The sequence below is a fragment of the Paraglaciecola sp. L1A13 genome, from assembly GCF_009796745.1.
Classification (GTDB): Bacteria; Pseudomonadota; Gammaproteobacteria; order Enterobacterales; family Alteromonadaceae; genus Paraglaciecola.
This window is the reverse complement of sequence record NZ_CP047024.1, coordinates 2075269-2190611: the sequence shown is the minus strand read 5'-3', so window position 1 is coordinate 2190611 and position 115343 is coordinate 2075269. Positions and strand designations below refer to the sequence as shown.

General features: G+C 43.1%; 92 protein-coding genes, 2 tRNA genes, 3 pseudogenes and 1 riboswitch (2 of these 98 only partly in view). Of the genes and pseudogenes, 41 read left to right on the top strand and 56 right to left on the bottom strand.

Going from position 1 to position 115343, the window contains the following annotated elements; translation table 11 throughout:
- Positions 1-1887: the 3' portion of a bifunctional diguanylate cyclase/phosphodiesterase gene (locus tag GQR89_RS09135; RefSeq protein WP_158769760.1), read on the top strand. Its footprint begins 657 nt before the window's first position; the window shows 1887 of its 2544 coding nt (coding positions 658-2544); its start codon lies off the left edge, out of view; its stop codon occupies positions 1885-1887.
- Positions 1888-2067: 180 nt separating this feature from the next.
- Positions 2068-2433: a Card1-like endonuclease domain-containing protein gene (locus GQR89_RS21735; RefSeq protein WP_199271396.1), complete on the top strand. Its 366-nt coding sequence runs from the start codon at positions 2068-2070 to the stop codon at positions 2431-2433.
- Between the two features lie 339 nt (positions 2434-2772).
- On the opposite strand, the gene GQR89_RS09125 is transcribed toward GQR89_RS21735, so the two are convergent.
- Together GQR89_RS09125 and GQR89_RS09120 are read right to left on the bottom strand one after the other, a co-directional pair.
- Positions 2773-2849, bottom strand: a tRNA-Pro gene (locus tag GQR89_RS09125).
- A 376-nt stretch (positions 2850-3225) separates the two neighbouring features.
- On the bottom strand, positions 3226-3693 hold the full coding sequence (locus GQR89_RS09120; protein ID WP_158769759.1) for a YHS domain-containing (seleno)protein: 468 nt from the start codon (positions 3691-3693) through the stop codon (positions 3226-3228).
- 113 nt (positions 3694-3806) lie between these two features.
- On the opposite strand from GQR89_RS09120, the gene GQR89_RS09115 reads away from it, so the two are divergent.
- Positions 3807-4730 (top strand): AraC family transcriptional regulator, encoded by a 924-nt coding sequence (locus GQR89_RS09115; protein WP_158769758.1) that lies wholly within the window; start codon positions 3807-3809, stop codon positions 4728-4730.
- A 69-nt stretch (positions 4731-4799) separates the two neighbouring features.
- Here the strand turns inward: GQR89_RS09115 and dcd are convergent, their stop codons facing one another.
- Positions 4800-5396 carry a dCTP deaminase gene (dcd, locus tag GQR89_RS09110; protein WP_158769757.1) on the bottom strand — a complete coding sequence of 199 codons (597 nt, stop codon included), beginning with the start codon at positions 5394-5396 and terminating at the stop codon, positions 4800-4802.
- 77 nt (positions 5397-5473) lie between these two features.
- The gene (gene apbC / locus GQR89_RS09105) at positions 5474-6538 is read right to left on the bottom strand and encodes an iron-sulfur cluster carrier protein ApbC (RefSeq protein WP_158769756.1); all 1065 of its coding nucleotides are present in this window, start codon (positions 6536-6538) and stop codon (positions 5474-5476) included.
- Positions 6539-6655: 117 nt separating this feature from the next.
- Between apbC and metG the strand changes: the two genes are divergently transcribed.
- On the top strand, positions 6656-8683 hold the full coding sequence (gene metG, locus GQR89_RS09100; protein WP_158769755.1) for a methionine--tRNA ligase: 2028 nt from the start codon (positions 6656-6658) through the stop codon (positions 8681-8683).
- A 64-nt stretch (positions 8684-8747) separates the two neighbouring features.
- Here the strand turns inward: metG and GQR89_RS09095 are convergent, their stop codons facing one another.
- Positions 8748-9497 carry a methyltransferase domain-containing protein gene (locus GQR89_RS09095; protein ID WP_158769754.1) on the bottom strand — a complete coding sequence of 250 codons (750 nt, stop codon included), beginning with the start codon at positions 9495-9497 and terminating at the stop codon, positions 8748-8750.
- A 155-nt stretch (positions 9498-9652) separates the two neighbouring features.
- Between GQR89_RS09095 and gloB the strand changes: the two genes are divergently transcribed.
- Entirely contained in the window at positions 9653-10426 is a 774-nt protein-coding gene (gene gloB, locus GQR89_RS09090; protein WP_158769753.1) for a hydroxyacylglutathione hydrolase, read from the top strand.
- Between the two features lie 31 nt (positions 10427-10457).
- Complete coding sequence (locus GQR89_RS09085) at positions 10458-12119, top strand: LysM peptidoglycan-binding domain-containing protein (RefSeq protein ID WP_158769752.1); 1662 nt, start codon at positions 10458-10460, stop codon at positions 12117-12119.
- A gap of 28 nt (positions 12120-12147) precedes the next feature.
- Here GQR89_RS09085 and GQR89_RS09080 read toward each other — a convergent pair whose 3' ends face one another.
- The gene (locus GQR89_RS09080; RefSeq protein WP_158769751.1) at positions 12148-12609 is read right to left on the bottom strand and encodes a VOC family protein; all 462 of its coding nucleotides are present in this window, start codon (positions 12607-12609) and stop codon (positions 12148-12150) included.
- 296 nt (positions 12610-12905) lie between these two features.
- Here GQR89_RS09080 and GQR89_RS09075 point away from each other — a divergent pair, with 296 nt between their 5' ends.
- The 10 genes from GQR89_RS09075 (at position 12906) to leuD (ending at position 26896) form a co-directional block, all read left to right on the top strand.
- Entirely contained in the window at positions 12906-13310 is a 405-nt protein-coding gene (locus GQR89_RS09075) for a VOC family protein (protein ID WP_158769750.1), read from the top strand.
- Positions 13311-13620: 310 nt separating this feature from the next.
- Positions 13621-15471, top strand: a complete 1851-nt coding sequence (locus tag GQR89_RS09070) for a sigma 54-interacting transcriptional regulator (protein WP_158769749.1) — start codon at positions 13621-13623, stop codon at positions 15469-15471.
- 19 nt (positions 15472-15490) lie between these two features.
- Positions 15491-18067 (top strand): TonB-dependent receptor, encoded by a 2577-nt coding sequence (locus tag GQR89_RS09065; RefSeq protein WP_158769748.1) that lies wholly within the window; start codon positions 15491-15493, stop codon positions 18065-18067.
- Positions 18068-18109: 42 nt separating this feature from the next.
- Entirely contained in the window at positions 18110-19312 is a 1203-nt protein-coding gene (locus GQR89_RS09060; RefSeq protein ID WP_158769747.1) for a CaiB/BaiF CoA-transferase family protein, read from the top strand.
- Positions 19312-20214 carry a hydroxymethylglutaryl-CoA lyase gene (locus tag GQR89_RS09055; protein WP_158769746.1) on the top strand — a complete coding sequence of 301 codons (903 nt, stop codon included), beginning with the start codon at positions 19312-19314 and terminating at the stop codon, positions 20212-20214. Before GQR89_RS09060 ends, GQR89_RS09055 begins: the two co-directional genes overlap by 1 nt.
- Before the next feature lie 32 nt (positions 20215-20246).
- On the top strand, positions 20247-22310 hold the full coding sequence (locus GQR89_RS09050; protein ID WP_158769745.1) for a hydantoinase/oxoprolinase family protein: 2064 nt from the start codon (positions 20247-20249) through the stop codon (positions 22308-22310).
- Between the two features lie 9 nt (positions 22311-22319).
- Positions 22320-24185, top strand: coding sequence for a hydantoinase B/oxoprolinase family protein (locus GQR89_RS09045; RefSeq protein ID WP_158769744.1), 1866 nt, complete (start codon positions 22320-22322; stop codon positions 24183-24185).
- 20 nt (positions 24186-24205) lie between these two features.
- Positions 24206-24829 carry an isochorismatase family protein gene (locus GQR89_RS09040; RefSeq protein WP_158769743.1) on the top strand — a complete coding sequence of 208 codons (624 nt, stop codon included), beginning with the start codon at positions 24206-24208 and terminating at the stop codon, positions 24827-24829.
- 23 nt (positions 24830-24852) lie between these two features.
- Positions 24853-26283: a 3-isopropylmalate dehydratase large subunit gene (leuC, locus tag GQR89_RS09035; RefSeq protein WP_158769742.1), complete on the top strand. Its 1431-nt coding sequence runs from the start codon at positions 24853-24855 to the stop codon at positions 26281-26283.
- A gap of 10 nt (positions 26284-26293) precedes the next feature.
- Entirely contained in the window at positions 26294-26896 is a 603-nt protein-coding gene (gene leuD / locus GQR89_RS09030) for a 3-isopropylmalate dehydratase small subunit (protein ID WP_158769741.1), read from the top strand.
- A 569-nt stretch (positions 26897-27465) separates the two neighbouring features.
- Here leuD and cysS read toward each other — a convergent pair.
- The gene (gene cysS, locus GQR89_RS09025) at positions 27466-28860 is read right to left on the bottom strand and encodes a cysteine--tRNA ligase (protein ID WP_158769740.1); all 1395 of its coding nucleotides are present in this window, start codon (positions 28858-28860) and stop codon (positions 27466-27468) included.
- Positions 28861-29047: 187 nt separating this feature from the next.
- On the opposite strand from cysS, the gene GQR89_RS09020 reads away from it, so the two are divergent.
- The 5 genes from GQR89_RS09020 to GQR89_RS09000 all read left to right on the top strand — a co-directional run bounded on the left by GQR89_RS09020 (position 29048) and on the right by GQR89_RS09000 (position 34974).
- The gene (locus tag GQR89_RS09020; RefSeq protein ID WP_158769739.1) at positions 29048-29542 is read left to right on the top strand and encodes a peptidylprolyl isomerase; all 495 of its coding nucleotides are present in this window, start codon (positions 29048-29050) and stop codon (positions 29540-29542) included.
- A 55-nt stretch (positions 29543-29597) separates the two neighbouring features.
- The gene (gene lpxH / locus GQR89_RS09015) at positions 29598-30338 is read left to right on the top strand and encodes a UDP-2,3-diacylglucosamine diphosphatase (protein WP_158769738.1); all 741 of its coding nucleotides are present in this window, start codon (positions 29598-29600) and stop codon (positions 30336-30338) included.
- 248 nt (positions 30339-30586) lie between these two features.
- The gene (locus GQR89_RS09010; protein ID WP_158769737.1) at positions 30587-32170 is read left to right on the top strand and encodes an alkaline phosphatase; all 1584 of its coding nucleotides are present in this window, start codon (positions 30587-30589) and stop codon (positions 32168-32170) included.
- Positions 32171-32182: 12 nt separating this feature from the next.
- Positions 32183-34066, top strand: coding sequence for an alkaline phosphatase (locus GQR89_RS09005; RefSeq protein ID WP_158769736.1), 1884 nt, complete (start codon positions 32183-32185; stop codon positions 34064-34066).
- A 185-nt stretch (positions 34067-34251) separates the two neighbouring features.
- Complete coding sequence (locus tag GQR89_RS09000) at positions 34252-34974, top strand: hypothetical protein (protein ID WP_233269128.1); 723 nt, start codon at positions 34252-34254, stop codon at positions 34972-34974.
- An 84-nt stretch (positions 34975-35058) separates the two neighbouring features.
- Here the strand turns inward: GQR89_RS09000 and ggt are convergent, their stop codons facing one another.
- From ggt to GQR89_RS08985, 3 genes are all read right to left on the bottom strand, one after another.
- Complete coding sequence (gene ggt / locus GQR89_RS08995) at positions 35059-36738, bottom strand: gamma-glutamyltransferase (RefSeq protein ID WP_158769735.1); 1680 nt, start codon at positions 36736-36738, stop codon at positions 35059-35061.
- Positions 36739-36835: 97 nt separating this feature from the next.
- Positions 36836-38209: a Na+/H+ antiporter NhaC family protein gene (locus tag GQR89_RS08990; protein WP_158769734.1), complete on the bottom strand. Its 1374-nt coding sequence runs from the start codon at positions 38207-38209 to the stop codon at positions 36836-36838.
- A gap of 359 nt (positions 38210-38568) precedes the next feature.
- The gene (locus GQR89_RS08985) at positions 38569-39021 is read right to left on the bottom strand and encodes an Lrp/AsnC family transcriptional regulator (protein WP_158769733.1); all 453 of its coding nucleotides are present in this window, start codon (positions 39019-39021) and stop codon (positions 38569-38571) included.
- Positions 39022-39162: 141 nt separating this feature from the next.
- Here GQR89_RS08985 and cysK point away from each other — a divergent pair, with 141 nt between their 5' ends.
- Positions 39163-40188, top strand: coding sequence for a cysteine synthase A (cysK, locus tag GQR89_RS08980; RefSeq protein ID WP_158769732.1), 1026 nt, complete (start codon positions 39163-39165; stop codon positions 40186-40188).
- 110 nt (positions 40189-40298) lie between these two features.
- On the opposite strand, the gene GQR89_RS08975 is transcribed toward cysK, so the two are convergent.
- Positions 40299-40607, bottom strand: a complete 309-nt coding sequence (locus GQR89_RS08975; protein WP_158769731.1) for a hypothetical protein — start codon at positions 40605-40607, stop codon at positions 40299-40301.
- A 189-nt stretch (positions 40608-40796) separates the two neighbouring features.
- A complete protein-coding gene (locus GQR89_RS08970) occupies positions 40797-41183 on the bottom strand; it encodes a hypothetical protein (RefSeq protein ID WP_158769730.1) in 387 nt (128 codons plus the stop codon).
- 257 nt (positions 41184-41440) lie between these two features.
- Here GQR89_RS08970 and asnS point away from each other — a divergent pair, with 257 nt between their 5' ends.
- Positions 41441-42838, top strand: coding sequence for an asparagine--tRNA ligase (gene asnS, locus GQR89_RS08965; protein WP_158769729.1), 1398 nt, complete (start codon positions 41441-41443; stop codon positions 42836-42838).
- A gap of 239 nt (positions 42839-43077) precedes the next feature.
- Positions 43078-43995, top strand: a complete 918-nt coding sequence (locus tag GQR89_RS08960) for a LysR family transcriptional regulator (RefSeq protein WP_158769728.1) — start codon at positions 43078-43080, stop codon at positions 43993-43995.
- 103 nt (positions 43996-44098) lie between these two features.
- On the opposite strand, the gene GQR89_RS08955 is transcribed toward GQR89_RS08960, so the two are convergent.
- A complete protein-coding gene (locus GQR89_RS08955) occupies positions 44099-44326 on the bottom strand; it encodes a hypothetical protein (RefSeq protein WP_158769727.1) in 228 nt (75 codons plus the stop codon).
- A gap of 164 nt (positions 44327-44490) precedes the next feature.
- On the opposite strand from GQR89_RS08955, the pseudogene GQR89_RS08950 reads away from it, so the two are divergent.
- Positions 44491-44775: pseudogene (locus tag GQR89_RS08950) on the top strand (transposase); the annotation flags it as partial.
- A gap of 428 nt (positions 44776-45203) precedes the next feature.
- On the opposite strand, the gene GQR89_RS08945 reads toward GQR89_RS08950, so the two are convergent.
- Positions 45204-47411 (bottom strand): hypothetical protein, encoded by a 2208-nt coding sequence (locus GQR89_RS08945; RefSeq protein ID WP_158769726.1) that lies wholly within the window; start codon positions 47409-47411, stop codon positions 45204-45206.
- A 165-nt stretch (positions 47412-47576) separates the two neighbouring features.
- On the opposite strand from GQR89_RS08945, the pseudogene GQR89_RS08940 reads away from it, so the two are divergent.
- Positions 47577-48785: pseudogene (locus GQR89_RS08940) on the top strand (IS4 family transposase).
- On the opposite strand, the gene GQR89_RS08935 reads toward GQR89_RS08940, so the two are convergent.
- The 6 genes from GQR89_RS08935 to GQR89_RS08910 form a co-directional block, all read right to left on the bottom strand.
- A complete protein-coding gene (locus GQR89_RS08935; protein ID WP_158769725.1) occupies positions 48775-49359 on the bottom strand; it encodes a hypothetical protein in 585 nt (194 codons plus the stop codon). The pseudogene GQR89_RS08940 and the gene GQR89_RS08935 sit on opposite strands and share 11 nt — an antisense overlap.
- Positions 49360-49482: 123 nt before the next feature.
- Entirely contained in the window at positions 49483-49929 is a 447-nt protein-coding gene (locus tag GQR89_RS08930) for a hypothetical protein (protein WP_158769724.1), read from the bottom strand.
- A gap of 734 nt (positions 49930-50663) precedes the next feature.
- Complete coding sequence (locus tag GQR89_RS08925; RefSeq protein WP_158769723.1) at positions 50664-51689, bottom strand: SpvB/TcaC N-terminal domain-containing protein; 1026 nt, start codon at positions 51687-51689, stop codon at positions 50664-50666.
- A 71-nt stretch (positions 51690-51760) separates the two neighbouring features.
- A complete protein-coding gene (locus GQR89_RS08920; protein ID WP_158769722.1) occupies positions 51761-52162 on the bottom strand; it encodes a hypothetical protein in 402 nt (133 codons plus the stop codon).
- 454 nt (positions 52163-52616) lie between these two features.
- A complete protein-coding gene (gene yeiP, locus GQR89_RS08915; protein WP_158769721.1) occupies positions 52617-53189 on the bottom strand; it encodes an elongation factor P-like protein YeiP in 573 nt (190 codons plus the stop codon).
- A 212-nt stretch (positions 53190-53401) separates the two neighbouring features.
- Positions 53402-55981, bottom strand: coding sequence for a prolyl oligopeptidase family serine peptidase (locus tag GQR89_RS08910; protein WP_158769720.1), 2580 nt, complete (start codon positions 55979-55981; stop codon positions 53402-53404).
- A gap of 161 nt (positions 55982-56142) precedes the next feature.
- Between GQR89_RS08910 and GQR89_RS08905 the strand changes: the two genes are divergently transcribed.
- On the top strand, positions 56143-56694 hold the full coding sequence (locus GQR89_RS08905) for a glutathione peroxidase (protein ID WP_158769719.1): 552 nt from the start codon (positions 56143-56145) through the stop codon (positions 56692-56694).
- Between the two features lie 80 nt (positions 56695-56774).
- Here the strand turns inward: GQR89_RS08905 and GQR89_RS08900 are convergent, their stop codons facing one another.
- From GQR89_RS08900 to nirB, 8 genes are all read right to left on the bottom strand, one after another.
- The gene (locus GQR89_RS08900; RefSeq protein WP_158769718.1) at positions 56775-57383 is read right to left on the bottom strand and encodes an FMN-dependent NADH-azoreductase; all 609 of its coding nucleotides are present in this window, start codon (positions 57381-57383) and stop codon (positions 56775-56777) included.
- Between the two features lie 118 nt (positions 57384-57501).
- Positions 57502-58614 (bottom strand): CmpA/NrtA family ABC transporter substrate-binding protein, encoded by a 1113-nt coding sequence (locus GQR89_RS08895; protein ID WP_158769717.1) that lies wholly within the window; start codon positions 58612-58614, stop codon positions 57502-57504.
- Positions 58607-59245 (bottom strand): ANTAR domain-containing response regulator, encoded by a 639-nt coding sequence (locus GQR89_RS08890; RefSeq protein ID WP_158769716.1) that lies wholly within the window; start codon positions 59243-59245, stop codon positions 58607-58609. The genes GQR89_RS08895 and GQR89_RS08890 overlap by 8 nt, the downstream gene beginning before the upstream one ends.
- 303 nt (positions 59246-59548) lie before the next feature.
- Positions 59549-60640 carry a glycosyl transferase family protein gene (locus GQR89_RS08885; RefSeq protein WP_158769715.1) on the bottom strand — a complete coding sequence of 364 codons (1092 nt, stop codon included), beginning with the start codon at positions 60638-60640 and terminating at the stop codon, positions 59549-59551.
- Between the two features lie 83 nt (positions 60641-60723).
- A complete protein-coding gene (gene cobA, locus GQR89_RS08880; protein WP_158769714.1) occupies positions 60724-61731 on the bottom strand; it encodes a uroporphyrinogen-III C-methyltransferase in 1008 nt (335 codons plus the stop codon).
- The gene (locus tag GQR89_RS08875) at positions 61728-64667 is read right to left on the bottom strand and encodes a nitrate reductase (RefSeq protein ID WP_158769713.1); all 2940 of its coding nucleotides are present in this window, start codon (positions 64665-64667) and stop codon (positions 61728-61730) included. The genes cobA and GQR89_RS08875 overlap by 4 nt, the downstream gene beginning before the upstream one ends.
- A gap of 158 nt (positions 64668-64825) precedes the next feature.
- Positions 64826-65170: a nitrite reductase small subunit NirD gene (nirD, locus tag GQR89_RS08870; RefSeq protein WP_158769712.1), complete on the bottom strand. Its 345-nt coding sequence runs from the start codon at positions 65168-65170 to the stop codon at positions 64826-64828.
- Between the two features lie 10 nt (positions 65171-65180).
- The gene (gene nirB / locus GQR89_RS08865) at positions 65181-67760 is read right to left on the bottom strand and encodes a nitrite reductase large subunit NirB (RefSeq protein ID WP_158769711.1); all 2580 of its coding nucleotides are present in this window, start codon (positions 67758-67760) and stop codon (positions 65181-65183) included.
- 623 nt (positions 67761-68383) lie between these two features.
- Between nirB and GQR89_RS08860 the strand changes: the two genes are divergently transcribed.
- The 4 genes from GQR89_RS08860 to GQR89_RS08845 all read left to right on the top strand — a co-directional run bounded on the left by GQR89_RS08860 (position 68384) and on the right by GQR89_RS08845 (position 72831).
- Positions 68384-69253 (top strand): TraB/GumN family protein, encoded by an 870-nt coding sequence (locus GQR89_RS08860; protein WP_158769710.1) that lies wholly within the window; start codon positions 68384-68386, stop codon positions 69251-69253.
- A 38-nt stretch (positions 69254-69291) separates the two neighbouring features.
- Entirely contained in the window at positions 69292-70050 is a 759-nt protein-coding gene (locus GQR89_RS08855) for a molybdopterin-synthase adenylyltransferase MoeB (protein ID WP_158769709.1), read from the top strand.
- 141 nt (positions 70051-70191) lie between these two features.
- The gene (gene glp / locus GQR89_RS08850; protein WP_158769708.1) at positions 70192-71466 is read left to right on the top strand and encodes a gephyrin-like molybdotransferase Glp; all 1275 of its coding nucleotides are present in this window, start codon (positions 70192-70194) and stop codon (positions 71464-71466) included.
- Positions 71467-72831, top strand: coding sequence for an MATE family efflux transporter (locus tag GQR89_RS08845; RefSeq protein WP_158769707.1), 1365 nt, complete (start codon positions 71467-71469; stop codon positions 72829-72831).
- Between the two features lie 366 nt (positions 72832-73197).
- Here GQR89_RS08845 and GQR89_RS08840 read toward each other — a convergent pair whose 3' ends face one another.
- Positions 73198-73926, bottom strand: coding sequence for a transporter substrate-binding domain-containing protein (locus GQR89_RS08840; protein WP_199271395.1), 729 nt, complete (start codon positions 73924-73926; stop codon positions 73198-73200).
- A 254-nt stretch (positions 73927-74180) separates the two neighbouring features.
- On the opposite strand from GQR89_RS08840, the gene GQR89_RS08835 reads away from it, so the two are divergent.
- Positions 74181-75683, top strand: coding sequence for a hybrid sensor histidine kinase/response regulator (locus tag GQR89_RS08835; RefSeq protein ID WP_158769706.1), 1503 nt, complete (start codon positions 74181-74183; stop codon positions 75681-75683).
- 112 nt (positions 75684-75795) lie between these two features.
- On the opposite strand, the gene GQR89_RS08830 is transcribed toward GQR89_RS08835, so the two are convergent.
- Positions 75796-76206 carry a hypothetical protein gene (locus GQR89_RS08830; RefSeq protein ID WP_158769705.1) on the bottom strand — a complete coding sequence of 137 codons (411 nt, stop codon included), beginning with the start codon at positions 76204-76206 and terminating at the stop codon, positions 75796-75798.
- Between the two features lie 239 nt (positions 76207-76445).
- Between GQR89_RS08830 and GQR89_RS21520 the strand changes: the two are divergent.
- Positions 76446-76550: pseudogene (locus GQR89_RS21520) on the top strand (IS110 family transposase); the annotation flags it as partial.
- A 762-nt stretch (positions 76551-77312) separates the two neighbouring features.
- Complete coding sequence (locus GQR89_RS08825) at positions 77313-78872, top strand: ATP-binding protein (protein ID WP_158769704.1); 1560 nt, start codon at positions 77313-77315, stop codon at positions 78870-78872.
- Between the two features lie 293 nt (positions 78873-79165).
- Here the strand turns inward: GQR89_RS08825 and GQR89_RS08820 are convergent, their stop codons facing one another.
- The 8 genes from GQR89_RS08820 to thiC form a co-directional block, all read right to left on the bottom strand.
- Positions 79166-79543: a VOC family protein gene (locus GQR89_RS08820; RefSeq protein ID WP_158769703.1), complete on the bottom strand. Its 378-nt coding sequence runs from the start codon at positions 79541-79543 to the stop codon at positions 79166-79168.
- A 532-nt stretch (positions 79544-80075) separates the two neighbouring features.
- Positions 80076-81518 carry a GGDEF domain-containing protein gene (locus GQR89_RS08815; protein ID WP_158769702.1) on the bottom strand — a complete coding sequence of 481 codons (1443 nt, stop codon included), beginning with the start codon at positions 81516-81518 and terminating at the stop codon, positions 80076-80078.
- Positions 81519-81749: 231 nt separating this feature from the next.
- Entirely contained in the window at positions 81750-82985 is a 1236-nt protein-coding gene (locus tag GQR89_RS08810; RefSeq protein ID WP_158769701.1) for a HesA/MoeB/ThiF family protein, read from the bottom strand.
- Positions 82982-84598, bottom strand: a complete 1617-nt coding sequence (gene thiE, locus GQR89_RS08805; protein WP_158769700.1) for a thiamine phosphate synthase — start codon at positions 84596-84598, stop codon at positions 82982-82984. The genes GQR89_RS08810 and thiE overlap by 4 nt, the downstream gene beginning before the upstream one ends.
- Positions 84599-85402 (bottom strand): thiazole synthase, encoded by an 804-nt coding sequence (locus tag GQR89_RS08800; RefSeq protein ID WP_158769699.1) that lies wholly within the window; start codon positions 85400-85402, stop codon positions 84599-84601.
- Between the two features lie 2 nt (positions 85403-85404).
- A complete protein-coding gene (thiS, locus tag GQR89_RS08795; RefSeq protein WP_158769698.1) occupies positions 85405-85602 on the bottom strand; it encodes a sulfur carrier protein ThiS in 198 nt (65 codons plus the stop codon).
- Positions 85596-86744 (bottom strand): glycine oxidase ThiO, encoded by a 1149-nt coding sequence (thiO, locus tag GQR89_RS08790; RefSeq protein ID WP_255455692.1) that lies wholly within the window; start codon positions 86742-86744, stop codon positions 85596-85598. The genes thiS and thiO overlap by 7 nt, the downstream gene beginning before the upstream one ends.
- Before the next feature lie 5 nt (positions 86745-86749).
- Positions 86750-88630, bottom strand: coding sequence for a phosphomethylpyrimidine synthase ThiC (thiC, locus tag GQR89_RS08785; protein WP_158769697.1), 1881 nt, complete (start codon positions 88628-88630; stop codon positions 86750-86752).
- A 60-nt stretch (positions 88631-88690) separates the two neighbouring features.
- Positions 88691-88791, bottom strand: a riboswitch (TPP riboswitch).
- 608 nt (positions 88792-89399) lie between these two features.
- On the opposite strand from thiC, the gene GQR89_RS08780 reads away from it, so the two are divergent.
- Entirely contained in the window at positions 89400-89669 is a 270-nt protein-coding gene (locus tag GQR89_RS08780; protein WP_158769696.1) for an RNA-binding protein, read from the top strand.
- Positions 89670-89781: 112 nt separating this feature from the next.
- Here GQR89_RS08780 and GQR89_RS08775 read toward each other — a convergent pair whose 3' ends face one another.
- The 8 genes from GQR89_RS08775 to thrS form a co-directional block, all read right to left on the bottom strand.
- Positions 89782-90132 carry an IS3 family transposase gene (locus GQR89_RS08775; protein WP_158769695.1) on the bottom strand — a complete coding sequence of 117 codons (351 nt, stop codon included), beginning with the start codon at positions 90130-90132 and terminating at the stop codon, positions 89782-89784.
- A 742-nt stretch (positions 90133-90874) separates the two neighbouring features.
- On the bottom strand, positions 90875-91171 hold the full coding sequence (locus GQR89_RS08770) for an integration host factor subunit alpha (RefSeq protein WP_158769694.1): 297 nt from the start codon (positions 91169-91171) through the stop codon (positions 90875-90877).
- A gap of 5 nt (positions 91172-91176) precedes the next feature.
- Positions 91177-93564, bottom strand: a complete 2388-nt coding sequence (gene pheT, locus GQR89_RS08765) for a phenylalanine--tRNA ligase subunit beta (RefSeq protein ID WP_158769693.1) — start codon at positions 93562-93564, stop codon at positions 91177-91179.
- 12 nt (positions 93565-93576) lie between these two features.
- Positions 93577-94557: a phenylalanine--tRNA ligase subunit alpha gene (pheS, locus tag GQR89_RS08760; RefSeq protein WP_158769692.1), complete on the bottom strand. Its 981-nt coding sequence runs from the start codon at positions 94555-94557 to the stop codon at positions 93577-93579.
- Positions 94558-94915: 358 nt separating this feature from the next.
- On the bottom strand, positions 94916-95272 hold the full coding sequence (gene rplT, locus GQR89_RS08755; RefSeq protein ID WP_007105570.1) for a 50S ribosomal protein L20: 357 nt from the start codon (positions 95270-95272) through the stop codon (positions 94916-94918).
- 15 nt (positions 95273-95287) lie between these two features.
- Complete coding sequence (rpmI, locus tag GQR89_RS08750; protein WP_007105571.1) at positions 95288-95485, bottom strand: 50S ribosomal protein L35; 198 nt, start codon at positions 95483-95485, stop codon at positions 95288-95290.
- Positions 95486-95601: 116 nt separating this feature from the next.
- Positions 95602-96129, bottom strand: coding sequence for a translation initiation factor IF-3 (infC, locus tag GQR89_RS08745; protein ID WP_158772201.1), 528 nt, complete (start codon positions 96127-96129; stop codon positions 95602-95604).
- Between the two features lie 35 nt (positions 96130-96164).
- Positions 96165-98081 carry a threonine--tRNA ligase gene (thrS, locus tag GQR89_RS08740; RefSeq protein ID WP_158769691.1) on the bottom strand — a complete coding sequence of 639 codons (1917 nt, stop codon included), beginning with the start codon at positions 98079-98081 and terminating at the stop codon, positions 96165-96167.
- A gap of 202 nt (positions 98082-98283) precedes the next feature.
- Between thrS and GQR89_RS08735 the strand changes: the two genes are divergently transcribed.
- From GQR89_RS08735 to GQR89_RS08725, 3 genes are all read left to right on the top strand, one after another.
- Positions 98284-98904 carry an START domain-containing protein gene (locus tag GQR89_RS08735; protein WP_233269127.1) on the top strand — a complete coding sequence of 207 codons (621 nt, stop codon included), beginning with the start codon at positions 98284-98286 and terminating at the stop codon, positions 98902-98904.
- A gap of 124 nt (positions 98905-99028) precedes the next feature.
- Positions 99029-99772 (top strand): pteridine reductase, encoded by a 744-nt coding sequence (locus GQR89_RS08730; RefSeq protein WP_158769689.1) that lies wholly within the window; start codon positions 99029-99031, stop codon positions 99770-99772.
- Positions 99773-99781: 9 nt separating this feature from the next.
- Positions 99782-100843, top strand: a complete 1062-nt coding sequence (locus GQR89_RS08725; RefSeq protein WP_199271393.1) for a DUF3080 family protein — start codon at positions 99782-99784, stop codon at positions 100841-100843.
- Here the strand turns inward: GQR89_RS08725 and GQR89_RS08720 are convergent.
- From GQR89_RS08720 to GQR89_RS08700, 5 genes are all read right to left on the bottom strand, one after another.
- A complete protein-coding gene (locus tag GQR89_RS08720; protein WP_158769688.1) occupies positions 100840-101595 on the bottom strand; it encodes a 3'-5' exonuclease in 756 nt (251 codons plus the stop codon). The two genes, GQR89_RS08725 and GQR89_RS08720, sit on opposite strands and share 4 nt — an antisense overlap.
- A gap of 20 nt (positions 101596-101615) precedes the next feature.
- Complete coding sequence (locus GQR89_RS08715) at positions 101616-103505, bottom strand: DUF294 nucleotidyltransferase-like domain-containing protein (protein ID WP_158769687.1); 1890 nt, start codon at positions 103503-103505, stop codon at positions 101616-101618.
- Positions 103506-103578: 73 nt separating this feature from the next.
- Entirely contained in the window at positions 103579-105204 is a 1626-nt protein-coding gene (locus GQR89_RS08710) for a BCCT family transporter (RefSeq protein ID WP_158769686.1), read from the bottom strand.
- 51 nt (positions 105205-105255) lie between these two features.
- A complete protein-coding gene (locus GQR89_RS08705) occupies positions 105256-106608 on the bottom strand; it encodes a porin (RefSeq protein ID WP_158769685.1) in 1353 nt (450 codons plus the stop codon).
- Between the two features lie 716 nt (positions 106609-107324).
- A tRNA-Val gene (locus GQR89_RS08700) sits at positions 107325-107401 on the bottom strand.
- Positions 107402-107942: 541 nt separating this feature from the next.
- Between GQR89_RS08700 and GQR89_RS08695 the strand changes: the two genes are divergently transcribed.
- From GQR89_RS08695 to GQR89_RS08685, 3 genes are all read left to right on the top strand, one after another.
- Positions 107943-108992, top strand: a complete 1050-nt coding sequence (locus tag GQR89_RS08695) for a patatin-like phospholipase family protein (protein WP_158769684.1) — start codon at positions 107943-107945, stop codon at positions 108990-108992.
- A 477-nt stretch (positions 108993-109469) separates the two neighbouring features.
- Entirely contained in the window at positions 109470-109853 is a 384-nt protein-coding gene (locus GQR89_RS08690; RefSeq protein WP_158769683.1) for an ACT domain-containing protein, read from the top strand.
- Positions 109854-109858: 5 nt separating this feature from the next.
- On the top strand, positions 109859-110359 hold the full coding sequence (locus GQR89_RS08685; RefSeq protein ID WP_158769682.1) for a PTS glucose transporter subunit IIA: 501 nt from the start codon (positions 109859-109861) through the stop codon (positions 110357-110359).
- A gap of 29 nt (positions 110360-110388) precedes the next feature.
- On the opposite strand, the gene GQR89_RS08680 is transcribed toward GQR89_RS08685, so the two are convergent.
- The 5 genes in view from GQR89_RS08680 to GQR89_RS08660 are tightly spaced (at most 47 nt apart) and all read right to left on the bottom strand, a layout consistent with a single transcriptional unit that may run on beyond the window.
- Complete coding sequence (locus tag GQR89_RS08680; protein ID WP_158769681.1) at positions 110389-112647, bottom strand: molybdopterin cofactor-binding domain-containing protein; 2259 nt, start codon at positions 112645-112647, stop codon at positions 110389-110391.
- A complete protein-coding gene (locus GQR89_RS08675) occupies positions 112644-113144 on the bottom strand; it encodes a (2Fe-2S)-binding protein (RefSeq protein WP_158769680.1) in 501 nt (166 codons plus the stop codon). Before GQR89_RS08675 ends, GQR89_RS08680 begins: the two co-directional genes overlap by 4 nt.
- Positions 113145-113191: 47 nt before the next feature.
- Positions 113192-113788: an NTP transferase domain-containing protein gene (locus GQR89_RS08670; RefSeq protein ID WP_158769679.1), complete on the bottom strand. Its 597-nt coding sequence runs from the start codon at positions 113786-113788 to the stop codon at positions 113192-113194.
- Entirely contained in the window at positions 113788-114771 is a 984-nt protein-coding gene (locus tag GQR89_RS08665) for an XdhC family protein (RefSeq protein ID WP_158769678.1), read from the bottom strand. The genes GQR89_RS08670 and GQR89_RS08665 overlap by 1 nt, the downstream gene beginning before the upstream one ends.
- Positions 114772-114778: 7 nt before the next feature.
- A protein-coding gene (locus tag GQR89_RS08660) for an RDD family protein (protein WP_158769677.1) crosses the window boundary here: on the bottom strand, positions 114779-115343 show its 3' end. The gene runs 749 nt beyond the window's last position; the window shows 565 of its 1314 coding nt (coding positions 750-1314); the start codon falls outside the window, past its right edge; it ends in the stop codon at positions 114779-114781.

Sequence of the window (115343 nt, the reverse complement as noted above, 5' to 3'; positions counted from 1 at the left end):
CTATCTAAATCTCATGGCCATGTAAAACACACCTATGGATTTACGTTGTCCGTTCCTATTTATGGTCTTGATGATCGACAATTCAAGGGACTTGTTACCGCCGTACTACGTACTAACGTACTTGAAGCGGCGCTGGTTGGCTGGCCCGTTTTACCCGTGACCGATGAAGATCGCGCGTTACTTAACAGTATTCGAGGTTTAGATTTAAATACACCTCCAGTGAATTACCTGCTCGAAGAGCAGACTAACGGGATTGAGGTCACTGATAGCCGTAATACAAATTTTACTACTATACAAAAAACGGCTGCTTATCATTTTGAGGCCAAACTAACACTGTCTGGGCCTGGTAATTGGGTCCTGCATAATTATGTTCCTCAGCCGATACTGAACGCTAAAATGGCGGTTGCGCGCAACAGTTTTATCATTCAAGTAGGCATTCTAAGCGTGGTCTTACTTCTGCTTTGGTTGGCAGTCAGTGCTGTGTTGAAATCTCAGCGAAATAACGCCTCGCAGTTGCAAGAATTAGCTGATATTGATCCACTCACAGGGTTACCTAATCGCAGAATGATAGGTTTGTACTTAAATACCGTATTAAAGACAACCAAACCCGGACAGTGCTTCGCGGTCATAATGATTGATCTAGACGATTTCAAACACGTCAATGACAGTATGGGGCATGAAGCCGGAGATCGCATGTTGATTGAAATTGGTCATCGTTTTAGTTGTGTTTTGAGAAACGAGGATTCGGTGTTACGCATGTCTGATAATGACAGTTGTAAAACAAATATATTTCGAAATAGAGCGGCTCAAACAACGACCACAGTGAATGGTGTTGTGGGGCGTCTTGGCGGTGATGAGTTTTTGATTATATTGAGTGAGCTCCCCGATGAACATGTCGTTAAAATTATAATTGATAGGTTAATGGCATCGCTGCAAGATCCAATTGAAATTGGTATTGAAAAAATTTATGCCCACGCAAGTATGGGCGTTGCGAATTATCCTAACGACGGTAAACATACCGCGACATTGCTACGCAACGCAGATGTAGCGTTATACGAGGCCAAGCGACTTGGTCGCGGTCAATCAGTCACATTTTCCCCTGAGTTAACCGAAGACGCGTTACGCAGACTGAAGATGATGGCTGGGCTTCATGAAGCGCTCCAAGAAGAACAGTTCTTTATTCTTTTTCAGCCAGAGTTGCATATTGAAAGTGCCAAAATCAACGCTGCAGAAGCGTTACTGCGTTGGCATCACCCAGATTTTGGTCTTGTTATGCCTACAGAATTTATTCCGATGTTAGAACGTTCTGGTTTAATTAACGATGTGGGACGATGGGTCTTGCGTGAAGCTTGTTTGCAACTTAAAACATGGCAAGACAATGGTTTGGCAATGGAAAATATCGCCGTCAACATATCAACTAAACAGCTGGCAAAATTAGATTTCGCCGATATGGTTGCCGAGGTCCTTCAAGATACAGGACTCAAACCGAGTAATTTGGTATTAGAGGTGACTGAGTCTAGCTTTATGGAAGAGCCAGAACTTGCCATTAAAGCACTCACTAAAGTTCGCAGTTTGGGCGTATTGGTCGCAATTGATGATTTTGGCATTGGGTATTCATCACTCAGTTATTTACAAAAAATTCCATTGGATATTCTCAAAATCGACCGTAGCTTTGTCACACAGACAAAAACCACCAGTGGTCTCGCCATTTGTGAAATGTTAATAGCATTAGCTGAACGACTCAGTCTTAATGTCATAGCGGAAGGGGTTGAAACCGACGCTCAAATGCAATGTTTACGAGGTGCGGACTGGATACAAGGCTATATAATTGCAAAACCACTGACTTCAGAAAAATTCGAAGAAAAGGTGCGTGAGATGGCTAAATAAGTAGCTTGGTATGTCCGTAGTGTTTGAATCTTATAAGACAAACAACCCGCTATGCGTTTAGAGTTTTCACCATATCGCCCCATTCAAGATAAGTCATTTCTAGAGGATACACTTTGTCATCTTAACCTCTGGCTCGATTCTACCCCAACGGACTAAGATGAATTAACATGCCCGACTCGTTTGCAACCCATATCTGTTCGCTTAGCGAATATCCTACGACTGTCCTTAGGCCCGATTGCCCAATCCGCTATTGCGAGTCATAAGTTTATTAATGCTGGAACTCAAGCATACCGTCAACAATGTAAGCAAATAGATCACCTAGTAGACGCCAAGACAGTTAAAAACGAGTTGGATACCGTCGCCATTATGAATAAAAAGCTGCATATAATCGAATGTAAAACTAAACGTATCAAGGGAGCCGATGATACACATATCCTTTACAAGCTGAATTCTCGAAATGAGCTACTGAGGGACATCGCTGGCAAAACGCCATTAGCTTCTTTGCACCAGATCACCAATGCACATATAGCCCCGCGGCAGACTTAGACATGGCTATTTTTGGCTTTTGAAAAACAGCCTAATCTATGCACTTACTAAAATTATGGTGAGTGCCAAGCGGTTAGATTCTCACAGATCTAAAACAGACATCAATCAGGAAGTAAAATTTGCTGAACAGCTTTCCTAAACGCGCCTAAATCCCAGCGTTTTTTGCACATCATTGATGTTTAAACACCTACCAGTTCGACAAAAAATTCGTAATCACAAAAAGTACAATGAATTAGCTAACAATAAAATATAAAGCACATTGTCGATTGACAGGAAATAACGTGTATAGAATGGATAAAAGACAGGAACCAGCATAGAGGGTGTGGATAAAGTATTAATTGGTCGGTGTGATAGGATTCGAACCTACGACCCCTTCACCCCCAGCGAAGTGCGCTACCAAGCTGCGCTACACACCGACCGAGGAGCCGCATATTACGGCAGTTTGGATTTTTTGCAATGAGAAATGTACTTTGATTTGTCTGTTCGCTTATTTGTTAAACAAACTTGCTGTAATTCACGTCATATTCTCCCACTATTCGCGCATTACTCTCTTGGATGGCCTCGTGCTCTAGCCTATTCAGCAAGTACGCAGATTAAAAAAACACTTGATATCGTGAATGGATAGATCCTCAACTCCGGTCATATGTTCGACGCAGACGATGATAGGTTTACATTTTAAGGTGCTATTTGTGATTCCGCTGTAGCGAGGGACAAAAACCAACATGGGATATAAGCAAAACCCCAAGTAAATGGGGTTTAAGATCAAGTGTAAATACAATCACAACACGTCGACTAGAGCTGTTCGCTCGGCGTGAATTCAATGTTAGGCCACTGCTCTTGCGCTTCAACTAAGTGCTTAGGAATATCTTTTTCCCACGCTTGGTAGACTTCAAGATTTTTATTTACGTAAAGTGTGCCATCGACAATTTCAAACGCCTTGCCATCGATTTCAAACTTTTTACCAAAGGTTGTACCGAAGGCGCAGTACCCACCATAAGCCGGTGCGTATTTTTCAGGATTGCTGTTAAATGCATCGCGGTTGTCGGCATTGCTAAAACGATATATAGCGTCATTGTGTACAGCAGTGAACTCAGATTTACCTAACACCGGTTTATTTTGTGTGAAATAAGCAACTGCATCGTGTCCCGCTAAAATTACGTCGTTACTGTCAGTTTGCGTGTCGACACCCGCAAAGCTTAAGCTAGAAACAGTGATAGCTACTGCGGTAAAAATAGATTTTAGGACGAATAGATTTTTCATTTTTATTTCCTCGTTTTAGATATTCAGGACTGAAGTAGTCAACGGGGAAAAGTATAGGTCGTGATGCTTTTCATCACTATGTCTGCAAAACCAAAGGTTATGTCAAAACGTCTATGGATGTATTAAAACAGTTATTTTCCACTTTTAAAGTCTCTGCCAACATATTCCACAACGGACAATACTGCGGTAGTTGGGCAATCAACACCTCTGGAACACACTATATGAATTTTCATGTGGTGAGTCACGGTAACTGTTATTTGACGCTGCCGGGCAATAAAGAGATAACCAAGTTGTCGCAAGGGGATATAGTATTATTTCCTAATGATAGCGAGCACGTTATTAGCGGCGAAGCTCACTCCTCATCAGCGGTTAATAGCTCGCCATCTCAAGATTATACAAACGGTGCAGACACAACTGCCACAGGTCTGGTGTGTGGTTATTTTAGCCATAATCATCCTCTGGTTAGCAGTATTACAGCACACTTGCCTCAAACCATTATTATCAAGAATCAAACATTGGGCGGCTCGCCTACCGGGCTACATTACCTGCTTGATGCCTTACTAGACGAGTCTAAGCATGCAAATAAAGGCTCTGAACTGATAATGGGCCGTATCGCTGAGGCCATATTAGCGATTATTTTCCGACAACATCTACCCAACGATAGTGGCGTACTTGCAGCCACAGCCCACCCTAAATTAAGCGCAGCCATCAAAGCGATACACAGTACACCCAACAGAAAATGGACGATTGAACTGCTTGCACAGCAATGCTTTATGTCTCGGGCAGGGTTTAATGAACTGTTTAAATCGGTAGTGCAGCAATCTCCTATGGAGTACGTCACTCAGTGGCGTTTAGGCTTGGCCTATAGCATGCTTGCAGATGAAAACGTATCAACATTGCACGCGGCATTAGCCTGTGGTTATGACAACGAGTCATCATTTTCTAAAGCGTTTAAACGTGTACTGGGTGTCAGCCCTGGGGCCGTTAGGTCGCAGAAAATCAGTGTCTCGTCAAAAGGCCTAAAAGAGGATGGCTAGCGATATTGCCCAGCCTAGCCTGCTTCAAATTGTGAGAGGATTAAATTAACGAATAGTCAGCATGTTTTGTTAACGGTCCGATTTGTCATCACCGCTAATGCGGCTAGCCGTAGCACCTTCTTGATTCTTGTACTTGGCATCAGCACGAGCATTATAAGGCTTGTCTGCGAAATCTGACATAACTTCAAAACTAAGAGCACCGATTTTCATACCAGGCTTTAACGCCAGTGGTAATTTACCGCTGTTGAAAAATTCTAGGACAATATTACCTGACCAACCGGGGTCAATTCGATGCGCAGTGACGTGCACCATTAACCCTAAACGCGCCAAAGAAGAGCGGCCATCGAGCCAACCTACAATATTGCCGGGTAAGGTCACTGACTCAAGTGTTACTGCCAGAGCGAGCTCTCCAGGGTGTAGGAAGAATGACTTATCAGGGCCCACGTTTATTTCATCGCTCATCACGGTATTAAGTGCTTCTTGTACCTGTGCTTTAGGGCCACTTAAGTCGATATAAGGCGCTTGGTGCTCATTAAAAACACGAAATTTGTTACCTAATCGTATATCGACGGTTACACCACTTATCTCAGCATAATCCGGCTCAGGGGTGATATTGATTTTGCCGTCTTTCAGGTAGGCCAGAATATCTTTGTCGCACAAACGCATAATTTTTTAACTCAGTGATAAGGTTTCAGATGAATACCGCGCAATTATGCGTAGCTAGGGCCCTATGTTCAACGTTTTTAAATATTTTGTACACGCAAGTCCATCAAGCCATTTAGATACAACTGCTTTGATATCGCCGTGGCACAATCCATATATGCTTGACTCAGAGGATCGTTAGGCTCAGCTATCAGCAACGGCGTACCGCTATCCGTGTACCGGCGAATCTTAATGTTAAGGGGTAACTGACCTAACAAAGGCACCTTATTGCGTTTGGCCAAATCAACACCACCATTTTCTGCAAAAATATGTTCCTGATGGCCGCACTTGGGGCAGATATACAAACTCATATTTTCTATCAAGCCCAGTACAGGCACTGACACTTTATTAAACATGGCAATGCCTTTGGCGGCGTCGGCCACTGCTAGGTCTTGGGGCGTCGTGACAATAACCGCGGCACTGACAGGTATTTGCTGGGCAAGCGTAAGCTGAATGTCTCCCGTGCCAGGAGGCATATCGACAATCAAATAGTCCAACTCCGGCCAGTCGGTTTCCCGTAGCAACTGTTCAAGCGCTTTACTGGCCATTGGGCCGCGCCAAACGGTAGCATTTTCTGCTGGCACAAAATAACCAATGGAACTGGCTACCAAGCCATGTGCAGAGAAAGGTACAATGGTCTTATCATCCCGTGACGCCGGTGTTGACTCAGTGTTACCTAACATGATTGGGATCGATGGCCCGTATATATCGGCATCTAACAAACCAACTTTCGCGCCTTGAGCCATTAAAGCATAGGCGATGTTAACACTGGTAGTCGATTTACCTACCCCTCCTTTACCTGATGCAATAGCAATAATATTCTTGATCTTGTTTACTTTGCTCACCTTAGTCGGTGACGCAGGTATTTCGGTTTCAATAACGACATGCTGCAACGACAGCTTTTGCTTACTAGCGGCATCAGTTATACGCTCGATAAGTGCATCGTGAAGCTGAGCAGCCGCAAATGGTAACGTGATCAGTACATCCCTTGATGACACTGTTATCCAAGATTCAATCTGTTTCGCGGGTAGCGCGAACTGCGCCGCAAGTTCTTTTGATACTAACTGGTGCACTTTATGCTCGGGGGTAGACCGACTAAATAACATGACACTCCTCATAAATAACGATGAATTTGGCTAAGGTAGCTTTTACCTAATGCAATGGCGGCTGATTTTAGATACCATTTGCGACCTTTTTAATTAAACGAAGAAACCAAAATAAACATGTCGTCACAACCACGTAAAATTCTTGTTACCAGCGCCCTTCCCTATGCAAATGGCTCCATTCACTTAGGCCATCTTCTTGAGCATATTCAAACGGATATATGGACGCGTTTTCAACGAATGTGTGGCCACGAAATATACAGTGTATGTGCCGACGATGCACATGGTACGCCCGTTATGCTTAAAGCCCAAGAGCTTGGCATCACCCCAGAAGAAATGGTGGCACGTACCCGTGAAGAGCATCATCAAGATTTGCTCGACTTCTTCGTTGAATACGATAATTACCACGTCACCCACAGTGACGAAAATAAAGAACTCTCTGAGCTGATTTATAACCGTCTCAATGAAGCGGGTTATATTTCAAAGCGCACTATCAGTCAACTTTACGATCCTGAAAAAAACATGTTCTTGCCTGATCGTTTTGTAAAAGGTACCTGCCCTAGCTGTGGTGCCGAAGATCAAAACGGCGACAGCTGTGATAGCTGTGGTGCAACATACGACCCAACAGAAATGAAAAATCCTCGTTCGGTTGTTTCTGGCGCGACACCTGTGCTGAAAGACTCAGAGCACTTTTTCTTCGATTTACCGCAGTTTTCCGACATGTTGCATACATGGTTAAAAAGCGATGCGCTGCAAAGTGAAATTACCAATAAGCTAGAAGAATGGTTTGAAAAAGGCCTACAGCAATGGGATATCAGTCGTGACGCGCCTTACTTTGGGTTTGAAATACCTGGAGCACCGAACAAGTTTTTCTATGTTTGGGTAGATGCCCCGGTGGGTTACATGGCAAGCTTTAAAAACCTATGTGACCGCACTGGTATAAACTTTGATGAATATTGGGGAGCTGATTCCACTGCCGAGCTCTACCATTTCATTGGTAAAGACATTACCTACTTCCACTGCTTGTTTTGGCCAGCCATGCTTGAAGGTGCCGGTTTCAGAAAACCGACCGGAGTCAACGTGCATGGTTTTGTTACCGTAAATGGTGCAAAAATGTCGAAATCAAAAGGTACGTTTATCAAAGGTCGCACCTATTTAGAGCACCTAAATCCTGAGTATCTGCGTTATTATTTTGCGTCAAAACTGGGAGCAAACGTCAGCGATATCGACCTAAACTTTGAAGATTTTGCGCAAAAAGTGAATTCCGATTTAGTAGGTAAAGTCGTTAATATCGCTAGCCGATGTGCCAGTTTTATTACTAAGCGCTTCGATGGCAAGCTATCAGAAAATGTCCTTGAGCCAGAGTTAGTTGCGGAATTTCAAAACGCTCAAGCTAGTATTAGTCAAGCATTTGAAGAGCGTCAATATCATAAAGCCGTACGTGAAATTATGGCGTTAGCTGATAAAGCCAACCAATTTATTGATACCAACGCACCTTGGGTTACCATCAAAGATGAAAGCCAACAAGCATTCACCCATGACGTTTGCTCACTCGGTATTAACTTATTCCGCATATTAATGGTGTATTTAAAGCCGGTAGTACCGAAATTGGCCGAGCAAGCAGAAGCGTTCTTTAATGATGATTTGAACTGGTCAAGCGCCCAAAGCGTGTTGACCGGGCATGAGATCAATAAGTTTAAAGCACTGATGCAGCGCGTAGACATGGATAAGGTTAACGCCATGGTTGACGACTCTAAAGAAAACTTAGCGCCGACGGTGACACTCGACCCCAACAGTCCGCTGGTAAAAGATCCTATTGCAGAAACAATCGAATTTGATGATTTTGCGAAAATTGATTTACGTATAGCAAAAATTATCGTTGCTGAGCACGTAGAAAAGGCCGATAAATTACTGCGCTTAGAATTAGATTTAGGTGGCGAAACTCGTCAAGTATTCGCTGGTATAAAGTCGGCTTACCAGCCAGAAGACTTAGTAGGGAAATTGACTGTGATGGTAGCAAACTTAGCACCGCGTAAAATGCGATTTGGCTTATCCGAAGGAATGGTACTTGCTGCGGGTCCTGGCGGAAAGGACTTGTGGATTATGGAGCCTCATGAAGGGGCCCAGCCAGGTATGAAAGTAAAATAACCACACGCTAAACAGCGACAGTAAAAAGCCTGCTTCCAAGCTAAAAGCTCAGATGCAGGCTTTTTTAGTTTTGCGGCTTCTCGCTATTTAAATTTCCCGCACGAATACTTGCCCCTACAGTGCTAAATTTAGGCTTAAGCTGCCACTTTGGTTTTATGGGTGATAAAGGCACCGTTCTTTTTTTCGCCACAATAATGTACACACTGGCCAACTGAGGTAAAAAGCGCTGACACCAGCGAATTAAAATATTGTTTGGCCGTGCGGTAAATAGCTTTGTATAGGGCCGATACCTTACAAGAGTTACTTCAAATCCAAGTAGATGTAGCCAATCTTTTATCCTCGGCACACTGAAGAAACGCGCTTCGTGCAACAAACTTTGACTATTAAACCAAACAAGCTTGCGCAAGCCCGTCAAACTCAAGGGATTAAAGCCAACGATAACCAAATCACCGTCTGGCATAATCGCTCTGTCTACCTCTCGTAGAATTTGATGGGGATCTTGAGCAAAATCTAGTTCATGTGCCAATACGAAACCGTCTACACTGTTTTCTTTTAGGGCCATATCTCGTGATAGAGAACGCATACTCGCGTTTTCGTGCTCTTTGGCTACCATGTTCACGCAATGTTTGATCGAACATTTCGACAAAGAAAGTTCACTGCTTAAATTTCCAACTTTGACGAGGTGATAACCAAAAAACTGTTGCGTGATCTCGTCAAGTTCGGCTTCAACAATAGCTTTACGCTCAATACCGGAGGGCAATACCGACCAAGACCGAGGATAGCGGAGTTTTTTGTCTAATAACGCTGGTTTCATCAATACAATAACGACCTATTTTTATCAGATGTGCAACAACATATTACACCTTTCACAGTCAGCATAGTGAGACTAGTGCATGCACTGAGGTTTTGAATATGTATAATGTCGGATTACTTTACACTGTTTTATCATTGTTGTTACTGGAGATCGTTATGTCATCCCTGAAAATTAGGCCTATTAAAGCATTCGAGGATAATTATATTTGGTGTCTAACCAATGGTGAAACCTGCGTAGTTGTTGACCCTGGTGATGCAAAACCAGTGCTCAAATATTGTAAACGCAATAACCTCATGTTAACCGACATACTCATCACTCATCATCATAGTGATCACACTGGTGGTGTGAATGACTTAGTTGACGCCTTTGCCGGTATAAACGTGTACGGGCCGCAAAATCCCGCAATTCAGTCGATAACGAGGCGGGTTAGCGATGGTGATAAAATTGAACTTGGTGGATTAGGGCTTGAGTTTGCTATTATTGAAGTGCCAGGGCACACGCTAGACCACATTGCGTATGTGGGTTCATGCGGACTTTTCTGTGGCGATACGCTTTTTTCTGCTGGCTGTGGCAGACTATTTGAAGGTACACCGAGTCAGATGTATGAGTCGCTCAATCGATTGATGAGCTTACCTGATGACACAAAAGTGTATTGTACCCATGAGTACACCTTGGCAAATGTTAAGTTTGCCCGAGCAGTCGAGCCAAATAATGCGGCGCTATTGAACTATAAAGGTTGGGCCGAATCTCAAAGGGTTGATTTGAAGCCTACGCTGCCCTCGACCATGAGCGAACAAAAAGCGATAAATCCGTTTTTACGTGTTAACAACGCGGAAGTAAAACACCAAGCCGAGCATTACGCTGGCAAAATATTACCGACACCTGAAGCCGTATTTGCATCGATTCGGGCTTGGAAAGACAATTTTTAAACGTAAAATAATGAATAAAAAGGAACGTTTAGTGCGCATAAAAACTTTGTTATGCATATCTCTTGTGGCGCTTTTACCCGCTTGTCAAATGATAGAGCATCATCCAGAAATGGCCGAGCAAATCGAACAGGAACATGAAATAGCGCAACAAATAGCGCGTACTTGCCAACAATCAGGCGAGGGAGCGGAAGATGAATACGACTGCGAGGCTGCGGATGAAGGCACCATCCCTATTACTCATCCTGAAGAAGAAGTTGAGGTCATTATTGAGCCTGAAGCTATCCCTGAGGATGTAGCTGTCTTAGATGTTTGGCAGTATGTAGGTGAAAATCTTGCCCTACAGTATGACGATAACAAACGCATTGCCAGTCAGCGTAATTGGTATTTAAAACACCCTTCGTATATGCAGCGCGTAGCCAAACGAGCCAAGCCTTTTCTGTATCTTATTGTAGAACGCTTAAAAAGCGAGAATATGCCACTGGAATTGGCCTTGCTACCTATTGTCGAAAGTGCATTTGATCCCTTTGCGTATTCTCATGGCCGCGCAGCTGGCATGTGGCAATTTGTGCCAGCAACAGGCAAACGGTTTGGCATGAAACAAACCTGGTGGTATGACGGCCGCCGAGATGTAATGGCATCGACAGACGGTGCAATTGCTTATTTACGTTATCTTAACGAAATGTTTGATGGTAACTGGCTTCATGCACTAGCGGCATACAACAGTGGCGAAGGCCGCGTAATGCGCGCCATTAAAAAGAACAAAAAAGCAGGAAAAAACACGGATTATTGGGCACTAGATTTGCCAAGAGAAACTCGTGCTTACGTTCCAAAATTATTGGCCTTAGCCGATATTCTGCGTGACGCGGAAAAGTACGCATTCAGCTGGCCCGTCATTGAAAATAACAAAGTGACGGATATTGTAGATGTCGGTTCACAGATTGATTTAGCGCTTGCAGCCGATATGGCGAATTTAACAGTGGAAGAACTCCATGCCCTAAACCCCGGGTATAACCGCTGGGCAACCGATCCAGAAGGTCCGTTTAAGCTATTGGTGCCAGTAGACAAAGTAGATGCATTTAGCGAGGCACTTGCAGCAACTGACACGAAAGAGCGTTTGAATTGGGTGCGGCATAAAATTAAAAGTGGTGATAGCTTGCTTAAACTGGCACATCAATATCATACGACGCCAGACATTATTAGCCAGGTAAATGAATTAAAGGGCAATATGATCCGTGAGGGCAAATACTTGGTTATTCCGGTGGCGCTTAAATCGATGGATTTTTACTCGTTATCACAAGACCAACGATTAGCTGACACGCAGTCAAAGCATAAAAGCGGCACCTATCAAGTCAAACATAAAGTGAAAAGTGGCGATACTATATGGGACATCAGCCGTAAATATAAAGTAAATATGCGCAGTCTAGCAAAGTGGAATGGCATGGCGCCCGCCGATACGCTGCGTCCCGGTAAAGAACTTGTTATTTGGTTAGACGGTAAAGGAAAGAGTCAACACAGTGATGCAGTAATGCGTACGTTAACTTACACGGTACGTGGTGGCGATTCATTGGCAAGAATAGCGGATAGGTTCAACGTTAATGTATCTGATATTCAGCGCTGGAACCAAATCAATATAGATAAATACCTTCAGCCCGGTCAAAAGCTTAAAATTATGGTGGACGTGACTCGCACTTAAGTGCGAGTCGGTACACTAATAAATAGGCTTAGGGCAAAGCCCGATACATAAATTCAATTCGATTACCGCTAGGCTCATACACCATCATATGTTTGTTTGGGCCGTTTCCGGATTGCTCTGGGGCAAACTCTACTACCACACGCTCATCTTTCGATAACGTTTCATACAATGCGTTTAATGCATCTTCACTTTCAACTCTGAAGGCCAAATGATGTAACCCCACATTATTTTTACGGTCAAACTTAACGGCACGTTCAGGGTGAGTCGCCGCCCATAGTGTAATGACCACACTATCATTAGAAAGAAAAACAGCCGGGTATTGCTCGTCTCGACCCACAACGCGAAACCCCGCGTGGTTAATAAAGAATTTTTCAGATGCCTGCAAATGACTCACCGTCAATCCCACATGATCAATCCCCTTTACACTTTGCTGCGCGTCGCTTGCGATTGAAAATAGGCACAAGACAATCATTAAAATTACATTTTTCATTTACGCTGTTCTCTTTTAAAATTTATATACTTACAACGGGAACGCTTGTTGGGCTATTTCATTTCATCGTAACCCTATAGGAACTGCCAATTAAGATAAAAACGTATTCATAAATCAAATCTAACGCGTGCATATGCTCAAATACTCTAACCACGAAAACTATGACTCAATATCCTTAGTATGTGTTTTTCAACTAGGCTCTAAATAATAGCGTTTGGCACCCAAAGCCCCTATCACTCACTGTGGCACATTACGTGCTCGTATTATGGCTTAACATAAAGGGGCATTTAAAAACCATGAATCATATTCGTTCAATCCACCACATTAATTATTTGGTTAGCGATCTCAATCAGGCCATTCCCTATTTCAGCAAGTTATTTAATTGCCAGCCGATCGTTGAAGCATTATCAGGGCGAGATGTGAAGACCGCTCGTTTTCCGGTAGGTGATGCTTGGTTGGTATTAGTTCAGCCTGTGAGTGAACACAGCGAAGTAGCACGTATCTTAGCCCAGCGTGGAGAAGGACTTTTTTTACTGTCATTTGGTGTGGACAACCTAAGTAACGCCTTAGACGCACTCGTTGAACGCGGCATCAAACCCGATGCAAAGGGTCCTCGCTCAGGCCTCGATAATTGGTCTGTCCATGATATTGAGTGTCCTTTATCTCTCGCCTTTGTTTTGCAACTTTGCCAACCCACCTAAAACATTTGTTTTTTCTTTTTGCCTCCCAAATTAATTTCATTATGAAAAATATTTTTCATAATGAAATTAATTATGTCTTTTTTGTTGCTAAGATGTAAGCGACATTATTCCCAAATTTCCTTTACAGCCCTTTAAAAACAGGGGGCCAATTATAAAATTACGAGTGTGGCACAGCTGATGCTACATGCTCTATACCTGCGAGAAGTTAAATGAAAGAACTAAAAAATAACGTGGAATACTTAAATACCCAAAATATAACCACTGTGCTCAACAAACTATTGTTGGCACTGGCATGCCTAGGGGATCAGAAATGAAAATTTCAAAGTCTACTTTTGAGCATGTGCGCGTTTTGGTATTTGGCCACAAAGAATTTAGTCAACTCATGACCAGCGTTATGCCAGAGTTTACTGAAAAAGCGCACTTTCGCATTCTTGATACTATCGTTGGAAGCGTCAAAGAAATTGAACAACACATTACAGATTTCAAACCTGACGTGATTGTCAGCGCAGGGGCTAACGCCGCTTACCTAAAGTCAGCATTAGATATCCCAGTATTGTCTTTGGACAGTACGCCAGGGGATATTATTTCTGCTGTTAAAAGAGCAGCTCAGATTTCCGACAATATCGTATTAATCAATTTCGCAGAATCGTCACCCGTCGTACCTCTACTAGAATCAGCGTTAAACGTTTCCATTCAAGAAGAAATTTATACCACCTCAGACCAAGCCAGAGAAATATTTCAACTGACTCGTCAACTCAAAAATGTGGTATATGTTGGCGCAAGCTTGGTCTGTGGCCTGGCAGCGCAGCAAGAAATCCCAGCGTTCTTGTTGTATTCCGCACAGTCTTGTAGAAAAACTCTGGCCAATGCAATCAGCGCAGGACGTAATCATTTACAGACGCAGCAACGTACCGCCCTAACCGATTGGCTTGTGTACCAATCAAAAACCCCTATTTTTATGACTGATGAACAAGGTGACTCGGTCATATTTAATCAAGCTGCTTTCGACGAATTAGGTGTAGATAGTGAGAGTCATATCGAGCTAGAAAGCTTTATTCACTCTGATGAACACCAGCGTCCAACGGATGGCGAATGTCAGATACATGGCACCGATTGGTGGTTTCATCAAGATTGCGTAATGGCTAAAGGCAACCCGTCTTATGTTTATCAATTCTATCGAAAGAAGCCTAAAACAGAAAAACAGCTAGTCACAAACCGTCATAACTTAGTGTATTCGTCACCTGCATTAGTTGAAGTCGTCAACCAAGTTAAATCATTTTCAACTTCACCTAGCAACGTGCTAATTTTTGGTGAATCCGGTACAGGTAAAGAACTTATTGCCAGAGCCGTTCATCAACACAGTCCCTATTGTGAAGGACGTTTTGTCCCGTTAAATTGTTCCGCTATTCCGACTGAATTGTTTGAAGGTGAGCTTTTTGGCTATCGTGATGGCGCTTTTACCGGTTCGAAACGTGGTGGTCGAAAAGGTCTTATCGAAGAAGCACAAAATGGTGTGTTATTTCTTGATGAAATAAGTGAGCTTGCACTCGATCAACAATCAAAATTATTACGCTTTATGCAAGAGAGGCACTATCGCCCTCTTGGTTCAAACGAAGAGAAACCGGTTAATTTAAAATTAGTCGCGGCAACCAATAAACCGTTGCGTGAACTGGTTGAAGCCGGCTTTTTTAGAGAAGATTTATTTTTCCGCCTTAACGTTTTTAATATACATATTCCAGCACTTCGGGAGCGCCCTGAAGATATTAAACGTATCTCAGAACAAAAGTTAGCTGAATTCATTATCAGTTATAAATTGCCATTTTCCGTCGACGATATTTTACCTCATGTTATGTCAACCTTAGTTGATTACGCTTGGCCGGGTAACGTCCGTGAATTAGAAAATGTTTTAGAGCGTTTAGTTGCCTATTTGTATACCGCTAATAGCACAAACAACATTCAACAGGTTTTACACCACATTGCACCAGAGATGTTGCAGCATGAAAATTTTGACCCAGACAACGGTTTAGTAAAAGCCAAAGAGCTTGAACTAGTTGTTGAAGCTATGACTCGTTTCAATGGGGACAAGCGCCGCGCCGCGGCGTATTTAGGACTGAGTCAAACCACGTTATGGCGGCGGCTTAAACGCATAAACAATAATTAAAATTAACGGAGAACACACCATGGCAGATCTGCGAATAAATACCTTAACTAGCAGCATAATATTAGCGCTGAGCAGCGGGTTTTATCCCCTTGTGGAAGCGAATGCGCAAGAAACAACGTTATCTAATGAACAACTTGAAATTATCAGTATCTCGCGTAAGCGACCTGAAAGCCTACAAGAAGTGCCCATTGCGATTACTGCGCTGTCCGAAAAGGTTATTGAAAACGCAGGTATAGAACGCCCCGGTGACGCTATAGGTTTGATCCCGAACATCACTATGGTAGACGCATCAAACGTCGGTGACACACAAGTTACCATTAGAGGGATAGTCTCAACCCGTGACGCGGAATCAACCTTTGCCTACGTGGTTGATGGTGTGCTGATGACCAATCCAAATGGCTTCAATGAAGAATTATTCGATGTGGCCCAAATTGAGGTTTTAAAAGGCCCACAGGGAGCATTGTACGGTCGCAATGCAGTGGCAGGTGCGATAATAGTCACCACTAAACAGCCTTCAGATGAATTTGAAGGTCGAGTCAAGGTTGGTTTGGCCAACAATGATACTCAAAAAATTAGTGGTGTTATATCCGGTGCTTTTTCAGACTCCCTTCGCGGACGCTTGTCAGCAAGTACTAACAGTACCGATGGTTTTTACAGTAATGCATTTACCGGTGCTGATGACTCAGTGGATTATTTAGAAGACAGCAATATTCGAGGCCGATTAATATGGGACGCGTCAGATATTCTCACACTGGACTTTCGTGCAAGTGTCAGTGACGTAGAAGGCGGAGCCATTAACTACAATGCGGCTTTTGCTTTGCCCTCATTTGTTGACGCGTTTAATCAACCGGCCTATTTTGCCGACGTCAACGAACACGATTTTATTTTCGCCTTCAACGTGCCGGGCATAAACGAACAATCTACGTTTGAAACATCACTAAAAGCAGACCTAGATTTAGACGGTTTTGATGTCACCGCGGTGCTTGCCTACAACGACTTAGAAGAAACCCTGTTATCTGATGGCACCAGTGCTTCTTTTTACGGTTATGAGCTTACAGCGCAATGTCAAACTGATCGTGCCACGTTAAATAACGCTCCTGCTGCGATCGGCGGTGCCGGTAGAACTGACTTGTTCGGAGAGTTTTTCGCCCCTTACGGTGTCTTCGCCCCAGGCGTTGAATTCACGGGCGTATACGGTCCTTTCACCCCGACGTCGTGTGATGGGTATCAATTCCAAGAACGCAGTCAATCAGACTTCAGTGGTGAGCTGCGTTTCACCTCAGACTCGCCAAGTGACCCATTGCGTTGGATCGCCGGTTTATATTTTGCAGAAATTGAACGAGACGTCGTTGTTGCCTATGGGGCAGACACAGGTCAAGGCTTTCTAAAGCAAGCCTACATTCCAGCAACCGGTCCTAACCCTACAGATCTATTATTCGACGATACATTTGATACTTCAGTCATGTCTGCATTTGGTCAACTTGAGTACGACTTTAATGAGCAGTGGGAGCTATCAGTCGCATTGCGCTACGATCACGAATCTCGTGATGTAAGCAATAATGTGCCCAACGTGAATGCTTCGGGCTTAAATATTAACACCATTATTGATGGTGAAGTCGGACCGATTAACCCAGCATTCATCGCCAATCCAGATGGGATCCCAGATAGAAGCCGCACATTCAGTCACTGGCAACCTAAGGTCACCCTTGCCTATGCGGCTAGTGACGACTGGAACTGGTATGCAAGCTACGGTGTGGGTTTTAGAAGCGGTGGATTCAATTCTATTGGTACTGAGGCGACGCTTGATTTTTGGTTTAACGCCACAGGTGATGGTAGCCCTGGCGATGCGGTCAATGCACAATTATTAGTCAGTGATGAATATGACAAAGAAGTCACCACTAACATCGAGTTAGGCTTTAAATCAAGCTTGTTCGATGACGTTATCAAACTCAACGGCGCAATATTCGACACAACTGTTGACGACAACCAATTCTTCGAATTTTTCGCAGGTCCATTTGGCCTAATTCGCGCGGTTACCACCATCGATGAGCTTAAAATCCAAGGTTTTGAAATGGATATAAAAGCTCAAGTAACCGAGGATGTCAGTATTTTTGCTGGAGTTGGTTTGCTTGATAGTGAAATAAAAGAAAATAAAAACCGTCCACTTTCCGTTGGCAATACGGCGCCTCAATCACCGGATGAAACCTACACACTTGGTGTTAGCTGGGATTACTCGTTAGCAGAAGATCTATTTATGACTAGCCGTCTTGATTGGCAGTACGTGGGTCAAACTTACTTCCATACACTACAAGATGAACAAACCCCTACTATTTGGGACTTCTTTGGCACCTTAGGTGGCGGTGTACCTGCTGGCCCGCACTCGGTTGATTTTTCAAACGCTACGCGTGACGCCTACAGCACCCTTAATTTACGTGTCAGTCTAGACAGTGAAAACTGGACTCTGGCCCTTTGGTCTAAAAATCTGACTGATGAAAATTATCTACAAGAAGTGATACCCACACCTGAGTTTGGAGGATCATTTTTACACCCTTCAGCACAGCGTTCTTACGGTGTTGACTTTGCTTATCGTTTCTAATTTCCAAAGCCCTTTGGCTTTTCCACATTGGAGTAATTTATAGTGAAAAATAAACCCTTATCAGGACTGCGTATCATTGATTTAACGCATATGTTGTCTGGTCCTTATTGCGGGATGATCTTAGCCGATTTAGGTGCTGAAACAATCAAAGTTGAACCCCTAAAAGGTGAAGGAACACGCACGTTACTGGCCAACGACCCTGAAAATTCTATTAACGGCATGGGGGCGTATTTCATTACGCTTAACCGAAACAAACAGAGCGTCTGTATAGATCTTAAGTCGCCTGAAGGATTAAAGGTATTTTACGATTTAGTCAAAAAATCAGATGTTGTTATCAATAACTTCGGAGCTGGAGTGCCTACCCGTTTAAAAATAGACCATGAGCACTTAAAAGAAGTGAATCCACGGATTATTTCTTGTTCAATCACTGGGTTTGGTAACGATGGTCCGGGATTCAAACGACCTGCTTTTGATCAAGTTGCACAAGCAATGGGCGGCGGCATGTCGATTACTGGCACTGGACCTGACCAACAAATTAGAGCCGGTATCCCTATTGGTGATTTGGGCGGTGGCATGTTCGCCGTTATGGGTATTCAAGCTGCTTTATTGGAGCGGGAGCGCAGTGGTGAAGGACAGGACGTTGATGTGTCAATGCTCGATTGCCAAATTTCTTTATTGAATTATATGGCAACGATGCATTTTATATCAGGTAAAGACCCCTATCCAATCGGCAACTCGCACTTCGTACACGTGCCATACAATACCTTTACCACGGCTGATGGGCACATTGTCATTGCCGTTATCACCGATAATTTCTGGCAAAATTTGAAAGATTTATTAAAGGTAGCCGAATTCGATAAACCAGAATACGACACGCAACCCGGACGCTGGAAAGATCAAGATTTCATCAACGAAACACTCAACAAAGTGCTGTCTAAAAACACCTCAGCGCACTGGATAAACCTACTTGAAAAAGCGCGTATCCCTTGTGCGCCAGTTAATAAGTTCTCCCAAGCCCTGAACGACGAGCAAGTGCTGCACCGTAATATGGTTGTGGAGTTATCAGACCCTGAAGGATATAAAACCAAGGGGCCAGGCAATCCTATTAAGTTCTCACGAACCAACGAAGAAACCTTCACTGCCGCCCCTGGGCTAGGTCAACATACCGACCAAGTGCTGAACGAATTATTAGGTATGGATGCACAAGAAGTTAAACGGTTGAAAACAGCAAAGGTAATCGGCTAATGGCATCAAATAAAGTCATCATTAATGATGTGGGTCCTCGAGATGGTTTACAAAACCAACCCAGGGTACTCAATTTAGAACAACGTTTAACACTGATTATGGCCCTTGAGGCGGCAGGCATACCTGAAATAGAAGTGGGCGCGTTTGTGTCTCCTAAAGCGGTTCCGGCAATGGCGGGTACCGCGGACTTATTTGCCATGTTACCTAAGGGAAGTGCGCGGTATTCAGCCCTTATCCCAAACATGAAAGGATTCGAGTTAGCCCTTGACGCAAAAGTGCCTTTGACGTCCCTGGTGGTAGCTGCCTCGAACACCATGAATGAAAAAAACATTCACATGACAACCCAGCAGAGTATCAAAGTCAGTCAAGAAGTACTGAGTTTAGCAAAGTCAAAAGGGGCAAATGTGCAAGCCTACGTAGCCACGGCATGGGCCTGCCCGTTCGAGGGGAAAATAGCGCCCGATGAGGTGTACCGGATAACGGAACAACTTATCGAAGCAGGTGCCAGCGCTATTGTTATCGCCGATACTATTGGTGCAGCGGATCCCGCCCAGGTACAAAGCTTGATGAGCGGTCTGGTGAGTCGATTCGACAGCAACATATTGTCGTGCCATTTTCATGATACTAGAGCCATGGGACTTGCCAATACATACGCTGCAATTGAAGCTGGTATTCGCAAATTCGATGCCTCAATAGCGGGTTTAGGGGGCTGTCCATTTGCCCCTGGCGCCAGCGGAAATGTGGCGACTGAGGATGTCGTCATGATGCTTGAACAAATGGGTTTTGATACCGGTATCAATATCCCTTTGCTGTTAGAAGCATCTAATGTAGCCATTGCCTTAACGGGCACCGCGACCGGCGGTAAAGCGAAATCCTGGATGGAAAAATATTATAACAATTAAGAGGCTAATTTAGCCCCACATCGGAGAGCAATATGAGTTATCGATTAGGTGTAGATGTAGGCGGTACGTTCACTGACTTACTGTTGATAAATGAAATAACGGGTGAAACACACACGGCGAAGGTTCCCTCTACGCCAGAAGATTCATCTGTCGGCGTACTCAATGGCATTGCCCGTATTTGCCAAGAGTCAGGCGTTGACGTAAGTAAAATCGGCAGGGTCATGCATGGTACTACTGTCGCGACCAATGCAGTACTGACCGGCAAAGGGGCAAAAGTGGGTTTAGTGACCACAAAGGGCTATAAGCAAGTGCTGCAAGTGGCAAGGTCTTTTTGCCCTGGTGGCTTAGGTGGTTGGGTAAGCTTTGTCAAAAAACCTCTACTCGCCCCGCTCGAATTGACCATAGAAGCAGACGAGCGCATGAATGCAAAAGGACAAACGGTCACCGAATTAGATGAAGTTGCCTTACGAGAACAATTGCATCAACTAAAAAATACTGGGCAAGTCGAAGCACTAACGATTTGTTTTATAAATTCTTATTTAAACGGCGCCCACGAGCAACAAGCGAAGAACATTGCAAGCGAGATTTTTACAGATATTCCCATCTCTATTTCCAGTGATGTTGTGCCTGAAATGCAAGAGTATGAGCGCACCGAAACCACGGTAGTCAATAGCTACGTTAGACCTGAAGTCGCACGATATGTTGATAATTTAAGTCAGTCACTTATGAGTAAAATGGGCAACGATTTACATTTATCTATTTTGCGCTCTGACGGTGGTTTAGCGTCTGCTCGTTCATCAGCCGAAAGCCCGGTGAATTTATTAATGTCTGGACCCGCTGGCGGGGTATCCGGTGCAATACATTTTTGTAGTAAAGCCGGATTCAACGACATACTGACCTTCGATATGGGCGGGACTTCTACAGATGTAGCCCTGATTCAAAACGCTAAAGCGCGCGTTCGTCGCGAAACGCGTGTTGGCGATGTAACGGTACGCGCACCTTCTGTTGATGTACGAACCGTTGGAGCAGGCGGTGGCTCTATCGCTTTTGTACCTGAGCTAACCAAAGCCCTGCGAGTAGGTCCCGAATCAGCTGGCGCCAAACCCGGACCTGCCGCTTACATGAAAGGCGGAACAGAACCAACAGTATGTGACGCAAACGTTGTACTGGGTTACCTACCTTCTGACGTTCAACTAGGGGGTGCTATGGCGATCGATAAGAGCGCCGCAGTAGCCGCCGTAAAAAAAGTTGCCGATGCGATGGGTATATCCGTTGAAGAAGCCGCTGAAGGTATTATCAAAATTGCTAACGAAGCCATGTTTGGTGCCCTGCGTTTAGTTTCTGTTGAGCAAGGGTTCGACCCAAGAGACTTCGCCTTAGTGGGGTTTGGTGGTGCGGGCCCTTTGCATGCCAATGCACTGGGTATTCTAACCCAAGCTTGGCCGACAATCATTCCTCCTGGTCCTGGCGTTTTGTGTGCCTACGGTGATGCCACCACGCAGGTGCGAAATGAGGCATCGCGCACCTATGTGAAATTACTCAAAAACGCCACTAAAGAACAACTCATTAGTGCGCTGACTGAGTTGCAAGAGAAAGCCTGTTCCACACTTCTAGCGGACGGGATCCCCGCTGACGCACAAGACCTTACCTTTCAAGCAGATGTGCGATACACAGGACAAGCCTTTCAGCTGTCAGTTGAGTTCACTCTAAGCGAACTTCAAGCCAAAGGATTGGATGTATTAAAAGCACAATTTGATAAAGAGCATACTCAGCTCTTTACCTTTGCCTTAGAAGACGGACACGAAATCGTTATGATCCGTGCAATTGCCACCGCCAGTAGCGGCGAGCTACCAACCATGCCTCGTGGAACCGCAGGCGCTACGCTTGCAGATTGTACTATCGCCCACAGCAAAATTTATTATGAAGGTGAGTATCACACCACTCCTATATACGACAGAAATAAGATGCATCAAGGCATTTCGCTTCATGGCCCTGCCATAATTTGTGAAATGGATTCAACGTCCGTCATTCTGCCTGGCTATGAAGCCTCAGTGGACGTTGTCGGTAACATTCTCATCCACCCAATAAAATTTTAGGAGACGAACATGAATAATAAAATAAAACAAAGCAATATGTCGCCTCTGGGCCGTGTCGATGTTGACACGGTAACCGTAGATATCATTGAAAATGCCCTAAGCAACGCACGGGAAGAAATGGACGCAGTGTTATTCAGAACAGCCATGAGCCCCGGCATACGGGAGCAAGGTGACTGCTTCCCAATGATTGCTAATAAAGATGGCAAAATGGTAGTAGGTCAATTCGGCTCATTCATTCACGGCTTCATGGAAGCATATGAAGGGGAGCTTGAAGAAGGCGATATCATTTTGACTAACGATCCTTATATGACCAATGCGGCGGTTTCTCATCTTCCAGATTGGATTGTATTGGTGCCTATTTTTAGAGAAGGCCGTCATATCGCTTGGTCAGCAATGTTTGGGCATATGTCTGATAACGGCGGTATGGTGCCCGGATCAATCCCCATAAAAGCTGAAAGCATTTTCCAAGAAGGGATTAGGATCCCCCCTACCAAGCTATATAAAAAAGGTGAGTTACAATCTGACTTGTTAGATTTAATTTTACACAACGTGCGTACCCCTCAATGGAATAAATTCGACCTTAATGCCTTAGTTGCAGCCTGCAATACCGCGGCCAAACGTTGCATTGAAATATCAGAACGCTTTGGTGACGACGTGTTTTATTCCACCATGGAAATCATGCTTGAACGTAACCGTGTAGCCATGAGTGCCATTATAAATATGTTGGTTCCAGAAGAGCCAAGAACCTTTGTGGACTATGTCTGTGACGATGGCGTGGGCATGGGCCCGTATAAAATACAGTGTAAAATGTGGCGCGAAGGTGACCGCGCATTTTTTGACTTCGAAGGAACCGATCCGCAAGCCCAAAGCTCGATCAATTTCTATCTAAACGAAGACATGTTCAAAATGTTCTTTGGCTCTTTCACTATTAATTTAGTCGACCCACAAATTCTATTCAACGATGGATTTTACGATTTAGTGGATGTGCACATTCCAGCAGGTAGCCTGCTTAAACCGCATTTTCCTGCAGCATTGTCTGGCAGAACTCACGCCCTAGGACGTATTTTTGACGTAATGGGTGGGTTACTCGGTCAAGGTGCACCAGAAGCGATGAACGCAGCAGGATTTTCTGACTCTCCTCACCTGTTTTATTCGGGCTACGACGATAACGGCGAATGGTTCCAATTATTTCAGATTGGTTTTGGCGGGATCCCAGGTCGCCCTGTTGGAGACGGCCCAGATGGCCACTCGTTATGGCCAGGCTTTACCAATGTTCCGAATGAATTCATCGAAGCTTATTTTCCACTACAGGTTGATAAATACGAAACCATCGTCGACTCAGGTGGTGCAGGACAGTACCGAGGTGGAAACGGGTTGTCGGTTGCCTATCGATTCTTAAACGATGGCTCAATCGCTATCCATGATGATCGTTGGTTAACATACCCTTGGGGGGTAAATGGCGGTACACCCGGTAGACGTTCAACAAAAGTAATACACAGAGCAGATGGTACACAGCAAACCTTACCCGCAAAATGTGATGGCATCGAAGTTAAAAAAGGCGACGTATTGTACTTTAACACTTGGGGTGGTGGTGGTTGGGGTGACCCGTACTTGCGTGAACCGGCTCATGTTTTGGACGATGTAAATCGCGGTTTAGTGTCCATTGAAGGGGCGAAACGTTATGGCGTAATAATAGAAAATGGCCACGTTGAGTTGACAAAAACCGTAACATTACGAGAACAACTCAGTAATGCTCGCGGCGAGACGCAGTTATTCGACTTTGGCGGCACTATTGAAGAAATAAAAGCCCGCTGCTTAGAAGAAACTGGCCTTCCAGCACCTGAAACACCGCGCTTTGTTCGAGCACGAGCCTAATCGTGGATAAAGGAAATCATGTGAACGAAAAGACCACTAACGATCATGATTTATCCGTTGGTTCACTGACGCTTGGCTCACGCCCAGCGTTGGTGATCATCGACATGTCATTGGGATTTACCCAACCCGATAGCCCATTAGGAGGAAACTTCTCAGCTGAAGTCGACAATATTAAGCATCTGCTTGAGCAATTCAGAGCCCGAGAGTTGCCTATTTTATACACCACTGTGGTGTACCACAATGAGCATCAAGCTAGCGTATTTCGTACCCGCCTGCCGGACTTAAACATATTACAAGCCAACAGTAAGTGGGTACAGATTGACCCAAGACTTATGCCAAGAACAAATGAACCCATTGTCGAAAAATGTTGGGCTAGCGGTTTTTTTCAAACCGATTTACTCGCACAGTTACAGACAAAAAAAGCGGATTCTATTGTGGTTGTTGGATTGACCACCAGTGGCTGCGTTAGAGCAACCGCGGTAGACGGTTTACAACACGATTATCCCGTTTTTGTGGTACCTCAGGGCTGCGGAGATAGAAATCTGACTGCACACAATGCCAGTTTACACGACATAAACGCTAAATATGGTGTGGTGTTATCTCTAACAGAGTTGTGTCATGCCCTGACTCAGCTGCAAACATAAAATATTGATACAAGGTGACAAACGTGTCTAAAACCCTCTACGATAAATTGTGGGAAGCCCATGCTATTTCCGCTGATCCCGCAAATAACACTACTCAACAACAACAAGATAGTAGTCAACAACTGCTCTATATCGACCGCCACCTGATACACGAGGTGACCTCACCGCAAGCGTTTGATGGGCTAAATCAAAAAAAACGCCGTGTACGTTGCCCCCATAAAACCATCGCTACGATGGATCACAGCGTATCGACACGATCCCTAGCACTTGATGCGTGTGGCCCATTAAACGCATTGCAACTGACTACTTTAATCCGTAACTGCCAATATCACGATATTGTGCTTTACCCTGTCGGAAGCAAAGAGCAAGGTATCGTGCATGTTATGGCACCTGAAATGGGCCTAATATTACCCGGTATGACAGTGGTATGCGGTGACTCCCATACTGCTACTCACGGAGCATTCGGTGCTCTCGCATTCGGTATTGGCACGTCGGAGGTTGAGCATGTGCTTGCCACCCAGACATTACGTCAAAGTAAGGCAAAAAGTATGCGCATTCGCATTGACGGCGCATTAGGAACAGGCGTGACTGCCAAAGACATTATACTGGCAGTTATCGGCCATATAAGTCATGCAGGTGCGACCGGACATGTTATTGAATATTGCGGCCAAGTCATTGAAAAAATGACCATGGAGCAACGTATGACCATATGTAATATGAGTATAGAAGCTGGTGCCAAAGCAGGGATCATAGCCCCAGACGATGTCACGTTTGGCTATCTGCAAACCCGTCAACACAGCCCCAAAGGCAGTGAATGGGACGAGGCGTTAGCTCACTGGCATACCCTAAAAAGTGACGACGGAGCAAAATTTGATCAAGAGATAGTGCTTTTTGCAAATGACATTGCACCACAAGTTACTTGGGGCACAAATCCGGGGCAAGTAGTCGCTATTGATAAACCCATACCTTGCCCTGAATTAGTGAGCAATTCAGTTGAAAAAGAAGCTGCTGTTCAAGCCTTGGCTTATATGCAACTGACCCCTGGACAAATGCTCAGTGACGTGCCAATTAGCCACGTATTTATAGGCTCATGCACCAATAGCCGCATTGAGGACTTACGCAGAGCTGCCAGTGTAATAGGCAATCATAAAATTTCTCCTACCGTCAGCGCCATTGTCGTGCCTGGCTCTGCGGCAGTTAAATATCAGGCTGAGCAAGAAGGTCTAGATAAAATATTTTTACAAGCTGGTTTTGAATGGCGTTTACCTGGCTGTTCAATGTGTTTGGGCATGAATGACGATGTATTAACGGCAGGACAGCGCTGCGCATCAACCAGTAATCGTAATTTTGTCGGCCGTCAAGGGCGTGGGGCATTTACGCATTTAGTGAGTCCCGAAATGGCTGCAGCTGCTGCCATAGTTGGTAAGTTCGCCGATGTCAGAACATTTATATAGGAGTATAAAAATGTCAGGTTTTTCAGTTTTAAGCGCTAAAGCCATTCCTTTTTTAAAAGCCAACGTCGACACCGACCAGTTACTGCCTAAGCAGTTTCTAACGGGCGTTACTCGAACTGGCTACGGAAAACACCTATTTCATGACTGGCGCTATACCGATGCACAAGGCACGCAACTGGCTGCAGATTTCGTCTTCAACAAACCTCAATATAAAGGTGCTCAAATTCTATTGGCTGGGGAAAATTTTGGCTGCGGTTCGAGTAGAGAACACGCGCCTTGGGCTTTAGCAGATTATGGATTTCACGTGATAATTGCTCCGAGCTTTGCTGATATATTCTATGCGAACTGCATTAATAATTTGATCGTGCCAATTGTATTAAACAAAGACGACATCAAATACGTAGCGCAAATGGTTGAAGCAAAATCGGATACGCAAATACGGGTTGATTTACCCGCACAATCAGTAACGGTGTGCGACAAAACCTATCTGTTTAGCATCGAAGAACATCACAAAAAAAATCTTATCTCAGGCAGAGATATGATAGATCAATCTTTGGAGTTTACGCCGCTTATCGTCAAGCATGAAAACAACATACAAAGTTGGTTAGTCTAAGATTAGCATTCACTTTAATAATAAAGGGCTATCCGTTAGCCCTTTTTCAATCGGTACTCAGCCTCAGATAGCGTAATTTAATCACCATCACGCAAGCTCACATGTAAAACTGCAACCACAATTGAGACGACCTTATTCAACGAAAGTATGCGCGCCACTGACGGCATATAATGAGATAAGCGCACAAAGAGTCTGTATGTAACTGACCTGTTTGCTAACCCCATATATCGTATTGACACGCGGGGTAACCGCATATTGATTGAACAAAATGGTGATATCAACGGTGCAACAGATGAAATTGATATCGCATCGAAAATCATATCCTTGGGAAGGATATGATAATTATGAACTTTGACGCTATTTTGATAGCCCTGAAATGGCTAATAGCCAAGCCAATGCACCGCATTCCGTGTCAATTATTCACCTCAAATAATGACTATTTGAAACTGTTATCTGCACAGCAAATCTTCTGCTTGCACCATAAATAAAACCTAAAAAGGGTGAACAGTTCTCTGTTCACCCTTTGAGGATATCTATAATAATATGAAGCTCACATTATAAATTTTGTCTTAACCTTTGCGCCAAGTGGTGCCATTTGGCCCATCTTCTAACACAATATTTAAAGCATTTAGCGCATCACGCGCGGCATCTGCTGCTGGCCAATCTTTGGCCGAGCGAGCATCGTTTCGTGCTTTAATCAGCGCTTCGACTTGTGCACTCTCATCACTACCTTGCTCATCACCTTGAAGATATTCATTTGGGTTACTTTGCAAAATTCCTAATACCTGTCCTAACTTAAGCAGTATTCCCGCTAATTTAGTTGCACGCTCTGCCCCGCTTTCACCTTCTGCTTTGGCTTTATTAATTTCGCGGGATAAATCGAACAACACAGCCATTGCTTCAGGTGTATTGAAGTCGTCATCCATTGCTTTATTAAAGCGTGTAAGATAATCGTCCGTTTGCATATCAACGTTACGATCCGCAACCACATCACGCAATGCAGTGTACAAGCGTTCTAGTGCGCTGCGTGCCTGAGTAATATTACCTTCAGAATAACTCAACTGGCTGCGGTAATGTGCAGACATTAAGAAGTAGCGCAAGGTCTCTGAATCATGTTGCTTTAATACATCCCGTAACGTGAAAAAGTTACCGAGTGATTTAGACATTTTCTCGCTATCAACCTGCACCATCCCAGTATGCACCCAGTAATTAACGTAAGGGGTGTTAAATGCGCAACATGACTGGGCAACTTCATTTTCGTGGTGAGGAAAAATCAAATCAGAGCCTCCACCATGAATATCAAAATGATCGCCGAGATGCTTATGGTTCATAGCCGAACACTCTATGTGCCAACCCGGACGCCCGTCTCCCCAAGGCGAAGTCCAGCTAGGTTCACCAGGCTTAGCTGATTTCCACAAAACAAAATCCATTGGATCATCTTTGTCACTGCCGACGTCTACGCGAGAGCCCATGTTGAGCTGTTCTAAATCTTGCTTGCTCAACTTGCCATAATCGTTATACGAACTGACATCGAACAATACGTCGCCAGATTTCGCCTGATACGCATGGCCATTGTTAATAAGGCGCTCGATGATTGCGATAATTTCAGGCATATGGGTGGTAACACGAGGCTCAATATCCGGTGGCAGTAAATTTATCGCCGCGAAATCTTCATGCATCATGGCGATAGTGCGCTCGGTCAACTCACTTGTGGTTTCATTGTTTTCATTGGCTCGTTGAATAATTTTGTCGTCGATATCAGTGATATTGCGCACGTAGTTCACGTCGTAACCTCTGTGACGCAAGTAACGCACCATTAAATCAAAACTTAAATAAGTCCGCGCGTGGCCCATATGGGATAGGTCATATACTGTGATACCGCACACGTACAAACCCACCTTTGATTCATGTAAAGGCGTAAAGAGCTCTTTTTGTCGAGTCAGGGTATTGTATATGTGTAGCATTAACCGTATTCCTATAAATAATTAATTGTGTTAACAAAATTGGTGCGCGAATGCGTACCGAAAAGACGATTCTATCACCGAGTCACCCCCCTCGCATTAATCAATATGAATCAACTGCTTAAAAAGCGCTGCGCTTTACGTTAGAATGGCGTACTTTTATTTATCTGGTTTATCTGAGGGCATTAAAATGGTCAAAATTCATACTAATTACGGTGTGGTTAGCATCGAGCTTTTCGAAGACAAAGCGCCTGAAACCGTTGCTAACTTTCTAAGTTATGCTAAAGAAGGTTTCTATGACAACACGATTTTCCACCGTGTTATTGATGGCTTCATGGTTCAAGGCGGTGGTTTTGAGCCAGGTATGGAACAAAAAACAACGAAAGCGACCATCAAAAATGAAGCGAACAATGGCTTGATCAATGAAATTGGTACATTAGCGATGGCACGAACTAATGAACCACATTCAGCCAGCTCACAATTTTTCATTAACGTTGCAAACAACAGCTTCTTAAACTTCCGTAGCGAATCTGGCGACGGTTGGGGTTATTGCGTGTTCGCAAAAGTGACTGACGGTATGGACGTAGTCAATAAAATCAAAGACGTTAAAACAGGTAATTCTGGCTATCATCAGGATGTCCCCGTGGAAGACGTGGTTATTCAAAAAGTTGAAATAGACGAATAATCCAAATTATCGAGGCTTATTCGTTCTGAATAAGCCTCATAAAGAGCCTTTTAGTATGTCATTTACCTATTTTATCGCCGATTTACATTTGTCTCCTGAGCGTGAAGACATTAGTCAATGTCTGTTCCAATTTTTGCAACACAACGCCCGTCAAGCAGATGCTTTATATGTATTAGGTGACCTATTTGAAGCATGGATAGGCGATGATAATCAAACCCCGTTTAATCAAAAAGTGGCCCATGAATTTAAGCAAGTTGCCGACAGCGGCGTTAACATTTATTTTATCCATGGTAATCGTGACTTTTTGATCCGCCAGCGCTTCGCTAAGCAAGCTGGGTTCACCTTGTTACCTGAACAAGTCGTAGTAGATTTATACGGTACGCCAACATTAATATCCCACGGGGATGAGTTATGTACCCGAGATGTGGCTTACCAAAAATTTCGGCGAAAAGCACGTGGCTGGTGGTGGCCAAGATTAGTATTGTGTTTGCCTTTATCCACTCGGCAGAAAATTGCCGACAATGGTCGAGCTGCCAGCAAAGAAAACCAAAAGCAGTTAACCACTGAAATTATGGATGTTACCCAACAAGAAGTCATAAACACCATGGCACATTTTAATGTGCAACGACTTATCCATGGACACACTCACCGTCCTGACATTCATGACTTTGAAGTCAATGGCCTTCCTGCACAGCGTATTGTTTTAGGTGATTGGTACGATCAAGGTAGCATCCTTAAAGTCTCAGAAGATACATTGTTACTTACTGAACATCCCTTTTTTAAACCCGCGCAATAAATCGTTAAACATAAATAACCAAACTCCTCTTTTATTCTCCCGTCGAAGCACAACTCACATTCATCAACATCACCTGCAGCCCGTCATAATTTAGTAAAAAATCTGCCACGATAATGCCATCTTAACGTCATTGAACCGTCAACAAAGTGTCAGCAATTATTCATATTACTCCTTTAGGCTAGCAGCGCGATTACTGGACTCACTGGTAACTGAAACAACCAAAGCACATCAAATTCGGGATAATAAACATGAAAATAAACTGGATCGCTACAGCCAGTGCACTTGCATTCGCTGTATCAACTGCGCTGCACGCTGACGTTTTACCTAGCTATCAAACTGACAGTGACTGGTATGCTGATGCACAAATCAAACTCGCGGCAAAATTGCAAACAAACAATCAATTCAAAGCTAAAAATGTGATTTTGTTCGTGGGAGATGGCATGGGTGTCTCTACCCTAACTGCAGCACGTATATTACAAGGCCAACAAGCTGGTAATCTAGGTGAAGAAGGATATTTAAGCTTCGAATCGTTTCCTCACACCGCGTTAGTGAAAACATACAACGTTGACGCCCAGACCCCAGACTCTGCGGGCACTATGACCGCCATGATGTCCGGTCTTAAAACAGATGTAGGTGTCATCGGTGTAAACGAAAAGATTGAACGCGGCGAATGCTCAACCGTTGCGGGTAATGAAGTATCCACCGCATTGGAGCTTGCTGAAATTAAAGGCATGGCGACGGGGATCATTTCTACCGCCCGTATTACCCACGCCACGCCCGCTGCAACCTATGCAAAATCGGCCGACCGTAACTGGGAAGATATTTCAGACATCCCAGAAGCCGCAATAGCAGAAGGTTGCGTAGATATTGCTGATCAACTGGTACATTTTGAAGCTAATCTTGAAGCGCGTTTCGAGGGCGTCGATGTTGACGGTTTGGAAGTCGTTATGGGGGGCGGTCGCCGGCACTTCTTACCTAAAGATGCCTCGTTTAACAGTGCAGATGCAGTGAGTGAAATAGAAGGTGATCGCACAGATTCTCGTGACCTGACCCAAGAATGGCAAGACCTATACACTAACGGCACATACGTGATGGATAAAACAGGCTTTGATGCCGTTGACGCTGCCAATACCACACACTTATTTGGCCTTTTTAACGAATCACATATGCAATACGAGGCTGACCGTAGTAACGATGTTGCAGGTGAACCTTCTCTAACCGAGATGACCAGCAAAGCCATCGACGTGCTGGATAACAATGCAAAGGGTTTTTTCCTGATGGTTGAATCTGGTCGAATCGATCATGGCCACCATGCAGGCAGTGCCTATAACGCGCTGACTGACGCTATCGAGTTATCGAATGCCATTCAAACGGCGATTGACAGCACCGACCCTGATGAAACCCTTATATTGGTCACTGCCGACCATGGTCACGTGTTCACTATCGCTGGCTACCCTAAACGCGGTAATCCCATTCTGGGCAAGGTAGTTGCCGTAGGCGAAACTGAGCCATCAATGGCAGCAGATGACATGCCATACACTACTGTAGGCTACACCAACGGTATTGGTTTCCATGATTTAGGCACTGAAACTGACGGTGATGCGAGTTACAACGAAGACATTGCTGCAGGTCGTATGGACATTTCTGCCATAGACACCACCACGTCTGGCTATCACCAAGAGGCGCTTATCCCCCTTAGCTCTGAAACCCACTCTGGAGAAGATGTTGCCTTGCATGCCAATGGCCCGGGTTCGCAACTCGTGCAAGGGGTAGTAGAGCAAAGCGTTGTATTTCACATCATCGAGCAAGCACTTGATTTAATTCAGGAATAGGTAGGAAAAAAAATGAAAAAATTAAATTTAACCCTGATAGCGCTAGCAGTAATGGGCTTATCTGCCTGTGTTGACGACGGCGATGATGGTACAAATGGTACTAACGGTTCAAGCAGTTTAATTGTGCAATCTCCTTTGCTTACAGGTGATGTCAATTGTCCCAATAGTGGGGTGAAAATTGATTCGGGTATCGATGCAGATGCTAGCGGTACGTTAGAATCGACTGAAATTAACGCAACAGAATATGTCTGTTCACCGGGTGTCACCACCGTTAGCAGCAGTGCCCTACTAACAAATGTTAACAACGAGTGGTTTGTCGATGGACAGCAGGTTGTATCTGCTGCTCGTCAAACGTGGTTGGATGCGACCAACACAACAGCGGCAAAAAGCACCGCTGAAACGGCACCAGCATTAGCAGCCAAAAGCATTAGCGGCCTGCGCGGAAAAGCGAAAAACGTTATTCTCTTCGTCGGCGACGGAATGGGGATATCCACTGTCACCGCCGCCCGTATTTTAGATGGGCAATTAAAAGGCAACCCGGGTGAAGAAAATCAATTGAGTTTCGATAAATTCGCGTTCTCTGGTCTTGCAAAAACCTATAATGTTGATGCCCAGACCCCTGATTCAGCGGGCACAATGACCGCGATGATGAGCGGTGTTAAAACAGACGTAGGTGTTATCGGTGTCGATGAAGATATCGAGCGCGGAGATTGCGCAACGACCACCGGCAATGAATTGATAACCGTACTTGAACTTGCCGAAATTGCAGGCAAGTCTACCGGTATTATTTCAACCGCCCGAATCACCCATGCGACACCAGCAGCAACGTATGCTAAGTCAGCTGATCGTAACTGGGAAGATATCTCAGATATGCCAGAAACGGCAGTTACAGCGGGGTGTCTTGACATTGCTGACCAGCTGGTTAACTTTGAAAGCATGCTTGAGGCCCGCATAGACGGTATTGATGTTGACGGTATTGAAGTAGCATTTGGTGGCGGTCGTCGTCACTTTTTACCCAAAGACGCTGCATTTAACAGTACTGATGCAGTTAGTGCAATCGAAGGTGATCGCACCGATGGGCGCGACCTAACGGCAGAATGGCAGGCGAAGTACACCAACGGTGTATATGTCACTGACGAAACGGGTTTTGATGGTATCAATACTGAAACCACTGAGCGCGTTTTTGGTTTGTTTAATGAATCCCATATGCAATATGAAGCGGATCGTGAAAACGATGTGGCGGGTGAGCCTTCTGTTAGTCAAATGACAGAAAAGGCAATTCAGATTTTGGATAACAACGATGACGGTTTTTTCTTAATGGTTGAATCAGGTCGCATCGATCACGGTCATCATGCTGGTAGTGCATACAATGCACTCACTGACACTATCGAATTCGCTAATGCGGTGCAAAGAGCTGTCGACATGACCGACCCAGAGGAGACGTTAATTATTGTCACCGCTGATCACGGTCATGTGTTCACCATTGCCGGGTATCCTAAACGGGGTAATCCTATTCTAGGGAAAGTGGTCAATGTCGGTGCAGAAGAACCAGCACTCGCTGCAGATGATATGCCTTACACCACTTTGGGTTACACCAATGGCGGAGGGTTTCGAAATCTAGGTGCAGAAACGGACGCTGACGAAGGTTATAACGTTGACATTGCTGCTGGTCGTCAAAATTTAACAGACATTGACACCACAACACCAGGCTACCACCAAGAAGCCCTAGTACCACTTTCATCTGAAACTCATTCGGGTGAAGACGTAGGTATATTCGCTAGTGGCCCAGGTGCATTATTGGTTAACGGTACCAACGAGCAAAGCATGTTGTATCACATCATGGATTTCGCCGCGGATTTGACCAACAAGGCGAATAGCGCACAAACGATAGAGTAATCGAGCAAATATGTAGTAGGGCGCAACATGTGCCCTACTCTTTTTACTTGTTTTTATATTGCTTTTGGTCAAGTTACGACTTACTTCAACACGCCAGTAAGGAACCGCCTTGCCATGAAACACCAACAAAAAGTACCCATGTAAATGGTATTGCAATTAAGCGCCCCCCATTTTAGGAATCAATCATGTACAAATCGCTAATTTTTATTCTTTGCTTATACGCTGCGCAGAGCTTTGCCCAATGTGATGTTTCATCATCAACGCTATCGGCATCGTATCAACTCGAGTCAACAAACGGCTTACATCAGCACGCAAGTGATTTAGTACTATGGCGAAACGGTAGAACCGTTGCCCATCAATATCTGCAAACGCACATTACAGAAAGCTGGTATTTGTCTTCAAACCAACAAATTAAACCGACGCGTTATTTTGATACACAGCAGCGCGCCATTGAGTACCAGCCAGGTGAAAAGGTGCACGGTAAAGCAGAATCTGATTGGGACTACCGCAACCAACTTATTTCGAATTCATTACTTTCCCAGTTAGATATCATTAAAGAAACAGGTACTGGGTGTGAGCGTACCCAGTTTTATAGCAAGACGATTGGTGGCACACAAATCAACGTTAAATGGCTAGTAGGGCAAGCATTGCCAAGCTATTACAGCTGGACAAAAGGTGCTAAGCATGAAACATGGACATTACAAAAGGTGAACCATGATGATAAGCAAATCAGTGATTTCTTTGCCCACTTAGGGAATTATCAAACGACAGATTTTGCTGATATTGGCGATGACCATAGTGACCCATTCTTGAATAAAATGGTTACGTTAGGCTTCATCGAAAAGGGGGCGTCTGGCTTCTATGACGACCAAGGCAACGCACTGGATGGTGGTCATCATCATGAATAACGCCAATCTACCTGTTCTTTAATAAAAAATGGTTGCCTAATTAGCAACCATTTTTCGTTGTTTCGGTATTTTTCAGATTATAAACTAGAACACTATCGATTTACCCCGACCGCTAGATTCAGAGCCGGCCTCAAGTTTACCCTCTCTATTGACGATAGTGTGCAGGTCACCAAAGCGCTCATTATCCATAATATAACCCATTTTCTCTAACGCACTAACGGTGTCAGGCGTTAACCCGTCGTGATATCGAATGGTGTCCTTAGGCAACAACTGGTGATGAAAACGTGGTGCATCCACAGCTTCTTGGGCACTCATATTAAATTCAAGTGCGTTCAATATCGACGTGTACACAGAGCTAATAATGGTCGTTCCGCCTGGCGAGCCAGTCACCACACTGATTTTTCCGTCTTTAAGTACGATAGTCGGCGTCATTGAGGACAACATGCGTTTCTTAGGTTGTATTTCATTCGCTTCGCCGCCTACCGCACCAAACACGTTTGCGACACCTGGCTTAGCACTAAAATCATCCATTTCATCATTCAATAAAAAGCCCGCACCTTCTACCACAACGCCGCTGCCAAAACCTAGGTTAATGGTAGTGGTATTCGACACCGCATTACCCCATTTATCAACAATCGAAAAATGTGTGGTTTCTTCGCTTTCTTTTAAACCGGGCTTAATCAACTCGGTCACCGAGATACGATCCATGCTGATATCAGCACCACGTTTAGCAATATATGCTGGGTCAATGAGTTCTTCGACTGGCACGTCGACAAAATCAGGATCGCCCAAATACTCAGCCCTATCAGCAAAAACGCGCTTACCTGCCTCAGCTAATAAATGTACATAAGGGGCTGAGTTATGTTCAAGTTTGGCTTTACCTGCCGTCAATTGGTCGTAAAAGGTTAACCACTGAATAATGGCTATGCCACCAGAGCTAGGAGGCGGAGAGGTTACGACTTCATAATCACGCCATTTGGCGATAATAGGTGCGCGAGATTTAGCTTCGTACTGAGCAAGATCCTCTTCATTAATCAAACCTTTGTGATGTGCCATAAAGTCAGCAATGGTTTTAGCCGTTTTTCCCTTATAAAATCCATCACGGCCTTGATCGCGGATCAGCATTAACGTTGCCCCAAGTTCAGGCTGCTTAAATACGTCACCTGTTTTTGCTGAGGCAAAGTAGTCATCAAAATTAACCTCAAAGCCTTTGTCTTTTAAGCGTTGACTGTAACGACTAATATACCCAGCTAATTTTTCTGGCATCACAAACCCGTCAATGGCGAGCCTTACCGCGGGCTCAACTAAATCTTTCCATGGCAAAGTGCCGTACTTTTCATGTGCTAACCACATACCGGCAACAGTGCCCGGTACGCCTGATGATAAAATACCGATAACAGACTGATACGGCACGACATTACCCTGTTCATCTAGATACATATCTCTGTGAGCATTTAACGGAGCTTGTTCTCGGTAATCAATAAAATCGGCTTTTTGATCCTTGTAAACCAACATAAAACCGCCACCGCCAATATTACCGGCTTCAGGTAGCGTAACAGCTAACACAAACTGCGCTGCAATAGCGGCATCAACTGCATTCCCCCCATCTAGCATAATTTGCTTAGCCACATCAGCACTAAAAGCATCTGGCATGGCAACAGCAGATTGTTGAGTATAGTTTTGTTGTTGCTGTTTTTTCTGTGCCGGCGCGTTGCAGGCACTCAGCACAAATACCGATAACACGACTATGAATGAATACTTCATCAAACTTCCTTTTAGTTGTTATATTTACAATTTAATGGCATCACCCGATTCAATTATTAACATTATATGGATGATGCAGCAGGCGTAAACTCGGTGCTTAAAGCATAATTAAACTCGCAATAAAGTAACCGATAAATGCGAGAGCACCGCCAAATAAAGCATATGGCATTTGCGTACGTACGTGGGTTAATAAGTCACAACCCGATGCAATAGAAGACACCGCTGTGGTATCCGATATCGGCGAGCAATGATCCCCAAATACCCCGCCTCCTAAAATAGCGGCAAGCACTAATGAGGGCGGCAGACCTAGTGTTTGGATCAAGGGTACGCCAATTGGAATAAGAATCGCAAAAGTGCCCCAAGAAGTTCCTGTGGTAAACGACATAATACCGCCCGCTAAGAACAAAACAGGTACTATCAATGATAGCGGCAAGTAATCACCCACTAAATTAGCCACAAATATACCAGTGCCTAATTCTTTTAAGCTGCCACCTAACGTCAGTGAAAACAGCACGATGGTAACTAAAGGTAAAATTTCGCCCATTCCTTTGAACCCTTCATCTACCAACTCTTTATGGCTGTATTTTTTAGCGCTGATCAATAAAAAATAAGCCACCATGCAGGCCAATACTGTGGCATAAAGAACTGATTTGCTGCCACTTCCAGCCGCTATATCACCATCGCCGGTCCATAACATAAAGCCAATCATACCGAAAATCATGGTGCCTAAAGGAATTAGCATAAAACGCGCTTTACTGGCAGGAATAGGTAGACTCGCGTCATTATTGTGCTGCATTTCTCGCTCAGCTTCACGCATGGGGCCGTGAACTCGATCGGTCACTATGGTATACAGCACAATCAGCAGAGCAATAATGGCGTAGAAGTTAAACGGTATCGTGCCCCACAAAATGGACACTGGAGATTCTTCCAGTTCATAATTACTCAACAAACCTAGAACAAATGCTCCCCAGCCGTTAAGCAATATCAATATACACACTGGCGCACTGGTGCTGTCGATAACATAAGCCAAACGTGCACGGCTCATTTTAAATTTATCATATAGACCTCGAGACAATATCCCCGATGCCAATACACTTAAATTGGACTCTATAAACACAACAATACCGGTAAACATGGTGAGTAACCCCACCTGACGTTTACTTTTTGCTACGCCTTTATTGATAAGCATTTCAACTGTGGCCGTAACCCCACCTGAGTTACGTATATAGGCGAGTAATGCTCCAATTAACATGCTGAAAATTAGTATGCGAGTATTACCTGATGAACTGGCTATTTCGATTACCCGTTCAACTGAACCAATAACACCATGAAATATAAACTCTCCACCTCCTCGATAGGCAAGTAATGCTTCAGCTGAGAAAATGGCGAGAATAAGCGCCAAAATAACTTCTTTACGCCAAAAGACCACCACAATTGCGATGATAGGCGGAAGAATAGAATACCATTCCATATAGAACCTTATATATGCGCCAATGCGCTATTATTATTGTGTATTGAACTTGGAGTGTGAGTCTCAAATAAATATTTGCTGCTTTAGCGAAAATATTAGAATAAATTATCACGCATATGAGGTGCTCGTCAGCAACATTACACTATTTTTCTTAAGGTTTTAAATAGATATAGTCGTTGCAAGCCAAACTTTACGCTTCACCCGTAATAGTAAACCCTGCCGACAGAGTTAAATTTTTCACAACTAGTGGGGTAATATAGGTATTATCAAAGCATTCAAAACGATATAAAAGCGTTAACAAAGTGTGTTTGATGTACGTAGAATATTGTGATGTTCCTGTCCCTTAATAAACAAGTTCACTACAGAATGGCCAGCGCGGTGGTGTACTTAATCTGTTCCATGGCGAAACTCGACGTAACATCCGATAGTTCAATCCCCCCCACTAGTTTTTTGTAAAATACATCAAACGCTTTCATATCTGATACCACTACTTTAAGCATGTAGTCATATTCACCGCTCATGCGATAAAACTCAACTATCTGTTCAATGCCTGCGGCGTGCTCTGCGAATCGACTTAACCAATTAATGTCATGCTGAGCGGCCTTTACTTGCACAAATACAGTCATGCCTAAATTGAGTTTTTCCGCGTCTAGCAGTGCCACTCGTTTTTTAATAATGCCTTGTTTCTCAAGATTCTGAATGCGTCGCCAGCACGGTGTTGTACTCAGTCCAACGGCTTCTGCCATCTCGTTAACAGACAAGGTCGCATCTTCTTGCAGCAATTTTAATATTTCTCTGTCTAACTTATCCATAAAATATAATTCTATAATTTAAACTATATTAAGAATAATTTTTTAATTTAGCGAAAACAAGCGCAATACTTAGAATATTATTCTGGCTTTCGTATGGCATAGTATTTAACTGATTTAATCTTTATCGACGGTACCTACATTATGTCTACTGAAGCCTTGTCACTTGCTGTAAATAACGAAACGAATAAAGGCAGCGTCAACTCATCTTCTATCTCAGCGCCCAAAGGACGTATTTACGATGATATTACGCAAACCATAGGTAATACGCCTTTGGTGCGTTTAAGTCGTCTTGCTAAGAAGTATCATGCACGTGCAGAAATATTAGCCAAAGTCGAATACTTTAACCCTGCAGGATCAATTAAAGATCGCCCTGCCCTGGCGATGATAAATGCATTGATGCAATCGGACTCATTCAATGACAATACACAGATTATCGAAGCCACATCTGGCAACAATGGCGTCGCGTGCGCATGGATATGTGCCATGAAAGCGATCCCATTGACTATTGTCATCCCCGAGCATATGTCGATAGAGCGCCAAAAGCTGATCAAGCACTATGGCGCAAAAGTCATTACCACAGCTAAAGAACTCGGTACTAAAGGCGCTATCGACAAAGCCAAGCAATTAGTTCAAAGCACAGAAGGTGCTGTGATGCTCGATCAATTTGGCAATCAAGCCAACCCAGATATGCATTTTAATAGCACAGCACAAGAAATTTGGCGTGACACCAATGGCACAGTCGATGTTCTGGTGGCGGGAGTTGGTACTGGTGGCACCATCACTGGCATTGCTAAGGCCTTGAAAATTCGCAATCCGAATATCAAAATCATCGCAGTGGAACCAGCTTCCTGTCCTGTATTAAGTGAAGGCCGCACTGGAGTTCATAAGATCCAAGGGTTAAGCTCAGGTCATGTGCCGGATGTATTAGATGTCAGCTTGTTGGACGAAATAATCACTGTAAGTAACGAGGATTCTATCATCTATGCCCGTGAGCTAGCGCGTGTTGAAAGTCTACCAGTGGGGATATCGTCTGGCGCCGCGGCGTGTGCGGCAATAAATATTGCCAAGCGCCCTGAATACGCTGGCAAGAATATTGTCACTATTTTAGCGGACACAGCGGAGCGTTATTTCAGTACGGAATTATTTGCGCAAGATGAGGGGATTTAACTGTTCGTCGATACTTACATAAGACGGGCATATAGTTAACCCAAGCTAAATGAAAATAATTATCAGGGTGCTTTATAAATGAGCGCCTACTTTCATTCATCGGTTAATCTTTATTTTGGCAGGTGACCGTTATACACGTGTTTGAAAGACTCTTGCTTAATGGCGTTCGGTTGATAACCATCGAACGTGATATCGTCAACGTGACGAAGCTTACGCCATGGCCTGTCGCTTAAAAACAACATTAATAAAATGCCTGCAGCGATCGCTCCACCTATTTTAAACAATAAAATGGCAACCATAAAAAATACTGAAGTAGTCGTTTCTGTGGGTAAGTACGGCATAGGGGAAGAAACAGCAAGGATGAGGGCGATAACGGCAACGACGAATAGTAGTGAAATAAGTGTTTTATTATTAGACATTATAAATTCCTTTAATAAATTCCATTTATGAGCTGACTATACTACGCACATACATGTGCAAGACTGTTTCAATATAGTCACCAAACCTCGTCCTATCAAACCGATTTTAAGCCAATTTTAATGTTTATTTAAGTCGGTATAATTTGGCGGTAAATAAAGCTCTCTGCAAACTTAAGCAGCGATATCGAGTTAATTAAACTCGAAATATAAAATAGATAAACTAACTAGGGCGACTAACAGCAATACAAAACCACTTAGACCAAAATTATCACTTTTACGACGAGTACGTTTCCGCTTCAATATCAAAACCGCCAGACTCAAGCCAACGCAAGCAAACAATAACCCCACTAAATAAGTACTTAAGGACGCTGACCATTGCTCACGTCCAGTTACCCCCCAAAACTCTTGGGCACCAGTGATAAATTCAGGCCGGGCATAATGAAATACAATTAAGGCAGCAACAAACACCACCCACCCGAAAACATTGACCCCAACCATGATTTGAAATAATTTATCGTTCTCTATACGCGTTTTACGGCGGTTTTTGCCCTGCCAATCTTGTTTATTACGTTCCATTGTCTGCTTACTTCCGATTTTTCTTGAGTCTAAGCGCCACCTGAGTAAGATTACACACCTTGTGAAATTAGCCAAGAAACGGACGCATAATTTTGGCCTTATCAGCGTGTTTTTCACACAAATTGTCTTGTTATAGATAAAACGCTTGCTGATTTACGTAATTTAGCAGCGTTATCGTGGCACTTCCCCCTAAAAAAATGACATAATTTGGTTTAGTCCGAATTTTATTAATACCCAAAGTGGTTTGGAGATAGAACATGGCGCAAGCCCCAGTGGCAGATATTTTTGCCGGTAAATATTCAGTTGGTCAGCAAGTCACAGTAAAAGGGTGGGTACGCACCCGCCGTGACTCAAAAGCTGGTTTGTCCTTCATTGCTTTGCATGATGGTAGTTGCTTTGATCCCATTCAGGTCATTGCTCTGAATACCCTGAATAATTATGCCGACATTCAACGGTTGACCACTAGTTGCTCCATTATTGCCACAGGTGTTCTCAAAGAATCTCAAGGCCAAGGGCAATCCCTTGAAATTGAAGCCAGTGATGTTGAAGTAGTTGGTTGGGTTGAGAATCCAGACACCTACCCTATGGCCCCTAAACGCCATAGTTTAGAGTATTTACGTGAGCACGCCCACTTGCGTCCGAGAACGAACGTTATTGGCGCGGTAACACGCGTGCGTAACTGCTTGTCACAGGCTATACACCGTTTCTTTCATGAAAATGGATATTGCTGGGTCAGTACACCGATTCTAACCGCCAGTGATACCGAAGGTGCAGGTGAAATGTTCAGAGTAACCACGTTGGATATGATGAATACCCCGACGACAGAACAAGGCCAAGTGGATTACAGTCAGGACTTTTTCGGCAAAGAGACCTTCCTAACGGTATCTGGTCAGTTAAATGGTGAAACGTATGCCACTGCCATGTCAAAAATCTACACTTTTGGCCCGACCTTCCGGGCAGAGAATTCAAATACGAGCCGCCATCTTGCAGAGTTTTGGATGATAGAGCCTGAAGTCGCGTTTGCCGATTTAAGTGATATTGCTCAGTTGTCTGAAGACTTACTTAAGTATGTATTTAAAGCGGTGTTAGCTGAACGCGCTGATGATATGGCCTTTTTTGCGCAACGCATTAATAAAGAAGCTATCAGTCGTCTTGAAAAAGTGATTGAGCAAGACTTCGTGCGGATGGACTACACAGACGCCATAGAAATTTTGCAAAATTGCGGCAAGAAGTTTGAGTTCCCAGTGTCTTGGGGCGTTGACTTATCATCTGAGCACGAACGTTATTTGGCTGAAGAGCATGTGGGTGCCCCGATCATCATGCAAAATTATCCGAAAGACATCAAAGCCTTCTATATGCGCATTAATGATGACAACAAAACCGTTGCCGCTATGGATGTGCTTGCACCAGGTATAGGAGAAATCATTGGTGGCTCTCAGCGTGAAGAGCGCCTAGATGTATTTGACCGCCGCCTAGAAGAAATGGGCTTGAATAAAGAAGACTACAGTTGGTACCGTGACTTGCGTCGCTATGGCAGCGTGCCGCACGCTGGTTTCGGTTTGGGCTTTGAGCGATTGGTAGCATATGTTACCGGCATGCAAAACGTAAGAGACGTTATTGCCTTCCCTCGCACACCAGGTAATGCAAATTACTAATGTGAATAACGAGTAAAAAAGCCACCGAAAGGTGGCTTTTTTTTATCTGTTAATTAGCATGCAAATGCTTATATTTCGGGCTATGCGCTTGAAATAAAAAACTTTATTACAATTTTTTACATTCCAATTATCGCCCCCATCTATCATTTAAATGAATGTTCTGTATAATAAAACATTACCTAAAATGATGGAATATTTAGGCTACTCTAGGCCTAATCAAAGCGTAAAGTGAAACCACTATGAACTTAAATAGAATTGATCTTAATCTTTTTGCCGTTTTTGACGCCATTTACACCGCAGGCAGTTTAACTAAGGCAGCAGACGTATTGTGTATTACGCAACCGGCAGTCAGTAACTCACTGGCGCGTTTACGTGAAATGTTAAACGACCCGTTATTCGTGCGCACTGGGCACAGTATGACCCCCACACCAGCGGCACAAAACATTATTGGGCCAGCACGAGAAGCGCTAGGATTATTGCGCAAAAGCGTTCAGGAAAGTCATACCTTTGACCCTACCACAGCAGAAATTAGTTATAACTTCGCCGCACGAGATCTGTTGGAAGCCAGCATTATGCCTAGACTGGCAGCAAAGCTTCAAAGTGTGGCGCCGAATATCACCTTGACCAACTACGACATATCCCGCAGCAACATAGTGTCAGCAATGGCCAGCGGCAGCTTAGATTTTTACGCTGATGCCTCGTCTGCCTTTGTGGACCCACATCTATGTAAACAAAAAATAGCTGAAGATAGATTTGTCGTTATTGCCCGTCGCAACCACCCTGCCCTTAGCCAAGGTTTAAATTTAGATACCTTCTTGCAACTTGGGCACATTAACATTTCGCAGCGTCGCACAGGCGCAGGCCCTATTGATGTAGCGCTTAATAAATTGAATTTGAAACGTCGCGTTGTTATGCGTGGTCAACACTTTCTAACCGTACCATCGGTTATCGTTAAGACCGATTTGATCGCTTGTATGCCTTATCATCTGGCAAAACACTATGACTGTTCAATATACGAGATGCCGTTTGAGTTGGCACCAGTAGAATACTTCCTATATTGGCATTTGAGTGCAGATAACGATCATGCTCATATCTGGCTCAGAGAGCAAATAGCGGACGTGGTCACCACCTTTCACCCAAGTACCACAAGAGATTAAAAACGAAGACAAAACGCCCCTCTGCAATATGTAAATAGATTGCATAGGGGTATATAAAATTTTAGAACAAAAAGGTCTGTCGAAAAAAGCACTAGCGGCTTATTTACACCTCTTCCCCACCGTAGCGCCCGGCTAAATCGTCTAACTCTGAACAGGTATAATCAAACCCCTTCCCATCAAAAAAATAGCGCACACTCACGGTATCTGACCCCTTTGCCAATTTAGCTTTAACAGCAACATTGCCAGATGACGATGTCCAATGGGTAAGTTCATTCAGGAAGCGATTAGCCAACTGGCCACTGCTAAATTGAAACTGTAATTCGCTTATCAACGCTATTCTCTCTGTTATCAAACAAACGCGTTAAAACGCTTGTTAATGAGTGCAAGACTTTAAAAAGCGCATGGTAATCAACCTTAAAGACGCTGTCTATGCTGGAGTCTAGTGATTAGGTTAATTCAGGTTGAATAGCGTCAGTTTATATAACCAACAAATAAGCGTCTGCGTCAGTCGATGTGGCACCCATGAATCGAGAAAGTGGACGTTATAAAGGGCTGCGGAAAATCCAAGGAGGCAGGCATCAAGTCAGAACCGTTTTATACATGGCGATGATGTCAGCGATACAAGGTAATCCCGTATTTAAGGACACATATCAACGATTGGTCGCAGCAGGCAAACCTAAGAAAGTCGCCATTATTGCGTGCATCAGGAAGATGGTCGTTATCTTAAATTCAATGCTGAAAGACGGGGTTATGTGGGTAGCGCCAAAGGCTACAAATTAGCTATTGACGGCATAGTCTCTTGTTAGATTACTTTACCTGAACTTGGTACCACATTTATGGCAGGATTTAGGCCTAATTTCTACACCATCACTGCCTAATGCAAATGGTACAGAATGACACTTTGGACACCTGTAATACAGCCAAATACCAATATTAAAAATTAATACTCCAATTAATGCACCATAAAAAGGATTAAGAAATTCGATAACAAAATATTGGAGAATAAAGCAACTCGCAAAGAATATAACGGATAATACCAAGATGACATAAAACCGTTTCTGTATCGGTTTAAATTGCTCAGATACATCATCCATAATTAAGTATTACTCCAATTAAACTAACGCCTCATTCAGAGGCAAATAATTGTTGGCTAAAATTAGCGACGCAGGAGCAAAGGCAACTGTTATTTGTCCTGCTGAAATGACTTGTTATAGGGCTGGCTCAGTTTCTTGAGGAACAGGCACAGCAGACTCTAGTTCTAAAATTTCCGAATACAATGTGATTAGGTGTTCAATAGTTAAATCTAAAATCGGTTCGTACATGAAAGAGTTTAGGTGAATATTTGAGCTAACGGTAATGCTAACTTTCTCAAGGGTTTTGATAGCATTACTGTTTGGTAATTCCTTTACGTATGACTTTATTAATGCGCCAAATTGATTATTTGATTGACACCAATAAGTATCGTCTTCTTTTATTTTACGCATTTCCTCGATAAGGAAAATTTCAGATCTCATTCTAATAGCGATTGATAAAAGGACTTTATCTTCTAAGTTAAGTCCATCGTGATTATCTCTACTTTTGATCTCGTCAGCTTTAGTAAATAGTAATTCTTTAAATGAATTTGTATTGGTAGTCCCGTACGTTGTACCAAACAATCTATTATAAATTTCATAATATTTCCCAATGGTAATTTGGGCTGTATCTTCTTTCCAGTGCAGTAGACTGGTGAGCTTCAAGTAGTCTGGATCATTTTCACCTTTTATGTACTCAAGTAGGTTTCTTGTAAAAGGTACAGTTGCACACAAAATGAAGTCACTGCTTGATATATGTTCTTTCCACTTACCAATAAAATAATTTTTTATGCCTTCTGCTTTTGATAGCTTTATGCCATCAGCCGTTCTACTAGCCATTAGACATCTCTCATAACGTACAAAGCTATTAGATAACGTTCTAAAGAAATCAAAATTGTGAGTCAAAATTAATTGTGAAAAGTACTCTATTTTTGATATATCTTCAAGATATTGAACAATTGCATGTTTATTCTTGTAGTCGAAAGAATCTGCAACGTCGTCAATAATAAAAAGAGTTTCCGCTGATTTTCTTTTTCTATCTTCGACTTCAAAGATAAAATTAAGAAGATAGAGTGCTCGTTTTTCTCCTTGACTCAAAGACTTAATCTCACTTCTAGTACAATCTAGAAGATCATCACCATCTTTAAACGTAAACTTTAATTTTGCTTTATCTTTTCCTAAGGCAGCATCAGCCTGATTGAATAATGACAAAGTAAATGGCATATCGACAAAACGATTATTAAAAAGATCTATAGCCATAGACCAGTTAGGGGCTTCTGTTGCCGCTGCTAATTCAATTTGTCGTAACTCAGCCTGATTGGCGGAAAAAGCTTGTAGGAATACGTCAGTATCTGGACAATTTTGAATATAAAAAGCCCATAAACTCCGTTTGAATTCTGCTTGGTTTTCAGGTTTTACTTGATGCAAAAGAAAATCTACTTCTGTTGCAGAAATGTTCTCCAAGAGTTCAATCAATACTTGAGTTTGTGCATTTTTAGCTAAATTCCCTCTTAATTTTTTAAGCTCAGCATCACTGTCAATTGATTCATGTACAACTCTCATCTTTTCTTGTAATTCTTCGTAATCAATCGAAGAATCATCACCTTGTAAATGAACTTTATGTCCACCAGCAAAGTATCCTTGCTTATTTAAAGTACTAAAAGACGTATCTGCTTTTGTAGGGTTAAAAACACCGCGAGTGTATATCGTACCCGCTTGATTAAAAAGGTCTTGATATCGCTGATTGAATTCATTGGATTTTGATAAAAATTCAGGACTTTCAAGTATTGAAATAGCTTTTGGGTCGAATATTTCATTATAAATAAAGCTACCTAGATCATCACCAACAACAATTTCTTTTGCTAACTCTAGAGCCTTAACAAAATCATCTGTTAGAAAGTCATTTATCAGTTTTTTTTCGACATCATCTTTTTTAAATTTGGACTGTTTATGAAGAGAAGTTTGAAGCTTTGATTTCAACTTATTGATATTTGAGATCAATGAGTCATATCTAGCCTTACTTTCCTGATTAATAAGGATATTGGTAACAGCATCATTGTCAGAATTGATTTCTATTTCAGATTTAAGCACGTATATTTGTTCTTGCTGAATTTCGACATTATCAGCTTCAATAACACAAGTTGATTGCCGATTAAAACGTTCTTCTTTAGGTTGGTTACCTTTTGATAAGTCATCAAAAGTTCTAGAAAAGGATGTTTTCATCAGTCCGTTTGGGGCATAGATTGCGTAAGCTTTAGCTTTTCCTCGGACATTCGATAAATCAAAAGTTTCATCTAATGATGAAATTCCGTAACAGTTTTCAAAACGTACTTTAAGGTTATCCATAACTCATCCTTTTAATTATTCACCGAGGGCAGATTCATCACCTAGCCCTATAACGCCGCGTTCTAACGAATCCCCTCATAATATTAAGCGGAAACAATAATATAGACACGCATGATGCTATTTGATCTAATAAATTTCGCCAAAAACCAACCAGATAACAACTCCATGCGTGATATTGATATCTTACACGATTTGCTTAAAAAGCAATGCCCCAATCTACATGCAAAACGTCTTTCCTCTCTTATGGTTGCTACACAATCTTTACTGGATGGACAACAACTGTCGCTAACCGAATTAGGCCGCAACATTGCAGGCTCTGTTGCGCCAAAACACAACATAAAACGCATCGACAGACTGCTCGGTAATTGACAACTGCACAACGAACGATTGGATATCTATCGCTGGCACGCACGGTTGCTCTGCGGTGCGAACCCCATGCCCGTTGTACTTGTGGATTGGTCTGATGTACGGGAGAAGCTCCGCCACCTAACCTTACGTGCATCGGTCAGCGTGCAAGGGCGTTCTGTGACGTTGTATGAACGGGTGTTTTCTTACGCTGAATACAACTGCCCCGTTAGCCACAATCCCTTTTTAAAAGAGCTAGCGAGTATCTTACCACCAGGTTGTTGTCCGTTAATTGTGACCGATGCGGGCTATCGTAACCCTTGGTTTCGTAAAGTAGAAAAACATGGCTGGTTCTGGTTGGGCCGCGTGCGTGGCGATGTGGGATTCAAGCGTGATGGGCAAGCGCTTTGGCGAAGCAATAAGTCGTTTTACCCCGATGCGAATTCTCGGGCTAAGTACCTAGGCTGCGGCGAATTAGGACGCAAAAATCCGCTTCATGCACATCTTCATTTATACAGAGCAAAACCCAAGCATCGCAAAGATAAACGCTCTTCAAAAGCAGGCCGAAATCATACCGCTCAGCAGAGCTATATTGCAGGGAGTAAAGAGCCTTGGTTACTCGCTACCAACTTGCCGGAACACGTTAAATTCAATTCTAAACAGCTTGTCACTTTATACGCCAGACGGATACAAATAGAGGAAACCTTCCGCGATATTAAAAGTCCACAATATGGAATGGGACTGCGCCACAGCAATAGTTGCTGCACCAAAAGATTCGATATATTACTACTGATTGCGATGCTTGCTGAATGGTTGTTAAGACTGCTCGGCCTCATCGCTCAGCAGCAACATTGGGAGCGCGCATTTCAAGCCAATACCACTCGCCATCGGCGCGTGTTATCAATCATAAGATTAGGCAGAGAGGTCAGAAAAAGGGCCTCGGATGACAAGATAAGTGAAGCTCAAATAAGGTGGGCTATTGGACATTATATTGGCTGGGTTCACAAAGAAGGGAGGCCTATTCTATGAGGGGATCCACCAGCGCCTTGTTAAGTAGCTCTTCAGTGATACTTCGAACTGCTTTTTGAAAATTTAAGACGCCATCATAACTTAATTGCACTCTATCTAGATGGATACTATACATTTCAGGCTTTCGGGCAATTAACTCGTTTAATGCTTGAGTATCCTTTGACAGCGACACTCGCCCCGCAATATGAAGCAAAGAGTTTCTAATTTTTTGCGCATCAGATATTTGTTGATATGCATGATGCTGCCCGATGTCTGTTTTCAGTGTTGTTTTAATAAAAGTTTTGAATTTTGTAATTCCAAAACCTTTTTTGTCCAATTCAATGTTTGAAGGGTTGTATTGTTTCCATAGGAGATAAAGCATTTCCTCAAAATGTCCAAACATCATTAGAAAGGTTGTATTCCGTAATTGCTTAGGAAAGTTGTTTTCATAGATATTCTTCCAATAAACCTTATCTTTATCAGATAAAGTTTCTATCTCGGGAATCTCTTTGACCTTTTCTTTTAAAATTACATCAATGTGATTGTGAAAAATAGCAGACCAATTAAGGTTATTTTCCATCATCCATTTAAACATTTCGTGTTGGATAGCCTGATACTCCGTATAGCTACTTAACGCCCAAATAACGGGCTAAAAATTGCTGGTAAAATAGCGACGCAGGAGCAAAACCAGCTGTTTTTAGTCCTGTTGATTTTCTTGTTATGTGTAAACTTGCTCCAAACAGCTGAATTCACTAAAGATAACTTTAAAAGTAGAGCCTGAACGAAGTTCTAAAACATGTTGGAATGAACCGTCAACAATAGATATTTCATGTGTTAATACATCACCATGAAATGTGTCACCATAATTAAATGGGTTTTCAGAACCCAAGATTTCATATGACTTAACATTAAAATAGTTAAGTACAATATCACGATCATGTTGCTGACCGAGTAAATTTAAAACAATAGATAATGATGGTTCAAATGGGCGGATTTTATTTCTATTTTCAGCGATAGTAATCGATGTTACCCACGAATCATGAAGAGATTGAGGGTGGTTTAATTCATATCGCTCACTATTTGAAGCGAATTCAAATAATTCATGTGGATAAATATCCTTATTTGAATTTAGATTAGAAATATATTGGTCAAAACTAGAATTCATTCACCTAACTTCCATTTACACATAACGCTTATTATCGAGAATGCCGCATATGTAACTTCTCGAATTGATTTTAATTCTCGTCATTATCAGCATTTACCCTATGATTTTACTGAGTATTTCTCACTACTAAGGGATCAAAACCTCAAAGAATTGAAAAAACTAAAGGCGGCCAATACATAACGCGACTTTTCTGCTTCCTATTAAAAGCTATGTGAAAAATATTTTCCACGGTTAAATTAGTAACTTAGTGTTTTCTAGAAAAACAAAATGAGACCAGACAAAATTACATAATAGGAAGGGACATAGGCATTATTCACCAAATCTCATTATACCTGATTTTATATACAGGCCATTAAATACGAGATATTTGGCGATTCAGCTAATTTGCAATCCGTTTAAATGGGAACTTATGATGCATACGAAGGCAATGGAGAAGGTCTGCTTATGGCACCAACGTTCCCATAAAAAATCCGCTGTGATTTGAAGTGGCCTAGCTTTTTTTGCGCCTATTCGTTAATGCGTAGGTGTATTTACCCCATCCATACATGGCGAATAAGCCAGCATAAGCGGAATGTCATTTCATAGAATAAGGCCCATCAATTATTACGCTGTATTTCGTTAGTCATGCCCAAACAACTGATAACACGTAGAAACATAAAACGATGATGCGGGCTGAAACATTGATTTATATCCAGAAGTGAACCTTAAGATTTTTCTTCACCTTGATTGTGCTATTAAATGGGTTTCCCCATGAAAATATAGCTCTGGGGATAACGGCAATTATTCATAACGCTATCGTTATCCGGACATTCCTGAATAGACTTAAGCAATGTACGTTCTTCAATCACGTCAGACTCCTCGTATTGCAGGAAGTAGGATCGATGAAGATCATTGTCGATTGATGTATCTACGCGCTCAAGAATTTGGTCATGAAACGTATGTCCGCCAGCATAATAACCTTTAAAACCCTTATCATAGGTGCGGTAAACAAACTGAATCTTTGCAAACGGTTGCTTACTCCGCGCCATATTGCCTGAATATTGTATATTGTTGAGGTAAACAGAGCCTTTGGACGTATTCTTTGAGTAATTATAAAGAATGAAATTACTTTTTATATCTTTGACAACCTTCAACATCCAGGTTTTAGCTTTTAGACCTGAGGGAAATCCTCCAGGCTCAATAAATGCATCATTGTGGTTATTAAACATCGAATTGATTGGGTCAGAGTCACCATAATAGTGAACTTCTCCGGCTTTATTATGAACCTCAAAATACTTAGGACCATTTGTGCTCGAGCCACCTCGCGCAATAACTTTACTAAAATCATCCACCGCAAAACGATAAGTACTGTTTGGGGTCAAATAGGTACCAGACCTAAGAATGAGCCGCCGTCCATCAAGACAAATTTTATCCTGTTTATTGTATTTTACTGCTTGGATTTTGTTGTCATAAATAGGTGTGGAAGGACAGCGAGTAATAGATGACATGCCATTAACTGACCAACCCACACCGAGCGGTCCTTCGGACATATTATTACTGGAATAAGACAATGCAATGGTTGGCGTTACCCCTGCTCTACCAGCAGGCGTTAATATGGGTATCGTGTATGTAGCCGCTCCCGACTCGTCAACTCTAAATAGACCATCTGTCAGTCCAACCACTTCCGCCTTAACCATGCTTGAAACACTAATTAAACATATAGCCAATCTTAAACTGCTATGAAACTCCATAGAAAATCCCTCTTTAGTATCTGTATCCATGACACAGTCCATTGAAAGCGCAGTTTAAATCGTGTCCAAATTTATGCTTTTAAAATAATATCCTTTACTCATTATCTAAAGACTACACGCATATCAATAGCACAGTCTCCCGCATCAAAAGTCATGATAACTTCGCCTTTTCCACGCTCTATATCTATAGCTGTTACTTCATAATAACTAACACCATCAGTAGTGATTTCAGTTATGAGCGAGCCATAATCCTCCGTCTTTAACCTATACTTAACGCCAATAACCACCTCATCGACAAACAGACACTCGTTGTACTCGTTATTTTCAAGTATGTTGACCTTGATTGTGTCTTCATTTTGTTTTTTTGCGTACGTAGTGGATGAAAAGATCAGCGAAACACCGCTAATCATCAATAGAATGACAATAAATAATGCTTTTGGCGGTTTGAATTGAGCGGGCTTGAATCTGAAAAAATTCAATAAGTGCAGCGTATTCCTTTGCATCGCATTTCATTCCTTTGCTTTACGTTTTAAATGGCAAGTAAACTTACCTCAAGACTTAGGTTTAGTAGCGTTTCTCATAAAGTCAATCTTTTTATTTAGCATCATCCGTACTCTATACTTCGAACATACCAAGCAAATTGGAGGTTTCGGCAACTTAAATAATTAACAAGAAAAATATTCTTTAAGTTGTTACTAAGATTAATCAACGTTATGAAATATATCTAAAATACACTTAACGGTACTAAGCTCTCAATTAACTGATCGCTCTTTTGCAGCGAGCATTATCGGCCCTTACTAAAGATATACACTGACATATTAGGTATATACAGAAACAATAAAGTAATTCAACTCTCCCATAAAAAAACCCCCAGTAATTGGTATGTCCAACTATTGGGGGTCACTTCATTTAACTCAGCGGGCTTTTTCGTCTTGTGAAATAGGTGTTATACGTTAACTATTTATCTGCTCGGCTAACAAATTTATGCTCGCTAGTGCTGACCTTAATACGCTCACCGCTGGAAATATATTCTGGCACTTGTACCGTTAACCCTGTGCTTAACGTAGCAGGTTTGGTGCGAGCACTGGCTGATGCGCCTTTAATTGATGGATCAGTTTCGGTTATGACTAATTCAACATTAGGCGGTAATTCGATACCCACTGCTGAGCCGTTGACTATCATCACTTGTAGACCGGTGGTATCTTCCGCTATAAACAGCAATTCTTCTTCAATGGTTTCTTTATTCAGATTGTACGGCGTGTAGTCTTCTGAATTCATAAACACATATTCGTCACCGTCGATATATGAAAACGTGACAGGTTGGCGTACAAAATCGGCGGTTTTTATCATCTCATCCGCTTTGAAGCTTTCATCGGCTTTTGCGCCTGTGGTCACTTCGTATAAGCGCATACGGTATAAGCTAGCGCCTGCGCGGCCACTTGGAGTAAGTTTGTTTATTTCTTTTACTACATACACTTTATCGTTATGTTCGATGGCAGCGTTCTTTTTTACTTCACTTGCTTTTGGCATTGTATTTCGTCTCTGACGTTATTCTCTTGCGAGCTTTCAAAATAAATTTCGCTACGAAATTACCAGAAAGCGAATTTAAGGCAAGTAGATTCATCTTTTTCATGGCTCATGTACCGTCTATAAAAAAGCCCAGCGTTAATAGCTGGGCTTGGTCCTTATCGGTGGAACATACTATTTCCAACGGTTTCACTTGATGCATTACTGTAAAATGACTACAGCGTCGTTTCAAACAACTTATAAATACGTCGATATTCATCTAACCAAGAGCTTGGTTGCACAAAACCGTGGGATTCCACTGGGTAAATAGCGGTTTCGAAATCTTGCTTTTCAAGCTCAATTAAACGCTGAACAAGGCGCACAGTATCTTGAAAAAACACATTCGAGTCCACCATAGGTGCATTAATCAACAGCGGTTTTTCCAAGCCTTGTGCAAAGTACAAAGGTGAACTGCGCTCGTAAGCAATAGGGTCAACGTCCGGCATATTCAAAATATTCGAGGTGTACCCAAAATTGTAATGGGCCCAGTCACTAACGGGTCGTAAAGCCGCCCCAGACTGAAACAAGTCAGGTTGGGTAAATAATGCCATAAAAGTCATAAATCCGCCGTAAGATCCGCCATAGGTCCCAATACGATCTCGATCCACATTTGCGTTTTCCACCAACCAGTTTACACCATCACGTAAATCGTCAATTTCTGGTTTGCCCATATGGCGATAAATAGCCGTGCGCCAATCACGTCCATAACCTGCAGACGCACGGTAATCCATGTCCATCACTACATAACCTTGTTGAGCTAACATGTTATGAAACATAAACTCACGGAAATAACCTGACCAGCCCAAATGGGCGTTTTGCAAATACCCTGCCCCGTGGTTAAAAATGACGGCGCGGCGTTTTTCACCGTCGTTGTTTTCAACGTCACTGGGTTTATATACCCTCGAAAAAACCGGCTGCACCGTGTGGCTTGATTCAACAGGGACGATATCCGGCGCGGCTAACTTCAACGCTAAAAATTCAGGGCTGATGGTATGTGTTAAACGAGTGACGGTTGAATCTGGCTCTGCGTCCTGCAAATAAAGCTCAGGAGGCACAGTCAGCGACGAATGCGTCAGCAGTAACTTGTTCTCGTTCGGGCTTAACGCGTAGTCTGTCATGCCGTTTAGGTCTGTTAATGCTTCAATTTCGCCAGTGTCTAACTTCACTCGGTAAACTTCATAAATTCCCGGGTGTTTTTGATTTGCTTTGAAATACATGTATTCGTCGTTATGGGTTAACGTTAAATTGTCTACTTCGAAATGTCCTGACGTTAACGCCATCGCTTTTGCCTTTAGCGGTTTTTTGTAAAGATGAGCGTAGCCAGACTCTTCTGACAAATAATAAAGCTGCTCAGTATTATTGAGCCAACCAAAACTATTAAATTGATAGTTCACCCAAGCATCATCGTGTAAGCGATGTTGATTAACCAATTTATGCTGCTTTAAATCGACCGTCGCTAACCAGCGGTCTTTGTTGTCCCACGCTTCTAGCATCACAGCAACCTGTCCAGCGTCGTTGTGCCATTGAATCGCTCCTTGAGACCAATACCAGTCAGTCATTAACAAGATATCGCGCGGTAACCTATTAGTTTGATAGGTTTTGCCATTGGCCTCGGCATTTTCGCGCTTCACGTCAGCCAATACGTCTTCGTTGTAGCCCGGTAACGTTTGGTAACTTAACGGATATTTTTTATGGGTGACTAAATCGAGTAACCATAACTGGTGATTAACCGATTTAGCATCGGCCACGCGTTGGCGCACTTCTTTGTGTTCAATACGGCCATCTTCACCGATATAAGCAGGCATTAAATCTTCGTCGCTGCGATCTTTTTGGCTTTTAGTCGTTGCCAGCACTAACCATTTTCCATCCGGCGACACACTACTTTGCACCAGCTCATCTTTTTCATCGAAATAGAACGCATCAGGCGCCAGACTGGTGTTTTGTTTTAACAAAATCTGCTGTTGATTAAAGCGTAATTCACGATCGTGGCGTTTTTTAGCCACGTAGTTAATTAAGTCAATCTGCTGTTCAGCGATGTAATCAGCTGGTGCGGCATTCGCTTCAGGTGCCTTAGCAAATTGCCATGATGCTAACTTTTGAGAGAAACCCGTTGTTGGGTTAAGGCTGTAAATGGCATTGCCACGCTGATACGCCAATCTGCCATCATTTAAAAATTGTATATTCCGTGGTGCTTCACCGTCTTGTGTCAATTGACGAACTTGATCATTCGCAACATTCTTAATAAATATATTACCTTCGAACACCCATGCACTGTGCGTGCGCAAAGTGTCACTTACTCGGTTTGCATAAGATTCACTTTGCAGTTGATTTAACGCCACCATGCTAACGTGATCATTGTCTTCGATGTCATTATTGGATGCGGATGCGGTGTTTTTGGCTAGTGCGCTGTCAAGCCGCCATAAATGCGTTAACGGTGACCCTTTCTCTTTGCGCTGGTAATACACCGTTTGATTATCATCTCCCCAATAACTATTTAGCGGCTGACGACCTATCCAATCTGGATCCGCCATTATTTGCTCCAAAGTAAGCTTTGCGCCGTATGAAGTAGCAATTTGCTTACCTTCAATGGTCTGCATCTGTCGTGCAACTGCGGGATCAGTTTTAGCTGCAATAGCGCTAGTTGGGACAGTACTTATATTCTGGCTTGGGGACGAATCAGCGGTGTGCGTAGCGCTACAAGCGAACAGACTGGTAGAAATAAGTACCACAAGTACTTTTTTAGAATAGTTATACATTGTTGTTTTCCCAGCGGATTTTGTAAATTATTTTGAATAACAATTTACTTTAAACGTAAAATCAATCAGATTAAATACCTACACAAACACACTTACAAAATAGTCAGCGCTATAATGACAAAACAAGCTGATTTTATTTACCAAAGAAAGCCGAGGTTGCTATGAAAAAATTACTCGCTATTGTTTGCCTGATGTTTATGAGCAACATGGCCTACAGCGCTGAATGTCCAGACTTACTTAAATTTGTGAAGCGTAAGCTTAATTCTCAGGACACCGTTAACATGTGTGATGCTTACGCAGGCAAAACCGTACTGTTCGTAAACACCGCTAGCTATTGTGGATTTACACCCCAGTTTAAAGGTTTAGAGTCTCTATATAGTAAATACAAAGACCAAGGTCTGGTGGTATTAGGCTTCCCTTCTCACGATTTTAACCAAGAAGACAAAGACGAAGGTAAAACTGCTGAGTTATGCGAATTAACATATGGGGTAGAGTTTCCCATGTTTGAGGCTATGCCAGTGCGCGGGCAAGATGCTGATCAGCTTTATAAGATGTTAGCGAAAAAATCAGGCACCACGGTGAAATGGAATTTCTATAAGTACTTAATGGATAAAAATGGCAACTTAGTAAACACCTTCGCGTCATCGACTAAGCCAACGGATCAAGATTTTATCAACACAATTGAACGTACATTAACGGTTCAGGTGCAATAGGCAAACTGACTAGCTACGCAAATACAGTGAAAAAGCCCGATTTAAACCGGGCTTTTATTTAGGTTAACTTCAGCTAAAAGCTAGACTATTGCCGGTAACAATTCATTGATTTCCTCGCGGGCCTGTTGCCAAGAATGTTGTGCAAATTCATCCCCCATATTTAGCCCTTCCAAATAAACAAAATGCACGTCGGTTATCCCTAGCAGGCCTAATACTAAGCGTAAATAAGGCGTTTGCGTATCGTTCTCCGTGCCTTGATAAATTCCCCCTCGAGCAGCCATCACATAGACGGTTTTGCCCACTAAGTGTCCCTTGGGGCCTTCACTGGTATAGCTGAACGTGCGCCCTGCCCGTGCAACTCTGTCAATCCACGCTTTGAAAGTCGTTGGTACGGTAAAGTTGTACATTGGCATACCGATTACAATGGCATCGCTGCGTTCTAGCTGAGCCAACAAGTTATTTGAGTACGCTGCTAATTTAACTTGTTCTGGGCTCATGTTGTCACTGACCATGCTCCAGGTTTGCATTTCCTGAGCACTTAAATGCGGTAGGTTCAGATCATTCAGGTCGACCTTAACGACATGAATCGCCTCGCCTTCTTGCCATTTCTCAACGAAATGGGCAGCTAACTTACTCGAATTACCGCTATCACCCTGTAGACTGGCGTTCAACAATAATAGGTTTTTCATGTCAATATTCCTCTATCAAATGTGGTCGAATTTCGGTCAGTATAAACAAATTTAACCGAACGAAAATCACATTAAATAGCAATAAACATTCTATTTATTAGAATAAAACAAACTTTCGCTAACCTGACCGACGATAAAATTGCTCAGCCTGATCTGCAATCAATAAACGCATTTTTTGGTATATATCTGGACGGAAGACCCTCGCCACTAAATCTAACGGAATAGTCACATCGGGTGGGATTTGCCCAGCACTGACCATGTGCTTAATTAACCATTCACCGCGCACCAACTCAGGCTGATTAATACAGCCATTATTACTCACCGAAAACTGATTGTAAGACGGAATACTGCGCGGTGGCAGTGACTTATGGGTTAAACAACTCCCTAACAACGATGGTGCAATCACATCTAATGCTGCGTCTAAATACGCTGGCTGACACAATAACCTTGCAGCTTCAAAGCGATTGGGTACAGACTCAAGCCACGTGCAGGCTTGTTTTAGCGCCGCACATAAAAGCAAAACTGTGTTTGGGTTTTTCTGATGAAAATTCTCCAATAAGCCTAGTACTTTTTCAGGAGAGTCTTGCCATATATCAAATGACGTTAGTGCAGTCATTCCTATACCAGCACGTACCGCCTTAGCATTCCACGGCCCTCCAACACAAAAACCGTCAATTTCGCCACTTTCTAAACACTCCACCATACTAACAGGCGGCACAACCAGCATTTCTACACTGTCTAAATCAACTTTCGCCGCTTTAAGCCAATCTCTTAATTGATAGTAATGGCAGCTATAAGGGAATACCGTGGCAAATTTAAGCTTAGGTAAGCCTCTATTTCTGCGTTTATCGACGACTTTTTGTAGTAAATAACCCGCCATGGGTAGCGTGACATTCGCGATATTGTTTTCCTTGAGCACCTCTTGCAGCAAGGCTTCAGAAATCGTAATAGCATTACCATTTAGGCTAAGCACCAATGGCGTAATGACGTTAGCTGGCGCAGCACCTAACCCAAGCGCACTAGCTATTGGCATGGGTGCGAGCATTTGCGCTGCGTCTAATATGCCAACGTGTAATTTGTCTCGTAGTGTGGCCCAAGAATTCTGCTTTTGTAATGTGACATTTAAACCCCACTGCTCAAAGAAACCTAACTCCTTGGCGACAATTAAGGGCGCTGAATCGGTAAGGGGAATAAAGCCAAGGGTAATATCCGATTGCTCTGGTTTAATCATGTTCATTTCCTTTTTCCAACGAACGCAACATAGAAACGATCGTCTTCGCAACGTTTTCAAGCTTCTGACCAGTGTCCATTGCGGTTTTACGCATACTGTGAAATGCCTGTTCTTCACTCATTTTATTGGTTTTCATGAGTAAACGTTTAGCCAAGTCGATGTTCTTTCTTGATGCAAGTTCATGTTTGGTATCATTTAATTCGTCTTTTAATTTATGAAATTCTTTAAAGCGTGCCACTGCAGCATCGAGTATGGGTTTTACCCGCTCAGGATCGATATCACCTACCACATAGGCGCTAACGCCAGACTGCACTGAGAGGTTTATCGTTTCGGTATCTTGTTGTGAAGAGAACATAACCACGGGTTTGGGATTGTGGTGCGAAATGGTATGCAAGCTTTCTAACATATCTCGGTTCGGCGACTCAATATCGATAACAATAATATCGGGTTGAATGTTATCAACCTGCTTCAACAGTCCGATCTGGCTAGAGGCTAAATGGCTCACCTTGTAACGAGTTTTATCCAGGGCAGTGACTATCGACTCAGCGCGCTGAACATTTTCATCAATGAGCAAAATATTCAGTTGTGCCGAGGCAGCTGAATTGGATTGAGTTTTCGCTATGGATATCAATGGATGTTTCCAGATTAATAATCTCTATATGTCTTGAGCGTCACAAGTGCAAAGCTCAAGCCAAAAGATTATCCCAACAAAAACAACAAGTTAACTTTATAAATAAATATTAGATTGCATTTATTTGTATACCATTGTGCAAGCGCACCAGAAAAGTGCATTAAGTTGCACGAAATTTAACCGTGGAATTTATTAACCTAAAAAGAGCACTGTATCACGTGACGTTGTATCCCCATTTAATACACGGTGTAAAGGGTCTTCAGCGCATAAACGTGAACGCTATATTAGGCTATTAGCAAGCTACTAATGTGCTTGGTGGCTTCCGCTGGTGTCAAAGGTAGATGCATCATCCTGGGTAGATATAATAAAAGGCCAGTTTTTATTGCGTGCTTGCCAACATTGCTGCGCTTTAACTTGCGCTTCTGCCAGTGAAATATTGTCAATTAAGAGGTACATCAAGCTTAGGCTACCGATAATGGTGTGAGTAGCGTATTCGTTGGTTTCCCCCCCTTGCCAAACGGTAACTAACTGGCTCACCTCTAAGGTTCTGGGTTTCGTTACCCAATGGGACAGCGATGCTGGCACATCAACGGTGGATTCAATATCGCCATGTGCTAAATGCAAGGTTACGTCACGCTCAGGGTTATACTCGACTTCACCCCCTTCCCCGCGAAAACACAAAATTGTGTTATTTTTGTTGGGTGTTTGCTGATTGACTAAGACCGCACAATGGCTATGTTTACGGTCTACATCACGATGAAATACACCTTGTAAACTGCAGGGCGCATGGCTAGCATTTAACATGCGCGCCAAGGTATTCGCGCATGAGCGCAAACCAAATTGGCTACGCAGCTGGATCATGGCATCAAGCTTTGGATTAATATCTGCCAAGTCCATATAGCTAAATCCGACCAAATCTAGCTGTTTTGTGGCCTCAAGCGCATTTTTAGCCACATTAATACCTAATTGCGGTAATACGTCTTTTAAGTATAAGCGGTTTGAATCGGGCTCATGGGTACCGTGTAAAAAAACTTTTTTACCCGCTTGTGCGATAGCAACCACCGCCAGCAGAAACCACGGTAAATGCCGCCGTTTACCCGCATAGCATCCTAAATCAATATCAATAGGTAACGCCGCTAATTGGGGATGATTTACCTCACGAAATGCCTGAATAAAACCGGCAAGTTCTTCGGCTGTTTCTTCACGAACCCGAAGCAACATTAAAAAGGCGCCCTTTTGCTCAGGCGTAATTTCATCGTTAATTAACATGCCCATTGCTTTATATGCCTGAACTTGGGTTAATGTGCCTCCCGCTCGTTGTCCGCGTCCGATAATACGAATAAACTCTTTAAATTCAGCTTGGCTAACTGATGTATTGCCACGATTTTCTGTCATATATATTACATTGCCTACAGGCTACATTGGCCATCAATAATACGGCGCAAAACACAATAGGCTGACCTGAGTAAAAAGTGTCCCTAAGCAGAGCGCGTCGCTAAATAATTTGCTGAGCATTGTAAACTGTCTTGCTGGTGATACGAAACCACTCGCTGGCGCTTACTTACTACTTCTCCCACAATAATGAGCGCAGGACCGGTAAATTGACGATTTTCTAATCGCTGAGCAATATTTTTCACTTGGCCAATACACACTTGCTGTTCAGTACTGGTCGCTTTATCAATAATCGCTACTGGCATATCTGTAGGTAAACCGTGTTGTTGTAACTGTTGCATAATCGATTTAATACGTCTTAGTCCCATATAAAATACCAACGTTTCAGCGTTTTTGCCTTGCTCATCAGGCATCGCACCACTAACTAAGCTTTGCCAATCCGGCTGTAAAGCGGGATCTTTTAAATGGGCGGTAATAAAGCGTACTGATTGGGCACAATCTCTATGGGTTAACGGGATCCCAGCATATGCCGATGCGCCTGATGCTGCGGTGATACCCGGTACGATGCTAAACGGTATGTGATGCTGCGTAAGCATTTCACATTCTTCAGCGGCCCGAGCAAATATAGCGGGGTCGCCACCTTTTAAACGCGCAATCGACTTTCCTTGTTTGGCCACGCTGACCAGCAGCTCACTTATTTGTACTTGTGTCATGCTGTGCTCACCACACTTTTTACCCACAAAGCGACGTTCCACATGAGACGGGATCATATCGAGTATTTCTGGGTTAACTAACCAGTCGTACATCACCACATCAACACTCTGTAATAAGCGATAAGCCTTTAGGGTAAGTAACTCTGCATCACCTGGTCCTGAACCAATTAAGTGCACATGGCCGTTTTGGGCACCTTTATAACCTTGATGTTGTTGGCGACGGTGTTTGTTTTGACGTGTCACCTGATTTAGCCCATTTAACTGATTATGATTTACACCATCGTCTTTGATGCTGAATTTCAGTACATGGCTTACAAACTGACTTAACCCTTGTGGTACTAAAAAATTGAGAGGAGAAAAAACACTTAATGATAAGCTCATAGTAGGGTCTCCACGGCAATACGCTCGCCGCTATGTTTACTGGATTTGTCTATTTTATTTTGCGCCGAGCTATTTAAAGGGTCGACCTGAACGTCAATCGTATTTATGTTGCCAGCGTCGATCCGGTCATGCTCATTGATCAGTTGTTGCAACTCACTTTTGCATGAGCCGCAATTGGTCCCACATTTTAATTTTTCGCCCAAGGCATCAACGCTGTTACACCCTTGCTCAATCTGAGCCACAATAGGGTTAATACCTACTTTGAAACAGCTACATATCAAGCGACCCTGATTAAATTGCTCATCAGGCTGTGCGCGTAATAATGCGGTTTTTTGCTCTGTACTCAGGTTATCTTCTTCAAGTAGGGAACTGAGCCATAAGGTGTTTATATCAATGGGTTGATGAGCACAAAACGCCGCTAACTGTAACGCGTCATTGTGCAAAGCATATAAGCCTTGTTGCGCGCCAGACTGATGTACAGCCCAACTATATTGTTCTTTGCTTACCTGTTGCATAAGATCTTTCAAGATTAATACGGGAATATCGTCTTCAGCTGCGCCCACAGTGCTGTCGCAATTAGTCCCCTGCTGTGACTGTTTAATGCGACCGCTGGCAAAAGTTAACATCTCGCCACCCGCAATTTTGTTCAGCCGCCAATAGTCCAATTCGGCACATATAGTAGCGATAACTAACGCGCGCTCTTTAACATCATTAGCGATAAAAACTTGGCCGTGATGCAAAAATAACGCTTTCGTTGCGTTAATGGCGGCATGTTTTAATTCGGGTTGACCTGAAATGCAATCATTTGCATCCGTATACAAGTGACTGATATTCGCTGATGACGTATTTAGCTCACTCCAGTGGATGGGGGCAAAGAAATCCCCTGGACGTTGACCATCATCAATCTGTACAGGCAACATCACTTGACTCAAGCTACTACTTAGCGCAGATGAAAGCGCCAACAAGTCACCATTTTTAACGCTCAGCTTAGTCGCATCTTTTGAGTGCATACTTAACGTGGCGTAACCAATATGGCTGGTTAAATCGGAACTATTACCCGTACGGGTCATGGTATGCCACTGGTCACGTATGCGACCGCTGTTCAACACAAAAGGAAAATCGCTATTTGTCAATTGCTCAGGAGCGCGAGATTCAAGGGCAATAAATTGTGCTTTTTTACTAGCAGTAAAATAACGGCCATCGCTAAACATACGTTTAACGCCGCCTGGGTTCGCCGCGTTTACCGGCCATTGCACGGGTAATAAGTTGTCGTACTGGGTTTGAGTCAATCCACACAAACCCGATAAATCTAAATCTCGTGTATTGATATTTTTTTCGGCGGTTAAACCGCAATATTCTGCAAATATTTCACTGGGGTCGGTAAAGTTAAAGCCGGTATTAAAGCCCATCGCGATTGCCACATCACACATGATTCTCCAGTCATGACGCGCTTCACCTGCTGGCGGCAAAAAACCACGTTGGCGAGATATTCTGCGCTCTGAATTGGTCACCGTACCATTTTTTTCTGACCACCCTGTGGCCGGTAACACTACATCCGCCATAGCAATTGTATCGTTGTTGGCCACACAATCTGATACCACCACCATTTCACATTTCGCCAGTGCTGCTTTAATTTTATGGCGATTTGGCATACTGACCATAGGATTAGTCGCCATGATCCACACGGCTTTTATTTTGCCTTGGTCGATAGCATCAAAAAGATCCACTGCTTTTAGCCCTACCTGAGTAGGAATACTGGGGGACTGCCAATAGTTTTGCACCAACGTGCGGTGCTCCACGTTGTCTATATCCATGTGACATGCCAGCATATTGGCTAAGCCACCCACTTCTCTTCCGCCCATCGCATTAGGCTGTCCCGTAATTGAAAACGGACCACACCCTTCGCGTCCGATTTTTCCGCTGGCTAAATGACAGTTAATAATCGCGTTAGTTTTATCGACACCACTAGTTGATTGATTCACACCCATTGAATAAAAACTTAGGGCAGAGCTGCAACTGGTAAACAATTGATAGAATTGCTCAACATCAAAGATATCTAAATCACAATACTGAGCAACGGCCTCAAGCGACCATTGTTCACAGGCGACAAGTGTACTTTCAAAACCTTCGGTAAAAGTACTGACGTATTCACTATCGAGGCCATTATTGTGAGCCAAGTAACGTACTAGACCGTTAAATAAGGCAACGTCTGTGCCTGGTTTAATGGCTAAATGTAAATCGCCTGCTTCGCAACTTGCCGTGCGACGCGGATCGATAAACACTAAACGCATATTCGGGTTTATCTTTTTAGCCCGTTCAATGCGTTGAAATAATACCGGGTGGGTCCACGCGGCATTTGAACCCACTAGCACCAATAATTCTGTTTGTTCTAAGTCTTCATAACAGCATGGCACTGTATCTGTGCCAAATGCCCGCTTATATCCAGCAACAGCAGATGACATACAAAGACGCGAATTAGTATCGATATTCGCACTACCGATATAGCCTTTCATCAACTTGTTTGCCACATAATAATCTTCGGTCAATAACTGACCAGAGACATAAAAAGCTACCGAATCTGGGCCATGTTGTTTGATCACATCGGCAAATTTATCCGCCACTGTATGGATGGCTTCAGGCCAGGTAACCGCGCGGCCTTTAATCTGTGGCTTTAGTAAACGCCCATCAAGCCCATTGGTTTCAGCAAGTTTACTGCCTTTAACACATAAACGACCAAAGTTTGCTGGGTGACTAGCGGTGCCTTGTACACTTACCAACGTTGGGGCCGCACCACGTATTTCAGTGGTCACGTCCACACCACAACCTACCCCGCAATACGGACAAGTAGTCGTGCTAAGTTGTGAACATGTTCCATGGCTATCAGGCTTGGCTTTTACGGCGCGAACAAGCTGAGATGGAGGCATTTTGTCTGTCATGGCGATGGCCTTATGCATATTTGAATAACGTGGGTTTGCTGGGCTGACGAGAGCCAAATTTAATATCAAAACTTAATGGCCTTGGCGTAATACATCGAGGGTTGATAGCGCAACATTGCGCTATCGGCTAAATGTATTAACCAGCGGTGGTATGAATATTAAGCAACAGCCAGTTGTACCTTACTTCCTTCAACGCGCACACCATACACATCCACATGACGCTGCTCGTCATCCAAACATTCTCCGCTTGTTAAACAATAACGCTGTTTATACAAAGGAGAAATCACCACTGTTTTATCTGCAACTGAGCCGACTAATCCACGATAAAGTACGTTCGCTTTTCCAATAGGATCCCAGTTGCTTATGGCATAAAAGTGTGATTCGCCTTGTTGGTTAATTTTGAAAATAGCGACCTGTTCACCGTTTATGAGTGCACAAACGCCGGAGTTATCGACTAAATCATCGAGATTACAAATATCAGTCCAATTTTTAGCTTCGCTCATAAATTACTCCTTACACCAACTCAACATCGATTATTTCTTGCGGGCCTTTTACGCCAGCGTCTAATGCTTCAAGCTCAGATTCTGTGGCTGGGCGAATTTGCTCACGTTCTTGCACAAACACAACTTGTTTGTCACTTTCGTCACTGTTTACAAACTGACGGAACCGCTTACGTGATGATTCACTTTCAATAGCTGTTTTCCATTCACATTGGTAAGTATCTTCAATGTGCTGCATTTGCTGTTCTAATTCTTCGGCTAAACCCAGCGAATCATTGATCACTACGTCCTGTAAATATGCTAAACCACCCTCGAGATTTTCCAGCCATACTGAGGTACGTTGCAAACGGTCTGCGGTTGCCACGTAGAACATCAGCACTCGGTCGATATACTTCACTAAGGTCGCGTCATCTAAATCGGTAGCAAATAAATCTCCGTGGCGCGGTTTCATACCACCATTACCACACACGTATAAGTTCCAGCCGTTTTCCGTAGCGATAATACCAATGTCTTTACTTTGCGCCTCAGCACATTCCCGGGTACAACCTGAAACGCCAAATTTTATTTTATGCGGTGCGCGAAGACCTTTATAACGATTCTCTAGATCAATCGCTTTGCCTACAGAATCTTGTACGCCATAACGACACCAAGTACTGCCCACACATGATTTCACGGTACGTAACGATTTCGCATAGGCATGACCAGTTTCAAATCCGGCTGCAATAAGTGCTTCCCAAATAGGGGGTAACTGTTCAACTCGAGCACCGAATAAATCGATACGCTGACCACCTGTGACTTTGGTATACAAGTTGTATTTTTTAGCCACTTGGCCAAGCACGATTAATTTATCTGGGGTAATTTCGCCGCCAGCGATACGCGGTACAACAGAATACGTACCATTTTTCTGCATATTGCCAAGGTAGGTATCATTGGTGTCTTGCAAGGCTACATGCGGTTTTTCTAATACAAAGTCATTCCACACCGACGCCATTATAGAGCCCACTGCAGGTTTACAAATTTCGCATCCTAAACCGTGACCGTGTTTTTCGATTAACGCGTCAAACGTTTTGATTTTTCCAACCTTAACCATGTGATAAAGCTCTTGGCGCGAATAGGCAAAGTGTTCACAGATATCTTTTTTGACTTCAACACCGCGCTTACTTAGCTCGCTGTCTACTACAGTTTTTAATAAAGCAGAACAACCACCACATCCTGTGCTCGCTTTAGTGCATGATTTAATAGCGGATAAGTCGCACGCGCCACCATCGAAGGCTGCAATGATGTCGCCTTTTGATACGTTGTGGCATGAACAAATAGTCGCGGTGTCAGGCAAGGCATCGGCCCCTAAACCGGCAGGTGCATCGCCAGATGCAGGTAAAATAAGACTTTCAGGGTGCTCAGGTAAATCAATACCATTTAGGGCATACTGTAATAACGTGTCGTAGTCACTCGTGTCACCCACTAATACGGCGCCAAGTAATACACTTTGCTCATGATTCACGACTATTTTTTTATACACGCCATCTGGTTGGTTTTCATAAATATATGTCTGAGCGCCTGGTATACGTCCGTGAGCATCACCGATTGACCCCACTTCAACGCCCATCAACTTAAGTTTTGTACTCATGTCAGCGCCTAAAAATTCGACGTCTCCACCGGTAATATGACTTGCAGCGGCACGGGCCATAGTGTAACCAGGGGCAACCAAACCGAATATAAAGTTATTCCACAGAGCACATTCGCCTATGGCATAAATATCTGGGTCAGAGGTTAAACAATGATTATTCACCACAATGCCACCGCGTTCACCAATGGTTAAATCATATTGGCGTGCCAAGGTGTCTTGAGGACGAATACCCGCTGAGAATAAAATCATATCTGTTTCAAGGAAGTCACCATCAGCAAAACACATGCGGTATCGACTCGTTTGACCGGCTTCAATACGTTGGGTAGCTTTTTGGGTATGAACTTTCACCCCAAGTGATTCAATTTTATCTTTTAATAAGCGCCCGCCCCCCGTATCAACTTGCACTGCCATCAACTGTGGGGCAAATTCGACCACATGGGTTTCAAGACCGGCTTCGCGAAGAGCATTTGCCGCTTCTAAGCCCAATAAACCGCCGCCCACTACAACACCCGTTTTACTGACTTTGGATGAGGCGCTAATATCTTCTAAATCTTCGATAGTTCGGTAGACCAAACAATGAGGCTGATCATTGCCTTCAATGGGTGGGACAAACGGGTACGAGCCAGTAGCCATAATCAATTTGTCATAAGCAAAGGTCTGCCCAGACTTGGTTTTAACCAATTTAGCTTGCTTATCAATATCCACCACTGCAGCATCAAGATGAAAATCAACGCCAAGAGCTTCATATTGTTTAGGGGTCGTTAACGCTAAATCATTAGCTGTCTTGCCTGAAAAATATTCAGAAAGGTGCACCCTGTCATACGCTAATCGTGGCTCTGCAGATAACACAGTCACGTTATAGGTTACTGCACTGTCGGTTTCTCCATGGCTGGTGATTTGTTCCACAAAATGGTGCCCTACCATTCCATTTCCTACCACGACTATGTTTATTGTATTTGCTGACATGTTGATCCCCTGGTCGATGAATTTTCTCAACTAAATTTTGCTCATAAAAAAAGCCCACGAGACTGATGAATTCAATCAAAGTGGGCTTCTTTGCCTGTTCTGTGTTTAACGCTATTGCTAACACGGCACATAAATTTTAAAACACGGATAACATCCGGGTGGTGTATTAAAACTAATGCAGGATTTTTGCCAAAAATTTAATCCTTATTAATCATAATGTTATAAATAAAAAATTATATTAATTAAAACACTGTGCATTACATTGGTGCAAAAAGTCGAAATTGGAGCAAAGCGTAGTCATGTGCATAGGCGATAAATATTATAAATATAAAGATATATAGTGCTTATTACGGTGGTGAGTATAATAGTGGTGAGAGCAGTAACAAACGTTTTATCAAAGCGTTTCCAGCAGTAAAGGCAAGTGCAAAATTTGTCGTTTCACCGCAAAAAATGCTGCTTGTTTGAACAAACAGCACACAAGCCAACATTTTTGTTTCCCTTGTGTTGCCAAAAGCGGCACACTGGCCGATACACGAACTTGTTACATCTGTCTACCTCCACTGATTTAACGGGTAGTACTCAACAACATCTATCCACAATCATGCAAAGGAAGACATCTCATTATGTCACTATTTCGCTCATTTTCGCTGCCATTAATCGCTGCCGCATCCATGCTCACAGCAACCGTTGATGCCGCTTCCGTATGGAAAGTCACATCGGGTGAAAATAGCTTATACATAGGCGGTACCATTCATATTCTAGCGCCCGAAGATTACCCACTACCCGATGAATACAGCATCGCGTATCAAAAGTCATCAACCCTTGTATTCGAAACAGACATGTCAGCCCTAAAAGGTGTCGAATTTCAGCAAAAAATGCTGTCAATGATGACGTATACCGATGGTCGCACATTAAAAGACGATCTATCGGCTGACAGTTACGCAAAACTTGAAGCGCATCTTAGCGAGCGCGGAATTCCTATTGCACAAATGGCAGCGATGAAGCCGAGTCTTATCAGCATTACGTTGAGCGTGATCGAACTACAAGGTCTTGGTTTTACCAGCGAGGGCGTTGATCAGTTTTACGCAGATAGAGGAACACAAGACAGCAAAGCGATTAAGTGGCTTGAAACCCCAGACGAACAACTAGGTTTTTTGGCAAATATGGGCGGCAACGATAACGATGCGTTAATAGATTATACCCTACGAGATATTACAAAAATGCCAGCCATAATTGGTGATATGCGCACAAGTTGGCGCGAAGGTGATATGCAAAAAATGGCGGAAATCAGCATCGCGCCGTTTAAAGCCGATTACGGGCAAATATACCAAGATTTACTGGTCACACGAAACGCAAACTGGATGCCACAAATTGAAGATATGTTAAAAACCTCTGAGGTAGAATTCATTATGGTCGGCGCGATGCATCTAGCTGGGGAAGACAGCGTACTTACGCAACTAAAAGCCCAAGGCTATAGCATCGAAAAGCTATAACTGAAGCGATATAATTCCAGAAAAACTGACAGGATATTATGACCCCTACCATTACCAAAGAACTTGCTTTGCGTTATGCACGGCAGATCTTACTGCCAGGTATTGATCTTGATGGTCAAGAGGCTCTTATGGCAGCAAAAGTGTTGATCATAGGTGTAGGGGGATTGGGCTGCGCTGCAGCGCAGTATGTTGTCAGTGCAGGTATTGGTGAAGTAACGTTAGTAGACAACGATGTGGTTGAGTTATCTAACTTACACAGACAAGTATTGCATCACGAGCAAGATGTGGGCATGAAAAAAGTTGAATCCGCTAAAGCAACGCTTAATAGCAATAATGGTCAGTGCGTAATTAATACAATTGCCCAACGTTTAGACGATACCGCATTGGGTCAGCAAATCGCTCAGCATAACATTGTACTAGACTGCACCGATAATCTAGCCACACGCCAACAAATTAATGCCTTGTGTTTTACCCATAAAGTGCCCCTTATTAGCGGCGCCGCCATTCGATTTGAAGGGCAGATAAGCACATACCTAATGGATCAAAATGGTCCTTGCTATCAATGCCTAAGCTATGTATTCCCTGAACAGCAACTAAGCTGCATTGAAGCTGGCGTTATTCCGCCATTAGTCGGTGTTATCGGCAGCATGCAGGCATTAGAAGCCATTAAACTGTTAACCGGCACGGGCGAACTACTTAACGGTATATTATTACTGTTCGACGCAAATTCAGCTCAATTTCAACGTTTCTCAATTCCTAAAAACCCACAATGTAGTGTTTGCGCTAACGCCCACTAAATAAATTCCCTGCGTCTCGCGTACACAATGATTTTTAATGCCAATAACACGGTATTTATTTCACATTTAGACTTTCGTTGCATGCTCCATGTCAGTAACATTGGGCAGCTAAGTTATTTTTCGATTAAGTAGTCTGATTTTATGATAGTAAGTTGCGACACGCCTGGTTTGTTACCTATATCACAAGCGCTAAATGCTATGCGCAGTGCAATTTCTGCCGTTAAAGAACATGAACAATGCAGCCTTATGCACGGACGTGGACGAATTTTGGCCGAAGATGTTATTTCACGGGTAAATGTTCCCCCTAGTGACAACTCTGCCATGGATGGTTACGCCATGGTTGCAGCTGACTTAGAAGAAAACGATACCTTGGAATTGGTCGGCAGCGCTTTTGCGGGTATTCCATTTGAAGGAGCCGTCAGCAAAGGTCAGTGTGTGCGTATTATGACTGGCGCCATCATTCCTGCTGGTGCAGACGCTGTCGTGATGCAAGAAAACACCACTGAATGTAAATCACCAACAGGCACAAACAAGACTAACGAGCCGCACGCAAAAATAATCCAATTTACCCAGCGTCCTAAATTAGGTAACAGCGTACGCAGAGCAGGTGAAGATATCTCCCAGGGCGCGGTTGTGCTGAGAAAAGGTACACGCTTACTACCATCACATTTGTCGTTACTGGCGTCAGTTGGTATTGCCAATGTACTGGTGGTACGCAAATTAAACGTGGGTTTAATTGCCACCGGTGACGAATTGGTATCACCGGGTGAACCGCTAAAAGCAGGACAAATTTACGAGAGCAATCGTTATGCGCTGCACGCAATGTTGCAAGAATTTGGCGCTAACGTAATCGATTTTGGTATTGTTGAAGACAAGCTTAATAGTTTAAAACAAACTTTCGCAGATGCTGACAGGCGGTGCGATATCGTACTGTCATGTGGCGGCGTATCCGTGGGCGACGCAGACTACGTTAAAGACGTATTACAAGCACTGGGCAGCGTTAATTTTTGGAAAGTAGCTATTAAACCGGGCAAACCTTTTGCCTTTGGTAAGCTCAGTCAAGCATGGTTTTGTGGGTTGCCAGGCAATCCAGTATCGTCTTACGTGACGTTTGAGCAGTTAGTCAAACCGGTACTTGAGACCTTAAGTGGCCAAACGCGCCGCCCTACCCTGTTACTCAATGCCACAGCCGATTGTGACATACGCAAAGCGCCCGGACGGGCCGATTATCAGCGCGGCATCTACCGGCTTGATAGCAATGGCGAGCTGTTTGTTAGCCCAAATGGAAAGCAAGGCTCAGGTGTGATGAGCAGCATTGCCCACGCTAATTGTTATATCGTTCTTCCCCAAGACACTGGCAGCATAGAACAAGGCAGCACAGTGCAAATACAACCTTTTACTTCATTGGCATATTAAGTGACCCTAAAAATAGAATTCAAAGCCTTAGCCCATCTGGCGTGGCCTTTATTGATTGCTCAAGTAACCCAAACATTAATGGGCGTGTCTGACACCATTATGGCTGGACGTTTCTCTGCCACTGACATGGCGGCTGTTGCCATTGGCTTTAGCTTTACCATGCCGATGTTGGTTTTTATCCAAGGGCTCACCCTTGCTTTACCGCCAATTATTTCTCGCTTTAATGGGGCAAAACAAGTTGATAGGGTTGCAAATGCCAGTTATCAGGTTATGTGGTTGACGCTATTTTTTGCTTTACTCGCGCTAGTGCTGAGTACCTTTCTAACATTTTTCTTTTCGATGATAGAAATGGAGTCCGAGCTACGCACCATAACAATCGACTACGTTCGCTATGTACTTTATTCCATGCCAGCCTTCGCTTTGTATCAGGTACTTAGAAATGTCTGTGAAGGTTTATCAATCACAAAGCCCAGCATGATTATTATGATCATTGGTTTACTGGTGAATATACCGGCTAACTATGTGTTTATTTACGGTAAATTTGGCGTGCCTGCATTCGGCGGAGCTGGTTGTGGTATCGCAACAGGCCTAGTGTTTGTAGCGATGATGTTTGCTACGTGGATTTACACGCTTAATTCTAAAAAACTGCAACAATACGCCTTATACACCCGTATTTTTGCGCCCAATATGCATGACATTTGGGCTAGCTTAAAATTGGGCTTACCTATCGCGTTAACCATATTGTTTGAAGTGACACTGTTCACTGTTGTGGCTGTTCTGCTTGCCCCTTTTGGCTCTACCATAGTGGCGGCCCATCAGATTGCCCTGAACTTCTCATCGCTGATGTTTATGTTGCCTCTTAGTCTCGGCATGGCAACTAGTATTCGTGTTAGTCACTTATTAGGCGAGAGCAAGCCGCTGCAAGCAAAGATGGCCACCCGAGCGGCTTTACTTATGGGCTTAACCACAGCTACATTAACCGCAACCATGACCTATCTTGCCAGGGTCCACATTGGCGAGCTTTATAGTAATAATAGCGACGTTATTAATATGGCTGCCGGACTAATGATGCTAGCCGCAATATTTCAATTTTCAGATGCAATTCAAGTCGTATCAGCTACTGCACTGCGCGGTTATAAAGACACCGCAGCCATGTTTTATTTAAGCTTTATTTCCTATTGGGTAATAGGCATGACAATAGGCTGTATTTTAGCATTAACTGACTGGATTGTGCCGCGTATGGCAGCGGCCGGTTTCTGGGTTGGCTTTATCTGCGGATTAACTTCAGCGGCAATATTACTTGGGTTGCGCCTGCGCCATATTCAGCGTAAACAAGAAAATATGCCGGTAGAGATTAGTATTTAATGCTCTATATAGTTGCTTAGCGAAAGCATCGTTAACTGCTGTGCTTTAGGAAATCCATGGCTGACATTTTGGCCAAATACAACGTCGCGTCGAATGGTCGCACTTACAGTTAAAAGGCGCTATTCGAGTTACGCCTATTACGCTAATTTTTGCTAATAAAAGATAACTCTGGTTCACCATCGACTGGTTAGCAATTGAAATAGCAAAAATGATTATATGATTCTAATTTCAATTTAGGTTTAATAAAATTAGTAAAGGCAAATATACGCTTAGCAACAGGTGAAATTGATAGAATACAGCGTTAGTTGACGACTATATATGGCAGAATTGATGCTTTTTACAGCTGCTAATGCGCTATGTTGCTAATCAATTTGAGATAGGATGTGACGCATAGTGCTCACGACGAATAGTGGCAAATTCATTATTGGCGATAGCATCTCTAACGGCGGATTCAAACAGATGTTTTTTCCCAATAAGCGGGGAGTTTTGACTGATAGTTACATAATAATTGTTCACTTCTATGGGTTGATATTTTGCTAAAACAATCTCATTTTGCAAACCCATCTCAATAATCAGTGGCTGCGCACTCTCTTGAAAATGAACAAAAGTATTAATTCTTCCTTTCATTAATAACTCTATCTTTTGTCTTAGTGTCGATACAGGAAGCATTATCAGGTTTGTTTCTTGGTTAAATTTTTCAAAATATTTTGCATTGCGAGTAACGCCAATGTTCAAGCTCTTTAAATCAGCAAAGGTCTGTAAAGTACCCATATTCTTTTTAAGAACAAAAAACGTATGTCTCAATGTTTCGTAACTTGGGGTGATGTAAAGCACTTCGTCTTGTTTGTCACTCTCACGTTGCAATCCAACCAACAGATCTAAATTGCCTTGGCGAAATTCCCTAATACGTCTTGCAAAAGGCATCGGAATAATGTCAATTTCCATGTTCATATGTTTGGCAATATTTTTAAGGTATTTGACTTGTAGGCCATTGATAAACTCTTTGGATACAGAGCTTCGTATGACCTCCTGCCCAGACGAAAAAGCTGAGAAAAAACCTAAGACTACAGAGAAAATCAGGATGTGAAATCGCATAACTAAACCAATAAAAGACAGTGATATATTATTACCTACAGCAGAGCTTAAGCCAATAGTAAAAAACCACTTTCTAGCATGCCAACCTCCACTTACTCTATTTATTCGTTATCCATATATTTTTGCTACCAAGTTTATAAGATAAATTTGGACATCCCCCAAATGAAAAAGCAAGTCTCTTATCTAACACGACATTAATTACACAAACTGTTATGTTGCATATATTGATTATTCTATTCAATGACTAAGCACTAATGCCCTTACAAGAAAACAGTATTATTTTTAAAGATGCCTTTGAAATGATCCGCGGAATTGTTGTCATTCTAAATTCTAAGGGGCAAGTCACCCAATCTAATTCTTACTTCGAAAACCTAACAGGTTATGTCGCGAGCGAGATAATAGGCAGGGATTGGTTTGAGACATTTATTCCGGTAAACGACAGAGTAGCCATTCGTGAGTTTTTTAAAAAAGTCATGGGTGAAGGTCTTAATGACGGATATACCAATTCGATCCTAACTAAGGATGGCGAGCAACGCATTATAGAGTGGCACTCCAAAACGCTGGGTAAAGCGAATGGCCAGATCACAGGTATGTTGTGCACTGGCTTTGATGTGACCGAACGCACCGCTATCGCCGCAGAGTTAGACAAGTCTAAAAAAATTGCAATAGCAGCCTCGGAAACAAAAACACGTTTCTTAGCCGCAGCGAGCCATGATTTACGACAACCTTTACAATCATTAGGGTTATATTTGGCGGCATTATCAAAACTGTCGGTTCAATCAGAACAGGAAAATATAATCTATAAAATGCGTCAATCGCTTAGTACAATGGGAGAACTAATTGATTCACTTCTGAATATTTCCAAGCTCGATAGTGGGTCGATCACCGCAGATCTATGCGACGTCAACTTACAAGAGTTACTTGAGCGCGTTGTTATTAACAACATTCAACAGGCCCAGAGTAAGGGGCTTCAACTTGAGTGCGATACAGTAGATTTTGTCGTGCACACGGATCCTAGATTGCTAGAGCGCCTTATCGAAAATTTGGTAACAAACGCGATCCGATATACCGAACAGGGTCATGTGCGGATCAATTGTCTGCGTGAGCGAGACTCGGTGCGAGTAGCGATAAGCGATACAGGTATTGGAATACCAGAAAATCATATTAAGAGTGTGTTTGAAGAGTACTACCAAGTTAATAATCAAGTGCGAGATAGGCGCAAAGGTCTGGGCTTGGGTTTGTCAATCGTTAAACAAATAAGCCAAATACTTGATCACTCACTCGATGTTACCTCTGTGCCAAATGATGGGTCAACCTTCTCAGTAGCAGTTCCTCTTGGTCAACTGGATACGAGCACTAAGGCAGAGGTGCTCAAGAAAATACAGCTTAGTGAGCACGATCCCGTAGTCCTGTTTGTTGACGATGATCCGGCAGTTTTAGATGCAACGACTATGTTATTAAGCGTATATGGTGTGAAAGTACACAGTGCTTTATCTGGCGATGACGCTCTCGCCATAGTAGACGCCGGTGTTCGCCCAGATGTCATCCTTTCAGACTACCGTTTGCCTAAGTACAATGGTATCGAGGTCATTAACCGAGTGCGGATAGCAACGGGGACTGATCTACCCGCTATACTTGTCACTGGAGAAGCCTCAACAGAGGAAATTGACAACAACAATCCGAGCAATTGTAACGTGCTACAAAAGCCAGTCGATCCAGATAAGCTTATCGCGCTTATCAATCACCTCTGCGATTAACGCAAGACGGTAGCTGACTATAAAAGAATCAGCACAGTGATAACTATATGAACAAACGCCGAGCAAAACATGCCCCAGCAAGTTAGCTGACTTGCTGGGAATCAACTCAACGTTATTTGCTTTCTTCTGCGGCTTTTTTCTCTTTAATCGATTCAGCTATCGCTTTAAATTCATAGGTAGGATAAATATCTGTTTCAAAAATACCCCAAGCCGATTTTTCAACGGCCAGGTTAAGTGTTCGCAAATCTTTTGGATGAACCTTGACGGTGATCACCTGCCCTAGTCCCATCATGACATACCATGAATCAACTTCCATACCCTTGGGAGGAAAAGACTGCCAAAATCGATTCTCATCCATCTTTGCTTGCAGCTCAGTTAGGTTTTTATCTTGTTGATGTTTGAGGACTATCGTAATCAGTATTTTATCATCATCAATAGTGTAATCTTCATCCGCTTTTGCAACGTGAGTGAAGCCAATAAAGCATAATGCAGTGATTAAAACAAACTTGATAAATATGTTCATAATTTTACTTGCCGAGTTAAATAAGCGATTATCTTCTCATGTTGAAGAAAGAGAGAATAGTGCTTTAAGGGCAACATGTTGACGATGATCACCATGACTTATATGCCGTTAAGTTATTGCATCAAAACTACTGTGAGCATTTATTAAATAAGATCATGGCGTAATAAAGTCCGTTTCCCCTCACTCGGCGCACCGATAAGTCAATGAAATAAACAGTGCATGACTACTCCCTACCAATCGAGAAAGTGGCTATTGTTACGTCTAACAGAAAGATGATTGTTATCTTAAACTCAATGGTAAGAGACGGTGTTATGTGGGATACGAATATGGCTAAAATTCAATGATTGACATCATATTTAATTGTTATGCCGTCATCACCTTCACCAAACAGCGTTCCGTAAGGCGTTAAAAAAGGCAGTTGGCGAAGCTAGCGTTTTGAAGCGGGTTATATCACACACCTTTCGCCATAGTTTCGCAACGTGATTGATTTAAAGAGGGCTTGACGTCAGAGTAGTGCAAGAATTATTGGGGCATTATGATATAAAAACCACTCAGAGTTATACCTACGTGTTGGGTAAGCATAAATCTGGCGCGATAAGCCCGATGGACGTGTGCTGAAATATTACCTGTAGTAGAACTCTTATCCTGCCACTCTATTCAAGTGTCCGCTATCGCTTTTTCTTATCGCAATAACTAACGAAAGTTCAATTACAGGTATTGGCACGAAAAGGACGAGTATTAATACTGTTCTGGTTAAGTGATGATTATTCGATCTAAGTAAAAATTTTAGATCTCAAGATGCTTATCCTCGCGCTTTAGACTCTACCTTTATATGGCTTTTACCTGATTAATAATCCGATACGCCAATGTCAGATTACGACTTAAGTATATGCAAACAATAAGTGGACATTATTATAATATTAACCGCAATTGATAGAAGTAAGTGATTGTCCCTTTTGAACCGACAAAAATCCGCCAGCAAACATACTAACGAAACGATTAGCTTGCTTAAGCCTGTAGCCTATTTCTTTGCTTTTCTCTATTTTATACTGACGTTGGCACATTTTTTTATTCTGCAAGCACCCTTTAAGTGGGTTTTGTGTTCAATGACATTATTAACCGCGACAATAAATTTTGCAGTAGCACTTAGCACACCTAAGATTTCACCTACCCGGCAAAGCTTGATTATTCTATTACTATTGATGTTGGCAAGCGCAAACAGCTTTCTACATTTATGGTTGTCTGCAGCCCCTGAACAAACCACCAATATATTCGTGACGATTATCGCATCTGGCATAGTATTGTCGAACCGCCCACATTGGGTAGCGTCAATACTGTTCAATTGGATTGGATGGATAGCCATCAGCGTCAAACTTGAAATGGCATTAATCCAACACTTTTTCTTTGCTATGGCAATGAGCACCTTACTTAGTTGGTTTGCCCACCTAGCGCGAAAAAAACTCGTAGAAAAACAACTTGAGCTTGAGCTTGAGAGAGACCTTGCGTTACAACATGAGCATGAAGCAAAGGCCGCAACTGAAGCAAAAAGCGCATTTTTGGCCAACATGAGTCACGAAATTCGAACACCAATGAACGGCGTCATTGGTATGATCGGGCTGATATCCCAAACAAAGTTAGATACAGAACAAAAAGATTTCATTGCCACCGCCAAGCGCAGTGCCGAGTCACTATTGATTATTATCAACGACATTCTAGATTTTTCGAAGATAGAGGTTGGCGAACTAACGATCGAATTAGTGGAGTTTGATGTTAAACAGTTTTTTGCGGAATTGATCCATGATCAGCATTTTCAAGCAAATAATAAGGGCTTGAAACTTGAACTTCTGAAGGGCCACGTATTGCAAACAAAAGTAGTAGGCGATCCTTACCGAATCACCCAAATTATGAATAATCTTTTGTCCAATGCAATCAAGTTTACAGGATCAGGCAATATTGTGGTGCGCTACGATTTGATGGCAATCGGCGATGATTTGCGCTTAAGCGTGCAGGTGACCGACACTGGCATGGGTGTCAGTGAATCGGCATTACCTTTTCTTTTCGACTCATTCTCTCAAGCTGACACGTCGACAACGAGAAAGTTTGGCGGCACTGGCCTTGGACTGTCCATCACTAAGCAGCTTTGTGAGTTAATGGACGGAGACATAACCGTAAAAAGTATAGTAGGAAAAGGTTCAACCTTCGAATTCTCAGTAATGCTTGCTGCCCCCACCGAAACTCTGACGGTACAAGAAAAACCTGATATACCTCTGTCTTTTACCAATCTACGCATTCTCTTAGTTGAAGATAATTTCATCAATCAAGAGGTGATGCTTGCCATCCTAAAAGGGTTGGAAGTGACTGTCTTTGTTGCAGATGATGGGCTTGAGGCGCTTTCGTTGCTCTCATGCTCTCAGACAACACCATTTGACCTGATACTCATGGATTGTCAGATGCCGAATATGGATGGCTACGAGGCAACGCGCCGCATACGAGCAGGCGATGCTGGAAAAATATTTGAATCTGTTCCCATTGCCGCACTTACTGCCAACGTTATGGACAGCGAGCGGATAAAGTGCCTTGACGCAGGCATGAACGAATATCTCACCAAACCAATCGACATCGACGCGTTAAAGTCGGTGCTGGTGAAATATCAGCCAACAAACTAGATTAGCTTTGCTCGCTGAGTACATCAAACATTAGCCAGAATCTATTCTGAGGTCTATCTGTGCAATTTATCAATTAACAATTAATAGAGATTAACCTGACTTTTGTATTTAATGAAGGTAGCTATACACGGGAATTCAATCTAGAAATTTTGTCACGTCAACGGCTTTTAGCGTTATTTACGGTAGGTAAACTAACGACAACCATGACCCGCGCTAACATTGATCACCCAGATAAAAAAAAGGCGTAGCATCATAGGTGTTACGCTTTTTTTCAAGCTTACTTAAGTATTCATTTATTGCTGGGAATGTAGACCAAACATATTGCCTTCAGTATCTGTTACAAGTGTGCAAAAACCGTACTCACCGAGCGGCATTTTCGTGCTTACAATTTCTCCTCCGGCGGCGGCAACGCGGCTTTCTTCAGTGGCGCAGTTTTCACAATTAAAATACACCAACGAGCTATTGCCACCTGCTGAAAAGCCATCCATCTTCACTAGCGCGCCGGATGAACCGTAATTTTCCATATCACAGGGGAATATCCACATTTGGGCATGCCCCTCAGTAGGATCACTCAATGCCTCTAAGGCCACCCCTAATACCGTTTCATAAAACGCTTTCGCTCGTGGCATTTCATCCACGTAAATTTCAAACCATCCCACTGGATTACTCATAGTTTATCCTCTTAAAATCACCAAATTTGCGTAATAAGTTTTGGCCGTACATGGGCATTTATCAAGCGCATTTAACAGAAATATTATTGAATAAATAATCTTAGCTAACTCACTTGCGTAACCCACGGACATTACCCCTTTACTGGCTTGTTTACTGGGTATGCCGGGCTGGCAATACAGCGTTATTGGTTCGTTTTCATCAGGTCTAATGGACAATTTTTAGAATGTCACTTTTTTAGGGGGCACGGCTACAGTAATCCACGCATTCGATACGCTGAGATCAAATTTATTGAGCCGCTATAAAATCAGCTAGATAATTTGCTCATTAAAAAATGCTAAGTGAGTGCATTTTATGGGGCTCGAGAATTTAATCAATTCTGCATAATAATGAGGTTGGGGATTATTATTGCGTTACTTTTGGCGAATATGCGTGTACCGGGCTCGGGACACTGCTTAAAATGAGGCGGACATTTTTACTGTTGCTATATGATTGCTTTTTACAGCATGCACATTGTCGTAGGGTCAATCGATATTAGAACACGACACAATCACGTCCCGACCGCTTGGCTTTAAATAACGCGTCATCTGCTCTGGTTAACGGTTGACTGGGAAGCGTGTCATCTTTTTGGTAAGAGGAAATACCAATACTAATCGTGACCGCGATTTCCAAACCATTGACTTCAATGGTGGAATCTTTGATGGTCTGGCGAATACGTTCACCGATCAGAGCCGCAGCATGCAAAGACGTTTCTGGCAGTACTAATATGAATTCTTCACCGCCGTAACGCCCGGCTAAATCATAGGGTCGCAAGCTATTTTTGACTTGTTTTGCAATATCAATAAGCACAGCGTCGCCCGCCAAATGACCATATGTATCGTTGATAGATTTAAAATTGTCTACGTCGAGCATCATGACACTTAGCCAATTTTGTGTTCGTTGCGATTTCACACATTCAAGTTCAAAAAATTCCATCACTTTGCGGCGATTTAGCATACCCGTTAAACCATCAACATTGGCCTGCGATGCGAGTGTGATATTCTGCTCAGACAACTTTTGATTGGCCGCCAGTAACACGCGGTTAAAATATAATACAACTTGGTACCCCAAAAAGGCCATTGCCAACATCGCTACGATTAGCACAAACAAGGGATATATCGTGCCATCAACGGCATTGGTAATAAGCTCAGAGATGTTTGGATCATATATTAGCTGCTTGGCTGCCTCGGCTTGTTTAACACTGAACATGCGGGCAATGACAACGTACCCTACAAGCACAAACAATAAAGCAGATACCGCCACAGTAATACTTTTTCGGCTAATCGTAAAAACGGCTTCTTTGTTTTTTAATGGTTGCAACCAAGCTTGCACATAAGGTCCTGAAAAAAATAATAATGGTAAAACAAATAATAGCGAATGAAGCCACTCTCCCAACCACCAGCCTTGCCATACGGTAAAGGTCTGATTGATGCCAATTTGATTAGTGTAAGTCCAGATAAAAGAACCGGTGGAGCCGGCCAATGACGCCAATAGTGAGATCAGGGCAAAGCCAACGGCAGAGTTAACATCTCGCACATCAGTGCGAAGCTGAGATACGCGATAAAACAGAGAGTACATCACTAATCCTAACGGATTAGAAAATGCAAAAACCAACGCCCAACTTAGCGGCATGCCCCCTAATAAAGCCACCGTGAAACTGGACAAATAAGCCAAAATAGCGGCCCAGAAATAACCGTACCAGAGTACAAGGGGGATACAGATTAAGGTTGGAATATAGGTTGTCATGTGCAACGTCAGTCCAAATACGTTGAGATTGATACCCGTCCATTCCAGATACCAGGTAAGCGCACCAGATGGAATGGTAATGACACATATTACTAGCCATAACAACACCGCATTGCGAGGCAGGCCAGGCTGAAATAGATATTTAATAGGCTTAAAAGGCAACGGGGGATTGGCAAGTTTACCAATTGACACCGTTTCGTCGTCGCTTGTATGGCCTTGTTTCGTTGAGTCTTTCAGTATCTTTCATCTAATAATTTGGGCACAAATACTTTAGCAAATAACATCGCATTAACCCAGCGAAACGAGGCTGTTCGGCCATTTTTACCTCGCTAAACATTCCATGGTAGTAGCTATTTAAAAATGGAATCGAGGTAAATCTGTAACACTAACGAGCATATATTTACTCAATCTATTAGGGCTATATTAAACGCTTGGATCGGATATGAACGTTTCAAGCAAATGTGCATAATCTGACGGATAGTCCATAAGTAACGTCCCTAACCCTCCTTTTAAACAATAAACGTCAAGATAACCCGCCGTCCTCAACGCTTCGCAGGCTTTTTTACTGCGTATGCCTAATTGGCAATACAAAAATATTGGCCGGTTTTTATCAGAGCAGATAGCAAAGACCAATTGTGAAAAATCCGCACATAGACTGATGCAGTGACCACCGATATTGAATCCTCGATGTTCAGCCTCACTTCTCACATCAAGCAACAACGCCGTTTCAGTCTCGCTAAGCTGACGCAAAAACTTATCAGGGTTTAACTCCCCGGCCTTTGTTACTTTCATCTGAGACACAGCCGCTACAATTTGCTTTGGCTTAACCTTTACATCAGCATGCAAAAGCCCTGTAACACTGTGTTGAAATGGTTTTGCATACGGTTGAAAATCAATACGTTTACTTGGGCATGTTACAGGTTGGCTGCACAAGCATTGACTACTTTTGATAAGCGAAATAGAACGAAACTCATTGCGTTCCCCGTCAAACAACTGCAATTTACCCACAGAAGCGTGTTCGCGCCCTAGCAAATAATGCACGCAATTATTTGCCTGCAAGATCCCCATTAAACCTGCCGTAGTACATAGTACACCCGCGGCGTTACAGTCGGGCACATTTTGAGGGAGCACTGGAAATACACAACGAAAACACGCGGTATTCGGCGAGAAAAGCGCCGTCTGGCCCCTTAGTCCTAATACACTGGCGTATATCCAAGGCGTTCGATGCGTTATGCAAGCATCGTTAATCAGCAATCGGGCGGGAAAGTTATCCGTGCAATCAAGCACGATATCCGCATCCATTACCAGGTTATCCACATTGACTTGAGTGACATTTGCGTCAACGGCTTCGACTGTAATATACGGGTTATTTGCCGCTAAGCGATGCGCAGCAACACGCGATTTTGACTGACCAATGTCGTCGTACCCAAACAAAACTTGGCGGTGTAAATTAGTTTGCGCAATGGTATCCCCATCCACTAACGTAATATGCCCAACACCCGCAGCACCTAAATACATAGCGACAGGGCAACCCAAGCCCCCCGCGCCGATGAGTAACACTCGGGCATTTTTTAAACGCTGTTGGCCGTTTACGCCCACATCATTCAATTGTATATGGCGTTGGTATTGTTGCCATTCACCCGCATTGAATATACTCATGAGCGCACAATACTCAGTAGCTTTTGCGTCGCGCTAATAGGATCTTTTGCTTGAGTAATGTGGCTTATCATCGCGATCCCCGACACACCCAATTCATGAATTAGCGCGGCGCTTTGATGATCAATACCGCCAATGGCCACAAGTGGATAATCCAACAAATTCTGCCAGTATTCTAACCCTTTTAGGCCCTGTGGCACCCATGGCATATCTTTACTGGTGGTCGCAAATACTGGTCCGTAGGCGATATAAGACGGCCGAAATCCAACAGCTGTAGCGACTTCAAAATGACAATGAGTGCTAATACCCAGACGTAACCCAGCACGATGGATTTGCTCAATTTGATTTACGTTGTGGGTAGTCGCTAGCGCCAAGTCTTCTTGGCCCAAATGCACTCCATATGCGCCGTGCTTAATAGCCAACTGCCAATAGTCATTAATAAATAATCGACACTGAAAGCGTTTGGCAATACACACTGCTAAAGATATTTCGTCTTCAAGCGCTTGCCCGGTCAAATCCTTAATTCTTAGCTGAATAGTGCTCACTCCCAAGGGCAACAACGCTTCAAGCCACGCCGCGCGATCAACAATAGGATACAAGCCCAAAGGTGTGTCCCCAATATTAGGAAATGGCTGAGATATTTGATATTGGTTGGCGTATAAGGAAGAGCCAGCTGGTTGCTGAGCTTCGGAAAGTAGAATAGGTAAGCTTGTTTGTGTATCAGGAAAACCCCCTACGTTAACCGGACCTTTTTCTGTGTCAATTTCATAGCCTCGTTCAAAGCCGTTTTCCCAAGCACTTTCAATACCTTTTTCAATGCTTAGCCCTTTTGCATCTTGCAAGCCTTGCGTAATCACCATTTTTCCAATCACTAACGCATCTTTTAGGCAGTAACCAAGGGCCAAACAACTGACGATGGCTGACGCTAAGGCACAGCCGGTACCACGGGTGTGCAGCGTTGTTACTCGGGCGCTTTTGAGCCAAAATTGTTCACGGGCAATATAAAAATAATCGGCTACGGATTGTCTATCATGTGTTGCGTGCCCGCCTTTTATCAACACTGCCTTTGCACCTTTGGCGACAATTACGATAGCAGCTTTTTTAATATCCGACGGGCTATTAATTGAAAATCCAGCGAGCTTTTCTGCTTCTGGAATATTAGGCGTAATTAAGGTGCAGTGGGATAGTAATATATCGCTTATGTCCTCGTTGCTATGGCCACCATCAGTCCCTAGGGTTCCACCGCTGGTTGCATGAGTGACAGGGTCAAAAATAAGCGGGATCCCAAGGGTTTGTTGAGTATGCGCAATCATGTGCGCTTGCTCTTTATTTGCGATTAAACCGGTCTTTATTGCCTTAGGGGAAAACACCGACAACGCACTTAGCTGTGCATGAATCATGTCACATGCAACTGCTTGTACTGCTAAAATTTGTTGGTTATTTTGCGCAGTAATAGCGGTAATCACGCTAAGGCAATGTACGCCAAGAGCGTGCTGTACTTTTACGTCCATTTGCATACCCGCAAGGCCCGCACTGTCGCTACCGGAAAAGGTTAATACCGTTGGCTTACTCACCTTAGTATATGGATGACTAACGTCAGCTAAGCTGCTTATCATCTATCGCCCCTCATGTGTTGAAAGCGCTTGATGCCAAAAAGGCGTACCTAACACTGGCGTGCTGGGTTTCGCTAAATCCCGTTGTTGCATCATCCCTGCCTCAAAACCAGAACGACCCGCAACAATCGCGTCACGAAACGCACTGGCCATAAGAATAGGATCACTCGCCTCGGCAACCGCTGTATTTAATAACACGCCATCAAAGCCCATTTCCATGGCTTGTGCCGCATGAGACGGCACACCGAGTCCGGCATCAACAATCAAAATAGTATCAGGTAATCTTGCTCGAAGTGTTTTTAGGGCATAGGGATTCATCAAGCCCCTGCCCGTGCCGATTGGTGCTCCCCAGGGCATAACTATTTTGCAACCCGCTGTCACTAAGCGCTCAGCGAGCACAAGATCATCTGTAGCATAAGGGAACACTTGAAAGCCCTGAGAAATTAATTCTTTGGTTGCCTCTAGCAGCGCAAATGGATCAGGCTGTAGATTGTACTCATCTCCTAGTACCTCAAGCTTTATCCAATTCGTCGCAAATAACTCTCGGGCCATATTAGCGGTATTAATGGCATCTTTGACGCTGTAGCAGCCTGCGGTATTGGGTAATACATGGCAGTTCAAGCGTTCAATATGCTGCCAAAATTCATTGCCGCCTTTATGTTCAGGTGATTGACGACGAAGTGATACGGTCACCACCTCGGAAGCTGCTGCCTTGATAGCTTGGCTCATAATGTAAGGCGACGGGTACAAAGACGAGCCAATTAAAAACCGACTTTTAAGCATCACATCATCAAGTTGCCAACTCATGATTAACCTCCTTGCATGGGCGTGAATGCATCAAGGGTGTCTTGATCCCTTAACAGGACATTTTCGTGCTCTGCTTTGGGCACAAACTGACCATTCACCGCTACCGCGCATAGGTCTGGGGCATTTAACTCAATTAATGCCTTTTGTAATGCAGCGTTTTTAACCTCATAGGGTTCACCGTTAAATAGTATGGTTAACATCTAACCTCCTGTATTAGCTTACTAAAGGGCGATTTATAATCCGTATTAAACAGCCGTTCACAGGCCTGTTCGGCGATGATAGGCGCCAATAAATAGCCATGGCGAAATAGTCCATTTATGCGCATGATCTGCTGATCACAGATGATTTTAGGTAGGTTATCGCTAAACGCCGGGCGGCAATTCGTCGCCAGTTTAACGATTTGAGCTTCACCAAAGCCGGGGTCGATTGAGTAAGCAGCCGACAACAGCTCAAGAGCGGAGCGCACGCTGAGTGGTCCGTTATCTTCGCTTTCAATTTGACTAGCCCCAATCACAAAATGATGGTCCCTGCGCGGCGCAATATACAACTTGTACCTCGGGTGCATCAGTCTAACAGCGTGTTTAAGCTCGACTTGCGGTGCATGCAAAGTGATCACCTCACCGCGCACTCCGCGCAAACCTTGCACGTCTCGCTTTGCACCTAGACCTCGGCAATCTATGACGTGATCAAACATCTGTTTACCCGATGCCAAGCATACGGCTGCGCCTAACCGCTGATCAGCTTGAATACAATGTTCAATATGACTAACCGCACAGTTTTCCTGCCATTTAACGTCTGCATTTAGCAAATATTCATTAAACGCCAACATTACCTGCGCGCTATCTAACCAGGCTTCATTGGGTAAATGCAGGCCATGGTTAAAGCGGGTAGCTAATTGCGGAACAAGTTGACTTAGGGCAGCTTGATTCAATAACTGCATGTGCTGCCCCATTTCATCACGGTAACGGTCCGGTAGTTTCGTTTTTACCTGCTGATGAAAACGCTGAAAGTCCGCCTGATCTTGTTGATGTGCGACGACCACCGTGCCACTAGAAAATAGCGCAACCGGCGTGTTTCTCTGCTTAGATAAACTTTCGGTCACCGCAGGCCAGCGTGTTAATGACGCTAGCCCCATGTGAAACACGCTATGTTCGGCACTTTCTAGTTCGCTATAGGGTGACAGCATCCCTGCCGCGGTGTAAGCCGCTGCCCCTCCAACGTGCATTGGGTCTTTATCATACAGGGTGATTGCCACTGCTGACTTAGCGTAATTCAATAATTGCCACGCCAGCATGCGGCCCATGATCCCTGCCCCAACTATCGCAATGCGTTTTACTGTCACTGACGCTATTCCGTTTGAGCAACGTAAATTTGCGCGCCTGAGGCGGTAAACTCAGCTGACTTTTGCGCCATACCGGCCTCAATTTCAGCATTTTTAAGATCAGCTGAATACTCCCGTACTTCTTGAGATATTTTCATTGAGCAGAATTTTGGCCCGCACATAGAACAGAAATGCGCCACTTTGGCGGAATCTTTAGGCAGAGTTTCGTCATGAAATTCTCGCGCTGTGTCTGGATCTAATCCTAAGTTAAATTGGTCAACCCAACGAAACTCAAATCGTGCCTTGGACAGCAAATCATCACGATAACGTGCGCCCGGATGACCTTTAGCAATATCCGCAGCGTGGGCAGCAATTTTATAAGCCATGATCCCTTGTTTCACATCGTCGCGATTTGGTAAGCCCAAATGTTCTTTGGGCGTCACGTAACACAGCATCGCACAACCGTACCAACCGATAATGGCTGCACCGATGCCACTGGTAATATGGTCGTATCCCGGCGCAATATCCGTTGTCAGTGGGCCGAGTGTGTAAAATGGCGCTTCATGGCAATGTTCGAGCTGCATGTCCATGTTCTCTTTGATCATGTGCATGGGTACATGACCCGGGCCTTCGATCATCGTTTGCACGTCATGCTTCCAAGCAATGGTTGTCAGTTCACCCAAGGTGATCAGTTCAGCAAACTGCGCTTCATCGTTGGCGTCGGCAAGCGAGCCTGGGCGCAGACCATCCCCAAGGGAGAAGCTCACATCGTAGGCTTTCATGATTTGGCAGATATCATCGAAATGGGTATACAGGAAGTTTTCTTGATGATGCGCAATACACCACTTCGCCATGATGGACCCGCCTCGCGAGACGATACCCGTGACTCTGTCTACCGTCATTGGAATATGATGCAAACGCACCCCAGCATGAATAGTGAAGTAATCTACGCCTTGCTCAGCCTGCTCAATCAAGGTGTCGCGAAACACCTCCCATGTGAGGTCTTCTGCTACACCTTTTACTTTTTCTAACGCTTGATAAATAGGCACTGTGCCAACCGGTACCGGTGAGTTACGCACGATGTAATCACGGGTCGAGTGAATGTTTTTGCCCGTTGATAAATCCATAATGGTATCGCCGCCCCAGCGAATCGACCAAACTAGTTTTTCAACCTCCTCTTCGATAGACGAGCGCAGAGCTGAGTTGCCAATGTTGCCGTTAATTTTTACTAAGAAGTTGCGCCCAATTATCATCGGCTCAAGCTCGGTATGATTGATATTAGCCGGAATAATCGCTCTACCTTCGGCGACTTCTTTACGCACAAATTCAGGTGTAATAGGCTGTAAATTGGCCCCAAGTGAATTGCCTTTTAGGCGCTGATTACGTTCTGGCGTAGTGAATTCATTGTTCAATGCTTCGCGGGCTTGATTTTCACGTACGGCGATGTATTCCATCTCCTTGGTGATAATACCTTGGCGGGCATAGTGCATTTGCGTCACGTTTTTGCCGGGTAAAGACCGTCTTGGCGTACGCTGCAGCTCATCGTTGTAATACTGAAAGGCGCGTTCTTCATTGAAGTGCCCGTTGTCCTGAGGCAATACTTCCCGACCTTGGTACTGCTCAGTGTCGTTTCGGGCTAATACCCACTGGCTGCGCACATCCCCAATCCCCTTGTTCACGTCAATATCGACGGTTTCATCGGTATAAGGACCAGAGGTATCATAAAGGGTAACAGCGGTGCCATCGGTCAAACTGATTTCACGCATAGGCACACGGACCTCAGGATCATTAGGCGATGTTACATATACTTTTTTACTGGCTGGAAGAGGGGTGCGTGTAATTTTTTGCTCTTCAGATATGACATCAACGTGAATCGATGCCTCACTGGAAGAAAGGATAGTGTTCATTTTGTTTTCCTTGAAAAAAATACAGGCGCGCGGAAAACGAAAACAAACATCCCAAAAAAAGAGAGATGTGCTGCTCATTCCTACGCCGATACTAGTCGGATCAGGTTCTACGGGTTTGTATTGCTACATCTCAGCCAAAGGAGGCGCCCCGAGAGCGAATGCGGATATTAAGTCAACAAATTTGAAAATACTAGCCCCTTTTTTTACCTGACTTATTCATTAATTGCTGTGCATAACAAACCTTAAATTCATTCTAAACCTGCCTACACCCCGATTTCGTTTTCTACGAAAATAAGAGTAATCATAAAAATACAAAATAGATTGAAATGAAGCAATAAAAGCGCAAAAGATATAAATAACACCGCTAAAATACGGTAAAATACGGTAAAATACGGTAAAATACGGTAAAATACGGTAAAATACGGTAAAATTAATTTTAAAGAAAACAAAAAAACAGATCACGTTAACAACATTTAGCGACAAGTTTTATTATCAAGAATATAAAATTCTAGCCTTTATTTATTGCGCATAGAGGAATTAAATAGCATGGTTATCTCACTACCTGTGGTTAAATTTTTTGAAAAAAATTGCTTAATCCTTAAAGATGGCATGAGTGCTCGGAGTTGGAATAGCCGTTTTAGCAAAATAAAACGATCTCTCGGGCGTTCATCACGTTCTAGCGCATAAGTACTTTGGCACAATTAACACATACGGATGCAGCTGAAAGGCTGTTACCATATAGGCATTATATTTTTTGAAAGGCACTACTATGAAATTATTGATCCGCAACCTTGATAGAGCGACCACTGAAGACGAACTACGCACTTTATTTGAAGGCTATGGTGTTGTGCAGTCATGCACTATCGTACAAGACCCTGCCACTAAAAGCTCAAAGGGCTTTGGCTTTGTTGAAATGCCAAAAATTGGCGATGCAAAAGCCGCGACTATTAACTTAAACAGCCATACCTTAGGCGCAAATAAAATTCGCGTTAAAAAAGCCGACGAAAAAGTTGAAAACAAAGATAAACCAAGCGAATAAATATTCGCTACAAATTACGCTCCGTTCGCCATAAAAACCGCTTAATTGAAGTGAGCCCATAAAGTTGGGCTCATTTCTAAGCTGCTATCAAAGCCTGATTTTGACATTGAATCTAACGCAGGCCTTTTAGTTTCAGTTTTAAACGTTTGTTATGGTAATAATCAATGTACTCTTTGATGTTTTCAATGAGTTCATCAGCATTTTTAAATTCTGCATTATGGTACATTTCTGTTTTCAGTATACCGAAGAAGTATTCAGCCACTGCGTTATCCAAGCAGTTTCCTTTTCTCGACATGCTCTGAGGTAATCCATTATTTTTTAAGTGCTGTTGATACGGCCTGTTTCGATATTGCCAACCTTGGTCAGAATGAACAACCGGCTTGCCGAGTTTTGCAGTAGCGTTTATCAGCATGTCTGTTACGGGTGATAACTTGAAGAATTTACGTACCTCATAACTTATCACTTCTCCATTAAAAATGGTCGATGATAGGTGATAAGTAGCCCTTCTGGTCACCGACCTTAAATTCGGTCACAGCAATGACCCAGGTTTGATTTGGCTTATCAGCGGTAAACCTTTTTTGTACTAAGTCAGGTGCTATTTTGCCTGCCTCGCCTTTGTGAGATTTGTACCGTTTGCGCCCTACCTTTTATTTCGGCACAAGCTAGTCCTTTGCCGCTGGTAACTTCGAACGGCCAACCGTGTAGGTTCATAGTCGTCAATACGTTGCGTTTAAAGCTTGCGCTAAACGGACACTCAGCTTAAAGAAGAATATCTAAATCGTGCAGCGAATAAACCGATGATCAAGAGCCAATTTGACTTATGGAACTACAAATCAACGGCTAAGCTTTCTCGAACTGACTTGATGAGCAGACTTCGCTAGTGTTAGCTTAAATGCTTGTGATATTTGGAGATAAAAAGAGCCCCAGTAATTGGAATGTCTAACTGTTTGGGGTCACTTTATCGTATATCATAAGTTTTTAAATGCCCATTATTTAAACGCTAATCATCGATATCGCCTAGGCCGTATTCGTCAAATAAGCGTTTATTCGATATTTACCGTCGTGACAAGCACTACTCATTAATACCTACACTCGAATGAAATGGGCACATAATAAAAGTAATTTTGTTCAAGACTAAATTGCAGACACAAAAAATCCGCTGACTCGTAAATAGTCAGCGGATTAATTATCAAAAACCAGCCTAATTATTCGGTAGGTTCAGTATTCTCAACGCGGCTCTTAAGTTTTTGCCCCGGTCGAAACGTTACTACACGTCTTGCCTTAATGGGGATATCTTCGCCCGTTTTAGGATTACGCCCAGGTCTTTCACTCTTGAGTCGTAAATCAAAGTTACCAAAACCAGATAGCTTAACTTGCTCACCTGATTCTAATGCCTCGCGGACCTCTTCGAAAAATGCTTCAACAAGATCCTTGGCATCTCTCTTGTTCATGCCTAGCTTTTCAAATAAATGTTCCGCCATTTCGGCTTTGGTTAACGCCATATCCGTCAATCCCTCAATGTAGCCCCAAATTGCTCTGACAACTTAGCCAGAATACCATCGACCGCGGCTTGAATTTCTGCTTCTTCAAGCGTTCTAGTCATATCTTGTAAAGTCAATGAAATTGCCAAACTCTTAAATCCTGGCTCGATGCCTTTACCCTGATAGATGTCGAACAAGTTTAGGCCAACTAATTGATTTGCGCCAAATTTTTGGATGCAATCTAATATTTCACCAACAACTTTATCATCGTCTACTACGATTGCAATGTCACGTCGATTTGCAGGAAATTTTGAAATTTCTTTCGCTTCAGGTAGTTTTTTATCCCCAAAACCTGCAATTTCCAATTCAAAAACAAATACACGGCCATTTAAGCCCAGTAATTTTTCGAACTTAGGATGAACGGCCCCGAGTAAACCAATGAGGGTATCACCACGAAAAATAGCCGCACTTTGCCCAGGATGCAATGCACTGTGCTCGGTCGTTTCAAAACGAAATGTTTCGATAGGTGCTACTTGGCTCAGCAATACTTCAACATCAGCTTTAGCATCGAAAAAATCGACTTGCTTGTCAGTTCGATCCCAATGCGCTTCATGTACGTTACCAGCAATCACGCCAGAAAAAACTAATTCTTGACGAACGCCCATTTTTTCAGTGGTATCCGGTATAAACCGTAAACCTGACTCAAATAATCGAACGCGACTTTGCTGACGTTTCTGGTTGTAAGACACAGCTTGTAGTAAACCAGTCCATTGGCTAACACGCATTGCTGACATATCCGCAGATATAGGGTGCGGTAGCACGATTGCATCAATCTCAGGATACAACTTACTCTGTACTTTAGGATCAACAAACGAATAAGTGATCGCTTCTTGGTATTCTCGGTTGATTAATGTGAGTTTTAATTCATTTACATCAAGCGCTTGCTCTTTACGGGCAGACATACGCAATTCAGCATTGGGTGCCAAATTAGGAATATTGTTATAACCATAAACGCGAGCAATTTCTTCGATCAAGTCTTCTTCGATTGAAATATCAAAGCGATAAGCAGGCACACTCACTTGCCATTGACCATTTGATTCATCGGTCGAAAGCCCCAAACGATCTAAAATATCAACAACAACATTTGCTTCAATCTCGATACCTAAAACGCGCGCAAGACGTTCAGCTCGTAGCACTACATCTTTAACCGGTGGGATGAATTCATCATCCATAGCTTCTATAACAGGCCCTGCTTCGCCGCCGACAATATCAAGTAACAATGCGGTTGCTCTTTCCATCGCTTGCCGTTGCATTTGCGGGTCAACACCTCGCTCATAGCGATGAGAAGCGTCAGTATGTAAGCCATATTGTCGGGCCTTACCCATAATCGCATCTGGTGCAAAGAAAGCGCTTTCTAGAAAGATATTTTTACTTTTTGAGGTCACGCCTGAATCTAATCCACCAAATATGCCTGCAATGGCCAAGGCTTTATTTTGATCCGCGATAACTAACGTATTGCTATTTAATTTCACTTTCGCTTCATCTAGCAAAACAAGCTCTTCGTCTTGATTTGCCATACGCACAGCTATATCACCAGTTAACGTATCATTATCAAACGCGTGCATAGGGTGACCAAGTTCAAGCAAAACAAAATTAGTGATATCCACTACAGCATCGATACTGCGCACACCACTTCGACGAAGCTTCTCTTGTAGCCACAACGGAGACGTTGCACTTACATCAATGTTCTTTATCACTCTGCCTAGGTAACGTGGACAGGCTTGAGGAGCCTCTAATGTTATCGCTCTAGTATCATCAATGGTCGCGACCACATCTGGATAAACAGGCATATCAACATTACTTTTATTTAACACGCCAACTTCGCGGGCTAAACCACGCATGCCCAAACAATCAGCGCGATTTGGCGTTAAATCTACTTCGATCGTAACGTCATTTAGATGTAAATATTCGCGAATATCTTCACCAATCGGAGCGTCGGTTGGTAATTCTAAAATTCCATCGTGATCGTCAGAAATACCCAACTCAGAGAAGCTACACAACATGCCAAAGGAAGGCTGGCCACGTAACTTTGCTTTTTTAATTTTAAAGTTGCCTGGTAGGACTGCCCCAACTTTAGCCACGGCAACTTTGATCCCCTGGCGACAATTCGGTGCGCCACAGACAATATCGAGTAGCTCATCTTCACCGACATTGATTTTGGTTACTTGCAGTTTATCTGCATCAGGGTGTTGACCGCATTCGACGACTTCGCCGATAACCACACCACTAAAATCGCCAGCAACGGGTTCAACCCCATCAACTTCAAGGCCAGCCATGGTAATCTGTTCTGCAAGTTGCTCAGTTGAGATGTCAGGATTCACCCACTCTCGAAGCCATTTTTCACTGAATTTCATACTATCTTGCCCTTACTTAAACTGCTTAAGAAAACGAAGATCGTTTTCGAAAAATGCTCGTAAATCATTTACGCCATAACGCAACATGGTGAGACGTTCTACCCCCATACCAAATGCAAAGCCGGTGTAAACTTCAGGATCAATGTTTACCGCACGTAATACATTCGGATGCACCATTCCACAACCGAGTACTTCAAGCCACTTACCATTTTTACCCATTACATCAACTTCAGCGGAAGGCTCAGTGAACGGAAAATAAGACGGGCGAAAACGCACTTGTAAATCAGCTTCAAAGAAGTTGTTCAAAAAATCGTGAAGTATCCCTTTCAATTGCGTAAAACTAACGTTTTTATCTACCATCAAACCTTCAACCTGATGGAACATAGGTGTGTGGGTTTGATCATAATCATTACGGTAAACGCGGCCTGGAGAAATAATACGTAACGGTGGTTGCTCTGCTTCCATAGTACGTATTTGAACACCAGAAGTTTGCGTTCTTAGCATCACGTCAGGATTAAAATAAAAGGTGTCATGATCAGCTCGTGCCGGATGATTAGCCGGAATATTCAACGCATCAAAGTTGTGAAAGCCATCTTCAATTTCAGGGCCGGTTTTAACGTTAAAACCCAACTCGGCAAAAAAGCTTTCAATACGGTTGATGGTGCGCGTAACCGGATGCAAACCACCTAATTCAGTTGTGCGGCCAGGCAGCGAAACATCAATTGATTCAGCAGCCAATTTGCTGTTCATCTCTTGCTCGCGTAGCAATTCGCCTCTTAGGTGGATCATTTGTTGAATTTGCTGCTTGGCTAAATTTATTTTTTGGCCCGCTGCTGGGCGCTCTTCATTAGACAGTTTCCCCAAGCCTTTGAGTAATTCAGTCATGCGGCCTTTCTTGCCCATGAAGTCAACGCGAACCGCATCAAGCGTGCTTGCATCTTGAGCGACGTTGATTTGCGTTTCTGCCTCTTTGATTATGGCATCAAGATCCATAGTTTCCTCGAATTGGGTTAAATATTGGAGTCACTCACCACCGATCGGAAAAGCATGGCCGGACGTTTAAAAAGAACCCGCAATTCTACACGAAAGCGACTACGTCAGGCTAGATGAAATTATTGGAAAGTACGGATATTAAACGCTTTTATTCGAGATATTCATGGTAGAACCTGAAGTTTTCGACAAAGATGGCGCAGAAGATTGACATGGCTCCCATGTAAACTGTGACAACTTACAGAAGGTTAGTAAAATTGTAGATTGGGATATTAGAATCTGAGAAAAATTTTAGACAAAAAAAACGGCGAGCTTCCCGCTCGCCGTTCTTCGAAAGAACTTAAACTTAATTGTTAATTAATTAAGCTAATGCACCTTTAGCGGCATTTACTAATGCGCTAAATGCGTTTTTGTCATGTACTGCGATGTCAGCCAAAATCTTACGATCGATTTCAACAGACGCCTTCTTAAGACCGTTAATGAAACGGCTGTAAGACATACCATTTTGACGAGCCGCAGCATTGATACGGGCAATCCACAATTGACGGAATTGACGTTTCTTTTGACGACGGTCACGGTAAGCATATTGACCAGCTTTCGTTACTGCCTGAACAGCAACGCGATAAACTCGACTACGAGCTCCGTAATAACCTTTGGCTTGCTTTAGTACCTTTTTATGACGGGCACGTGCAACAACACCACGTTTTACTCTTGCCATTTTTTAACTCCTCTCTTAAACGTAAGGTAACATGCGTTGAATCAACGCTGTGTCAGCTACATGGACCAATTTCTTGCCACGAAGGTGACGTTTACGCTTAGAGCTCTTTTTAGTCAAAATATGACGCAAGTGAGACTGCTTGCTTTTGAAACGACCTGAAGCGGTTTTTCTAAAACGCTTGGCAGCTCCACGGTTTGTTTTCATTTTAGGCATTGCTAAAACTCCGCATTGTTAATGACTAAACTGCTTTGCAGAACAGTAAGTCGTAGTTACATAGTGTGTAATAAGGTGAGCAAGGGTGCAGTGCCCTGTCTACTTGTAGACCTTAATTACTTCTTAATTGGGGCGAGCACCATGATCATCTGACGGCCTTCAACCCTATTAGGGAAGGACTCGCAGTTAGCAATGTCTTCTAAATCGGTTTTAACACGATTAAGAAGAGCAATACCGATCTCTTGATGAGCCATTTCACGACCGCGGAAGCGTATCGTTACTTTAGCCTTATCACCACCGTCTAGAAAGCGACGCAGGTTGCGCAGTTTTACCTGGTAATCGCCTTCATCAGTGCCAGGGCGAAATTTAATCTCCTTGACCTGAATTTGCTTTTGTTTCTTTTTCTGCTCTTTCTGAGCTTTACTCTTTTCGAAGATGAATTTTCCGTAATCCATTACCTTACATACAGGCGGCTCAGCATTAGGGCTAATTTCAACCAAATCTAAACTATTTTGCTCAGCCAATTCGAGAGCTTCAGTGATTGATACAACGCCAATCTGCTCTCCATCCTTTCCAACCAAACGAACTTCATTTAATGTAATTTCTTCGTTAATTCGAGCTTTACCCGAATCTTTAGCCTTAATGTTAGCGCCTTTAATATGTTATTCCTCCACGAAATTTACTGAATTTGTTTGTTTTTGATCTGTTCACAAGCCAATTCAATGAAAGCATCGACAGACATCTTACCTAGATCATCGCCTTTGCGTGAACGTACTGCTATTTCACCAGCTTCTATTTCTTTATCACCGACAACAAGCAAATACGGGACACGCCTAAGCGTGTGCTCGCGGATTTTAAAGCCTATCTTCTCATTTCTCAAGTCTGACTTGGCTCTAAATCCATTTTCTTTTAGTTTTTTGACTACTTTTTGCGCATATTCACTCTGATTGTCAGTAATATTCATAACAACCGCCTGTGTCGGCGCTAACCAAAGTGGGAATGAACCCGCATACTCTTCAGTTAAAATTCCAATAAAACGCTCAAGTGAACCCAAAATAGCTCGGTGAATCATCACCGGGACTTTACGTTCACCATTTTCGGCAACATAAGTTGAACCTAAACGCTCTGGCATTGAAAAATCGAGCTGTACAGTACCACATTGCCACGCGCGATCTAAGCAATCATGCAAAGTAAATTCAATTTTGGGTCCGTAGAACGCACCTTCGCCTGGCTGATAGTCAAACTCAACGTTGTTGGCTTTAAGTGCTTCAGCTAACGCAGCTTCCGATTTGTCCCAAATCGCGTCTGATCCAACACGCTTTTCAGGTCGAGTAGATAACTTAACCACAATTTTCTCAAAACCGAATGTACGATACGTTTCGTACACCATTTTAATACAACCACTCACTTCAGCAAGAATTTGCTCTTCAGTACAGAAAATATGCGCATCATCTTGCGTGAAACCACGTACACGCATTAAACCATGCAATGCGCCTGATGGCTCATTGCGATGGCAACACCCAAATTCAGCCATACGCAAAGGTAAATCACGGTAAGACTTCAATCCTTGATTGAAAATTTGCACGTGACCAGGGCAGTTCATTGGTTTAATAGCATATTCACGCTTTTCTGATTCAGTGGTGAACATATTCTCAGCGTATTTTTCCCAATGGCCTGATTTTTCCCACAACGAGCGATCCATCATTAATGGGCCTTTCACCTCATCGTAGTCATAATCCCCTAACCGCTCTCGCATAAATTTTTCAAGTTGGGTGTAAATAGTCCAACCGTCGTTATGCCAAAATACCATGCCCGGGGCTTCTTCTTGCCAATGAAATAAATCTAACGCTTTACCTATTTTACGGTGATCGCGCTTCTCTGCTTCTTCTAAGCGATTCAAATACGCTTTAAGTTGTTTTTTGTCAGCCCATGCGGTGCCATAAATACGTTGCAACATTTTGTTGTCGCTATTACCACGCCAATAAGCCCCTGCCACTTTCATTAATTTGAAATGCTGACAGAAACGCATGTTAGGCACATGAGGACCACGACACATATCAATGTACTCATCATGATGATACAAAGCTGGGGTCGCATCTTTCGGGATGTTTTCATCTAGAATTTGCAGCTTATAACCTTCGCCACGCGCTTCGAAGGTATCGCGTGCCTCTTGCCAACTAACGACTTTTTTCACTACTTCATAATTAGTTTTTGCCAATTCAAGCATGCGTTTTTCTAGTTTGACTAGGTCGTCGTCGTTTAGCGAATGCTCCATATCGATATCATAATAAAAACCGTTATCAATCGTAGGACCAATTGCCATTTTTACATCCGGCCATAACTGTTTAATGGCGTGACCGATTAAATGCGCACATGAATGGCGAATAATTTCTAAACCATCATCGTCTTTAGCTGTGATAATTTGTAGCTTCGCATCTTGTTCAATCAGGTCACAAGCATCAACACGAACACCGTCTACTTTACCAGCGATGGTCGCTTTGGCTAAACCAGGGCCAATATCATTTGCTACATCTAGTACTGAAACAGCGTTATCGAATTGGCGTTGACTGCCGTCTGGGAGTGTAATAATGGGCATAATAATCCTTGAGCAGTGGTGACACCTACCAAGCGCCACATGCAAAGTCTGTTTTGCGAGTAACTCGCAGGCATAAAATAAAAAGACACCTCTAACGGGTGCCGTGATTCATGTTCTGTTACCATCAGAACAGCGCTACATTATAACGAAAATTGTACAAACTATGCAATCGCCATTCAAATACTATCTATCCGGGTTACGCATGTGCCTATTTTGTTTTTTTGCCCAGCCCTGGGTACTACAAGCTCAGAGTCTAGAACTTGCATCAACATGGAATTTAGCATCCGCATCAAAGAATGTGACTGTATACCAACGTGAAACTCAAAATAATCAACTCGCAGTTCGTGGTATTGCTCAATTGCATTCGACCACAAAGGCTTTTTTACAACTGTTAGATGATACTAAGCGCGCCCCACTGTGGATAGCTAATTGTCGAGAAGTCACTATTCTCTCCTCAGACAAAAATAATATTCGTATAGTGCACAGTAAATTTGATGCGCCTTGGCCCATAAAAGACAGAGATATGGTGACAAAATCAGTCAGTTATTATCAACATAACATTCTATTTATCGACATTATTGATGTGGGTGAGCAATATCCACAGACTGAGGGCTATGTGCGCATGCAACAAGTGAACGGACAATGGAAACTATTTCTGGCAGCAAATGGATTATTGACTATCGAATATACTGGGCGTGCTGATCCCGCAGGTAAGATCCCTACCTGGTTAGCAAATCGAACGCTAATATCGTCAGTACGTGAGACCTTTGAAAATATCGTGCAACAATTGGATAATATCACCGAGCCTAGCTCAGATTTGTGATGGCTTGCATTGGATAGCTAATATTATCATGAAGATTGTAAAATAACCGTGAGTCGACATAATCCTAATTTCTCGACGTTACGTATCAACAATAACCGCTTAATACCAAATTATATGGACCCTTATGTCAGCTAAAGTTGCATTTATCACAGGTAGCGCCAAGCGTATTGGTGCCGCCACTGCTTCCCACTTACATAATGCAGGTTTCAATATTGTCTTGCATTGCCATCACTCCGTCGAAGACGCAGAAGCCTTATTGGCGACCTTTAATAGAAAACGCGAGAACTCCGCTCGATTGGTCATTGCTAATTTATGTGCCACCGAAACTTTAGGACAATTGGCTGAGCAGGTTATGAATGCTTTTGGTCGTATCGATGTATTAGTAAACAATGCTTCATCATTTTACCCCACCCCAATAGGGGGAATCACCCTAGACAATTGGCAAGATTTATTTGGTAGTAATGTTCAGGCGCCCTTATTTTTAGCTCAGCACTTCGCTCCTGCCTTAAGCACTAGCCGAGGCGTGATCATTAATATGGTTGACATACATGCTGATAGGCCATTAAAACATCATACAGTTTACAGTATGGCAAAAGCAGCACTTGTCACCATGACAAAGTCCTTAGCCATCGAATTGGCACCTAACGTTCGAGTCAACGGTGTTGCCCCTGGGGCGATTTTATGGCCAGAACAAGTATTATCTGAACAAGATAAACATCAGGTTTTGAGTCAAATCCCCGCCAAATCATTAGGCCAACCTGATGATATCGCCCAAGCAATACATTATCTATGTGAAGCGAGATACGTCACGGGACAAATCATCACCGTGGATGGCGGACGCAGTGTTGTGTCGAGTCATAAAGTATAGTGGCCAAAAATGAACCGACTGGCGTTAGCTAATTTGCGATCGGTGCATCTATGCTTGATTCTTCAATTGACTCTCACCCTGTTCGGGTGTGGTAAAAATAACCTTGAGAAAACGTTCGATGACTATCAGCAGCGCTTGGCTAATGTGCTCGATACTCCCTTTGTCGATACATCCTTTTCAAATCCACAAGCCCACTCGTTAACATTACCTTCAACAACCCTTCGGTACCCATCAATACGTGAGTTGACCACAACAATTGAAGTACCATTGATCGATGTGAAACAATTTTTTGCTCTTGATAGATGCGATGTAAATGTTCTTATAGCCCAACGCAATACACCTTTAGGACGTACTCAATTACCTTCAGTCCGTTATATATATGAACATAAGATGCTGGCATCTTTGGCTCGTTGCAGCAAATTGATGCCTAAACACCGCGCAAATTTGAATCAATGGATAAGCCAAAAACAAACGGTTTTACCCTTCGTTTGGGCAAACCTAGTACAGACCAGTAAAGAAACAATCAACGCTTTTAGTAACAACAGTGCATTTATCAGCTCGGTGAGCGCAACGGATATTCAACAAACGCAAAGCGCTTTAACCTATTTATTGCATTTAAAAACTACCCCTCAAGCGCCTATTTCCGCAAAAGAATTAGAGCGTAATCTTGAGCAGCTAGCAAAGATACACTTACCCGCTAAAACATGGCGGACTCAAGCATTGATGGCTAAAGAGTTAACAAGCACCACGACATGGCTGAAGCAGCAACCTTTATTTGAACAATGTCCTAATGGACAAGCCAGCCAACAAATAACCTATTTAAAAAACGTATTTACGCTATTTTTCATTGAAAAAATACAACCGGTTGGTAGCGACTTAAATCGAGTTCATTATACGTTATCTCCGCTCTATAAAACCCTTAGCGAGCAAACTGAGCTACATACGAGCTTTAGGCGTCTACTCAATGAGCAAAATACAACGTCATTTTCCGCTTATCAGCGCGCGATGAAGGAACATGTCTTGTTTTGGCAGCAATTATTCAAGCACTGTTCTATATCACCTCATACCTAGCACCAAATAGCAGAAATGGGCGCAGTCTGTTCGGGATAATGAGTGGCAATTTGCGCTTGTAGCAATTCTGCACAAGCCAAAGCATCTGTTAACGCATTGTGCTGACGATAATAGGGTAAATTATACCTTGCGCGGCAATCGGTCAGACGAATTGATGGCGTTTTTTGCCCCAACAAACTGCGTAAAAAAGTGCGTTTAAGCGTACGAGAAAAGCGCGCTTCTAGTGCCATAGTGTCGATACAAGGAAAGACAATTTCTTCATTAATATAATGTTTAAGCGCGGCATTTAAAAAACGCGTTTCAATATCTTTATGATGAGCCACGACTATTTTGCCTTGTAAATGTTGCAGTAACGCATCTAAAACCGAATTAAAACTCGGCGCACTGGCCACGTCTGAATGGGTAATACCGTGGATAACCACAGATTTTGTTTTAAGTTCAGTATCAGGTTTAATGATCCAGTGGTGTGCCTCTTTGCAACGAATTCGTTGAGCTGTTAACGCCACTAATCCAATACTTACAATACTGTCAGTTTTGGGATTAAGTCCGGTCGTTTCAAAATCTAATGCAACTAAAGGTACCTCTGAAATTGGGGTTTCAGGCGACACCACTCCTTGGGCATAATATTCTTTGAGCGCAGGATATCGTGCGCTCTTACTACGCTTAGCGAATTCAGCAGGCCAATCAACATTTTTATTTAGCGTTCTGACGTTCGGTTGATCTTGCAGTGCTTTCTTATCTAAGTAAAACATCTACTCCCCTTAAAAGTACGCTATAGATGGCGACCTGGCTGATATCGATACTTCATGAATTTTTGCGCGTCACTTAATATTTGAAAAGCATCTTTTAAATTTTTACGCTCAAAATCTGACAAATATTCAGGCTCTATATCGTTGTCCGGTACACGTTTCATATCTAAATCAAATGCTTGGTGACGAATACGGACCATGGCAATAAATTCCAGCGCATCCCGTAAGTCGACGCCGCGTCCAGGAGGCAAGATTTTCGATTCAATCACGTCTTGTAAACGAGCAAAACTATTGCGACCCTTTGATCCTATTGACAAAGCATGAACACGAATTAAGTCAGCGATAGGCGCAGTTCCCCTGCGTTTCATATTAATCGAGTTGGTTTGGCGACCATCGGTCTCCATTACAAAGTCCTTAAAGAAACCTAAGGGCGGCGTGCGTAATAATGCATTTCGGGCCATGCACGCTAAGAAGCGTGCGTTTTTATAGGCCTTCTTGCGAATAAGCCGATTCAAGGTATCAGCCCACACTTTTTTGCCCCACACTCCGTCAAGGTCAAAGAAAATGGCACTATTTAGCAATGTTTCAGCAGTAGGTTTCTCTATCCATTGGCTAAAGTATTGTTCCCACACTTTCAACGGTTGTCGCCATTTCTTATTCGTCGCCATAATACCGCCATTGCAATAAGTGTAACCACAACGGTCAAGGCCATCACATACAAAATTTGCTAACGCATTAAAGTATTCATCGTGTAGTTGCGGATCGAAGCGATTATCTAACACTAAAGCGTTGTCTTGATCTGTCACAATCAACTGCTCATCTCTTGCCATCGAACCAAGCGCCAGAAAGCAATAAGGGATAGGAGGTGGCCCGAGCTCTTGCTCAGCCAGCTCAAGTAAACGTTGTTTGAAGCTTCGCCCAATAACAGCCATTGCACTGCCTATCATCTGCGAATTTGCATCTTCGTGCACCATTCGAGAGAAACAGGCTTGCACTTCGCCTTTAAGAGCCGTTAACTCATCAACATTGAGTGCGGTAAAAATACTTTTGACTACAAATAAACTGTTTTGAGATTCATAACGCAAAATATCTTGATGGCTAATCAGACCAATAGGTTGGGACTTTTTAAGTACAGGCAAATGCATGACCTTGTGTTTTAACATTAACATCATGGCTTCAAACACATATTGGTGGCTTTGCACACTGGTTAATTGTGACGTCATAATATCGGTGACTGGACACGATAACGCTAAACCTTGGGCCACAAGTCGGCTGCGAATATCAACATCAGTAACGATACCAATGACCAATTCCTCATCATCAGTGTCTGCATCACTGCTGACCTGATCGTTTGAAATAAGGACGGACGAAACCCCTTCTTCAGTCATGCGCACAGCGGCTTCTTGCACGGTGGTATTCGGTGGTAAAATTAAAGGTAACTGACCAATTAGTTTTTCAACTTTGGCAGTTAATAGCGAGTTATTGTCTTTTTTGTCAGCATTTGAATCACGTAATCGGCTACGATCTTCTACTTCAACAAAATCTGCAAATTGTTCGTTATTATCAAAAAGGTGGTTAAAGGTATCGGCATCTATCAGATACACCAAGGTATCTTCAAGAGCCACCACAGGAAAACGCACTGGACGATTACGCATGATCGCTAATTCGCCGAAGAAATTGCCCTCCCCTAACCGGTTGTACAATTCTCCGTCACGGCGGAACACTTCAACCGCACCACTTCGGATCACAAACCATTGGTCATTGTCTTGGCCGAATGTGAGGATCGGCGAACCCGCTTTGTAGTAAGCAATTTCGACGCCGGAAGCTAACTCGGAGAGCTCCTGTACAGCCAAGTCTGAAAACGGTTTATGACGTTGAAAAAAATCGGTCACTTCAACTTGTTCGATAGCCATATAACTCACTCTGTTTTACGTGAAAATGACAAATCCAGCCGGTTGGCTGGATTTGTTTTAACAAAGGTATAAATTAACGTGGTTCCGACATCAAGCCTTTTACCATGGAGAAAGCGGCAATAAGCAATACAATCGTGAATGGGAATCCTGTGGATACAGCCATCGCTTGTAATGCGATAAGCCCACCACCAAGGATTAGTGAAACAGCAACCAACCCTTCGAATACACACCAAAACACGCGCTGAGGCGTAGGCGATTCGACTTTGCCTCCGGCAGAGATAACATCGATAACCAATGAGCCTGAGTCCGATGACGTAACAAAGAACACAACAACCAATATTATCGCAATAAACGAGGTGATATTGGCTAATGGTAACCCTTCGAGTACAGCAAACAACTGCAGAGGTAATTCCGCATTAACGGCAGTTTGATATCCATCAACCACGACTTGTTTAATCGCAGTGCTACCAAAGACAGTCATCCAGAATGCGCATGCAAGAGATGGAATTAACAACACCGAAATAATAAATTCACGTACTGTTCGGCCACGCGAAACACGGGCGATAAACATGCCAACAAAAGGACTCCAGGAAATCCACCAAGCCCAGTAAAACGCAGTCCAACCTGTGGCAAAGCCTGTGTCTTCACGCCCCACGGGATTAGCCAACTCAGGCAAGTAACGAATATAAGAAACGATATTGTCAAAGAAGCCAGTGAGTATGGCGATAGTGGGTCCCACAACCAGTACGAAGACCACAAGCAATACAGCTAGAAACATATTGATTTGCGACAGCTTTTTTACTCCAGCATCGAGCCCAGCTACCACTGAAAACAATGCTAAGGCGGTAATTCCCATCACCAATAGAATTTCGGTTGTCTCGCCTAACGGTATACCAAATACCGAGTGTAATCCTGATGCAGCTTGAGAGGCACCTAAACCTAGCGATGTCGCCAAACCGAATAGTGTGGCCAAGATAGCGAGAATATCGATGATATGCCCGGGCCAGCCCCAAACACGCTCACCCAAAATGGGATAGAAAACAGAACGTATGGTTAAAGGCAATCCTTTGTTGAACGAGAATAATGCTAAACCAAGTGCCATGATGGCGTAAATCGCCCACGGGTGAAGTGCCCAATGGTAAATAGATGCTGCCATCGCGAGGCTCTGAGCGCCTGCGGCATCACCCAAAGCTCCCCCTAAAGGTGCATAATCGGTACGTACACCATTTTCAAATACCGGCCCAGCGAAGGCGGTACCAAAGTGACCTAACGGCTCGCTCACACCGTAATACATCAAGCCGATGCCCATGCCTGCGGCAAAAAGCATCGAAAACCAACCTGCGTAAGTGTAATCTGGCTTAGCTTCTGTGCCGCCCAACCGCACGCGACCCAAAGGAGATATCACTAACACCAAACACAAAATCACGAAAATATTCGCAGCGGTCATAAAGAAACCATCAAGGTTCCCCGTTAACCAATTGCGGATATCACCAAAAAAGGGTTCTGCTTCAGCCTGAAAAATTAACGTCAAGGCAACAAAGGCGATAACCAACAAGCCTGATACGGCAAATACTCGGTTGTGAATATCCAAGCCAAAGGGCCCTACATTCACCACAATATTGTCTTGTCCCACTTGATAGTCAGTATCAATGGGGTTGACTTCTCCGTCCGGTATCATCGGATCTTTATTTTCACTCATCAAAATATCCTTTTATAAAACATCTACAAACATATGCGTTTGTTAAAACCATTAGAAATAATAACCAATATTAATATTAAAACGTTGCTCTGTTTCATCACTATCGCCAGCGACACTGCCGCCTATAAACGGTTGATTTTTCGCATGTACAAAATCGAAATAAGTGAATAATCCGCCGGCAGCTACCGACATCCCCAATACATTCATCATGGTATTTTCGCTGTCATCGGATTTGTCATAAACCAATCCAAAGTTATTATAGAATTGCAAGTCCGTCACTGGACCAAAATCGACAGCCATATCATAAGCCACATTCAGCGTGGTGGACTTAGCGTCTGCAGCAATTGAGTCATAAAACGAATATGCCCCCACGGCCAATCTGTCTGCCTGACCAATATCGTAATCGTATTGACTGTGTTGGAATTGAAGATGCCAGTTGCGATATTGACTACTGGAATGTACTGCCCACGCTTGATAATCCCCGGCGCGCTTTTCGCCATTGTGAATACCACCTTGCAAGGCAGATACGCCGACTTCCGTTTTCACTTCACCAGACGCGAAATGATAGGCGAAACGACCGGCTAAGGTATTGTATTCACCTAATCCCTCGCTTGGCTCATCATAAATGCCTTCTCCTTCGTCCCTGATGCCCAGAATATCATATGAATAGCGGTCTGAGCGATTATCTACAAAACCGTCTACCCCACCGAGTTCATCATTTTTGAAAAAGCCGACATCTAATTGCCAGTTATCAGCAATACTGCGTTTGAAAACCACCCCTAAATCGAAGTCGTCTTCTAACCCTAAATAATAATTCGTACTAAAGAAATAATTTTGCGAGTTATAGGACTGATTACCAAACGGAACCTTGGTAATACCCGCTTGCACTTGCCAATTTTCGCTAAATTGATAACCTGCATACGCATATTTTATCGCGGTCATGTAATCAAAAAATCGAATCTCACTGTTTAGCGTGACACCACCTACTTCGCCGCTCATATTGATACGAAAAATATCGAAGTCGAAGTCGCCACCTCGGTTTTTATTACCATCATCGTAAGAGGTGTAACTGTAATTGGTTCTGATGGCACCACCGAAGGCGATCCCATCTTCTTGTTCAGGCTCAGCTGTCGCAGTTTCTGCGGTGTTAGACTCTAGCGTTTTGTCCTGTTTAACTAAATCAACGGACTCAGTAGACTCAACATTAGAAGATGAAGGCTGTTCTGCAACGCTGATAGAGGATGAGGATTGATTTTCCAGATGCTCGAGTCGAGCTTGGAGCGCAGAAATTTGTGCTTTAAGTGTCGCCAGTTCTTGTTTGCTTACCTCTACAGCTGACGCGCTGAAAGAGCTCGCTATTGCCCCTGATAACAGGACTGGACCGATACACTGTGTGAGTCTCATGTTATTTCCTTTGACTATAAAAAATAAATTGTGCTACCTCGTGTTAAAACAACATCCATGTGACAACAATTAAGCTTATCGGGGATCAAAGCCCTCTTACTATCGCTTATCGTTACATATTATTATTTGAATGGTCCGAAACAACCGTCTCTTACCTGATCCAAGTATTATAAATTTTGTTTCAAAATAACCACGCAACAACACGAACGTTTGTTGTATTTACATATGATGTTTTAGAGGATGTAGCAAATAACACACCAGCCATTTCTAAAACATAGAAACCAACAGAAAAGTATGTGGAGCAGAATCAACTTGTATTTTTAGAAAAAGAATCATTTAAGTAAGGTTAAAAAATGCTGACACGGATATTTGTTAACAGTATATCTGCACTTTCATTCTCACAAATTTTCTTACTTTATTATAACTAAATTCATTTAAATCCTTTTAAAACAATAAATTAAAGTTAATAAATACTCTTTAGAATATAATTAACAAATTTACTTAATATAAAAGTTACTAAGTGTAAGTTAAGAGAATCGTTTAGAACAAAGCGTGGGTGATAGGCGCAAATAGAATGATTGGTACACAAATTAATAAATCAATAATGCTTGCAAAAAATGAGCACATAATCGAATAAATTAGCTTGAAAATTTCGACTGTCTGTAAGAAAGGAACAAAATTGTAAAAAGTACAAACTGACTGAATGTCTTAGAAAGTGGTGCGTCCGAGTGAACTCGAATCACCGACCCCTACCATGTCAAGGTAGTGCTCTAACCAACTGAGCTACGGACGCACTGTACTGAACTTCGTTGAGGAATCCCTCGAAGCGGCGCGTATAATAACGATGCTTATGGGTGACTGCAAGCGCTTTTTAATAGAAGAAGTGTAGATGATGAAATAATGCACAAAATGCGTATTTATAAACCTTACTAACGTTATCTTAGTCTCTGATTAGCATTACACTTGTTTAATATAATTAAAAACGACTGTAAACCTACAATAAAGCCCATATATTTGCCAAGAGAAAAAAAAATGTGCATGTATACCCCCCCCCCCCCGCATCTATCAGCGAGGCATCTAACTAGACGGTGCCCTCAAAGCCGTATTTGCGACATGTTCTTGACGCGCCAATGCATCGACCTACTTTTTCGCCATGACACAGCTTTGATCAAGAAAAGTAACCACCATAAATTACCGTAAATCGACATTTTAATTCAACACGTTAATTTACGTATTTTTACGACGATGCGCTAAGCACTAACAATTTTTCAGCATTACTAAAGCGTTTTACGGTAAGCTTATTCTAACGATAATATAATTATTTTGTTTTCTTTATGTTAGATATATATGCGGGAAAATCAGCCTTAGCGCTGATCGAGACAGACGGTTTCAAGCAACAAATTTTCGGCTCCTTTCTTGGCGCCAGTGGCGGTCCAAAATGGTTTAGTCTATTTGGTTTAGACAAACATCTATTTGGCCATTTCTTTGCCGAACGCACCGAACCACTAAACCTAATAGGTTCATCTGCTGGTGCGTTTCGTGCAGCTTGCTTTGCCCAGAAGGATCCGGTGGCTGCTATTAGCCGTTTAGCAAAATATTATTCACAGACATCTTATGAAGATGATGTCACCCCACTTGATATCAGTAATAGCGCTCGCGTATTACTCGATCGCGTTTTTGATGACAATGGTGCGCAGGAAGTGATCGACAATCCAATATTTAGAGCACACTTCTTAGTGGCTAAATCTAATGGACTCGTAGCATCGGAACGCAAGCCGCTACAAATCGCAGGCCTAGTTAAAAGTTATGCACTCAATAGAGTGAATCGAAAATTACTGACTAAACAATATGAGCGTTTTGTTTTTCAAAATGCGCTTAGTACTTTGAAAATTGAAGATGAAAGTGGATTTTTGACCTACCAAGTAGCCTTAACCAAAGACAATATAAAAGAGTCATTATTGGCCTCAGGTTCAATACCCATGGTCATGCTAGGCATTAAGAATATACCAGGCGCCCCAACAGGTATGTATCGAGATGGCGGTATCATCGATTATCACTTCGACATTGCCTTAAAAAACGCCCCAGGACTCACCTTATACCCACATTTCAACGCAAAGCCTAAAGCAGGTTGGTTTGATAAATCTCTTAAGCGAAAAGTGAATGCCAAGAACTACGATAAAACCGTTATGTTGGTTCCCTCGAATGCATTTATTGATTCCCTGCCCTTTGGTAAAATTCCAGATCGCGAAGACTTTACTAAAATGACAACAGAATCACGTATAGCCTATTGGCAACAAGTACTCGAACAAACTGAGAATTTAGCTTCGAGTTTTAGTGAGTTTGTTGATAAACAGGACCTGTCGAAAATTAAATTAATTGCTTAGCAGGAAATAAATTTGCGATCTGTTGAGATCGGGCACTTTTCGTTTAACAATTAAACAAATAATTTTATCACTTTTGGACTAATAGTGACTTGCAAGTTATCAACATCAATGATTTATAGTTCTAACTGTGCAATTTACAACCAACCCTAAAATAGTGAGCCATATCAATCGATTAAAGCGCAAAAACAGAGAACTCAACAAGGTTATCCACAGATTCAGTGGATAACACGGGTATAAACGACAGTGAATGTGAATAACAGCCCATAAATTTGTGAATAAGCAACAAATAAAAAGATCGTTAGATCTCGCTTTTCGATCAGCAAACGAGCGATCAATGTTGGTTATATAACCATGGTCATACCACCTAAAAATTACGCTCTAAATAGCAGATATAACTAAATATTCACCTATAAGTACTTGCGTTGTTCAGTAAAGCTAGCAGAATAACAACCTCATTTCTCATTATTCGGATACTTCATGGCCAAACAGACATTAGCACTGCATCCAACGCATTTCTGTATACACAGCTTAGATCATGATGCACCTATCCCTAATGAAGTGCTGCAATCCCCTATTTTCTTTATCAGTAAAACCGAAGACGAGTTGAGCGTTGTAGTTCCGGATGATGTGCAAGTTAAGAGTGAAGCTAGTGATAGTAATTGGCGGGCAATGGAGGTTTTGGGACCACTTAGTTTGTCTATGGTAGGTATTATGGCCAGATTAGGCTCTGTTTTTGCTAAAGCGAACGTGAGTATCTTCGTGGTGTCCACATTTGATACAGACTACTTTTTGCTAAAGCATTCTGATTTACTTAACGCCGTTAATGCTTTGCGTAACGACGGTTATAAAGTAACAGAATAAATAACTTGTTTACCTCTATCGTCAAAGCCACTGCACCTAAGACATACCAAAAAGCATTACCGGTCAATAGTCCTTTATCAGGCAAAATAATGTCTATTGAGCAATTGCCAAATGCATTGTTTACGCATGGTATGTATGGAGATGGTGTTGCTATTGAACCAGCAGGTTATCAGCTTTGTGCACCTTATGCTGGTGTAGTCACATTATTACCTGTGACGGGGCATTGCATTGCACTTACAGCAACAAACGGTTTACGGTTTTACATGCAACTCGGCATGAACAGTCACACAATGTTAGGAGAGGGATTTAAGCGCATTGCTAAAATCGGCCAAACGTATCAGGCTGGAGACGTACTACTGGAGTTCGATTTAATTAAAATGCGCAAGTCGCTAGACTCTACGTTATGCCCTTTCTTGTTACAAAACACCAAGAAACTGATGGCAATCCAAGGGCATTTTCATCAAGTCATGGCAACACAAGATGTCGCCATGACTCTATTTATTTAACATTTTTAGTATAGCAATTATAGCAATTTTCACACCGTGAAATGTTTACTTACTGGCAATGCCCGAATACGTGTTTTAGATGCATGATAAATCGCATTAACTACCGATGCAGCAACCGGAGGAACACCAGGTTCACCCACCCCTCCTGGTGCTTCACTTGATTCAATAATATGCGTCACTATTTTCGGACTTTGATGCATGCGCAGCACATTATAATCATGAAAATTCGACTGCTCGATTGCCCCCTCTTTTAAGGTGATCTCACTCATTAAGGCAATAGATAAACCAAATATCATCGCCCCTTCCTGTTGAGATTTAACCCGATCGGGATTAATAACACGGCCAGCATCAATAACGGAGTGCATTTCAAGCACACTAACTTTGTTATTTTCTACTCTAACCTTGGTTGCAACGGCTACGTAAGACACAAAGCTACGATGCACACTTATACCCCAACCTTCATTTTCAGCAGTCGGTTGATCAGCAGCAGATTTAATCATTAGCTCATTCAACACATTTTTTAGTCGTTTGGTTTCAATGGGAAAAGCACCATCGGGCTCACCATAATTCGCATAATCAAACCCTTCAGGTTTCGGATCAACAATACGGTCATCGCCAATTAGCGTAAGCCACATTTTCGCGGTACTAACACCCACTCTTTCTGCTAATTCATCCACAAATGAACCAATAGCAAACCCGTGTTGAATGTTACATACTGAGCGCATCCAGCCGATACGCACATGGGCAGGAGCTTTGTGTGTTTCACACGACAAATTATCAATATCGAATGGTAAATCGCCAAAACCTAATGACAACTCATTATTCTGGGGCTCATCAGTGGTGCCTGTGAATGTCCAACTGATACTAGGAAACGCAGTACGTTGTAGCCAACTAGTCACCTGATTATTTGCGTCTATACCCGCTTGAAAATGCTGAGCACTGATTGCGTGATAATAGCTGTGGCGAATTTCGTCTTCCCGGCTCCAAACGACCTTCACTGGTTTACCCGTTTTTTGGGCTAATACAGCCGCTTCGACAGAAAAATCTGGTTTAGACTTACGCCCAAATCCACCTCCTAATAACGTAACATTCACCTTCACTTTACTTTTATCTATGCCCAGCGCCCCTGCAACATTTTGTTGAGTTGATTGCGGCGTCTGAGTACATGCCCAAACCTCACAATAGCCGTCTTTAAAAACAGCTGTCGCCGCCGGTGGCTCCATTGGAGCATGCACCAAATAAGGTAAGGTATAGGTAGCTTCAAGCGTTTGATCTGAACTTTCATACGCCTTGTAAGCATCTCCGATTTGACGAAATGGTTTGCCTTTGGTCACGATCCGCTGTTTAAGCTCCGTTAGATAAGCTTCTGAATCATGAGTTTGGTTGGCTCCTAAATCCCATGTGACGTTTAACGACTGTCGACCTTGCAATGCTGACCAGGTGTTACTCGCTAATACTGCTACCCCATTAAGGTTTTTAAATAACACAGGTAAACTTTGCTTAGGCATTTCCACGACGGCCAAAACGTTAGCCACTTTTAAAGGCGCGTCTTTATCAAATGCTTTAACACTGCCACCTACTACCGGGCAGCGCTCGATACTAGCGTAAAGCATGCCATCGAGTTTTATGTCCTGTCCGAATGTGGTGTTGCCGATCAATACATCGGGTAAATCAACCGAAGTAATAGGTTTACCAATCAGCTTGAATTGCTCAGGAGATTTAAAGGTTAAGTCTTTTATCTCGGGCGGTGTAATCTGACCGGCAGCACTGGCAAGTTGACCAAAGCTCAACGTTTTACCTGATGCTTTATGTACAATCATGCCATTTTCGGCAAATACTTCAGCAACGGGCACAGACCATTTTTGTGCAGCGGCTTGTTCAAGCATGGCTCTTGCCGTGGCCCCCATTTCGCGCATGGTAGTATAAAAGCGGCGAATCGAGCGTGAACCATCAGTATTTTGGCTACCATAAGCTTCGTCGGCTAGACCTTGTACCACATTCACCTTTGACCAATCAGCACATAGCTCGTCGGCAACAATCTGCGGTATACCCGTGCGGACGCCCTGTCCCATTTCACTACGATGACACACAATATTTACTGTGCTGTCGTCATCAATACTGACAAATAAATTGAGAGTGTTCGATGTATCATTTGCAGTGGCGGCATTGGCCCATACAGGTGAGAAGCTAGGTAGCACAGCTCCTAAAACAAATGCTCCACCGGTGAGGCTGGTATAACGAAGAAAATCTCGACGGCTGACTGATTTTATTTGCTTAGGATTGCTCATACTTGCGCCCCTACGTCTTTCGCTAAAGAATAGTCGAAGGCACTTCGGGTGTTTTTCGCTGCAGTTTTAATCGCTGCTTTAATGCGGGGGTAAGTGCCACAGCGACAAATATTGCCCTGCATGTAATTATCAATAGTTTCATCATCTGGGTTAGGATGTTCATTTAAAAGTGCCACCGCGCTCATTATTTGGCCTGACTGGCAGTAACCGCACTGAGGCACGTTGTGTTCAAGCCATGCTTGTTGCACGGGATGGCTAGCATCGGTTGATAGACCTTCAATCGTGCTGATGTTTTTATCAGCTATTGCCGAAAGCGGCATGACACAAGAGCGAATGGGTTGACCGTCAAGATGCACCGTACATGCACCGCACTGAGCCATACCACAACCAAACTTTGTGCCAGTCATATTTAAAATATCCCGCAGCACCCATAACAAGGGCATGTTGGGATCAACATCAACCTCTACGGCTTTATTATTTAAGTTAAAACGAATCATTTAACGCTCCATTGTAGTGATACGGTGTTATAGATTAATGCTAGGTCTTAATCAGCTGAGTCTCGCCAAGCGGCGAGTTCTACTTGTGTGTCGATATCATACTGTGCGCTAGAAATATCAACCGCAACAACATCATCTATGTGCAGTTGTAGTATCTTTCGCGCCCCTGTATCAGCATCGAGCGCCAATAACTGTGCAAAATAACATCTGGGAAATATGACAGGTGCACCTAATACTTTATCGTAACGGGCGGCAATTATTTTTCCTGGCGCTTGAGTACAATGATGCAACATAATTTCCACATGCTCACGTCTAATCGCTACCTGATCAGCTAAAGTCACTAATAAATGGGATGACTCGCTATGAACATTCTTCACGCCAAAAGCCAGACTTGCACCCATACCGTCTTGCCATTCAATAAATTGCAGCGGAGTAACATACGAAGGCAGTATATGTTTAATCTGTTGGGCATGAGCGCCCAGAATAATATTAAACTCCCAAAGCTTATCGAGGAGTTCGCCGCTGCTTGTCAGATGATTAAGGGTATGTAACAACATCGGCTGGCCATTTATTTCAGCAAGCTGCTTAATTCCGTTAAAACGTTTACTCTGGCCTGCTGCCAGCATTAAAGCCGCTACTTTCATTACGACAATATACCACTAATGGACTGACCATCTTGTTGCTCTATAAAAGCGTGGGCCTCAGATAGCATCGACAGTGCGATCGATTCGGGTAATTCACCGCCTAAGCGCAACCCAACCGGATTGGCCAAGGGCTTCGTTAATTGATCTCTATTGATAGGCAGCAAATCTAACACTCTGTCAGTACGATGTACCGGCCCTAACATACCAACATATTTAGCTGCGCTACTTTGCACTAATGCCAAAGATTGCGCATCAAGTTTAATATTGTGCGTCATAATCAGCGCCATATCGATTTGCTGTAGCCATGCACTTTGGCTAAGGGAATCTATCGGGTGGCGGACTAGGTTGACGCTGGCATCAAAATGCCCATCTCGTGCATAACTAGTACGTGGGTCAACTAACGTTATTTGCCACCCAAGCTGCATTGCAATAGCGACTACCGGACGCGCGTCAACGCCTCCACCAAATACCGCTAAATGTGGAGCGGGTTTAAGAACCTGTTTAAATATACCTAATTCAGCGACTGGCCGATCCGAGGGCGCTGCCATACTTAAGGTGTTTTTTGGCAATTTTTGGTCGACAACCTGACAATACTCAGCGGCCTCATTGGCCTCTAAAAGAGCATATAGATTGTCGAGCTGTAAGTAGTTGTTTTCCTCGGCCACAGGTTGCAACAAAATACGCACCATACCGCCACAACCAATACCTAGTTTCCACGCCAAATCTTCTTCTTCACGCATATCATATTCAACGATACGGTTATGTCCGGTATCCCAACAACGCCGAGCTTGTAGCATAATGTCGGACTCAAGACAGCCACCACTTAGTAAGCCATAGTACTGGCCCATGTCGTTGATCATCATCATGGCGCCAGCCTTTCTATAAGACGAACCATCGGTTTCTATAATCGTCGCTAACACCCATTTCTGACTTTCTTTACTGGCGCGCCAGTGCTTTAATAACTGATTTAATCGGTTGGCCACTTAAAAATTACTCTTTGTCTGATAGTACGTTTTCGGGTGATACATATCCTGGAGAAGCAGGGACTGGTTCAAAAGGTACTCTCTCTTTACGTAAATCGATAACTAATGTTTCCGATATTTTATCTTGTATGGCTTGTCGATTGGGATCCCAATAAATCTGTAAAAAACCAAGTAAACCGGTCGCAAATCCAGCACCATAACCACCATATCGACCAAAACTTTCCCATAAATTCAGGCTACTCCCATCTAACTTGATAACCCGAATACCGAGTATTCGTTTCCCTGGGGTTTGCCCCGTCCACCAAGCAGTAAAGATACTGAAATAAAAGGCGGCCCAACCAAATCCAAGACCAAGATCCGTTGCAATACCTTGTGCCCAAGCAAGAATACTCGGCGACGAGCTGTCTTGGGTTTCTGGGGCTTCAACTTCACTTAATGTGGTTAAAAAAGAATCTGTTTTTTCATTATCTGTTGCAACACTATTATCACCGCCCGTAGCGTTTTGGGCTTCACTTTCATCGGTTTTTTGGGCGTTATGAGTGGTATCAAATTCCATATTACCGCTGTCCATG

Excerpts from the sequence above, each read along its gene's own strand:
- GQR89_RS08945 (WP_158769726.1), bottom strand. The coding sequence starts at position 47,411 with ATGGATAACCTTAAAGTACGTTTTGAAAACTGTTACGGAATTTCATCA.
- pheT (WP_158769693.1), bottom strand. The coding sequence starts at position 93,564 with ATGAAATTCAGTGAAAAATGGCTTCGAGAGTGGGTGAATCCTGACATC.
- GQR89_RS09080 (WP_158769751.1), bottom strand. The coding sequence starts at position 12,609 with ATGAAAAATGTAATTTTAATGATTGTCTTGTGCCTATTTTCAATCGCA.
- GQR89_RS08690 (WP_158769683.1), top strand. The coding sequence starts at position 109,470 with ATGGCCAAACAGACATTAGCACTGCATCCAACGCATTTCTGTATACAC.
- GQR89_RS08835 (WP_158769706.1), top strand. The coding sequence starts at position 74,181 with ATGCCCTTACAAGAAAACAGTATTATTTTTAAAGATGCCTTTGAAATG.
- GQR89_RS09070 (WP_158769749.1), top strand. The coding sequence starts at position 13,621 with ATGAAAATTTCAAAGTCTACTTTTGAGCATGTGCGCGTTTTGGTATTT.
- GQR89_RS08735 (WP_233269127.1), top strand. The coding sequence starts at position 98,284 with ATGTGCCTATTTTGTTTTTTTGCCCAGCCCTGGGTACTACAAGCTCAG.
- GQR89_RS09020 (WP_158769739.1), top strand. The coding sequence starts at position 29,048 with ATGGTCAAAATTCATACTAATTACGGTGTGGTTAGCATCGAGCTTTTC.
- thiE (WP_158769700.1), bottom strand. The coding sequence starts at position 84,598 with ATGATAAGCAGCTTAGCTGACGTTAGTCATCCATATACTAAGGTGAGT.
- GQR89_RS09095 (WP_158769754.1), bottom strand. The coding sequence starts at position 9,497 with ATGAAACCAGCGTTATTAGACAAAAAACTCCGCTATCCTCGGTCTTGG.
- GQR89_RS08715 (WP_158769687.1), bottom strand. The coding sequence starts at position 103,505 with ATGGCTATCGAACAAGTTGAAGTGACCGATTTTTTTCAACGTCATAAA.
- GQR89_RS08725 (WP_199271393.1), top strand. The coding sequence starts at position 99,782 with ATGAACCGACTGGCGTTAGCTAATTTGCGATCGGTGCATCTATGCTTG.
- GQR89_RS08825 (WP_158769704.1), top strand. The coding sequence starts at position 77,313 with ATGACATTATTAACCGCGACAATAAATTTTGCAGTAGCACTTAGCACA.
- GQR89_RS08970 (WP_158769730.1), bottom strand. The coding sequence starts at position 41,183 with ATGGAACGTAATAAACAAGATTGGCAGGGCAAAAACCGCCGTAAAACG.
- thiS (WP_158769698.1), bottom strand. The coding sequence starts at position 85,602 with ATGTTAACCATACTATTTAACGGTGAACCCTATGAGGTTAAAAACGCT.
- nirB (WP_158769711.1), bottom strand. The coding sequence starts at position 67,760 with ATGTCAGCAAATACAATAAACATAGTCGTGGTAGGAAATGGAATGGTA.
- GQR89_RS08720 (WP_158769688.1), bottom strand. The coding sequence starts at position 101,595 with ATGTTTTACTTAGATAAGAAAGCACTGCAAGATCAACCGAACGTCAGA.
- lpxH (WP_158769738.1), top strand. The coding sequence starts at position 29,598 with ATGTCATTTACCTATTTTATCGCCGATTTACATTTGTCTCCTGAGCGT.
- gloB (WP_158769753.1), top strand. The coding sequence starts at position 9,653 with ATGTCATCCCTGAAAATTAGGCCTATTAAAGCATTCGAGGATAATTAT.
- GQR89_RS08840 (WP_199271395.1), bottom strand. The coding sequence starts at position 73,926 with ATGCGATTTCACATCCTGATTTTCTCTGTAGTCTTAGGTTTTTTCTCA.
- cobA (WP_158769714.1), bottom strand. The coding sequence starts at position 61,731 with ATGAGCTTATCATTAAGTGTTTTTTCTCCTCTCAATTTTTTAGTACCA.
- GQR89_RS08800 (WP_158769699.1), bottom strand. The coding sequence starts at position 85,402 with ATGAGTTGGCAACTTGATGATGTGATGCTTAAAAGTCGGTTTTTAATT.
- GQR89_RS08730 (WP_158769689.1), top strand. The coding sequence starts at position 99,029 with ATGTCAGCTAAAGTTGCATTTATCACAGGTAGCGCCAAGCGTATTGGT.
- ggt (WP_158769735.1), bottom strand. The coding sequence starts at position 36,738 with ATGAAGTATTCATTCATAGTCGTGTTATCGGTATTTGTGCTGAGTGCC.
- GQR89_RS08960 (WP_158769728.1), top strand. The coding sequence starts at position 43,078 with ATGAACTTAAATAGAATTGATCTTAATCTTTTTGCCGTTTTTGACGCC.
- pheS (WP_158769692.1), bottom strand. The coding sequence starts at position 94,557 with ATGGATCTTGATGCCATAATCAAAGAGGCAGAAACGCAAATCAACGTC.
- GQR89_RS09065 (WP_158769748.1), top strand. The coding sequence starts at position 15,491 with ATGGCAGATCTGCGAATAAATACCTTAACTAGCAGCATAATATTAGCG.
- GQR89_RS08855 (WP_158769709.1), top strand. The coding sequence starts at position 69,292 with ATGACCCCTACCATTACCAAAGAACTTGCTTTGCGTTATGCACGGCAG.
- thiC (WP_158769697.1), bottom strand. The coding sequence starts at position 88,630 with ATGAACACTATCCTTTCTTCCAGTGAGGCATCGATTCACGTTGATGTC.
- GQR89_RS09010 (WP_158769737.1), top strand. The coding sequence starts at position 30,587 with ATGAAAATAAACTGGATCGCTACAGCCAGTGCACTTGCATTCGCTGTA.
- GQR89_RS09045 (WP_158769744.1), top strand. The coding sequence starts at position 22,320 with ATGAATAATAAAATAAAACAAAGCAATATGTCGCCTCTGGGCCGTGTC.
- GQR89_RS08770 (WP_158769694.1), bottom strand. The coding sequence starts at position 91,171 with ATGGCGTTAACCAAAGCCGAAATGGCGGAACATTTATTTGAAAAGCTA.
- GQR89_RS08705 (WP_158769685.1), bottom strand. The coding sequence starts at position 106,608 with ATGAGACTCACACAGTGTATCGGTCCAGTCCTGTTATCAGGGGCAATA.
- apbC (WP_158769756.1), bottom strand. The coding sequence starts at position 6,538 with ATGTTATTTAGTCGGTCTACCCCCGAGCATAAAGTGCACCAGTTAGTA.
- GQR89_RS08930 (WP_158769724.1), bottom strand. The coding sequence starts at position 49,929 with ATGAATTCTAGTTTTGACCAATATATTTCTAATCTAAATTCAAATAAG.
- GQR89_RS08710 (WP_158769686.1), bottom strand. The coding sequence starts at position 105,204 with ATGAGTGAAAATAAAGATCCGATGATACCGGACGGAGAAGTCAACCCC.
- GQR89_RS08670 (WP_158769679.1), bottom strand. The coding sequence starts at position 113,788 with ATGAAAGTAGCGGCTTTAATGCTGGCAGCAGGCCAGAGTAAACGTTTT.
- GQR89_RS08895 (WP_158769717.1), bottom strand. The coding sequence starts at position 58,614 with ATGATTAAACCAGAGCAATCGGATATTACCCTTGGCTTTATTCCCCTT.
- GQR89_RS08935 (WP_158769725.1), bottom strand. The coding sequence starts at position 49,359 with ATGTTTAAATGGATGATGGAAAATAACCTTAATTGGTCTGCTATTTTT.
- GQR89_RS08780 (WP_158769696.1), top strand. The coding sequence starts at position 89,400 with ATGAAATTATTGATCCGCAACCTTGATAGAGCGACCACTGAAGACGAA.
- GQR89_RS08875 (WP_158769713.1), bottom strand. The coding sequence starts at position 64,667 with ATGACAGACAAAATGCCTCCATCTCAGCTTGTTCGCGCCGTAAAAGCC.
- yeiP (WP_158769721.1), bottom strand. The coding sequence starts at position 53,189 with ATGCCAAAAGCAAGTGAAGTAAAAAAGAACGCTGCCATCGAACATAAC.
- GQR89_RS09005 (WP_158769736.1), top strand. The coding sequence starts at position 32,183 with ATGAAAAAATTAAATTTAACCCTGATAGCGCTAGCAGTAATGGGCTTA.
- GQR89_RS08680 (WP_158769681.1), bottom strand. The coding sequence starts at position 112,647 with ATGAGCAATCCTAAGCAAATAAAATCAGTCAGCCGTCGAGATTTTCTT.
- GQR89_RS08925 (WP_158769723.1), bottom strand. The coding sequence starts at position 51,689 with ATGGATACAGATACTAAAGAGGGATTTTCTATGGAGTTTCATAGCAGT.
- GQR89_RS08920 (WP_158769722.1), bottom strand. The coding sequence starts at position 52,162 with ATGCAAAGGAATACGCTGCACTTATTGAATTTTTTCAGATTCAAGCCC.
- GQR89_RS08900 (WP_158769718.1), bottom strand. The coding sequence starts at position 57,383 with ATGAAAAACCTATTATTGTTGAACGCCAGTCTACAGGGTGATAGCGGT.
- GQR89_RS08830 (WP_158769705.1), bottom strand. The coding sequence starts at position 76,206 with ATGAACATATTTATCAAGTTTGTTTTAATCACTGCATTATGCTTTATT.
- GQR89_RS08990 (WP_158769734.1), bottom strand. The coding sequence starts at position 38,209 with ATGGAATGGTATTCTATTCTTCCGCCTATCATCGCAATTGTGGTGGTC.
- rplT (WP_007105570.1), bottom strand. The coding sequence starts at position 95,272 with ATGGCAAGAGTAAAACGTGGTGTTGTTGCACGTGCCCGTCATAAAAAG.
- GQR89_RS09115 (WP_158769758.1), top strand. The coding sequence starts at position 3,807 with ATGGATGTATTAAAACAGTTATTTTCCACTTTTAAAGTCTCTGCCAAC.
- leuD (WP_158769741.1), top strand. The coding sequence starts at position 26,294 with ATGTCAGGTTTTTCAGTTTTAAGCGCTAAAGCCATTCCTTTTTTAAAA.
- dcd (WP_158769757.1), bottom strand. The coding sequence starts at position 5,396 with ATGCGTTTGTGCGACAAAGATATTCTGGCCTACCTGAAAGACGGCAAA.
- thrS (WP_158769691.1), bottom strand. The coding sequence starts at position 98,081 with ATGCCCATTATTACACTCCCAGACGGCAGTCAACGCCAATTCGATAAC.
- GQR89_RS08695 (WP_158769684.1), top strand. The coding sequence starts at position 107,943 with ATGTTAGATATATATGCGGGAAAATCAGCCTTAGCGCTGATCGAGACA.
- rpmI (WP_007105571.1), bottom strand. The coding sequence starts at position 95,485 with ATGCCTAAAATGAAAACAAACCGTGGAGCTGCCAAGCGTTTTAGAAAA.
- GQR89_RS09075 (WP_158769750.1), top strand. The coding sequence starts at position 12,906 with ATGAATCATATTCGTTCAATCCACCACATTAATTATTTGGTTAGCGAT.
- nirD (WP_158769712.1), bottom strand. The coding sequence starts at position 65,170 with ATGAGCGAAGCTAAAAATTGGACTGATATTTGTAATCTCGATGATTTA.
- GQR89_RS08675 (WP_158769680.1), bottom strand. The coding sequence starts at position 113,144 with ATGATTCGTTTTAACTTAAATAATAAAGCCGTAGAGGTTGATGTTGAT.
- GQR89_RS08985 (WP_158769733.1), bottom strand. The coding sequence starts at position 39,021 with ATGGATAAGTTAGACAGAGAAATATTAAAATTGCTGCAAGAAGATGCG.
- GQR89_RS08860 (WP_158769710.1), top strand. The coding sequence starts at position 68,384 with ATGTCACTATTTCGCTCATTTTCGCTGCCATTAATCGCTGCCGCATCC.
- cysS (WP_158769740.1), bottom strand. The coding sequence starts at position 28,860 with ATGCTACACATATACAATACCCTGACTCGACAAAAAGAGCTCTTTACG.
- GQR89_RS08975 (WP_158769731.1), bottom strand. The coding sequence starts at position 40,607 with ATGTCTAATAATAAAACACTTATTTCACTACTATTCGTCGTTGCCGTT.
- GQR89_RS08810 (WP_158769701.1), bottom strand. The coding sequence starts at position 82,985 with ATGAGTATATTCAATGCGGGTGAATGGCAACAATACCAACGCCATATA.
- asnS (WP_158769729.1), top strand. The coding sequence starts at position 41,441 with ATGGCGCAAGCCCCAGTGGCAGATATTTTTGCCGGTAAATATTCAGTT.
- cysK (WP_158769732.1), top strand. The coding sequence starts at position 39,163 with ATGTCTACTGAAGCCTTGTCACTTGCTGTAAATAACGAAACGAATAAA.
- glp (WP_158769708.1), top strand. The coding sequence starts at position 70,192 with ATGATAGTAAGTTGCGACACGCCTGGTTTGTTACCTATATCACAAGCG.
- GQR89_RS09055 (WP_158769746.1), top strand. The coding sequence starts at position 19,312 with ATGGCATCAAATAAAGTCATCATTAATGATGTGGGTCCTCGAGATGGT.
- GQR89_RS08905 (WP_158769719.1), top strand. The coding sequence starts at position 56,143 with ATGAAAAAATTACTCGCTATTGTTTGCCTGATGTTTATGAGCAACATG.
- GQR89_RS09000 (WP_233269128.1), top strand. The coding sequence starts at position 34,252 with ATGTACAAATCGCTAATTTTTATTCTTTGCTTATACGCTGCGCAGAGC.
- GQR89_RS08820 (WP_158769703.1), bottom strand. The coding sequence starts at position 79,543 with ATGAGTAATCCAGTGGGATGGTTTGAAATTTACGTGGATGAAATGCCA.
- metG (WP_158769755.1), top strand. The coding sequence starts at position 6,656 with ATGTCGTCACAACCACGTAAAATTCTTGTTACCAGCGCCCTTCCCTAT.
- GQR89_RS08910 (WP_158769720.1), bottom strand. The coding sequence starts at position 55,981 with ATGTATAACTATTCTAAAAAAGTACTTGTGGTACTTATTTCTACCAGT.
- GQR89_RS09120 (WP_158769759.1), bottom strand. The coding sequence starts at position 3,693 with ATGAAAAATCTATTCGTCCTAAAATCTATTTTTACCGCAGTAGCTATC.
- GQR89_RS09050 (WP_158769745.1), top strand. The coding sequence starts at position 20,247 with ATGAGTTATCGATTAGGTGTAGATGTAGGCGGTACGTTCACTGACTTA.
- GQR89_RS08885 (WP_158769715.1), bottom strand. The coding sequence starts at position 60,640 with ATGACAGAAAATCGTGGCAATACATCAGTTAGCCAAGCTGAATTTAAA.